The following is a 111,396-nucleotide window of genomic DNA, read 5'->3' as shown; positions in this document are numbered from 1 at the left end:
CGGGTTACGGACCACCCAGATCCGGGTGACGTGACCGTCGGCGACGTCGAACGCGGCCACGGTCGTGACCACACCGGCACGCCGCGCCACCAGACCCGGCATGCCGTTGACCGACCGCTCCAGGAGTTCGAGCCCCGGGGCCATGTCGGCGATGGCGACCATGTACCGGGCGATGCGCGCGCCGCCCTCGACCGGGTGCGGTACGGTGCCGACCGCTCCCCCGCCGTCGGCGACCATCACGGCGGCCGGGTCGAGGAGGCCGACGAGGGCTGTGATGTCCTTCGTCTCCCACGCCTCCTTGACCTGCCGTACCGCGTCGGCCCGCCCGGCTACCGCCGTCGCCGGCACCACCGCCGGGGCCCGCGTGACGTCCACCCGCCGCCGGGCGGAGGCCGCCAGCTGCTTGCAGGCCGCGGGGGTCCGGTCGAGGACGTCGGCGATCTCGGCGAAGGAGTAGCGGAAGACGTCGTGCAGGACGAACGCCACCCGTTCGGCCGGGGTCATCGACTCCAGGACGACGAGGAAGGCCATGGCCACCGACTCGTCCAGGACCAGCTGGTCGGCGGGGTCGGCGCCCTGGCCGTGGCCCCACTCGGCGCGGTCGGGCAGCGGCTCGGGCAACCACGCGCCGACGTAGCGTTCACGCCGGGCCCGCGCCGAGCCGAGCACGTCCAGGCAGACGCGACCGGTCACGGTCGTCAGCCAGGCGCCGGGGGACGCGATCTCCTCCCGTTTGCCGAGCGGCAGCGCGTACCAGCGCGTGTAGGCCTCCTGTACGGCGTCCTCGGCCTCGGCCAGTGAACCGAGCAACCGGTAGGCGACATTGATCAGTTGGCGCCGCTCAGCGGCCGTCCCAGCCGTGTCCATGCTCCCGGCCGCCTCCTCGCCTTACCTTTCGCGGGCCTGCGTCGTCGGACTGATGAGACCTTATCGATCCACTACCTAGGGGTACTTTTCAGCACTATCCAACACTCCTTGGCACGTCCAGATATTTCCGGATACTTCAAGATCTTTTCTGGCGCTTCAAGGCACTTCCGGGTGCCTCAAGGCACTCTCAGGCATTTTTTAGCCCTTCAGGGCACCGACAGGCACTCCAAGACACTTCCAGGGCGGAACAGGGGAACCGTGACATGGCCACTCAGGCGACAGCACAGCGCAACTTCTCGTTTCTGCGGATCGCGATCGCTCTGCAGACCCTGACCATCTTCGTCCAGGCGACCTCCGCCGGACTGCTGCTGTCCACCTCCTACGGGGAGACCCTGCACAGCGCCGGAGCCCGCGTCATGTACGGAGCGTCGGTCCTCTACGTCCTCGCGGCGATCCTGGCCTGGAAGCCAGGCGGCGGCTCCCCCCGCCCCATCCTCCACGCCGCCGGCTTCCTCATCCTGGCCTCCGTCCAGGTACTGCTCGGCATCGCCCACATCCCCTCGGTCCACCTTCCCCTCGGCGTCCTGATGTTCGGCCTGAGCCTGCTGGCCCTGGCCCGGACCTGGCGCAGGCCCTGAACCCGTGTTCCACCCCCTCGGCCGCCAACCGCCTTTCGTGGCAAACGAAGGCGCGATGGCCCGAGTCACGAACCCTTCAGGGTGATGAGCGACTCACCTCGGCGGAGAAGACCGCGCCGGCTGAGATGCTGTTGCGAACCCTTCAGGGTGATGAGCGGCCCGAGGGTAAAGTCCCAGACCAGGCAGGCCGCGACGAACCCCGGGCTCTTGTCCGTGCCAACCTGTGGAGTGTGTGGTTCAGGCTGGTTCGGCGCCGTGGGCGGTGGCGATGGCGTCGATGTGGTGGGCCAGGTCGAAGTCCTTGGCGGTGAGGCGGTGTCCGACCTCGCGGGCCTTGGCCGCGACGTACATCGCCAGGTGGACGCACTCGTGGTAGGTGTGCCGGAAGGTGCGCTCGATCGTGTGCCCGTTCTGTTCCCAGCCGGGCAGCCCGGCCAGACGCTCGGCGATCTCCTCATCGGACAACGGGTGGAGGGTCATGGGTTCGTCAGCAGGTGGGTGCCGTCGTGGTGGCGTACGGCGGGCGGTTGGCCGGGGCGCATGGCGTCCAGGACACGTACGGCGAATGCCTCGTTGGCGAGGGTTTTCACTTCCTGGGGGTCGGCCCAGTGGAAGGCGCGGCTTTCGCGGTTCTTGGTGAGGTGGCCGCCGGTGGCGGCGCAGCGGAAGACCAGGGCGACGACGGCGCGGGTCATGTTCTTGTAGACCCCGGTCAGGGCGAGAGGTTCGACGATCAGGCCGGTCTCCTCGCGCACTTCGCGCACCAGACCGGTGGTGATGTCCTCGTCGCGTTCCAGGATGCCGCCGGGTGCTTCCCAGTGGCCGTTGTCGCGCCGCTGGACGAGCAGCGCACGTCCCTGGTCGTCGAGAACCACCCCGGCCACACTGACCGAGTGCCCAACCTCCAGGTGATCCATCTGGTGCCCTCCGGACTTTTGCTGATCGCTATTCTCGGGCTGCGATACATGTATGTACGAGTTGAGGAGTGATCGTGGCCGAGCTGTCCCTTCCGGACCTGGACCCGACCAGTGATCGGGCTGTTTTCCGGCAGATCGCTGATCACATTCGGAACGCGATCGAGCGTGGGGTTCTCGCCGAGGGTGACAAGGTGCCTTCGGAGGCTCAGCTCATGCAACACTACGGCGTCGCGCGGATGACTGTTCGCAACGCTCTCCAGGTCCTGCAGGGTGAGGGTTTGACGGTGGCCGAGCATGGGCGCGGGGTATTCGTCCGGTCGCATCCGCCGGTTCGGCGGCTGGCGTCGGATCGGTTCGCGCGCCGTCATCGCCAATCGGGCAAGGCCGCGTTCATCGTGGAGACCGAGGGTGCGGGTGGGAAGCCGTCCGTTGACTTCATCAAGGTCACCGAGGAGAGGCCGTCGGTGGAGGTCGCGGAGAAACTGGGGATCACGCTGGAGGATCTTGTGGTCTGCCGGTCGCGCCGGTATCTGATCAATGGTCAGCCGGTGGAGATGGCCAGATCGTATGTCCCGGTGGAGATCGCTCGTGGGACGAGGATCGCGGAGCCGGACAGCGGGCCGGGTGGGATCTACGCCCGCTTGGAGGAGCTGGGGTTCCAGTTGGATCATTTCGTGGAGGACATCCAGTCTCGGATGCCGCTTCGTGATGAGGCGCGAGCGCTCAAGTTGGCGCCGGGCGTCCCGGTGTTTCGTCTGGTTCGTACGGCTTACACCGTTGATGGTCGGGCGATTGAGGTGTGCGACACGGTGATGTCCAGCGATGCCTACGTGTTGTCGTACGAACTTCCTGCGCGATAGCGCTTGACGAACTCCTCTAGAGGAGCCATAAATAGTCATGCGCGATCTCCTCTAGACGAGTGGACATCTAGAGCGATCGTGAGGCAGTGCGGCAAACCACCCTGTAGCCACCCGATGGCCCCAACGCTCTCGGCGTACGCCGAACAACGACTCGACCCTTCGCAAAGGAGCTGCGGTTCATGGAAAACGCCAGATCCATCTCCGCTTGCCAGACGATCCCGGGCTGGCGGCTGATCGTCAGCGATGCCGGTCGGTTCTGGGCGATCCGCAATCGGGCTTTCCCGCGTACGGCATTGCGCGCCGGGGCTGAACCGACGGTGGATGCCGACACCTTCGAGGAGATTCGGGAGGCCGTGGCGGCGCAGGAGGAGAAGGCCCGCACCGCTGTTGAGGGGGTGTCATCGTGACCGGGCGGCATCGGGACGGCCTGCCGTACGCGCCGGTGTATCGGCGGGTGTGGGATGGTCCGGCGCGGGCCGAGGCCGAGCGGATCAACCAGGTGTGGGCCGACTGGACGGTTCTCTACAGCCTGGGGCGCCGCTGCTTCTACGCGATGGCTGTCTGGGACGGGCCGCGGCCGGTGATCGTCGAGGACGTCACAGGCGACGGGTTGGAGGAGCGGATGCGGGAGGCGGAGATGATCCGGGCGATGCGGCTCGCGGCTTCCACGTCGAAGTCTTCCCCGGCGCCGGTTCGTGGCGGGGCTTCCCGTAGGAGGGGTGGAGCGCTGGGTGAGGAGTCGGCGTTCGCTGGAGGACGGCGTTCGCCGGGTGGGAAAGCGGCATGATGATCCCGGCCTGGGCTCCTCGTCAAGTTTCTGAGTTTTCAGATCGAGCCTGTAACTCCGTGCAGACGGCTCACCCGGACTGGCTCGTCTTCCACAGCTCGCGGTCCGGCCTGTGGAGCGCCTACCGGAGCGTCCTGCCCGGCAGGCCGTACCCCGGGAAGGTGCTGTTGGTGCGGGCCGAGTCCGCCGAGGAGCTGGATCGCAAGCTGGCCGCCCAGGTGTCTCCGGTGGTGCCGCCGAGCATCCAGGCCGTCGCCGTCGCCCGCGCCATCCAAACCGCTCAGGTCAGGCAGATGGCCCAGGTTTCCCGGGTTGTTCAAGCTGTATGCCCGGGTCAGGCCGCTCAACCGGGGCGATCCACGGCACTGCGCAGACTTCTGCGCTCGTGAAGCCGGTACGGCGGGCGGTGGACGTCATCCCACCCGTCGCTCGCCGTACCCATGAACGTGCGGCTCAGGCGGGAGGGGTCTGGGCCGCACACCTCCGCGAGACGGCTCCCACACTCGCCGGACATGACAGGGCGTGTTGGGGAAGGAGGGAGCCGTCTGGCGCACCGGCCTTGCCGTCGTGGAAGGCCGGTCCTCCTCCAGGGTGCCCGGCCATCTTGCTCCCCGGCTCGGGGCCGGGCACCCGCCTCCTGAAAAGGCATCCGTTTCACGAAAAGACCCAATCACTCCCGCACCCAGGGACGACCATGACCGACGACGAACAACGGTTGATCGACCTGCTCATCAGCACCCACCCCGGCTGGCGGTACGAACACCACACCCTGCCGGGCCTGCCCCCATGGTGGGCCGTCCGGTACGAACCCCTGCGTCCCGACCAACGCAAAGCCGGAGCCCGCGACGGGCTGGGCCGTACGACCCTGCACCGGCTCACCCAGGCGTTGGCTCGGCACGACCAGATCCTGCACATCCTCCGCTACTGAAGGAGAACCCTCATGCCCCCACTCAAGGCCGTAGCTCCGGACGGCACCTTCACCACCGGAACCGGCACCACCGAACGACTCCTCACCCCCGGCGAGGTCGCCCGCATCTTCGGCGTCGACCCCAAAACCGTCAACCGCTGGGCCCTCACCGGCCGCATCCCCTCGGTACGCACCCCCAGCAACCAACGCCGCTACCGCGAAACCGACATCAACACCCTCCTCAACACCTCGCCTTGATCATCACTTTCCGCCCTTTCGAGTGGCGGCAGATCATCCCAGCGCGGGGATGGTCCCCGCCTCTTCGAGCTCGCCGAGGCGTTCGCGGCCGAGCTGGAGTTCTTCGTTGGTTGAGGGCCGAACGCGTGAGCCTACGACTGTTGTTCGGCCCATTCAGCGACATCCACAAAGCGTTCATCGTCTTTCGGCGACGTCTCATCCACTGATCGTTCCTCCTGGCGGTCGGACCCGTGAAGCCTCACAGCCGGGATCTCAGCACGTCGACCTCACAGCCCGGTGCGAACGGGTCGAAGCCGTGCTCGGTCAGCCAGCGGACCCCCAGCAGGCTGCGCACCGACCACCACGCGCGGATCACGTCGAGGTCGACGTCGGTGCCGTAGCCGGCGACGACGTCGCCGAGGTGCTCCTCGTGTCCGAGCGTCAAGGTGGCGAGGTCGAACAGGGCGTCACCCTGACCCGCCTCGGACCAGTCGATGATGCCCGTGATCTCGTCACCGTCGGCGAACACGTGAGCGATCTGCAGGTCGCCGTGCGTGAACACCGGACTCCAGGGCCGGAACGCGGCCTCGGCGACCTGGCGGTTGCGGGTGACCAGGTCGGCGGGCAGGACGCCGTTCGTCACGAGCCACTCGCACTCGCCGTCGAGTTCCGCCGACAGATCGTCGACGCCCCGGCCTGCCCGGCCGAGCCTGGGCGGCGACGGCGCGTCGTGCAACCTCCGAACGGCGGCGCCCGCCGCGGCCCACGCCGCCGGGGACGCGGCCGACGGCTCGCCGAGGCGGCCGAGCGCCGTCCCCGGGACCGCGGCGATCGCGAGCACCGGCGGCCTGTGCCACAGGACCTTCGGGGTCGGGACCGGCGCCAGGGCCATCGCCTCGACCTCGACGTCGATGCGCGCCTGATCGGCGTCCACCTTCAGGAACACGTCGCCGACGCGCAGGGTCGCGCGCTCGGAATGGGCGACGACCACTTCGACCTCATCCATGGACGACCAGTCTCCCGAGGGCGATCGTCGACGTCACCGGGTTTGTCGCGTGCCCGGCCACCAGGCGCCTTCGCGCGGCACCGGCCGCCGCCCAGGTCAGGGCCACCACTTCGGCAGGCCACCTCGGGAAGTCACCGGCACCTGAAGTATCACTTTTGCGCGAAAAATCCCGATGAAGTAGCGTTAACCGCGTGACTGCCGGGTCGGCCTTGGGCCACGCACCAGAGAGCAGCCCGGCTGACGCTTGATCGCCGGGCGGGCCAGGGGCCCGCCGTCTTCTTCTCCATTCCGTACGGCAAGCAGGAACCAACCAATGGAGAAGAATGGATTTCAACAAGCAGGTCATCGACGAGTTCCGTGCCAACAACGGCCAGGTCGGTGGCTATTTCGAGGGAGCGAGACTGCTCCTGCTCACGACCGTCGGCGCCCGTTCGGGCAGACCGCACACGAACCCCCTCGGCTACCTGCCCGACGGCGGCGACCGCATGCTGGTCATCGCCTCCGCCGGAGGGTCCCCCAAACACCCGGCCTGGTACCACAACCTGAAGGCCAACCCACGGGCCACCGTCGAGACCGGGGTCTTCGACTTCGACGTCGTGGCGGAGGTACTGGAAGGCGAGGAGCGTGACGCGGCGTTCGCCCGTGCCGTGGAGGGCGACCCGGGCTGGGCCGAGTACCAGGCCAAGACGACCCGCGTCATCCCGGTCGTCGCGCTTCGCATCGCCGGGCCGCCCCGGAGCAACGCGCCGTCGGGCGGCGCCTACCTCAGGCTGGTGCACGACGGCTTCCGCCGCGAACTGGCGCTGATCCGCAAGGAGCTGTCCGACTCGGGACGGCCCGGCCTCGGTGTGCAGCTCAGGATCAACTGCCTGACCGTCTGCCAGGGCCTGCACCATCACCACATGGGCGAGGACACCATGATGTTCCCCGTCCTCGCCGAGCAGCACCCCTCGCTCGCCCCGGTCCTCGAACGGCTGGCAAAGGAGCACGAGCGCGTCGCCGCACTCGTGGAGGAGCTGAAGCAGGCCCTCTCGGGGGACGATCCGCTGAAGGTGCGGGCCGAGATCGAACGGCTCGTCGACGAGCTCGAAGCGCACCTGACCTACGAGGAGGAGCAACTGATCCCGGTCCTCGACCTCGGCTGAAGGCCCGCCGTACCGACAAGGCCCGCCGTACCGACAAGCCCGCCGTGCCAAGCCGCACCGGTACGGCGCGCCGTACCGGTAAAACGGTTGAGAACGGGAAAACCCGCCCTGTTCCGCCTTTTCGCGCCGCACCGCGAGAGAAGGAGGAACAGGACGGGCGGTTCACGGGCACATGGTTCCCCGCCCACCGGGGAACCGGGCCGGGCATAGCGCCCGGGGCCGGTGACTCACCTCACCGGCCTCCGGGTGGGGATCACGGGCCTTCCGGGTTCACCACGTCGGCGTCGACCCAGAAGGGGGCGACCAGTTCGCGCAGCCGCTCGGCGCCGACCCGCTCGACCAGTTCGATCGCGTTGACGTTGTCGACGAGCTGCTGCATCTTGGTCGCCCCGAACAGCACGGTGCTGACCGAGGGGTGCGTGAGGGTGAACGCCACGCACAGCTGGGCGGGAGTGACCTCCAGCTCGGCCGCGACCGCAGCGAGGCCGTCGGCGGCCTCGATGATGCGCTCGCGGACGCCGCCCGGGTCGCGGCCGATCTCACGTCCGGGCTTCTTGTTGCCCGCGAGGATGCCGCCTTCGAGGATGTCCGACGCCTGCATGGTGATGCCCTCGGCGAACACCTGGGCGAACGGCGCGCCGTCCGGGATCGACCTGCGGCAGGGGCTGTACTTCAGCTGCGCGATCTGCGGACCGGGCGAACCCGCCTGGATGGCGTGGTCGCGGATGGTCCTGACCGCCGTGGCCGACCAGTTGTTCACACCCCAGCAGCCGATGATCCCGTCGACCTCCAGCTCCGCGAGATCGACCGCGAGCTGGTTCAGGTCGAGGTCGTCGCGGCGGATGTCGCCGAGGATCACCAGGTCGGCCCGGTCGGTCCCGACCCTGAACAGGGCCTTCTCCAGCTGCTCACGCAGCGACATCTCCGGGTACGGCTCCAGCCACAGCTTGGCCGACAGCAGGTACTCGTCCCTGGAGATGCCCGCCGCCCTGACGATGGCGGAGAACAGCACGTCGGTGAAGACCGGCGGGTGGCCGGGGAAGCCGTACACGCCGACGTCGAACAGGTTGATGCCCAGGTCCACGGCGTGGCGGACCATGGCCACCGCGTCCTCGAAGGCCATGCGGTCGTAGGTGTGCCAGGACCCCAGCGACAGGACGGAGACGTCGGGACCGTGGGTTCCGACCCTGCGGAGGGGAACCACCTTCTTGGACGTGGACATCGGACTCCTCGAAAAATATGTGGATGGCCGTCAGGCTCTGTTCGGTGGAGCTTCTCGCCTGCCAAGCCCCGGGAAAGGTCTGTGGAAGACCCGCGGAAACGGCCCTCGGGTCCCCGCGGAGCGTCTCCGCGGGGACCTTCGGAGGATCAGGCGAGGGTCCGGAAGCAGGTTCTCAGGGAAGCCACGGGTGGACGACGGCCTTGACCTGCTCAAGGCGCGACATGGACTCAAGCGCTGCCGAGGCCCCGCTGAGTCCGACGGGCTCGCTGAACAGCTCGTCCCAGGGGAACCGCGTCTGGGTCGAGCGCAGGAACTCGATCGAGTTGTAGTAGTCGCCGACGTCGCCGTTGAGCGACCCCAGCACGTTGAGCTCCTTGCCCATGATCGTCCCGAGGGAGATCGGGTCGGGGCGCGGGCCCGTGGTGCCGACGATGACGAACGTGCCGCCCCAGGCGGCGGCGTCGATGGCCTCCGCGCCGACACCGGGCGCTCCGGCGACGTCGATCACCAGGTGCGCGCCCTGGCCGTCGGTCGCCTCCATAATGGCGGCGCGACGGCTGTCGGCGTCACCGTCCAGGCCGATGGTGACGTCGGCGCCGAAGCGCTTGGCCAGTTCGAGCCTGGAGTCGGGGCCGCCGACGGTGATGACCTTGCTCGCACCCGAGGCGCTGGCGACCGCGGTGGCGACGATGCCCAGCGCGCCCGCCCCCTGGACGAGGACGTTCGAGCCGAGCTTGGCGCCCCCGGCGCGGTCGAAGGCGTGCAGGACGGTCTTGACGGCGCAGCCCGCGCTGGCCGCCCAGGTGTCCTTGACGTCCTCGGGAAGGATGTACTTCTGGGCGGTCGGCGTGACGTAGTCGTACTCGGCGAGTCCGGCGGTCGAGTGCGGCCACACGTCGGAGCGCTGCAGGAACCCGTAGCCCCGCTTGGAGCAGGCCACGGGGTTGCGGATCACCGTACAGCCGTAGCAGTAGCCGCAGGTGGACTCCGACCAGCCGATCTTGGCGCCGACCTCGACGGGACGACCGAGGGCGTCGACGGTGCCCGACCCGACGGCCACGACCGTTCCGATCATCTCGTGGCCGAGCACCATCGGGAGCATGCCCGGGAACGACATGCCGCCGCTCCAGATGTGCACGTCCGTCGCGCACAGCGTGGCGCAGTCGACCTTGACGATCGCGCCACCCGGCTCGCACTCGGCGGGGAGCGGCAGCTCCTCGATGACCAGAGGTTCCCCGTGGGCGCGCAGTACGGCGGCCCGCGTGGACGTAGGGACTGTCATGCGATGATCTCCGAATTCGCTATCTGCTGTGGGCTGTGTCCCAGACCTCGTTACGGCTGCGCCACCACAGCAGCACCAGGATCACGAGGAAGGGGACGACGCCCCGGTACTTCTGGATCTCGTCGAGCGACGCGGCGAAACCTTCGAGCAGGCCCATGAGCACACCACCCAGAAGTGTCAGGGGCAGGCTCTTGAAGGAACCGACCATCGCCACGGCCAGGGCCGTGGTGACAAGCCCGCTCAGGGTGGAGAAGTCCCCACCGAGACGCGGCGCGACCAGCAGGATCACCAGCGTGCTGACACCGCCGATGGCGGCCCAGACGGCGATGGCGAGCTTGGGCGCCGGGATGCCCACCACCTGGGCGGTGCCCGGACGCTCCGACAGCGCCTGCAGCCGCAGGCCGACGGAGGTCCGGGACAGCATCAGGCCGACCCCGAAGGTGATGAGCGCCGCGAAGGCGAGCGAGACCAGCACCGACTGGGGTACCACGACGTCGCCCAGGGTGAAGGCGGGTGAGTCGAACACGGTCGGGAACCTCCTGGCCCCCGTCGACGTGCTGCCGAACAGGCGCAGACCGATCGCCCCGATGGCCACGAAGAGAGCCACGGTGACGGCGGCCTTGGTGCGCTCGTCGTGCTCACCGAACCAGCGGACGAGCCCGGAGCCGATCAGGGCCGACAGCAGCGACCCCGCCACGACTCCGACGACCAGCGCGACGGGCCAGGGCAGCCCCAGGTCCATCAGCGACACCATGATGAAGGCACCCATCGTGCCCACACCCGCCATGGCGAAGTTGACCACGGCGACGAGCCGGTAGGTCAGCACGACGCACAGGCCGAGCAGGGCGTAGACGCCACCGCTGGTCAGGCCCGCGACCAAGGAATTCAACATCGGACACCCACCTCCTGGGGCTCCTGAAAGACCTGAAAGATCAGTTCTTGCCGGGGACGATGAAGCCCTCGGGAAGGACCTTCCACTTGCCGGCCTCGACCTTCACGAAGCGGCTGCCCTCGATCGGGCTGTGGGCCTCACCGGGACCGAAGATCCACGGGGTACCGACCATCGGGTAGTCGATCGGCTTCATGTTCTTGAAGGCCTCGGTGACCGACTCGCGGGTGATGTCGCCCTTGACGGTCTTCAGGACCTGGACGAACAGGTCGGCGGCCATGACGGCGCCCTGGCTGAAGGCGGTCTTCTGGATCTTGTTCTCGTCGATGACCTTCGCCCAGCGCTCGTTGCCGGGGAGGGTCTCGTCGGTGTACGGCTGCCACTCGGTGCCGGCGTAGACGTTGAGGCCGTCCGGGATCGCCTGGGCGTTGGCGTCGGTGTAGCTGTTGGCGGCCACGATGAAGTCGACGTCCTGCATGCCCTGGGTCTTGGCCTGGGCGAACCACGGGCCGACGGTGGCGTTGTACAGGATCGCCTGGCAGCCGGCGGCCTTGGCCTTGACGAGGTACGGCGTCGGGTCGCCCTGGCCGACCGAGGTGTCCTTGACGGCCAGCTGCTTGCCGGTGAGGTCCGTCCACTCCTTGATGGCGGCGTCGATGCCACCGCCGCTGCCCGGCAGCACGGTGTAGTACATGCACACCTTGTCGCGCTTGAGCGTCTCGGAGGCGTAGTAGAGCATCGCCGTGATCAGCTTGAACGGACCCGGGTTGACCGGGGCGATGTTCGGGCTGGTGAAGCAGGCGGGGTCGACGCCGACGGCCGGCATGGAGATGATCCCGGCGTTGGTGTAGGTGGCGCGGTTCAGGCCACAGTCGACCGCGCTGGAGGAACCGACGAGGGCCACGACGTTCTCCGACTCCAGCAGCTCAAGGGCCGCCTCGGTGGAACGCTGCGGGTTCATCGCGTCGTCCTTGCTGACGAGCTCGATCTGACGGCCGTTGATGCCGCCCTGCTTGTTGACCTCGTCGAAGACGGCCTTGACGGCCTGGGGAACCTCGGGCGTCTGGAACAGACCGGTGACACCGTTGATCGAGCCGACCTTGATCGGGCCGCCGGTGCCGGAGTCGCTGCTCGAACAGGCCGCGCTGGCCATGGCCAGGGCGGCGACCACCGCGACGCTGGTGAGGGAACGCTTCATCACTGCACTACTTCCTTGGGGCTGGGGGAAGAGGGGGGGTGGGGGTAGGGGTCGGGTTCGGGAGGGTTATACGAGGGGCACGTCGGCAGTACCGAGGTAGGCGGCCATGACCGCCGGGTCGTCGAGCACTTCCTGCGTGGTTCCGGACGCGATGACGTGTCCGAAGTCGAGAACGGTCACCTGCGCGCACGCCGCGCGGACCAGCTCCATGTCGTGTTCGACGAGGAGGATGGAGACACCGAAGCGGGAGGGCACCTCGGCGAGCCTCTGGCCCAGCTTGAGCGACTCGGCGGCCGACTGACCGGCGGCGGGCTCGTCGAGCAGCGCGACCTTGGGCTTGGCCGCGATGGCGGCGGCCACGTCGAGCAGACGGCGGCTGCCGACGTCCACGATGGACACCGGGACCTCTCCGGGCGGGCAGCCGAAGAAGTCGAGCAGCTCGTCGGCCTCCTGCTTGGACAGCTTCCTGTTGGCGCCGATCGAGAGGTACTCGTACTGGGTCAGCTCGGGCGCGATCACCGTCGTCTGGAACGTACGGCGCAGGCCGTTGCTCGCGCGGGCGCTCGGGCTGAGCTTGTCCAGGGACCTGCCCTCAAGCTCGACCGTGCCCTCGTAGGCGTGGAGGAACCCGCTGACCGCGGCGATGAAGGTGGACTTGCCCGCGCCGTTGGGGCCGATCAGTCCGACGACGCCACCGCTGGGGACGGTGAGGTCGATGCTGTCGAGCGCGAGGACCTCGCCGTACCTGACGGTCAGGCCGCGCACGTCGAGGGCCGGCTGGTCGCCCGCGGGGGCGGGCGGCGGGACCAGGGAGGTCGACTCGGTGGCCGGGACGGCCGCCTTGGGCTCCTCCTTGGGCTTGTCCGGGAGGCTCTCCAGCAGCTTGCGCGCGGCGGCCTCCCGCTTGCGGGCCCGGGTGAAGTCGGTCTGGCTGACGCCGCTGCGCAGGGCGAAGATCGCCGAGAGGCCGAAGAGGATGCCGCCCAGGTCCTGGGGCAGCCTGAGCTTCTCCAGGATCGTCGCCATCACCGCGCCGAAGATGCCGCCCATGAGGGCGCCCTCGGGGTTGTGCGGGCCGATGAGGATCGCCACCGCGAAGAGCGCGAGCGACTGTCCCATGGCGAAGTTGCTGGAGACGACCAGACCGAGCTGACCGGCCATCAGGCCACCGCCGATGCCGGCGATGAAGGCGCTGAGCGCGAACGCGGCGAGCTTGCTGCGTGCGACCGAGATGCCGTGCGCGGCCGCGGCCCGCTCCGAGTAGCGGATCTCCAGCCAGGACATGCCGAGCCTGGTCCGGTTGAACAGCGCCAGCCCGATGCTGAGCACCATGAAGACGATCACGGCCAGGACGAAGTAGCCGCCGTTGGTGTGGAACAGGCCGGGGCGCTGCAGCGTCTTCAGTTCGGTGGTGCCGGGGAACTGGTTGGCGTTGAGCACGATGTCCGCGGCGACGGCGAAGCCGAAGGTGACGACCGCGAGGTTGACGCCACGGATGCGCAGGGCGGGCAGGCCGATGGCGACGCCGACGGGAACGGCCGCCAGACCGCCGATGACCAGCCAGACGATGAAGCCGCCGGGGGCGTCGGCCAGGTTCAGGCGGAGCACGACCCAGGCGCCGATGGCCGCGAAGGACATCTGACACAGGGACATGACGCCGGCCCTGCCGACGATCACACCGTAGCTCTGCATGATCACCGAGCTGACGACCGCGGTGATCGCGAGATACACCCAGTACGGCGGCAGCACGTTGGGCACGATCACGCAGGCCGCCACGGCGACGGCCAGGGCGATCCCCCACGAACGCTTGTCGATCATGTTCACGGGTTCTCGCCCCCAGCTTCGACGACGGCGTCCGTGGGCATGGCGCCGAAATAGAACTCATGCAGGCGCTCGGAGTCGCCCCTGATCTCGTCACACGGGCCGTCGAAGACGACGCGGCCCTTGCGGAGGACGTAGGCGTTGGCCCCGATCTCCAGGGCCAGGTTCGCGAACTGCTCGATGAGCAGGACCGCGATGCCCAGGCCGACCAGGTCCTTGACGGCGTGCATGAGGCGACGGACGACCACGGGCGCGAGGCCGAGGGACATCTCGTCAATGAGTATGATCTTGGGGTCGGAGATCAGCGCGCGTCCCAGGACGAGCATCTGCTGTTCACCGCCGGACAGGTGACCGGCCTGGAGCGTACGGCGCTTCTGCAACTCGGGGAAGAGCTCGTAGACCTTCTCGGCGTCGCCCTTGCCGGAACGGGAGACGAGCAGGTTCTGCTCGACGGTCAGCGTCCTGAAGACCGTACGGGCCTGCTCGACGTAACCCAGACCGGCCTGGGAGCGCTTGTAGATGGGAAGCTTCTCGATCGGCGCGCCGTCGAGCTGGATCGTTCCTGAGGTCACGGGGGCCAGCCCCGCGATTCCGTCCATCAGCGTCGTCTTTCCGGCGCCGTTGGCGCCCAGGACGACCGTGACGGTTCCGGGTGCGACGGTCAGGGAGACGTCGTGGACGATCGGGGTGTCACCCCGGTTGATGCTGACGTCCTTAAGGGAGAGGACTTCGCCGCTCATTGGGCGCCTTTCACATAGGCGGATCGCAGTGCCTCGACGACGTGGGCAGTGACACCGCTGACCTCGGCCAGCTCAAGCGTGAGCAGTCCGAAGAAGCCGTGGATCATGCCGTCGAACACGGCCAGCTCAACCTGGTTGCCCGCGGCCTTGAGCGCTTCGGCGTACTCGACGCCCTCGTCGCGGAGGACGTCGTACTCGGCCTCGACGACCAGCGCGGGCGCCAGGCCCGACAGGTCCTTCGAGCGGAGCGGCAGGAGATAGGGGTCGTCGAGATCACTGGCGTTACGGGGGTACTGGGTGAAGAACCAGTCCATGCCTTCCTTCGAGAGGAAGTAGCCCTCGGAGCAGTCCCGGTAGGAGGCGCGCCCGTCGTCGGGGTGGCCCAGAATCGGCGAGACGAGCACCTGCAGGGACAGCCGGGGACCGTTCAGGTCGCGGGCCTTGAGCGCGACGACGGCGGCGAGGTTCCCGCCCGCGCTCTCACCGGCGACGGCGAGGCGCGAGGCGTCGACCGAGAGCGCCTCGGCGTTCTCGTGGACCCACAGGAGCGCGGCGTAGGAGTCGTCCGCCGCGGCCGGGAAGGGGTTCTCCGGTGCGAGCCGGTAGTCGACGGAGACGACGACGGCGCCCGCCCCTGCGCAGACCGCCCGGCAGGCGACCTCGTTCTCGTCGAGAGAGCCAATGGTCCACCCGCCGCCGTGGAACCAGACCAGCGCCGGGAACGGCCCGTCGCCCTCGGGGGTGTATACACGAACCGGTACCTCACCCGCGGGACCGGGGAACACGGTATCGACCACACCACCGACCGGCTGAAGGTCGTCCGGCATGGACCAGGCAAGACGGAATCCCTCGCGCATCGCCGCCGCGTCAAGCTGGGGGGCCTCGCCCTGGTCCTGAACGCCGGTGCGGTCGATTATTCGCTGCGCCTCGGGATGCAGGGGCATGGGGTTACCTCCGGGGGCGGCCCGAGTGCCTTCCCAAAGGTTCAGGCACTCGCAAATCGTATCCGATTCCATGTACGTTATGCGGGTCCAAATGACGTGTCTAGTGTGATGGTGAAATGTTGCCTAACGATTCGAGGTACGACGCCGCCTCGGCGGATGTGGTCATGACCGGCGGTAAGGTGCACACCGTCGACGCCGCCGACACTGTCGCGGAGTCGATCGCGATCACCGGCGGCCGCGTCACCCGGGTGGGAACAGAAGATGAAATTTCATCTCTGATCGGTCCCGACACCCGCGTCATCCCATTGCGGGGAAGATCGGTCCTTCCGGGGATCAACGACTCCCACCTCCACGGCGTCTGGCTCGGCCAGATGTGGCCCGCCCTCCTCATGGACCAGATGGCGGCCGGGCACCACGGAGGCGAGCCGCCGACACGGCTGGAGACCTCACAGGACCGGCGTGGCGCGATCCTGCGCACCGCCGAACTGCTCGCGTCACTCGGGGTCACGAGCTACACCGAACCGGGCCTCGGCCCAGGGGAGGACAACGGGGCGAGCGGCTGCTTCGGCTCCGCGGCCCTGCGCGACTACGCCGACCTCGCGGCGGAGGGCAGGCTCACCTCCCGGGTGACCGCCCTCATGCTGTTCGGCGAGCTGGACGGCGCGAGCTCGCTGTCCGGGGTGCTCGACGGGCTGCGTGACTTCACGCCCCCCGCCGACGTGCCCGGCTGGTTCCGCGTCGCGGGTGTGAAGATCTTCGGTGACGGCATCCCGCCGATGCGCAACGCCTGGATGGACGAGCCCTACCTCGACGGCACGTACGGCGGGCTGCTGGTCGAGGGGGCCTCCGAGGCCGAGCGTGAGGCCGTGCTCATCGCGATGATCGACGCGGCGCACGCGGCGGGACACCAGGTCGCCGTGCACGCGACCGGAAGCAGGACCACCAGGACGGTGACGGACGCCTTCGCCGCGGCGGCCTCCAGGGACGGCCGCGACGCGAGGCACTACATCATCCATGGCGACGTGATCTCCTCCAGGACCCTGGCCACGATGGCGGCCGCAGGCATCGGACTGAACACCCAGGTGGGAATACCCGTGGCGACTGAGCATATGGTGCTCGGAGCCCTGGGCGAGGACATCCTCCCCCAGACGTGGCCGACCCGTGACGCACTGGACATCGGGGTGAAGCTCTGCCTCAGTTCCGACGCCCCGGTCCTCACCCCCGACTGGCGGGTCGGGATCGCCGCCGCGGTCACCCGGCGTGGTCTCGACGGCGCCGTGCGTGGCGCCGCCCAGCGGCTCGCGGTCGCCGAGGCCCTGCGGGCCTACACCATCACCCCCGCCTGGCAGGACGGGGCGGAGTCGTGGAAGGGTTCGCTGGAGGCCGGCAAGGTCGCCGACCTGTGCGTGCTGGACGGCGACCTGCTTGAGGTCGAGCCCGAGGCCCTGCCCCAGGTCCCGGTGAGCCTGACCATGGTGGACGGCCGCGTCGTCCACGAGAGCTGATCCGGAGGACACCACGTCCAGTCGCACCGAGAAGCCACGAGGGACCGGCCCGCGAACACGCGAGCCGGTCCCTCGTCACGTCACCCTGCCGTATGGTCCCGTCCGAAACCCGGTTACGGACCCGGCCTCGTTTTCCGGCCCGGCTACGGGCCTGGTTCCGGACGCTGCCCCGCCGTACGGCACGGGCACGAGCCGAACGCGTCCCGGAGCCGCCGGGAAAGGGCGGCCGGGACGCCGAACGGAGTCGTCAGGCCTTGTTCGGGGCGTCGGTGCCCCAGGAGGCGTCGGGGGCGACCACGCCCTTGTCGATCCACAGCGCCCCGACCGCGGAACGCAGCTCGTCGCCGTGCCGTTCGAGCAGTTCGAGAGCGCCCAGGTTCTCGTCGAGCTGCGCCCTGCTGCTGGCGCCGAAGAGCACGTTCGCCGCGGCCGGGTGGGTCAGGGTGAAGGCGATGGCCAGCTGGGCCGGGGTCGCGCCGAAGCCCTCGGCGATCCGCTTGACCTCGGGGTAGGAGTCACGGATCCGGTCGCGGATGCCGCCCGGGTCCGCGCCGATCTTGCGCTGCGGGTTCAGCTTGCCCGCCAGGATGCCGCCCTCGAAGACGTCCGAGGCCTGCAGCCCCATACCGCCCTCGGTGAACAGCCTGCCGTACGGCGTGCCGTCCGGCACCGAACGGCGGGCGAGGCTGTACTTGAGCTGCGCGAACGACGGCGGCTCCATGCCCTCGGCGATGGCGAAGTCACGCGCGAACCACAGGTCGTCGGCCGACCAGTTGTTCACGCCCCAGGTCTGGAAACGCCCGGCCCGCACCAGCTCGGCCACGTCGGTGACCACGGCGCGGATGTCCAGGTCGCCGAAGAAGTCGCCGACCACGACGGAGTCGGCCCTGTCGGTCCCGATCCTGGACAGCGAGGTGTCGATCTGCTCGGCGAAGGAGGACTTGGGGTACTCCCACAGCCAGAGCTTGCCGCACAGGAGGTAGTCGTCCCTGGCCACCCCGGCCTCGACGACGGCCTCACCGAAGATGATGTCGGTGACCGCGTTCTCGGCGTGCGGACCGAAGTTGTAGTGGGCGACGTCGAAGAGGTTCACGCCACGGTCGACGGCGTAACGGATCAGGGCGACGGCGTCGTCCCGCTCCATCCTGTCCCAGGTGTTCCAGGAGCCGAGACCGAAGACCGGAACCAGGGGGCCACGCTCACCGAGCCGACGCCGGGGGACCTGACCTGAGTACTCCACAGAGAACCTCCGATGCCGATGTGCGACCCCTGGTCGCTGCCTGGTGAATCGTATAGTATTCCCAATATTGTTTGGAATCAAAGGAGCGCATCGCATGTCGTCTCTCCCCGACAGCACCTCGTCCGCGAGCCCCTCGAAGATCGTGGACGTGGCCATCGGCTACATGGCCGCCAAGCAGCTCTTCGCCGCCAGTGAGGCCGGAGTGTTCGCGGCGCTGGCCGACGGTCCCGCGACCGCCGCCGAAATCGCCGAGCGCGCCGGGATCCCCGCGAACGTCGCCAGGATTCTCGCCGACGCGATGTCGAGCCTCGACCTCCTCACCCGCACCGACGGGGTGTACGCCAACACCCCCGCCACCGCGCGGTACCTCGCGGGCTCCGCCGGCGACCTCGACCTGCGTAAGTTCCTCGCCTTCCTCGACGCCGTCAGCTACGGCCACTGGCTCGGCTTCATCAACACCGTCCGCACCGGCAAGCCCGGCGACCTGGACATGTCCGGCGACCGCATGGACATCTTCATGGGCGGCGTCATGACCTACAACGCGCTGCACGCCAAGATGCTCGCCGACAACTTCGACTTCTCCCCCTACACCAAGGTCCTCGACTACGGCGGCCTGTCCGTCTCCTTCCTCGTCGAGGCCCTGACCGCCAACTCCGCGCTCAACGGCACCTTCTTCTCCGGCGGCCCGCTCGTCGAGGCCGCCAGGGGCGTGCTGGCCGAGGCCGGCCTGAACGAGCGCGTCGAGATCGTCGAGGGCGACCCGCTGCAGGGCGACATCCCCACCGGCTTCGACCTGGTCTTCCTTGAGCACGTCGCGCACCGCTACGACGACGAGCAGAACAGGACCATCGTCAAGCGCGCCCGCGAGGCGGCCGTCCCCGGCGCCAAGCTCCTGCTGCTCGACTTCTTCCTCGACAACGACGACAAGCAGCGCAGCATCGACGCCCTGCACGCCGGTGAGTACCTCACCATCGACGGCACCATCGTCTACCCCGAGGACCAGGTCCACGGCTGGCTGACCGAGGCCGGCTGGACCCCCGTCGAGACCCTCGCGCTGCCCGGCAGCCCCCGCGTGATCGTCGCGGAAGCCCGGTGAGCGGCGCCGAAGGACGCGTCGTCCTCGTCACGGGCGCCGCGAGCGGCATCGGCAGGGCCGTCGCGGAGGCGTTCGCCGCCGCCGGTGACCGTGTCGTCGTCGCCGACGTCAATCGCGCGGGCGCCGACGAGGTCGCCGCCGAGATCGGCGGCCACGCCGTCACCCTCGACGTCACCGACCCCGAGAGCGTCAACGCGGCCGTCGAGGAGGTCGCCGAGAAGCTCGGCACCGTCGACGTCCTCGTCAACAACGCCGGCCTCGTCGCCGGTGGCGGCCTCCTCGTCGACCTCCCCTTCGAGGTCTTCGACACGGTCGTCTCGGTCAACTTCCGCGGCACCTTCACCGTCACCAAGACGGTCGCCGCGCAGATGATCAAGGCGGGCAAGGGCGGCTGCATCGTCAACATCAGCTCCATCGGCGCCCGCCAGCCGACCCCCGGCATGGGTCACTACGAGGCCACCAAGGCCGCCGTGGACGCGCTGACCCGCACCGGCGCCGTCGAGCTGGCCGGTCACGGCATCCGCGTCAACGGCGTGGCCCCCGGTCCCGTGCACACCCCGATGACCGCCGGTCTGATGGAGAACGCCGAGGCTCGGGAGGCCTGGGAGTCGCGCATCCCGCTCCGCAAGATCGCGACCACCGAGGACATCACACCGCTGGTGCTGTTCCTGGCCTCCGCGAACGCCGGTCACATCACCGGCACCGTGGTCCAGGTGGACGGCGGCCAGCTCCTGGTGTGACCCCAGAACAACACAGCCCGGCGCACCGTGGGGGGGCGCCGGGCTGTGTTTATTGTGGCGCCGAAGGCGCCGCGGGCTTGGGCGCCCTGAGTCGGCGCTTTCCCTCGTCACTCCGTCGCTTCGCTCCTGCGTTCCTCAGTCCAAGCACCGACGCGCCCAAGCCGGACACTCCTCACGCACGGCGCCGGTACCCCGAACTCTTCACGCTTGGGGTTGGTGCGTATGGACCGAAACTTCTTGCGCGTGGGGGTTGGTAAGGCGCGGGCCGAAACTTTTCGTGTACGGCGTCGGCGCCTGAACTGAGGTCTCTCGTCCGTGGCACCGGGTGTGTCCGGATCGGAATCCCTGCTGATCGGCGTGTCGTCGGGTGTGCGCGGTCGCGTGGTGGGGTTCGGCGGGGGGCGGAGGGAGAGGGCTTCTCACCCGGCCGGATGTGGACAGGCCGGGTGGCGGGATCCAAGTCCGAGGGTTATCCCTTGGTGGCTGACCAGGCGGCTTCGATCATTTGGAAGATCTCGTCCACGGCGGCTTCCGGGTCGGGGGCCTCGCGGGCCAGCGCGTAGGCGTCGACCACGAACCTCGCGATCGTCCGGCAGGCCGTCGTGGTCCGCGCCAGGTCGGGATCGGCGGCGATGGCCGTCGCCAGGGACTCCGCGTGGCGCAGCCTCATCGACTCCTCGTACTCCCGCAGGGCGGGTGTCTTGTCGATCATGTTCCAGATCGGGGTGCCGCTGTTCGACGCGCAGTGGCGCACCATGGCCCGGATCTCGCGACGCAGCGCGGGGATGAGCGGCTCCTGCGGCGCCCGGTCGGTGACCGCCTGCCTGAGGCGTCGCTCGAAGTCCTCGTCCTGCCCGAACACCAGGGCCTCTTTCGAGGCGAAGTGCGAGAAGACCGTGGTGACGGCCACGTCGGCCTCGGCCGCCACGTCCCGGATGCCCACCGCGTCGTATCCACGCTCCAGGAAGAGACGCAGGGCGGTTTCGGCGATCTTCTGGCGGGTCGCGGCCTTCTTGCGCTCGCGGCGCCCGGACGGCACGGTCATGCCGCGATGCTATCAGATACGAAATAACAACGGTTTCAAAACACTAACCGTTAGTGCTACGGTCGGCGGCATGAGGAAAGTGAGCTTCGCCGTGTTCGGCGGCCCGGACGTCCTGCGACTCGTGGACGCCGAGGAGCCCCACGCGGGACTTGGGAAGATACGCGTCGCCGTACGGGCGGCGGGGGTGAACCCCGTCGACTGGCGGATTCGCGAAGGTCAGTTCCAGAAGGCCCGTCCGATCGAGTTGCCCGCCGGGGTCGGGCTGGACGCCTCCGGGGTGGTGGACGAGGTCGGCGCGGGCGTCGAAGGGGTCAAGGTCGGTGACCACGTGTTCGGTGAGGGTTCGAGCACTTACGCCGAGTTCGCCGTGCTGTCGGCCTGGGCCCCGATGCCCGAGGGACTGACGTTCGAGGAGGCGGCCGGATACCCCTCCGTGGTGGAGACCGCGCTGCGCGTCATCGACCAGGTCGGTGTACGGCCCGGGCAGACGCTGCTGGTCAGCGGCGCCTCCGGCGGAGTCGGATCGGCGGTGCTGCAGATCGCCCGTGACCGTGGCATCACGGTGATCGGCACAGCCGGGGCCGCGAACCAGGACTACCTACGCGGCCTGGGCGCCGTCCCCACGACGTACGGCGAGGGCTGGGTCGAGCGGGTGCGACGGCTCGGTCGTGTCGACGCGGCTCTCGACCTGGCCGGCTCCGGCGTGATCCGCGACCTCGTCGAACTGACCGGGGATCCGCAGAAGGTGATCTCCATCGCCGATCTCGGCGCGCCGGAGTTCGGCGTCCGGTTCTCCGGCGTGGCCGGAAGCGTGCCGGACGCGCTCGCCGAGGCCGCCGACCTCATCTCCCGGGGGAAACTCCACATCCCCGTCGAGAAGTCGTACACCCTCGCCGAAGCGGCGGCGGCACACACCGACAGCCAGGCCGGTCACACCCGCGGACGCCGGGTCATCGTCGTCTGAACCCTCTCCTTCGGGGGCCGGTTCAGTCCGGGTCCGAGGAGAGGACCAGGTCGTGGTCGGGGGCGGCCGAGCGCAGGCGCCAGTCCTCTCCTTGTTCCTGGTGGCGGCAGAACTCGGCGAAGCGGCCGTTGGCCGCGCGCAGTTCCGCCGGGGTTCCCTGTTCGACGATCGCGCCGTCCTCGACGAAGAGCACCCGGTCCGCGTGACGGATGCCGCCCAGGCGGTGGGCGACGATGACACGGGTGCGTCGCCGTACGTCCTGGCTCAGCGCCTGGGCCACGGCGGCCTCGTTCTCGGTGTCCAGGGCGCTGGTCGCCTCGTCGATCAGCAGGATCGGCGCCGGTTTGAGCAGGGCGCGGGCGATGCTGACACGCTGCCGTTCACCGCCGGAGAGGGCGGCCCCGGCCTCGCCGACGTCCGTACGCTCCCCGTCGGGCAGCCGCCCGACGATCTCGTCCACCTGGGCGAGCCGCATGACCTGCGCGACCTGTGCCGGTTCGGCGTCCGGGTCACCGGCGAGGACGTTGTCGCGGATGGTCCCGCCGAACAGGTACGGATGCTGGAAGACCATGCTGGACAGCCGCTGCCGGGTGGCCGGGTCGAGCCCGGAGACGTCCTGGCCGTCGATGAGGACGCGTCCCCGCGAGGCCTCGTGGAAGCCCGCGACGAGCGACAGGATCGTGCTCTTCCCCGAGCCGGAGGGGCCGACGACGGCCGTGGTCGTCCCCGGTTCGAGGCTGAAGGACAGGTCCTTGAGCACCTCGTCGTCGCCGTAGCCGAAGCCCACCCCCTGGAACTCGACGCGCGGCGCGTCCCGGCCGGGGGCCGAAGCGGCGACTGAAACAGGGGGTGCCGGGGCGTCGAGGATGGCGCGCAGGGTGTCGAGGGTGCCCCGGACGGACTCGATCGCGGGTGCCAGCTCGCTGATCACGGTGAAGGGTTCGAGGAACCGTACGGCCACCACGACGAGCGCCACGGCCTGCGGCGCTCCGAGACTTCCGTCGAGGTGGAGCAGGGTGACGGCTCCGGCGAGCGCGACCAGCGCCACCTGACCGGCCAGGCCGAACAGCAGTTGCCCGGGGATCTGCAGCAGCACCAGGCGCAGCGCCGTACCGCGCTGCGCGACCGCGGCGGCTCCCGCGCCGTTACGGGCCGGTTCGACCCTGCGGGCGGCGCGCAGTGCCTGCTGGGTGCGGGCGAACTCCAGGACGCGCTCGGTCAGCGCGCTGTGCGCGGCCGTGTCGGCGGCGTCGGCCGCGCGGGTGATCCGGGTGGTCGCCCACAGCGCGGCCAGCAGCCCCACGACGGCGACCCAGGCGGCGGCCCCGAGCTGCCAGGCGAAGCCCGTCAGGCCGATCGCGATCACGACGGGAAGCAGGACGGCGCTCAGCAACGGGGTGAGCAGGTTGGCGACGAGCCCGACCAACTCGGGGCCGCAGGCGGCGACGGCCTGCCTGGCGGTCGCCGTGCGTTCGGCGGTGAACCAGCCGAGCGGGATGCGGGTGAGCCGGTCGGTGAGGTCGCGCTGCACGGTGCCGAGCAGCGTGAACCCGATGTCGAAGCCGATGCGGGAGACGGCCGTGTCCACGGCCCACACGAGCACGACGCTCACGGTGAGCGCGCCCAGCCACGGCAGCGCGTCGGCCGGAGCCGTGGAGAACAACGCGCCGAGCAGGGGGACGAGCAGCAGGCAGCCGACTCCCCGCAGGATCGCGGAGACCACGGTGAGCAGGGCGTACCTGACCACCTTGCCCCGATCGGTCGCGGGAACGAGCCGGACGAGGGTACGGATCATCGGGACACCTCCGCCTTGGCGGGTACGCTTCCCCGGCTGTCCCACAGCCTGCGGTAACGGCCGCCGGACGCGATCAGCTCGGTGTGGGTGCCGGTCTCCGCGACGCGGCCGTGGTCGAGGACGACGATCTGGTCGGCGTCGACGACGGTGTGCAGGCGGTGCGCGACGACGAGCACCGTACGGCCTCGGGTGAGCCGGGTCAGGGCCTGCTGTACGAGGTGTTCGGACTCGGGGTCGGCGAACGCCGTCGCCTCGTCGAGGACCAGCACCGGGGTGTCGGCGAGCAGGGCACGCGCGATGGTGAGGCGCTGCCGTTCCCCGCCGGAGAGTCCGCCGTCGCCGTCCAGCACGGTCTCGTAGCCGTCGGGCAGCCGCAGGATCCGCTCGTGGATCCGCGCGTCCCGCGCCGCCGTCTCGATCTCGGCCGTGGTCGCCTCCGGCCTGGCCAGGGCGATGTTCTCCCGTACGGTTCCGTGCACGAGTTGCGCGTCCTGGAAGACGAACCCGACACGGGTGTAGAGGTCGTCACCGGACATCGCGCGGATGTCGCGTCCCCCGACGGTGACGGCGCCGGAGTCCACGTCGTGGAAGCGGGCCAGCAGTCCGGCGAGCGTCGACTTGCCCGACCCCGAGGGACCGACGAGCGCGGTGACCGTACCCGGCCGCAGGGTCAGCGAGACGTCGTGGATGACGGGTTTGCCGGGCCGGTAGCCGAAGCTCACCCCCGCGAAGCGGACAACCCCCCGCTCCCCCTCCGGTTCCACCGCCTCAGGCCGGACGGCCAGTTCCTTCTCGCCGAGGACGACGGCGATGCGGCGGGCCGCCAGGACGCCCGCGCGGACGCCGCCCATCCCGAGGCCGATGCCCAGCAGCCGCGCGCCGAAGGTGGTGCCGAGCAGCAGGAACGGCAGCAGCGTCGCCGCCTCCATGGCCCCGGAGACGACCATGGGCGTGCCGACGACCATGATCAACCACAGGAAGGTCATCGGGCGGGTGACCAGGTCGATGAACGTCTTCCTGCCGATGAACGGCCGCTGCCAGCCGTCCAGGAAGCCGACGTAGGACTCAAGCTCACGCCGGAAGGAGGAGGCCGCGACGCCGCCGAACATCCGGATCACCGGCTGTCCCGCGAAGAAGGCGGCCGACTCGTTGCCCATCCGCTCCGCCCACCGGGACGCCTCGGCGATCTTCGGGCCGCTCTGGAACATCATCGCGGCGAAGGCGAAGAGATACACGATGATCGGGACGAACAGGACGAGCGCCAGCCGCCAGTCGGTCGCGAACAGGTAGACCAACACCGCGACCGGGGCGACGACGGCCGCGACCCCGTCGGGGATGGCGTGTGTGACCAGACCGTGCAGCTCCAGCGTGTCGTCCTGCACGAGCTTCTTGACCGCGCCGGAGCCACGCCGGGTGAACCAGCCGAGCGGCAGCCGTACGAGCTTGCCGAGCAGCCGGTGACGGACCCGCGCGCCGAACCGCGCGTCCACGACGTGCAGCCACACCGTCAGCGCACCGCCCAGCAGCGCTCCGGCGCCGAAGACGACCAGGAAGGCCACGGCGGTGCCCCACAGCCGATCCCCGTCGGCCCCCGCGAGCAGCAGCCGCGCCAGCTCCGCCAGCAGCACGAACGGCGCGAGCTGCACCAGCGTGACGACCCCCTGCACCACCCCGGCGACGATCATCGCGGTCTTCACCGGCGCGAGCAGCTCCTTGGCCGCCTGCGACCGCCACCGCCCAGGAACCCGCCCGTCCTGCGCCACGGAAGCCGGCCCGCCAGACCGCGCATCCTCCTGCCCGGTGGCCTCCCGCTCAGCAGGCCGTACGGCGGGTGCCTGCCCGGTCGCCTTCTCCTCGTCGGTACGGCGCAGCGAACCCATGGCCCTGCCGTACGTCCAGTAGGCCTGGGCGTAGGTGTCGGCCTTGGGGAAGCCGAACCTGTCACGCAGGGTCCTGCGCAGGTGCTTGAGGGAGCCCGCCTCGGTCGCCGCCCAGGCGTACCAGTTGGACCAGTCACGCTCGTCGATCGCGGCGGCCAGCGAGGTCTCGCCGTCCCTGGGCACCCACCGCACCCGCAGCCCCGGGTGGGAGGCGAGCGGGATCAGCTCGTCCTCCTCGTGCTGTTTCTCCAGGTAGAGCGCGATCTCGGCGTCGTCGGGCAGCGCGGCGACGATGCCGTTGATCGCGGGCACCGAGGCGGGGTCGCCGACCAGCAGATATCCCGCAGGCGGCTCGTCCGGTACGGCGAAGCGCGAGGAGCCGAACGACATCACCTGGACCTCGTCGCCGGGCTCGGCCCTCCTCGCCCACACGGTCGCCGGTCCCGCGGGCTCGTGCAGCACCACGTCCACGGCGAACTCGCCGGTCTCCGGCTCGCACGAGACAAGGGTGTAGGCGCGCTGATGCTCCCTGTCGGACCCGGTGGGATCGGGGAACCAGAACCGCAGCCACGCGGTGGGGCCGACGGTGACGTTCTCGAACAGGGTCGGCGCCGACATGTGGATCCGTACCATGTGCGGCGTGACCATGGACGTCCGCACCACGGTCGCCACATGGTCACGAGCCCCGAAGCCGCGCATGACGGCTCCCTGGAAACCCCGCGCGGCCATCACCGCGCCCCCTCCGTAGCCTTCACGGCCTTCAGGCCCTCGGCAGCCCGAGGCATCGGGGTCGCCGTGGCCGTCGGTCTCGCCGTGCTCCCGGCGACCGTCCCACGGACCACCGCCGTCATGCCCGGCGCATATCCCCGGCGCGGCGGCGAGGTGATCCCCCCTCCGACCCCGGTCTTCTCGATGTCGCGCGCGGTGGTCCGTCCGGGACGCCCGACAACTCGCCGTTGCGACACCACCGCACCCCCTAAGGTAAGGCTAACCTTCGTTAGGGGCATAACCTAACAGCAGCACGACCTCCCAACCACCCCCAAACCGGAGAATCCACCACTTACATCCAGCTTTCCGACTAATCCCGCCATAAGTCGAAGGTGACGTCGTGACACACGCACCAGCGCGGAGAGCACCTCACCACCGGCGGCAAGGTTTGCTCTGAAATCTCGGCTTCAGCCGCGCGGTCAGGTGGTCTCGCCCAACTGTTCGGCCAACCGCTCCAGGCCACCTCTGATGAGCCGCCCGTACCCGTCGTCGTCGAGCGCGCCGACCCCCGCCCGCGCCTGCTGGAGATGCTCACGAGCGCGGTCGAAATCGCCCAGCTTGCGGTAGCACTCGCTCAGGTTCAGATGCAACGACGGATACAGACCGGCCACCGAAAGGGGTGACCCGGCCTGGGCCACCCGCTCGTCGGTGAGGAGACCGGCGGCGGCGAGCGCCCGCAGATCCCACATCAGCTCCTGCCGCACGTCGTCCTGGACGTCGGCCATCGAGTGGGCGAGGACGCAGACATGCAGCGGGTCGCCCTGCTCACCGCCGATGTCATCCCAGATCCGCGCGAACACGTCGCGAGCGGCTTCGCGTTGGCCCTGGTGGTGGTGCAGCTCCACTCCCTGGCCGATCCGGGTCATCGTCGGGTCTGTGGTCACAGTGGCTCCTTCACCGTAGCGGGACGACCGCGGTCAGCCTACTTCCGCCCTTTCCGCTCCCCTGAGGGCCGATCGGACACGTGCCGCTGTCAGGCGAGGTGTCCCAGCGCCAGGGCCGCGATCACCGGGCCCATGTACAGCAGGGGGAAGACCACGGTCGAGTACGAGCGCGCCCTGAGCACGGTGACGACGGCCCCGGCGAAGTACAGCACCAGGCCGATCCCGGCCGCCACGCCGACGACCGGCACGAACAGGCCGGCCAACAGACCCGCGGCCCCGGCGGCCTTGGCCGCGCCGAGCCAGGTCCACCACGAGCGGGGAACACCGTAGTCCATCAGCGGCTTCACGACCCATTCGGCGCGGCGCAGGAGGGAGAGGGCGGAGAAACCCACCCAGAGGGCGGCCAGGACGGTGACGACGGTGGCGGTGGTGGACATGGGGACACTCCCTGTTCGGTGCTTCTTGTGGCATCGATCCTGTGGGCCCCGGTTGATGGTTCCGCGATGCGCCGACGATGCGCGGCCTCCCGACCGGCCCGGCTCAAGCGACACCCCGTTCCGCCCAAGAGCCGAAACCCACTCAACGAGCGCCCCGCCCCCACGCTTTCGCACCGCCACGAACCCTTCAGGGCGATGAGGGACCCGCCGCCCCAGACCACCCGGGCCGGATCGTGCTCACCCGGTTGCGAACCCTTCAGGGTGATGAGCAGGCCGGTCACGGCCTTTACGGCCCGGCCAGCGGAGGCACGTCCGAAAGCCCCGCGCCCACAGCGGTGATCAGGCCCTGAACGTGGACAGGCGTGTGACGCAGAGGGCCTGTTCGGCGTCGAATTCCTCGAACGTGGTGGTGAGGTGGAAGCCGAGGCGTTCGGCGAGTTTCAGGGATCGTTTGTTCGCGGTCTGGGTCACGAGGACAACCGGCTGGTCGGGGAACTCCTCGGCCGCCGCGCGCAACGCGGCCGTCGCCGCCTCGAACGCGTACCCCGCGCCCCACGCGCCGCGCCGCAGGACATAGCCGAGGACCAGTTCCTCGCCGTCCTCGGTGACCCGCTGCGGGTGGTCGGTCCACCAGCGGGCGAGCGTCAACGTCCCGATGACCTGGTTCGTCGTGTTGTCCGCGATGACATAGTTACCCGGCCTGGTCGTCGCGCCGGAGGCCATGACCTCGTCGAAGTGCCGCTCGACCTCACCCAGAGGCCGGGGGCCACCGATGTACGCCTGGACCTCGGGATCGGTCGAGAGCTCGACGAGCCTTTCACGGTCGCCATCGTGCAACGCCCTGCGCAGCAGGAGCCGCTCCGAGAAGACCTCCGCGACGGAAAGCGCAGGCAGCTGCTTCATGACCATGACCCTAGAACACGGCCCTTTTCCACAGCTTCCGCACTTGCCCACCCCAGAAGGCCGCCACGCCCCTACTCGCCCCCTCGGACACCGCCTGTCGTCTCACCCTCTCCCGACGCCCAGCGTGAGGAGTTCGGGGTACCGGCGCCAAGTGTGAGGAGTGTCGGCTTGGGCGCGTCTGTGCTTGGACTGAGGAGCGAAGGAGCGCAGCGGATGAGCGACGAGGGAAAGCGCAGGCTCGAAGCGCCCAAGCCCGCGACGCCGCCAGGCGGAGCAAAGAGACACGGTTCGGGTGCGCCGGCGCTTGGACTGAGGAACGCAGGAGCGAAGCGACGGAGTGACGAGGGAAGACACCGACCCGAAAGCGCCCAAGCCCGCGCTGCCGAAGGCAGCGCCATTTACACAGCCGTCACATGGGCGTTGTGCAACGCCTCGGCCGTGGCGATCTTGTGGGCGCAGGCCACCCGCTCGATCTCCTCCGCCGGGGCGCCCATCGAGATCAGGTCGAGCATGTGCTCGTGCTCGACCACCGAGCGCCGGGCCCGTCCAGGAACGTAGGTGAAGCTCGAACGCCGCATGTGGTCCAGCCGTGCCCACTCCGACTCAAGCAGGTTGGCCAGGTGGTCGTCCGGACAGTACTGGTAGATCGAGAAATGGAACTGCCGGTTGAGGGCCGTGAAGGAGGTCGGGTCGAACTCCTCAAGGGCCTCGACCATGCGGGCGTTGATCTCCCGCGACTCCTCGATCTGCTCGGGCGACATGAGAGGGGCGGAGATCGCCGTGGCGTATCCCTCAAGCCGGGCCAGGACGTTGAGCGTGTGCTCGACCTGGGTCGAGTCGAAGACGGCCACGCGTGCGCCGATGTTGCGCACGACCTCGACGAGTCCTTCCGACTGCAGTCGCCGTACGGCTTCGCGCAGCGGGATCGTGCTGACTCCGGTCTCCCTGGCGAGCTGGTCCATGACCAGCCGGTAGCCGGGGCCGTACGTTCCGTCGAGGATTCGTGAACGGAGCAGCCCGTAGCTGATCTCCGCCTTCGACTCCTTGGCCTTGGCGGTCTTCTTGACCACTCTCACCGGTGTCCCCTCATCTTTAACCCTGGGCCGCTGCCCTGGTGGGCGCCCGCCCCGTTGGTGATCACCGGCTCAGCGCCCTCACGACGATGCCACGGAACTCGGCACCCGTGAGCGCGCCGAAGTGGTCGCCCGGGACGGTGAGCAGCTCCGCTCCGTCTACCAGACCGACGATACGCTCGATTCCGTTCGTCATCATGTCGTCTTGGCCGACGACGAAGACCGGCGGGGTCTGGCCGGGCCATCCCTTCGGGTCGAACGGGCTCCCGGCCAGGCCTTCGACGACGAGCGCGAGACCCGGCGCCCGCTCGGGGCCACGGGAGCCGACCATCCCGGCGATCATCCCGGTGAAGGGGTCCTCGGGCTGCACGCCCTCGGCGACGGCCTTGTGGAGGGCGGCGATGTCCACCATGGTGAAGGGCTCGACGGGGCTGAGCCCGCCGAGTACGGCCCGGCGCACGCGCTCCGGAGCCGCCTCGGCGACCGCCCAGCTGAGCCTGGCGCCCAGCGAGTAGCCCGCGATGTCGAACGTCTCGACGCCCGCCTCGTCCAGCACGGCCAGGATGTCGCGCGCCTGCGCCGGCGCGCCCGCCTCCTCGGCGGAGTCGGAGGCGGGGCTGGCGCCGTGGGCGCGCAGGTCCACCACGACGACGGTGCGCCCGGCGTCGTTCAGCGCGGCGACGGTGCCCGGCGCGACCCAGTCGGTCTCGCCGTCGGAGGCGATGCCGTGCAGGAGGAGCACGGGGGGCAGGTCGACGGGGTGGTCAGAGGGGAAAACACGGGAGGCCAAGCCCTGTCGGTCCTGCATTGGTCGCGTACTCCTCGAAGAGTCTTTCACATACGATTTCTTATCGTACTGCACGTCTCCGATCTCCGCCGGAAGACGTCCGTACCCCTGGGGATCAGGAGACCTCGGCGGGCAGGGGGAAGTCGACGACCACCTGGCCGGTGCCGCTGCTGCCGAAGTACGGACAGAGCTGCTCGCCGTTGCCGGTGTAATTCTCCCAGCCGAGCAGACCGAAGAGCATGGCCGTGTCGGCCATGGCGCCCTCTCCCGTGCAGCGCTTGTTGTAGTCGGGCAGCATCTCCAGGAACTCGGCCGTACGGCCCTGCGTCCACATGTCGAGGACGCTGATGTCCACCTGCCGGTTGATCTCGCTGCTCACGTCGTCGAGCATCGACTCGGCGATCTCGTTGGCCGGGAAGGCGTGCGACAGCGAGCCACTGGCCAGGAAGGCCACTTTCCTGTCACTGCGGCGGATGGCCCGCATCAGCGCCTCGCCGATCCTGCGGTTCTCCTCGATCGTGGAGTACATGTTGCAGCCGATCGGCAGCACCCGGATCGAGGAGTCCTTGTTCATGAAGTACATCGGCACGAGAGTGGCGTACTCAAGGCCGAGGTCGTTGTAGTCGTGGACGCGTGCCTTCTGCCCGCCCGCGACGATCTCCTCCCGGACCAGTTCGGCCAGCTCGGGGTCGCCCTGGTAGTCGTAGGCCAGGTCGTGGATGAAGTGCGGCAGCTCGTGGCTGACGTAGGTGGCCTGGTGGCGTTCCTTGCCGTTGAGGTGGAAGCCGATGCTGTTCAGCCAGTGGGTGTCGGCGACCAGGAAGGTGTCGGCCCCACGCTCGTGGGCCCGCCTGCCGATCTCCGTGAGTGCCAGCTCGGCGTTCCTCCGGATGCCGAAGTGCTTACCGGGCTGAATCGACAGCCAGATCGACGGCACATGCGTGATCTTGGCCGCCATGACGAGCTCTCCCATCACGACCCTCCCAGGTGTGTCCAGACGCCCTTGACTTCTGTATAGGCGACGATGGCGTACGGTCCCATCCCCCGGTCGTGGCCGCTGGTCGCGGCATCCGGGACATGGATCATGTCGGTGAGGACGGCTCCGGCCCTGTCCCCGGCCGTCGTGCGGTGGGGGGTGGACAGGTCCCTGGTTCGGACGAAGGCCGTGGCGAAGGTCGCGGGGCCGTACTCCGAGGTGCTGGCACGATCCACGATGTCGTGGGGGGCACCGGGGTCGTTCTCAGACAGTATCCGGACGATCGGCCGGTGTGTCCTCCGGGGCGTCACCGCCCGAACGCGGGCCGTACCCGCCGCGAAGAGGCCGTCGGCGGCCGTGCGGGACACGGGAACGCGCCCGTCTCCGCTGGCCAGGTCCGTCATCTGTCGATCTCCTCGGGTCCGTCCGGTGCTCGTGTTCCCCCGCGGTGGGTCTCACAAGCCCGAACACCTCCAAATCATGTACGAATTCAAATATCTTTGTCTATAGCCCGACGTGACCTCATCGCGTATCATGCATGATGTCGTATACGATTTAACTCAGGGAGGTGGCCGTGGATCACCCGCTCGGCCTGACGCCAGGAAAGATCATCGCGGTCCATCTCAACTACCGCAGCCGAGCGGCCGAGCGTGGGCGTACCCCGGCGGTCCCCTCCTACTTTCTCAAGCCCGCCTCCTCACTGTCCTGGTCGGGTCGGCCCGTCGTCCGGCCCGCGGGCTGTGAGCTGATGGCCTTCGAGGGTGAGATCGCCATCATCATCGGCACCCGGGCCCACCGGGTCTCCCCCGAGGAGGCGCTCGGCCACGTGGCCGGTTACGCCGCCGCCAACGACTTCGGGGTCTACGACTTCAAGCACGCCGACCTCGGCTCCAACCTCCGCGCCAAGGGCCAGGACGGCTACACGCCGATCGGCCCGGCCATCCTCAAGACGGACGACCCGTCGAAGCTGTGGCTGCGCACCTACGTCAACGGGGACCTGGTCCAGGAGGCGTGCGCCGACGAGCTGCTGTTCGGCTTCGACCTGCTGATCGCCGACCTGTCCCGGCTGATGACGCTCGAACCCGGTGACATCATCCTGGCCGGCACCCCCGCGGGATCGACCGTCGTGCAGCCCGGCGACGTGGTCGAGGTCGAGCTTGAGGACACCGGCAGGCTCCGCAACGAGGTCGTCGCCGACGAGGGCCCCCTGCCCCCCTACGGCGTGCAGCCCAAGGTCACCGACCAGCTCAAGGCCGCCGCGTACGGCTCGACCCCCGTCCCCGGCGCCGAGAAGGCGGGCGTCCTCGACGAGGACCTCATCGCGGCCCTGAAGTCCGTCTCCACCGCGACGATCTCCTCCCAGCTGCGCAAGCGGGGCATCGACCACCACTTCATCGAGGGCGTCAAGCCCGCCAGGCCCGACCTGCGCATGGTGGGTATCGCCAGGACGCTTCGCTACCTCCCGCTGCGCGAGGACGTCTTCGCCGAGATCGGCAACGGCATGAACGCGCAGAAGCGCACCGTCGAGGAGATCCAGCCGGGCGAGGTCCTGGTCATCAGCGCCAGGGGCAACCACGGCGCGGGCACGCTGGGCGACATCCTCGCGCTGCGCGCCCTGCGCCGCGGCGCCGTCGGCGTGATCACCGACGGCGGTCTGCGGGACAGCCCCTCCTTCTCCAGCCTGGACATGCCCTCCTACTACGGCGTCGCGCACGCGGCCGTGCTCGGGCGCAGGCACGTCCCGATGGACTCGCAGATCCCGGTGGACTGCGGCGGCGTGCTGGTCATGCCGGGTGACGTCCTGGTCGGTGACGCGGAGGGCGTTGTCGTGATCCCGCCCCGGCTGGTCGCCGAGGTCGCGCGCGACTCCGTCAAGCAGGAGAAGGAGGAGCGCTTCATCTACGAGCGAGTCGACGAGGGCGCCTCTGTCGACGGCCTCTACCCGATGAACAAGGCCTGGCGCCAGGTCTACGAGGAGCAGGCAAGCGCCGAGTGACCCTGACCCCCGCGAAGACCGACCTGTAGCAGCACAAGGAGTGATCACATGAAGTTCCGTTCGGATCCCGCGAGCATTCGCGGGTCCCTCGCCCCCGTGGTGACCCCGTTCACCGCGACGGGCGAGCTCGACCTCGACTCGCTGCGTGCCCTGGTCCGCTGGCAGCTCGACCAGGGCTCCCACGGCATCTCGATCGGCGGCTCGACCGGTGAGCCCGGCGCGCAGAGCGTCGACGAGCGGATCGCCGCGATGGCCGCCGTCGCCGAGGAGACCGCCGACCGCGTGCCGTTCCTGCCGGGCACCGGCTCCGCCAAGCTCGACGAGACCATGCGCCTGACCGCGGAGGCCGAGCGTCTCGGCGCCGACGCCGCCCTCGTCATCACCCCGTACTACGCGCGTCCCACCCAGGAGGCGCTCTACACCTGGTACTCCACGGTCGCCAAGGAGTTCCCCAGCCTGCCGATCGTCATCTACAACGTCCCGTCGCGGACCGCGGTCGACATCGCCCCCGAGACGGTGGCCAGGCTCCGCCGCGACCACGACAACGTCGTGGGCATCAAGGAGACCACCAAGGACTTCGAGCACTTCTCCCAGGTGCTCCACAAGTGCGGCCGTGACTTCCTGATGTGGTCGGGCATCGAGCTGCTCTGCCTGCCGCTGCTCGCCATCGGCGGCGTCGGCTTCGTCAGTGCGGTCGCCAACCTGGCCCCGGCCGCCGTCGCGAAGATGTACACCGCCTATGTCGAGGGCGACCACAAGACCGCCCTCGACCTGCACTACGCCCTGCACCCCCTGGTCGAGCTGCTGTTCGTCGAAACGAACCCCGCCCCTGCCAAGTGGGTCCTGGAACAACGCGGTCTGATCGCCTCCGGTCATGTCCGCCCGCCTCTGATCACGCCCACCGACGCGGGGATCAAGCGGATCAACGAACTGCTGGCCCAGAGTGAGGGAGTGGCTTGATGAACCTGCAGCACTACATCGGCGGGGAACACGTTCCCAGCGTCTCCGGCGCGACGTTCACCGCCCTTGAGCCCGCGACCAACGAGGAGTACCTGACGGTCTCCGCCGGTCAGGCCGAGGACATCGAGGCCGCGGTCGCCGCGGCCCGCAAGGCCTTCACCGAGGGCCCGTGGCCGAAGATGCCGGCCCAGCAGCGCGCCGGCGTCCTGCGCAAGATCGCCGACGCGATCGAGAAGCGGGACGACGAGATCGCCTCCCTGGAGTGCCGGGACACCGGTCTGCCGATCACCCAGGCCCGTGGCCAGGCCCACCGCGCCGCGCAGAACTTCCGGTTCTTCGCCGACGTCATCACCACCCTGGGTGAGGACGTCTACCGCGTCGCCTCCGCCCAGCTGAACTACGTGATCCGCAAGCCCATCGGCGTCGCGGGCCTGATCACCCCGTGGAACACCCCGTTCATGCTGGAGACCTGGAAGCTGGCGCCCGCACTCGCGGCCGGCTGCCCGGTCATCCTGAAGCCCGCCGAGTGGTCCCCGCTGTCGGCCAGCCTCCTTCCGGCCATCATGGAGGAGGCGGGCGTGCCCGCCGGTGTGTTCAACATCGTGCACGGCATCGGTGAGGAGGCGGGCGCCGCCCTGGTCGCGCACCCCGACGTGCCGATCATCTCCTTCACCGGTGAGACCACCACCGGCCAGATCATCATGCGCAACGCCGCGGACAACCTGAAGACGCTGTCGATGGAGCTCGGCGGCAAGTCCCCGCTGATCGTGTTCGACGACGCCGACCTCGACCGCGCGCTCGACGCCGCCGTCTTCGGTGTCTTCTCCCTGAACGGCGAGCGCTGCACGGCCAGCTCCCGCGTTCTGGTCCAGGACACCGTCTACGAGGAGTTCGTCCAGCGCTTCGCCGAGCGCGCCTCCCGCGTGAAGGTCGGCGCCCCGGACGACCCGGCGACCGAGCTGGGCGCGCTGGTCCACCCCGAGCACTACGCCCGGGTCATGGAGTACGTCCAGATCGGCATCGACGAGGGCGCCCGTCTGGTCGCCGGTGGCTCGCGCCCCGACAGTCTGCCGGTCGGCAACTTCCTGTCGGCCACGGTGTTCGCGGACGTCTCGCCGAAGATGCGGATCTTCCAGGAGGAGATCTTCGGCCCGGTCGTGTGCGTCACGCCGTTCTCCACCGAGGAGGAGGCGCTGGAGCTGGCCAACGACACCCGGTACGGCCTGGCCGCCTACCTGTGGACGAACAACCTGCGCCGCACGCACAGGCTCGCCCAGCAGATCGAGTCGGGCATGCTCTGGGTCAACTCCCAGAACGTCCGTGACCTGCGCACCCCGTTCGGCGGCGTCAAGGCCAGTGGCCTCGGCCGTGAGGGCGGCAAGCACAGCATCGACGTCTACACCGAGTCGCACATCGTGCACGTGGCGACCGAGGACCTGCCGATCTCCCGGTTCGGCGTCTCCTGACCCTGCTCCGCTCCGGTCCGGCGCCCCTGGCCCGGATCGTTCCCGCCGGGCCGTACCCGGTCCGGCGGGTCGTGGTCCTTCCGGCCTCCTGCCGGCCGGGAGGGCCACGGCCGGTTCCTCCGGCGTCAGAAACCGACGGAGCTCACCATGCTCCGCAGGAGTTTCAGTCCGGCCTCCGAGGAGCCGCCGGGCTTGGCGCTGTACATCAGCACGCGGTGGCCCGAGTCGTCCGGCAGGTGCAGGACCTCGAACTCCAGGGTGAGGTCGCCGACCTCCGGGTGCTGGAAGCGCTTGGTGCCGGAGGCGCAGGTCGCCACCGGATGCCGGGACCACGTGGCGGCGAACTCCGGGCTCTTCATGGACAGCTCGCCGATCAGCTCCGCCAGCTCGCGGTCGTCCTGGTAACGGCCGGCCACGACTCTGAGCGAGGCCACCGCGCGGATCGCCTCCTCCTCCCAGTGGACGTGGAGGTTGCGGTGGTGCGGGTCGAGGAAGAGCATCCGGGCCAGGTTCGGCCGGTCCGCGATCCGGTCGGGGGCGTCGAAGGCGTGGTGCCCGGCGAGAAGCAGGTGTCCGAGCCTGTTCCAGGCGAGCACCTCGTTGCGCCGCCCCAGCACCACGGCGGGAACCTCACCCATGGCGTCGATGAGCTGGCGGGTGCCGGGCCGTACCATGGCGGGCTTGGCGGGTCTGCGGCGTTTGGCGGGGACGGGCCTGGCGAGGTCGTGCAGGTGGGCGCGTTCGTCCTCGTTCAGGTCGAGCGCGCGGGCCAGGGAGTCGATGACGGCCTCCGAGGCGTTGGCGCTCTGCCCCTGCTCCAGCCGGGTGTAGTAGGTGGCGCTGACACCGGCGAGCTGGGCCAGCTCCTCCCGGCGAAGGCCCGGCACACGACGCCTGCCGTAGGAGGCGACGCCCACGTCCTCGGGCTTGAGCCTGCTTCGTCTCGTGCGGAGAAACTCCCCGAGTGCCGTGATGTCCTGCATGAAGTCCATGGTGCCCGGTTTATCCGGGCCGTGCCTGTCCCTGCCGGTGCCAGGCAACCGGTGGGTAGGAGCTTCTGAGGCCTGGTTGCCGATCCCGGTCCGATCGATGGTGGTGAACCGACAGCGGAAAGCCACCAGCGAGAACGGACCCCCGACGTGTCAAGCGTGGACCAACGGACCCGGCCCAGGATGACGACCAGGCAGCGGCTCACTCTGACCCTGCTGCTGAGCGCGAGCTTCACCCTCGCGGTCGACTTCTCGATTCTCAACGTCGCCCTGCCGGAGATCGGGGAGAGCGTCGGTTTCTCCCTGCGGAACCTGCAGTGGATCGCCACCGCCTTCGCGCTCTGCGCCGCGGGGTTCACCTTGCTGTTCGGGCGCTTCGCCGACCTCTTCGGACGGCGCAGGCTCTTCCTGTCCGGCATGGCGCTGCTCGGCGTCGCGTCCCTGGCCGGTGGCCTGGCGACCTCTCCCGAACCGCTGCTGATCGCCCGTGTCGCCCAGGGTCTGGCCACCGCAGCCGTCACTCCGGCGGCGCTCTCCCTGCTGACGACCGCCTTCCCCGAAGGGCCGCTGCGGGAGCGGGCGCTCGGCCTGAACGGGGCTCTCATGGCCGCGGGCTTCACCACCGGGGCGATCCTGGGCGGCGTCCTCACCGACCTGCTCAGCTGGCGGTGGGCGTTCTTCGTCAACGTGCCGGTCGCGGTCGTCGTGCTCGTCCTGGCTCCGTCCACGCTCACCGAGACCCGGCCCGCCGAGCGGCCCAAACTCGACCCGCTGGGGGCCGTCGCGGTCACCTCGGGCCTGCTGGCCCTGATCTACGGACTCACCACGGCGGGCGAGCGTTCCTGGACCGACCCGGCCGTGCTGGGCGCCCTGGGCGCCGGCGTGCTGCTCCTGGCCGCCTTCTGGGTGATCGAGAAGCGTGTCGCCGCGCCGCTGGTGCCGGTCGCGATCCTGAAGCGGCGCAGTGTCGGCCTGGGCAACGTCACCGGGCTGCTGGCCTTCGCGACGGAGACCTCCCTGGTCTTCCTGCTCACCCTCTACCTGCAGAAGGTCCTCGGCTACTCCCCGCTGGGCGCCGGTCTGGCCTTCGCCGTCCTCGGTGTGGGCACCGTACTGGGCGGAATCGTCGGCCCGAAGGTCACCGGCAGGATCGGCAGCGCCAGGGCCGTCGTCGCGGGCCTCGTCGTCCAGGCGGCCTCGACCCTTCCGCTCGCCCTGCTCGGGCCGGAGCCCGGCTGGATCGCCCTGCTTCTGGTGGCGACCTTCGCCGGTGGGGTGGCCAACCTGGTCGCGATCGTCGGGTTCATGGTCACCGCGGCCTCCGGGCTTCCCGACGGGGAGCAGGGGCTGGCGACAGGTCTGGCCACGATGAGCCAGCAGGTCGGCATCACCATGGGCATCCCGGTCATGAGCGCCGTCGTCGCGGCCTACGTCCACGCCCAGGGTGGGGAGAGTGCCGGGAACGTGCTCGGCGGAGTGAGCGTCGCGGTCGTCGTCAACGCCGCCCTCTGCCTGGTCACGGCGGTGGTGGTCGCCCTCTTCCTCCGCGCTCAGGAGCGACCGGCCTCCTGACCCGTACGGTGCCCGGCGTTGGCCGCCGGGCACCGTACGGGCGTCGAGGATCAGCCGAACGCCAGGGTCGGCAGGTCGACGGCCATGGCGCCGCCGTCGGCGACGATCACGGAACCGGTCATGATGGCCGACTCGGCGGAGCCGAGGAACAGGCAGATGTCGGCGATCTCCTCGGAGGTGGCCGGGCGGCGCAGCGGGACGTCCTTGGTGACCAGGTCGTAGGCCTCGTCACGGGTGATGGCGTCGCGGGCGGCGAGCTCGTCCATCTGGTGGTCGGCCATCGGGGTACGCACCCAGCCGGGGCACAGGCAGTTCACCCGCACGCCCTTGGGGCCGTAGTCACGGGCCAGCGACTTGGTCAGCCCCACCAGAGCGTGCTTGGTCGTGACATATCCGCATACGTTGGGTCCGGCGGCCAGACCCGCGATCGAGGAGACGATCACGATGCTTCCCTGGCTCTCGATCAGCGCGGGCAGCGTCTCCCGGCAGGTCACGAAGCAGCTGTTGAGGTTGGCGTCGAGGCTGAGCCCCCACGACTCGTCGTCGGTGTCCGCGACCCCGGAACCCCCGTGTCCACCGGCGTTCGCGACGACGATGTCAAGCGAGCCGAAGCGCTCACGCGCCAGGTCCGCCGCCGCCCGCATCTGGGCGGCGTCCGTCGCGTCGGCGGCGAAGGCCACGGCCGCGTCTCCGAGCGGAGTGGCGACCTCGGTAAGGAGCGCCTCTCTCCGACCGGTCAGAACGACTCTGGCGCCCTCTTCCACGTACCTTCGGGTGACAGCCGCGCCGATTCCCGTACCGGCCCCGGTGACCAGGGCGACCTTACCTTTTAGCCTCATCGGCCTACTCCTTTGCAGCTAGAAGCTATATGATTTCATAGATAACTTCGCGTAGGAAGGAGTCGTAGTGACCGCCGAAGTAGACCGGCCAGACGGCTGGAAGAACATGGACGACTTCGCCGCCGGGATCGACACCAACCGAATTCCGGTCTCCGACGTCCTCGCCGGCACCGAGGTGAGCCTGACGTTCGACGACGGGACCACGACCACCCTTTCCTTCAAGGACGCGCACAGCGTGAGCGTCGACGGCGGTGCCGCCGACTGGTACGAGGCGATCGCCGTACGCGACGATCTCTTCTTCGTTCACTGGACCCAGGCCTCGCAGCCCCGTGAGGCGTACGTCGTCGTCCTGCACACCGCGACCGGGCGCGCCCTGCGCATCGTCTCCATCGTCGCTGAGGAGCGGACCCCCGGCGAGCCTCAGGTCTCCCAGACCTTCACCCCCGGAACCATCGACGGTCGTGAGGTCACGGGCGAGGCGCCCGCACCCACTCGTGACCTGATCGGCAGGCGGGCGCTGTACCGTTACAGCCCGAACCACCTCTACGAACACGTCTACCTCAGTTCCGAACGCTACGCCTGGCAGTGCCTCGTCGGCGAGCAGCGCGGCCACGGTGACGTGGACATGGCGAGCACCTGGAAGATCGCCGAGGACGTCTACGTCTTCACCTTCAGGGAGTTCCTCATCCCGGTGGCCGCGACCTGGCTGTACGACTGGGCCGCGCTGCGCTCGGTCGGCTCCTTCCTCGGCATCTCCGGCGAGGGTGACATCAGGAACTCCGGCGGCGGCGCCTACATCCAGCCGCTCGGCCAGGTGACCTACCCGGACGGCGGAGAGCCCGTCTGAGGACAAGCGCTGTTCAGCGAAGCGAAGTGAAGTAAGGAGAGGCAATGAGCAAGAACCTCGACGCGGTCCGCGCGTCATACGAGGCTTCGGCGGCGGGTGACGTCAACGGCATCCTGGGCCTGCTCGGCCCCGACGCCGCGTGGACCGAGATGGCCGGTTTCCCGTACGCGGGCACCTACATCGGCCCTGACGAGGTGCGCGACAAGGTCTTCGCCAGGCTCGGCGGCGAGTGGGACAACTACCAGGCGGTTCCCGAGGAGTACGTCGACGGCGGCGACACGATCGTCGTGATCGGCAACTACCGGGGCACCTACCTCGCCACCGGCAAGTACATGGACGTCCGCTTCACGCACGTGTGGCACGTCAAGGACGGCGTCGCCACGAAGTTCGAGCAGTTCACCGACACCGCGCTGGTCCAGGAGGCCCTGCGCCCGTGACACGGTGCCTGTGACAGGGCGCCCATGACGCGGCCGGTGACACACCTCGTGTCACCGGCCGTGTCACATGGCCCGCCGGGTTCGGGCCGACCGGTTACCGGCGCCGGTCGGCCCGAACCCGGCGGGCCCTGCTCATCAAGGCCCATCAAGGCCCGTCAGGCCGTGAGCGCGGCGCACAGCCGGGGTACGGCCACGCCGATCGGGTCGTGGATGACCTCGTCGGCCATGTGGTCGTAGGCCGTCGGCTCCCCGTTGACGATGACCACCCTGGCCCCCGCCTCCGCCGCGATCGAGACCAGGGTCGCCGCGGGCCGTACCTGCAGGGAGGTGCCCACGGCGACGAACACCTCGCAGTTCCCTGCCGCCTCGACCGCCCTGGACAGGACGCCCTGGTCAAGGGACTGACCGAACATCACGGTCGCGGTCTTCAGGACGCCGCCGCACGCGCGGCAGGCCGGGTCGTCCTCCCCCGCCATGATCCGTTCGACCGCCTCACGCGTCGTCGAGTCCGCCCCGCACGAGGTGCACACCGCGCCGAACATGTTGCCGTGCAGTTCGAGCACCCGGTCCGGCGGCGACCCGGCGCGCCGGTGCAGGCCGTCGACGTTCTGCGTGATGATCCAGGCGTCCGGCAGCGTGGCCAGGGCGCGGTGGGCGGCGTTCGGCTCGGCGTCCCAGGCGGGACTGTCGCGGCGGAACAGCCATGACCGCCGTCTGATCTCGGCGCTGCCCATGTAGTGGTGGTAGGTGACGAGCTTCTCCTGCTCCGGGTCCGCGCGCCACAGGCCGTTCGGGCCTCGATAGTCGGGAATGCCGGATTCAGTGGAGATGCCCGCCCCCGTCAGTACGGTCACCGTCATCGCCCAATCGTAGTCAGCCCTACGCGATCCGGAGTGATTCGGAAAAAACCGGTGAGGTACCCCATGACGCGAAACGAGGGGGAGCGCCATGGGGACCGTCGCCGAGCAGTTCGTCCAGGTGTTGCGGCAGGCCGGAGTCGAACGGATCTACGGGGTCGTGGGCGACAGCCTCAACCCGGTGGTCGACGCGGTGCGCAGAACCGGGGGCATCGACTGGGTCCAGGTACGCAACGAGGAGGCCGGGGCCTTCGCCGCCGCCGCCGAGGCGCAGGTCACCGGGCGGCTCGCGGTGTGCGCGGGCAGCTGCGGGCCCGGCAACACCCACCTGGTGCAGGGCCTGTACGACGCCCACCGCAGCCGTGCCCCCGTGCTCGCGCTGGCCTCGCAGATCCCCAGCCCGCAGATCGGGACGGACTTCTTCCAGGAGACCCACCCGGAACGGCTGTTCGCCGAGTGCGCCGGCTTCTGCGAGGTGATCGGCACGGCGGAGCAGATGCCCAGGGTGCTGCGCGTGGCCGTACAGCGGGCGATCGGCGGCCCGGGCGTCTCCGTGGTCGTCCTGCCCGGCGACGTGGCGCAGCTGCGGGTGTCCCAGGAGGCCGGGCCGCACGACTTCCTCACCCAGCCGGGCACCCTCCACCCTCCGGCCGACCAGGTCTCCGAGCTGGCCGTCGCGCTGAACGCCGCCGAGAAGGTGATGCTGTTCTGCGGCGCCGGGGTGCGCGGCGCGCACGAGGAGGTCATGTCGCTGGCCGCCCGCACGCTCGCCCCGGTCGGGCACGCGCTGCGGGGCAAGGAGTGGATCCAGTACGACAACCCCTACGACGTGGGGATGAGCGGCCTGCTCGGGTACGGCGCGTGCTACGAGGCCACACGGGAGGCCGACCTGCTGGTGCTGCTGGGCACGGACTTCCCCTACGACGAGTTCCTGCCCGGCGCGCGGACCGTCCAGGTGGACCACGACGCGGGCAGCCTGGGCCGCAGGACGCCGCTCGAACTGGCCGTACACGGCGACGTCGGGGAGACGCTGCGGGCCGTACTGCCCGACGTGCACCAGAAGCAGGACCGGCGCTACCTGGACAGGATGCTCGAACGGCACCTGAAGGCCCTGGACAACGTGGTGGACGCCTACACCCGGGACATCGAGCACCATGTCCCGATCCATCCCGAGTACGTCGCCGACGTGCTGGACGAGCTGGCCGGCGACGACACGGTCTTCACCGTTGACACCGGGATGTGCAACGTCTGGGCCGCCCGCTACCTGACGCCGAACGGCCGCAGGCGTGTCATCGGCTCCTTCAGGCACGGGAGCATGGCCAACGCCCTGCCGCACGCCATCGGCGCCCAGTTCGCGGCCCCCGGCAGGCAGGTGGTCTCGCTGTCCGGCGACGGCGGGCTCGGCATGCTGCTCGGGGAGCTGCTCACCGTACGGGACCACGACCTTCCGGTGAAGATCGTGGTGTTCAACAACTCCTCGCTCGGCATGGTGAAGCTGGAGATGCTGGTCGACGGCCTCCCCGACTTCGGCACCGACTACCCCTTCACCGACTACGCGGCGATCGCCACGGCGATGGGCGTCGAGGCCGTGACCGTGCGCAGTCCCTCGGAGGTCCGCGAGGCGCTCGGCACGGCCCTGGAGGCCCCCGGCCCCTACCTGGTGGACGTCGTCACCGACCCGAACGTGCTGTCCATCCCGCCGCGCATCACCGGAGAGCAGGTCAAGGGGTTCGCCAAGGCCGCGAGCAAGGTGGTGCTGAGCGGCGGCGTCGGACGCATGATCGACATGGCGAGGGCGAACCTGCGCAACATTCCCCGTCCCTGATTCCCGTACGGCAGGCTGTCGGGGTGAGCAGACTGCAGCGGCGGATCACCGAGGCGGCCGAGGCCGCGCTCGCCCAGCGTGGGTTCGTCACCGTGATCGACGTGCTGACGGGCCTGCGCTGGCTGCGCGCCGGTCAGGTGGACACCTGGCGGCAGGGCGGGGCCGCCACGCTTGAGGAGCTGACCGCGGTCGACGGCGCCCGGATGACCGAGGCGGCCCTCCTGCTCAGGCGCTGGGCGCTCGAACGGGGGCTGACCGAGGGCGAGAGCGCCTACCTGTCGAGCGGCAGGGACCGGGGTGAGCTGCGTTTCCTGGCCGGGGGCGAGGAGTCGGTCTTCCGTGTCCACTGGGTCTCCCCCGACATGAGCGAGGCCAGGAGGAAGCGGCTGGCCGAACGGCAGACCAAGGCCCCCGACCTGGTCGCGGTCGAGCCCCAGCGGGAGTGGAGGTGCGCGGGCTGCGGCGGGACGGGGCCGTACCTCATCATGGAGGGCACCGAGCCGTACTGCCTGACCTGCGCCGATCTGGACCACCTGGTCCTGCTGCCCGCGGGGAACGCGGCGCTGAGCCGCAGGGCGAAGAAGGAGAGCGGGCTGGCCGCCCTGGTGGTCAGGTTCAACCAACGGCGCAAACGGTACGAACGCCTCGGCATCCTGGTCGAGGAGTCCGCGCTCGCGCTGGCCGAGGAGCAGTGCCTGGCCGACGAGGAGGTACGGCTGCGCCGTCGCGAGCGTGACCGGGAACGGCGCGCGGGCGAGGACGTGGAGTTCCAGGCGCGGATGGCCGCGGAGATCGTCAGGCTGTTCCCCGGCTGTCCGCCCGAGCGGGCCGAGGAGATCGCCCGGCACGCCGGTCAGCGGGGCAGCGGCCGGGTCGGCCGTACCGCGGCGGCCAGGGTCCTCGACGAGAACGCCGTCACGCTGGCCGTGATCGCCTCGGTGCGGCACCTGGACACCGACTACGACCGGCTGCTGATGTCCGGGATCCCCCGGGTCGAGGCCAGGGAGCGCATCAGGAGCGGCATCGACCGGGTGCTCGCCCGCTGGCGGAGCGAGATTGTCGGTGCCGCTGGTCACAATGGGCGCCATGGACAGCTGGCGTGAGGTGCGGGAGAGGATGCGCGGGTTCGCGCTGAGCCTTCCCGAGGCGTACGAGGACCACCCCTGGGGTGAGAGCGTCGTCAAGGTCAACAAGAAGATCTTCGTCTTCCTCGGCGTCGAGGAGCCGACCGACAGGTGGAGCCCGCACGTGGGCGTCAAGCTCCCCGAGTCGAACGGCCACGCCCTGTCCCTCGACGGCGCCAAGCCCTCGGGCTACGGCCTCGGCAGGGCGGGGTGGGTGACGATCCCGCTGACGGGCCCGCTGCCGGAGACCGAGGTGCTGCTCGACTGGGTCGAGGAGAGCTACCGGGCCGTGGCGCCCAAGCGGCTCGTCGCCACGCTGGACGCCTCGTCTCCCGGTGACGTGCCGGGCTGAGGGCTCCCTCAGTTGATGATGCCTCCGCTTCCTCCGCTCCCGCCGGGCCTCCTGTTGTCGTTGAGGTCGTCGTTCAGGATGCCGCCGGGGATGCGTTCGGGGTTCTGACGGTGGTGGCGGTGACACTTGCCGTGTTTGCAGGGCTTCACGTTCTCTGTGACGCTCGGCGCGTCCACCTGGGCCGCCTGGGCCGGTGTCATGACGGGCACGGCAAGGGCGCAGGCCCCCATCGCACCGGCCGCGAGAGCGTTCCTGATCCTGGTCATCATGGATGACTCCACGTGAATCTCAGACGGAACGCCGTGCCGCCACCGAGATGACGGCACGGCGTCGAACCGGAGACTTCCACGGTATGACCGCGAGGCCCCGGAGGCACCCCAGAGAGCCCCAAGGCCTCAGGCCCCTCGGATTACCATTCAGCCACTAAAAGCGATTACGCCAACACATTTAGCGACAGATCATCTTTCATCCCCTGACTCTACCGAGTCCCACGGGGCAGGAGAATGTCCGCGAACCGCAATGGGCCGACAACTTCGCGAGCAATGTGACCACTGACGGAAGAACGCCACCGCCACCTGCCTAGACGCCTTTCACCCGGCCTTTCCCTTTTAAAGAGACTTCACGACGGCGTGGCGTCACACGACAACCATTGGCAACTGTAAGCATCCTTATCGTTACGTTGAGTCAACCAACGTAACGGGCACAGGCCGTATTTCGGCCAGATGGTTGGTCGCGGCCACGGGCCGCGTTCCGGAGAGAACGGTATCTTCCTATGTTCACGCCCATTCCCCGCACGGATGCCGTCGTAGCCCGCGCCAGGACCAGGTCCAGGGGGCTGACGACGGCGATTCTGGCCGGGTCCGCCTCCCTCGCGCTCGCTGCCTCCGTGTGCACGACCGTCACCGCGCCCGCCGCCCTCGGCAGCCAGGGTGACTCGGTCGCCGTCCCGAACCCGACGCCGACCATCCCCACGCTCAAGGAAGAGGCCCGCCGCAAGTGCAGGCCCCACAACTTCTTCAGGTTCCACCACTTCAAGCCGATCAACTTCTTCCTCCCCAGGACCCGCTTCATCGACGGCCCCGGCGGCACGATCACGGCGAGCGTCAGGCGGCAGTACCGCGTGTACTTCGAGGTGGAGATCGAGCGCGAGAAGCAGAGCGAGATCAAGCACGACATCGACCGCAACGCCCTGCACGAGGGAATCCTGCGCAGGCTGCGCAACAACGTCAACCCGCTGCTCGCCGAGGAGCACGTCGTCGAGGCGGGCCACCTGTACGCCAGGGACGTCACCCCCGGCAAGTACGGCAACCTCTGGTACCGCGTGTTCGGCTACCGGGTCGGCTGGTCGACCTGGAAGCAGCTTGAGGACTGCAGCGTCAACCACATCGCCACCGGCATCGCCAACGTTCCCGCCCGGGTCGAGGGCTGGCGCTACTGGGAGACCGACCACCCGATGTACCGCGGCCGCAAGCTGTCCGAGAAGTAGGACGCGGGCCGTACGGCGACGCCCGGGTGACCACCGTGCCAGGTCACCCGGGCGTCGCCGTACGCCCGTGAGGACAGAGGGGTCAGCGGCCGAGGAAGCGTACGGCGTTGCCGCCGAGCAGCCGCGCCCGCGCCTCCTCGGTCAGGAACCCGGCACCCCTGATCAGCGAGCCGACCGGCGTCTCCCCCAACGGGTAGGGGAAGTCGGAGCCGAGCATGACCCGCTCCTGCCCCATGGTGTCCACCAGCAGCCGCAGCGCCCGCTCGTCGAAGACCACCGAGTCGACGCTGAAGCGCTCCAGATAGGCCGAGGGCGGCAGCAGCGAGGTCCCGACCACGTCGTTGCGGCGGTGCCAGGCGTTCTCGAAGCGGCCGAGCCAGAAGGCGAACGAGCCGCCGCCGTGCGCGAAGCAGATCCGCAGGCTGTCGGGGACCCTGTCGAAGACGCCGCCCAGGATGAGGGCGAGCACCGACAGGTGGGTCTCCGCCGGCATGCCGACCAGCCACTGGGCCATCCAGCGCCGCAGCCGGGGGCTGTCGGCCATGTCCCACGGGTGGACGAAGACCGGCGCGCCGACGGCCGCGCAGTGCTGGAGGAACTGGACGATCCCCGCGTCGTCGAGGTCGAGGTCACCGACGTGGTTGCCGATCTCGACGCCCGCGTGCCCCGCCGCCAGGCACCGGTCCAGCTCCGCGCAGGCCAGGTCGGGGTCCTGCAACGGCACCTGGCAGAACGGCACGAGCCGCTCGGAGTCGCAGATCTCCAGGGCCAGGTCGTTGAGGATCCGCGCCACCCCGGCCGCCTGCGCCGCCGGGCGCTCGTAGGAGAAGAAGACCGGCGTCGGGGAGACGACCTGGACGTCGATCCCGTCGGCGTCCATCCGGTCGAGACGGACCCGGGGGTTCCAGCAGTCGTCCTGGATCCTGCGGAACTCCCGGTCGCCGAGCAGGATCATGGCCTCCCGCTCCGACTCGACCCTGAGCCTGGGCGCCTGCGGCCAGCCCAGGTCGGGCCAGCCCCGGGGGACGTGGTGGGTGTGGACGTCGATGATCAACGGCTATCCCTTGCCCGGGTGGAGGGCGCCGCAGCCGCCGCAGGTACGGGCCTTCTCGTCGTCGTAGAACGCCTGGAAGATCGGCGGCAGGTCGGACACGATGTCACGGACCTGGAGCTCGACCTCGTGTACGACGGCGTTGCAGTCCTGGCAGTACCACCGGAACTTCTCCAGCACGCCCTCGGGCCTGATCCGCTCGACCAGGAAGCCGACCGACCCCTCCTCGGGGCGCTGCGGCGAGTGCGGCAGGTTCGGCGGGAGCAGCCACATCTGGCCCTCCTTGACGTGCACGGTCTCCGGCCCGTCCTCTGTCATGACGTTGATGTGCATGTTGCCGCGGACCTGGTAGAACAGCTCCTCGTACGGGTCGACATGGAAGTCGGTCCGCGCGTTCGGGCCGCCGACGACCATGACGATGAGGTCGTTCGCCCCCTCGAAGATCACCTTGTTGCCCACCGGGGGCTTGAGCAGGTGGGCGTGCTCGTCGATCCACTTGGTGAAGTCGATGGGCGGAATCACTGGCTCTCCTCCTTGTAGGCGACTGCCTGGATCTCGATCAGAAGATGGGGGTGGGGCAGCTGGTGGACCGCGACCGTCGTCCTGGTCGGTCCGGTCTCGTCGAAGTACTCCGCGTAGACCGCGTTGTAGCCGCCGAAGTCGTTCATGTTCACCAGGTAGGCGGTCACCTGGACCAGGTCGGAGAGGTCGGCTCCCACGGCCTGGAGGATGTCACGGATGTTCTCGATCACCGCCCTGGTCTGCTCGGCGATGTCGAGGCTGACCGTGCCGAACTCGTCGGCCCGTGCCCCGGCGATCGTGTTGTCCGGCCTGCGGGAGCTGGTCCCGGACACGTAGATGAGGTCACCGGCCCGCTTGACGTGCGGGAACCTGCCACGCGGCGTGGCCTTCCCGCCGACGACCACACCCTCGCTCACGGCGCCTCCCCGTTCACGGCGCCCGCGGCGGTGAAGGAGACCGACCCCAGGTGCTGGGCCTGCACCCTGACGTGCGCGCCCGCCGGGAGCGGCTCGGCCGGGGTCGCGGCGCCCGCCAGCAGGATCCAGCCGGGCTCGATGACCACCCCGGCCTGTACGGCCAGCCGCGCGGCCTCGACCACGGCCCTGCGCGGGTCGCCGAGGATGGCTCCGGTCGATCCGGCCTGGACGACCCGGCCGTCGATCTCCAGCAGCACGCCGAGGTTCCACAGCGCCGGGTCGTACGGCCGCCACGGGCCGACGACGTAGCCCGCGGCCGAGGTGTTGTCGGCGATCACGTCGGGCAGCGAGAAGCGGAAGTTCTCGTAGCGGGAGTCGATGATCTCGATGCCGGGCGCCATGGCCACCACGGCACCGGGGGCGAGGGCGTCGGCGACGGTGGCGATGCGCCTGCCGACGAGGTAGACGACCTCCGGCTCGATACGTGGGTGGATATAGCCGGAAATATCAGCGCTTGAGCCGTCCAGGACCGCCGACGACTCCGGCACCCTGCCGAAGATCACGTCGTGCACGCCCATCTGGCGGCGCTTGCCCTCGCTGGTGAAGCCCAGCTTCACCCCGGCCAGCCGGTCGCCCCGGTCCAGGCGCAGCCGCAGCAACTCCTCCTGCACCCGGTAGGCGGTCGCCACGTCGTAGTCCTGCTCCGGCTGCCGTACGGCGCGAGCCGTACGGGCGGCCTCGTCGAGCACCGCGGCGAGCTTGTGGATGTCGGTCACGCGTTCTCCTTCGCGCGCGCCAGGTCCAGCGCGATGTCCACGATCATGTCCTCCTGGCCGCCGACCATCCGCCGCCTGCCCGCCTCCGTCAGGATGGCCCGGGTGTCGATCCCGTAGCGCTCGGAGGCCGCCTCCGCGTGACGCAGGAAGCTGGAGTAGACCCCGGCGTAGCCGAGCGTCAGCGTCTCCCTGTCCACCCGGACCGGCCGGTCCTGCAACGGCCTGATCAGGTCGTCGGCCGCGTCCATCAGGGCGTTGAGGTCACAGCCGTGCTCCCAGCCCATCAGGTCGGCCACCGCGACGAACACCTCGATCGGGCAGTTGCCCGCGCCCGCGCCCATCCCGGCCAGGGAGGCGTCGACCCGGAAGGTGCCGTTCTCCACGGCGACGACCGAGTTGGCCACGCCGAGGCCCAGGTTGTGGTGGGCGTGGACGCCGATCTCCGTCGCCTCGTCGAGCACCTCGCGGTAGGCCCTGACCCGGTCACGCACCCCGTCCATGGTCAGCCCGCCGCCGGAGTCGGTCACGTAGACGCAGTGCGCGCCGTACGACTCCATGAGCTTGGCCTGCCTGGCCAGCTCCTCCGGCGGCGCCATGTGGGACATCATCAGGAACCCGGCCACGTCCATGCCAAGTTCACGGGCGGTGGCGATGTGCTGGGCGGAGATGTCGGCCTCGGTGCAGTGGGTGGCGACCCTGACCGAGGTCACCCCGAGCGCGTGGGCCCGCCTGAGGTCGTGGATGGTGCCGATCCCGGGCAGCAGCAGGGTCGTCAGCTTCGCCTGCCGTACGGCTCCCGCGACCGCCTCGATCCACTCGTCGTCGGTGTGCGCGCCCGCGCCGTAGTTGAAGCTGCCCCCGGCGAGGCCGTCGCCGTGGGCGACCTCGATGGCCGCGACGCCCGCGGCGTCCAGCGCGGCGGCGATCTGAGCCGCCTGCTCCGTGCTGTAACGGTGCCTGATGGCGTGCATGCCGTCCCGCAGCGTCACGTCCTGGACGTAGAGCCTCATGCGCCCACCTCCGCCAGCCGCTCGGCGGTGCGCAACGCGGCCGAGGTCATGATGTCCAGATTGCCCGCGTACGCGGGAAGGTAGTGGGCGGCCCCCTCGACTTCGAGGAAGACGCTCACCTTGACGCCGCCGGAGCGCTCCCCGGTCGGCAGCGGCTCACCCGCCGGGACGCGCTCGAACTGCACGTCCTGCTTGAGCCGGTAACCGGGCACATACCCGGCGACCCGCTCGACCATCTCCCGTACGGCCGGCTCGACCTCGGCCTCGTCACAGTCGTCGACGAGGCAGTAGACCGTGTCCCGCATGATCAACGGCGGTTCCGCCGGGTTGAGGATGATGATCGCCTTGCCCCGCGCGGCCCCGCCGACCTGCTCGATCGCCCGTGAGGTCGTCTCGGTGAACTCGTCGATGTTGGCGCGGGTTCCGGGGCCGGCCGACCTGGAGGAGATCGAGGCGACGATCTCGGCGTACCGCACCGGGACCCGTGAGGCCACCGCCGCCACGATCGGGATCGTCGCCTGGCCGCCGCAGGTCACCATGTTGAGGTTGCGCTCGCCGAGGTGGGCGTCCAGGTTCACCGGAGGCACCACGTACGGCCCGATCGCGGCCGGGGTCAGGTCGATGACCCGCTTGCCGTGCTCGCGCAGCACCCGGTCGTTGTGCACGTGCGCCCCGGCCGAGGTCGCGTCCAGGACGATGTCCACCTCGTCGAAGCCGGGCAGCTTGACCAGGCCCTCGACACCCTCGTGGGTGGTGGCCACCCCGCGCCGCCTGGCGCGGGCCAGACCGTCGGATTCGGGGTCGATGCCCGCCATCGCGACGACCTCCACCCGCCTGGACAGCAGCGCCTTGAACATCAGGTCGGTGCCGATGTTGCCCGACCCGATGATCGCGATCTTCACCGGCCCACCCGTGGTCACCGTCGTCATGAGAACACCGCCCTTACCGAACCGACGCCGTCGATGTGCGCCTCGAACACGTCCCCGGCCTTGACGGGCACCATCGGCCCGAGCGCGCCGGTCAGCACCACGTCCCCGGCCAGCAGCGGGAAGTCCTTGCCGCCGAGCGCGTCGGCCAGCCACACGGCCGCGTTGAGCGGGTGCCCCAGGCAGGCCGCGCCTGCGCCGGTCGAGGCCTCCTGGCCGTTCCTCGTCATGGTCATCCCGGCCAGCCTCAGGTCGAGACCGCGCAGGTCGACCGGGGTGTTGCCGAGCACGAACGCCCCGCTTGAGGCGTTGTCGGCGATGGTGTCCACCAGCGAGATGTCCCACCCGGCGATCCGGCTGTCCACGATCTCGATGGCCGGGAGCACGAAGTCGACCGCCCTGATGACGTCCGCGACCGTGAACGGCCCGCCGACCAGGTCGCTCTTGAGGACGACCGCGATCTCCGCCTCGGCCTTCGGCTGCAGGAACCGGGAGGCGGGCACGGGCAGCCCGTCCAGGCAGGCCATGTCGGCGAAGAGCATCCCGAAGTCGGGCTGGTCGACGCCCAGCTGCCGCTGGACCACGGTCGAGGTCAGGCCGATCTTCCGCCCGACCAGCCGCCGCCCCTCGTGCAGCGCCCTCCTGGTGTTGATCTCCTGTACGGCGTAGCCGACCTCGGCCGTACCGCTCGGCAGCGTCTGCCGTACCGGGGGACACGGCTTGCCGTGGCGCGCCGCGTCGAGCAGCTGGTCGGCCGCCTCGGCGAGCGCGTCGGTCGCCTCGCTCCACTCACTCATGTTCCGGCTCCAGCTTGATCGTGATCGTGGTGGGTTCCGAGTAGAAGTCCAGGGAGTCGGTGCCGCCCTCCCTGCCGATGCCCGACAGCTTCACCCCGCCGAACGGGGTGCGCAGGTCGCGCAGGTACCAGGTGTTGACCCACACCAGGCCCGCCTCAAGGGACTGGGCGACCCGGTGCGCCCGGCTGAGCCGCGAGGTCCACACCGTCGCGGCCAGGCCGTACTCGCTGTCGTTGGCCAGTGCGATCGCCTCGGCCTCGGTGTCGAACGGCGTGACGTGACAGACGGGGCCGAAGATCTCCTCCCGGTTCACCCTGGAGGTCGGCGGCAGACCGGTCAGCACGGTCGGTTCGACGTAGTACCCCCCGTCCCGTTCGTCGCCGAAGCGCGGCACGCCGCCGCCCGCCCTGAACTCGGCGCCCTCCTTCTCGGCGAGCCGGTAGTAGGTCAGCACCTTGTCCCGGTGCTCGGCGGAGATCATCGGCATCATCGTGGTGTCCTCGTCCTCGGGACGCCCGAACCGCAGCTCCCCGGCCCGCTTGGCCAGGCGCGTGACGAACTCCTCGAAGATCGGCCGCTCGACGTAGAGCCGCTCGGTGCACAGGCAGACCTGCCCGCCGTTGGTGAACACCGAACGCACACTGCCCTCGACGGCCGCGTCCAGATCGACGTCCGCGAAGACCAGCCCGGCGTTCTTGCCGCCCAGCTCGAACGAGACCGGCTTGACCCGGTCCGCCACGCCCTTCATGATCGTCGATCCGGTACGGCTCTCGCCGGTGAAGGTGACCGCGTCCACCCCCGGGTGCTCCACGAGGAACTGGCCGGTCGAGCCACCGCCGAAGCCGTGCACCACGTTCAGGACACCCGGCGGCAGACCGACCTCGGCGGCGATGTCGGCGAGCACGGCCATCGAGCCCGGCGTGTGCTCCGACGGCTTGACCACGATGGTGTTGCCTGCGACGAGCGAGGGGCCGATCTTCCAGGTCGCCAGCAGGAACGGCAGGTTCCACGGCACGACCACCGCGACCACACCGAGCGGCCTGCGCACCGTGTAGCTCAGCACGTCCTTCAGATGGAAGGCCTCGTCGGGGCGCTGGGCGGCGATCTCGGCGAAGGAACGGAAGTTGGCCGCGCCACGCGGGATGTCCAGCGTACGGGTCTGTGTGATCGACTTACCGGTGTCCGCGATCTCCGCGGCGACGAGCTCCTCGAACCTGGCCTCGATCGCGTCGGCGAGGCGGCGCATCCATCCGGCCCGCTCCGCGATCGGCAGCGCCGCCCAGCCGGGCTGTGCCGCGCGGGCGGCGGCGACCGCCTTGTCGACGACGGCCCGGTCCGCCTCGTGGACCAGGCGGACCACCCCGCCGGTCACGGGGTCGTGCGTCTCGAACGTCGCCCCCTCGGCGACCTGTACCCCACCGATGAAGTGGGTCACCTGGTCAGACAAGTCTTCTCCTCACGAAAGGACCACACCTGGTCACTACGTACGGGTATAGGCGCGGGGACTCCGTTGAGCAAGAATGAGTTCCGTGAAACGGAACACCGACCGGCTCTCGATGCTGGAGAAGTCCTGGCTCGTGCTCGACGCGTTCCGCCCCACGGGAGGCCCGCTGCGGCTCACCGAGGTCGCGGCGCGCTGCCATCTCCCCAAGACCACCGCCTTCCGGCTGCTCACCGAGCTGACCGAGATCGGGGCGGTCACCCGCCGGGACGACGGCTACTACCTCGGCCGCCGGCTGTTCGAACTCGGTAGCATCGTGCCCCTCGAACGCGACCTGAGACACGCCGCGCTGCCCTTCATGCACGACCTGTACGAGGCCACCCACGAGACCGTGCACCTGGGGGTGCGCGACGGCCTCGACGTGGTCTACGTCGAGAAGATCCGCGGCCAGGAGTCCTTCGCCCTGCCCTCACGTGTCGGCGGCCGTCTCCCGCTGACCTGCACCGGCATCGGCAAGGCGCTGCTGGCCTACTCGGGGCCCGGCCTCATCGAGGAGGTCCTCGGCCGTCCTCTGCGCCGCCTGACCCCGCACTCGATCGTGGACCCCAAGCGGCTTGAGGAGGCACTCGGCCAGATCCAGGCGGCGGGCCTGGCCTACGAGCGTGAGGAGTCCCAGCTCGGCGGCGCCTGCATCGCGGCCCCGGTCTTCGGCGACGGCGTGGCGGTCGCCGCCCTGTCGGTCTCCGTCCCCCTGGCCCGCTTCCAGCCCACCCGCCTGGCCCCCGCCGTGAAAGCCGCCGCCCTCGGAATCTCCCGAGCCCTGACCCGGGGCATCTGAACCGTCCCAGAAAATCCTGGACATCGGAACGGCTCCGAGTTGAGATCATGTGCGCGTGCGGATCGTTTTCTCTACCCTGACCTCGGAGGAGGTGGCACCCTGACGATGCCGAACGCCGGCGAGAAAGCCGGTCTGATCAACGACTTTCGTTATGTCACCCCCATCTATTCCAAAGTCCAGGCCGCCGACCTGATCGGTGTTCCCCGCCAGACGTTCCGCAACTGGGCGGTCGGATACGCCTACAAGCGCATCAACGCGCCGATCATGGTGGCTGAGGCGATGGTGACCACGGCGGGCACACACGGTTCGACCGTGCCGTTCGTCGGTCTGGCCGAGGCATACATGCTGGCCGCCTTCCGCAGTGCCAAGGTTCCGATGCAACGCATCAGGCCCGCGATTCGGTGGCTGGAGGACAACATCGGTCTGGAACAGGCCTTGGCGAGCGAGCGGCTGATGACCGACGGCGCCGAGGTCCTCTGGGACTTCAAGGAACGCACCAGCGACCCCGCGGAAAGAGAGGCCGTGGACGGACTGGTCGTGGTCCGCAGCGGCCAGCAGGTCTTCCGCCCCGTCGTACGCGACTACCTGCGGCGTGTCTCCTACCAGGACGGATGGATGAAGGTGATCCGCCTTCCCGGGTACGAGGAGGTCGATGTGACCGTCGATCCCTGGATCAACGGAGGGCAGCCGACCCTGGCTCGCCGGGGGGTCCGACTGGCCGACGTCCTCAGCCGCCTGCGGGCCGGAGAGGGCAGCCGCGACGTCGCCGAGGATTACGACCTGCGGTTGGAAGAGGTCGAGGCGCTCCTCCCTCAGGTCGCGTGAGGCCAGGAGATGGCCGATGAGATCCGGGCGTCGGGACTGACCTTCTTCCTTGACCGGGGACTGGGCTCGCGCATCGTGCCCAACGCGCTCCGCGACGCCGATGGGTCGTGGAGACCATGGACGAGCGCTATGGCAAGGACGAGTCCCAGCGGATCGCCGACACACAGTGGATCGAGGAGGCGACGATCCGCGGGGACATCCTGATCTGCAAGGACCTCGCAATCACCCACAACGCCGTCAAAGCTCGCGTGATCTACATGAGTGGTGCTCGCGTCTTTGCCCTCGCCAAGGCCAACGTGGTCGGTAAGGAGATGGCTGAGCTACTTCTCTCCAACGAGGAACGGATCGTCGAGGCCGCGAAACGGGTGACCGAGCCGTTCGTCTTCGCCGTCAGTCACAACGGCCTGCGCAGGACTCGTATCCGCTACCCGGCGGCCGACCAGACCCCGTGACGAACTCCCCCGGGGGAGATGCGGTTCACTGGGCTGAGGTGTCGGATGGCTCAGGAGGATCGTGTGGAGACCCGTGTTGAGAAGGTGGCCGTGGCGGACGGGTCCTTCGATCTGCATCTGTGGGTGCCCGAGGGCGGTCATGGCCCGGTCGTCCTGCTGATCCAGGAGATCTACGGGGTCGGGCCCTACATCAGGGGGGTCGCCGAGGAACTCGCGGGGCTGGGGTACGTGGTCGGCGCGCCGGACCTGTTCTGGCGGATCCAGCCCGGCTGGGTCTCCGCCCACGACGAGGCCGGGACCGCGGAGTCGATACGGGTCGGCGCCCGGTTCGACGTCCCCCGGGGGGTCGCGGACGCGGCGGCGGCACTGTCCCTGCTGCGCGAACTGCCCGAGGCGGACGGCCGTGCCGGGATCGTCGGGTTCTGCCTGGGCGGCTCGGTGGCCTACCTGTTGGCCGCCTCCCTGGAGACGGACGCGCGGACGGACGCGGTGCTGTCGTTCTACGGCTCCGCCGTACCGGACGTGACGGGGTTGATGGAGCGGATCACCTGCCCGTTGCTGCTCGTCTTCGGCGGCTCCGACCCCTACATCTCCCGTGACCGGGTCGCCCTGGTCGAACGGGCCGCGGCGGAGCGGCCGAACGTGGAGGTCCATGTGGCGGAACGGGCCGGGCACGCCTTCCTCAACCACGAGGCCCCGCAGTTCCACGATCCGCAGGAGGCACCCGCCGTCTGGGCGCTCGCCCTGGACTTCCTCGGCCGCCACTTGCGCTGAGCCGGGCCTTACCTGAAGGTCATCTTCCTGTACCCCGGCATCATTACCCCATGCGACAGGTCTGGGCTTTATGGGGAAATGTCATCGTCGTGAGCGCCCTGGCGGTCCCGCTCGCCCTGCTCGCCGTCCGCCTCCTGGCCCGCCGCCGCGCCCGTGACGGCCACCCCCACCCCACCCGTACGGCCGCCGCCGACGTCGCCATGGTGGCCGGGACCGTCCCCTGGATCTGGATGATCCTCACCCCGCGACCGGCCTTGAGCACCGTCAGCCTGGTCCCGCTCCGCGACCTCGCCGAGCTGTTCGACAGCCCGGCCGTCACCGTGTTCGTGCAGGTCGGAGGCAATCTCCTGGTCTTCGCCGCACTCGGCGCCCTGCTGCCGACGCGCGTGGCGCGCCTGGCCTCCCTCGCCCGGATCGCCGCCGTGGCCGCCTGCGCGTCGTGCACGGTCGAACTCCTCCAGTACGGCCTGCGCCTGGGCCGGGTGAGTTCCGTCGACGACGTACTGGTCAACACGGCGGGCGCCGTACTGGCCGCGATGGTCACGCGGAGGTGGTGGGCGTCACGGACGGCGGCCGAGACGGGTGTCCGGTAACGGACCGGGTAATTCCCGTCATTCGTCACACGGGTACGATCCGCTCAAAAGAAGCACGGGACCATCGTCTGCATCTGTGCGATCGTGGACAAGACGGGGCAAGTTCTCTGGAGACGCCAAACCCGGTTGGTGACAGAGGGTGATATAACGTGCAGCAATCCCCGGTTCCTCCCGAGCCCCCGATCTACCGGCGCATCGCCGACGGGCTTCGCGAAGCGATCCTGTCCGGCGCGCTCAGAGACGGGGACCGGCTTCCGGGCGAGAACGCCCTGATGGCCGAGCACGGCATAGCCCGCGCGACCGCCAGACAGGCCCTGTCCGTGTTGATCAACGAGGGCCTGGCCGTACCGAAACGCGGTTCGGGAGTCTACGTGCGGCTGTTCCGGCCGATCAGACGGCACGGCTCACGCAGGCTCGCGCAGCGGCAGTGGGGACAGGGCCAGGCGATCTGGGACTCGGACACCTCGGGGCGCCCCTACGCCGTCGACGAGGTGGAGATCGGCAGGGAGGCCGCCGAGGAGGAGGTCGCACGTGTCCTGGGCAGCGCCGAGGTGTGGGTACGGCGCAGACGCTACTCGGTCGACGGCAGGCCCGTGCAGCTGTCGGTCTCCTGCTTCCCCGCGGCTCTCGCCGAGGGCACACCGATCACCCTGCGGGACACCGGCCCCGGCGGCGTCTACGCGCGCCTGGGCGACCTCGGCCATGCCCCCGCCCACTTCACCGAGGAGGTACGGGCCCGCATGCCCCACCCCCACGAGACCGTCCAGCTCGACCTGCCCGCGGGGACCCCGGTCATCGCGATCGGCCGTGTCGCCTACACGGCGGACGGGACAGCCGTCGAGGTCAACGAGATGGTGCTGGACGCCGCGTCCTATGTACTCCAGTACGACTTCGACGCATAGATCAAGGCGACTCGTCAAGCGATAGGTTGACCTGTCCCCCACGATCATTGATTTCTCTAGAGAAGTGCATCACCGTCGAGAGGTGGACGTCGCGAGGGCCTGGGCGCGGGGAAGGTGCATAGATGTCATTCGATCGGCATCTGGCGGAAATCGCCCGGGAGTTTCCCGCGTGGACGATCTGGCGGAGCGACGCGGGTCGGTGGTGGGCAACCCGCCACCACCCGCTGACCTCCGCCCAGCGTGACCTCGGATGCGCGATGACCATCGACGCGGACGACCCCGAGAAGCTGCGCGAGCAGCTCCATCGTCAGCAGGACCTCTCCGAGCGGCCGGACGGCCCGGACGAGGACTCCTGAAGAGCCGCCCGGTGCCTGGTTCAGCGGATCGCGCGGCCCCGGCACCGGGCCCCCAATCGCGAAAGGCCCACGACCCATCGGGGGCGGGGGCCTTTCGCTTGATCACACCAGCTTGAATTCGCGGCCCGCACACCGGTGGGATGTGACACCACACGGACCGGGCCATCCGCCGGACGTCTCCTCGCCCGTCATGGGGCGCCCCGGACACAGGACGCCCCGCAGCGGAAGCGCTACGAGCGGGCGACGTACTCGTCGTTCCCCGTCCGGCCGCGCCGTTCCCGGCCGTCCCCGTCGTCCTCGACGATCACTCGGACGGCCTCGACGTCCGACTCGACGACGAGCAGGGTCTCCTCGTCCTGCCCGTCCCTTGCCTGGTCGGGGGTGAAGTCGGCCCTGGGGGTGAAGAAGTCCTGCCCGGAGAAGTCGCCCTCCGCGCCGTCCTGGCCGTCCTGAGCCTCGGCGGCCCCGGCGAGCTCGGGAGCCCGCGGGGCGTCCGGGGCGGGCAGGGCCTGCTGCGCGGGCGCCGGGGGCAGCACGGAGGCCTCGTCGATCAGCGGGCCCGCCGCGCCCTCGCGGTGGATCAGGTCGCCGAGGACGGCGCCCATCTCGTTGAGCCGGCGCATGACCTCGTGGTGGGTGTCGGTGAGATATGTCACCCGGCGCCCGGTCGTCTCGTCCAGGATCGTGGCGCGCTGCTGGGCCGCCGTCAGCGTGGCGTGGGCCTCGGCGTTGGCTGAGGTCACCGTGGACTCGGCCTCGGTGCGGGCGCTGTCGATCATCCGCTCGGCCTCGTGCCTGGCGGAGGTGAGGATGCGGTCGGCCTCCGCACGGGCCGAGCGCAGGGTCTCCTCGGACTCGGCGCGGGCCGCGTTGACGGTCTCCTCCGCCTCGTTGCCCGCCTGGGAGAGCATCTGCTCGGAGGCGTTCGTGGCCTCGGACACACGCCGCTCCGCCTCCTGCTGGGCGGCGTTCAGGATGCCCTCGGCCCGCTCCATGGCGGAGGTGACCATCCGCTCGGCCTCGGTGGCGGCGTCGTCGCGGAGCTTGGTCGCCTCGGCGTCGGCGACCTGCCGCTTGGCGGCGGCCTCCTCCTCGCCCAGCTTCAGGATCTGGCTGAGCCGCTCGCCGAGCTCGTCGTAGTCCTGGGGGGCGTCGGAAAGCCGCCGACGAGCGTCAGCCAGCTCCGCACGACTCTGTTCCACCTGGTCGATCGCCCGTGCGAGCCGTTCCTCCAGATCGCGGACCTGGTTGCGGGTGCGGCTCATGTAGTCGTGGACCTGGCGGCGGCTGTAGCCGCGCATGACGACCTCGAACGAGTCTTCATGCATCAGATCGGGAAAGCTCTCGTGCTGGTTTGTCATCGCGCTACCCGTGGAGGTTGTGTTACGGAAAAGGAGACGTCAGGAGACGACTTTCCTGCTTACTGCCCAAGACCGCAACCGGAACGCGCCACCGGCCGCCGAAATATCGGGCATCCGGCCCCCTCGTACCATCGATGCATGAACGCCTCCCCCTACGTCGCGGCCCTCGACGGCGACGCGACCCCCCTGATCCACCCCGAGGCCTACGTCGCCCCCGGAGCCGTGATCGTCGGCCGGGTACGGCTCGGCCGCGCCGCCAACGTCTGGTACGGCTCGGTCCTGCGCGGCGACGACGAACTCATCGAGGTCGGCGAGGAATGCAACATCCAGGACCTGTGCTGCCTGCACGCCGATCCGCGTGAGCCCGCCGTGCTTGAGGACCGGGTCAGCCTCGGGCACAAGGCGATGGTGCACGGGGCGCACGTGGAGACGGGGGCTCTCATCGGCATCGGGGCGATCGTGCTCGGCGGGGCCAGGATCGGCGCGGGCTCGCTGGTGGCCGCCGGAGCGCTGGTCGGGCCGGGCAAGCGGATCCCGGCCGGGGTGCTCGTCGCCGGGGTCCCGGGCAGGGTCGTCCGCGAGCTGACCGACGAGGACCGCGCCTCCTTCGCCCGCACGCCGGACAACTACGTGGCCAAGGCCGCCAGGCATCGGGCCGCGGCCGTCGTCCAGCCCGTCTGAGCGGCCCGTGGCCGTTGTAGGGCGCCCGCCGGGGGTGGATGGGTAACATGACCGCCGTGCGGCACTGGGACGGGTTTGACGCCATCGAGAGGGATCTGCGTGCCCTCGTGGGCGATCCCCGGTGGGGGACGCTGCCCCCCGTCGCCCGCGCCGAGGCCGTCTCCTCACGCGTCCTGGCCACCCCGGACGGGGGGCGCTGGCTGTTCGGCGCGCGCGCCCGGTGGTACCGCCAGGACCCGGCCGACGGCCGCTGGCACCTGACGGCCCCGCCCGCCGATCCGGCCCTGCGCACGGGCGCCCAGGTGGTGCGGACGCCCTCGCTGGTCCCGCCGCAGCTGGTCCCCGGCATCCACGACCTCACCGCCGACCGTGGCTCGGTGCAGGGGTTCGTCGGCCCCGACGTGCCGTACGAGATCACCGAGCGGCTGCGCGACCTGGTCGTCTCCCAGCGGGGCAGGCGCGTCCAGGACTTCCCGCTCACCGGTCCCTTCACCGAGTTCTTCGCCGGGGAGGTCCCCAGCCCCGTCGCCGCGATCTGGGGCACGCTCATGTGGTGCGCCTACGCGCCCGCCTTCGACGGCAACGAGGTGCTGCTGTCGATGTTCGGCGAGTTCCTCGCCCGCCCGCTGCCCGGCGACGAGTGGGTGCGCTGGCTGCCTCCGGCCTCGCTGGCCGACCTGGCGGCCCTGTACGGCGAGCGGGTCAGGGCCGGCCACCCGGAGGCGGGCCTGCGGCTGGTGGCGTTGATGGCGGACACGGCCGCGACCATCAGGTACGACGCGCGCTTCCGGCCCAGGGCCGACGTCCTGCTGGCCATGATCGACCCGGTGCTGCGCCGTACCGGGCCTGACCCGTCGGTGGCGCACTACGGCGACGACGCGGTACGGCAGGCGTGGCTGGCGCGGTGCCCGCCGCACGTGACGCTGCCCGACGACTCCCCGGGGGAGCACTTCCAGCACGCGATCTACGACCTGGTGGGGACGCTGGGGTTCCTGGTGCCGAAGGGCGCCGAGCCGCGGGCGGTCGCGGCCTCGCTGCTGGCCGCCGACCTGTCGGCCTTCGGGCCCAGGGCGGCCGACCCGCTCTATCCGTGGCTCGATCCCGAGTTACGGCACATCCTCCACGTGGTGCTCTCCGACCCCTCGCATCCGTTACGGGGGTGCTGGCCCCGCTCGGGCAGGCTGCCCTCCGCGCTCAACCCACCCGACAGGGCGGGGGCCGCGGCCTTCCTGGGGGCCGCCTACGCCATGGGGCTGGCGTGGTGCAACCTGACCGGAACACCGGTGCCCGAGCGGGGGTTCACCACGGCCGCCGCGGTCGTGCACCGTCTGACGCACGAACGTGACGATCCCGTCCCGGGCACCTCGGGAACCTTCCCGCGTCACTTCTGACACGGTTCAGCGCGATTAACTCACAGATTTAGTTATTTCACTCCCGTCACTGCCGTATCCCTTGGACCCCATATATATCTGGCAATTTGCTGAATTGTGATCTCAAAATCGGGAAACGATCCCGTTGGGGCTGTGGTGGTGTCGTGAGGAATGGTCCCGATGGGCCATGGGCACGAAAGTCCGCCCACCGTAACCTCGGAGAGGGTGTGGGCTGCGGAAGGAAGGACGACGCGGTGGGGCACGACGACCTGGACTCAAGGGTCCACGACCGTGTCGCGTTGGACGAGATCGCGCTCTACGCGGAGGTGCTGAGCGCCGTTGCCACCAGCGAACGGCCGCTCACCTTGGCGGAGCTCGACAACGCGCTCGGATTGAGCGCCTCGGCTGTTTGCTGAGGCCGATGAGAGAACCATCTGAACGACCTAGTCCCGGACTCCCCCTTCGGAGTCCGGGACGTAGTTCGTGAAGGGGTCCTGTGACTAGTTATGACCGGACGAGCCTGGCGATCGCCGCCGAGGCCTCTTTGATCTTCTCCTGGGCCTCGGGTCCGCCGGAGTTGACCGCGTCGGCGACGCAGTGCGAGATGTGGTCCTCCAGGAGGCCGAGCGCCACCGCCTGGAGCGCCCGCGTCGCGGCCGACACCTGGGTCAGCACGTCGATGCAGTAGGCATCCTCATCGACCATCCGCTGCAGGCCTCTGATCTGTCCCTCGACCCGCCGCAGCCTGGTCAGATAGGCCTGCTTGTCTCCGCTGTAGCCATGCATGTCCCAACGGTACCCGTGTCGCGCCCGACGGGAAGAGGCCGTGATCGAGCACTTGTCCCGCCGTGGACGGCCTTCAGGAAGAGGAGGAGGTCAGCAGCCTCTCCCACTGTTCGGCGACCACGGGCGCCGTGTGGACCGCGGCCGCCCCGAGCGCGCCGGCGGCGAGTTCCCTGCGCCGCCGTTCGTCGTCGATGAGCGCCAGCAGCGCGCCCGCGTAGGCCTCGATCTCGGCGCCCCCCTCGGCCACCAGGACCCCGCTGCGCCCCTCGACCACGAACTCGCCGGGCCCGCTCGGGCTGTCGAAACCGATCACCGGCACCCCGCTGGCCATCGCCTCGATCACCGTCATGCCGGGCGTCTGCGGCGTCTCGGCCCGCGAGGTCACCGCGACGATCGACGCCTTGGCGAACTCGCCGCTCAGGTCGGAGGTCGTGCCCATGAAGTAGACGTGGTTGTGCAGGTTCAGGTCCTGGACCAGGGAGCGCAGCCGCCGCTCCTCCGGGCCGCCGCCGTACAGGCGCAGGCGCCAGTCGGGGCGCTTGTCGGCGACGACGGCGAAGGCTCGGATCAGCCGGTCGTAGGCCTTGACCGGCACCCAGCGCCCGCCCGCGGCCACGATGCGGTTGTCCATGCGGGAGCGCGGCCACGGCCCCGCGGGCAGCGCGTCGGGGATCAGCCTGACGTCGGCGCCGCCGTGCAGGAGGTGGTCCCAGTCCTGCCTGCCCCGCTCGGTCGCGGCGACGACGGCGTCGAGCCGGGGGTAGAACTTCGTGATCGGCCCCGGCGGGGAGGGCCGTCCCCACTCGCGGGCGACGCGTACGGTCTCCCGGGGGACGTGCCGGGCGACCTGGACGCTCAGGCCGGGCCTGGTCGAGACGACCGCGTCGGTCCGCAGGGCGCGCAGCCGCCGCCACAGGGCGACCTCGGCGTGCACCTGTCCCCTGGGCAGCAGGTGCCGCACACCGGGCCGGTCGTCGACGACCCAGGACAGCCGCACCTTGGCGGAGATCGGGAAGAACGGCCTGTCGCGGTGGCGCCGTACGCTGAGGATCTCCACCTCGTGGCGCTCGGCCAGTTCACCGGCGAGGTTGACCACGGACCTGACGTCTCCGCGCATGCCACAGATCGAGGGCACCAGCAGGCAGATCCTCATCCACCGACCTCGATCGTGAGCTCGTCGTCGGCGGTGTAGCGGGGGCGGATCGGCACCCCGTCCACCCGGGTGGCCGGGTAGTGCAGGCGGCGGCGCTTGCCGTTCACGTCGTCGAGCCGGGAGGCCAGGCGCAGCGGGGCGGACAGGCCGTCGATCTCCAGTGAGGGCGCCCAGGCCGTCGGCTGGGTGGGGTCTCCGGCCACCACGTCGCACAGGTCGCACAGGGAGAGCGCGGCGTGGAAGCGCACCCCCTGGACGGTCGCGGCCGCGGTCAGCGCGGAGCCGGAGGCGTCGTGGCGCAGCGAAAGGCGCGCCTCGTGCCGGGACTCGTCGTCGTCGAGGCCGGTGAAGGCCAGCAGGCCGGTGACCTCGAAGCGGCCCTCACGGAACCAGACCGCGCGGACCTCGGCGACCGGCTCCGCCTCGTCGATCTTCAGGGCCAGGAAGCCGTTGCGGGTCCGGTAGGCCCGGTAGGACATCGTGCGCCTGCTCAGCGCGTAGGCGTCGATGTGGTCCAGGGAGAAGCCGGGGTCGACGCTGTGCAGCCTGGTCCGTGACCCGTCCTGGTTGAGGTAGGTGTCCCAGCGGCCGGGGCTGAGCGGCAGCGGGGCCAGGGAGAAGGCGAGCGTCGCGTCACGCGCCCCGGCTCCCGTCGCCCCCAGTGCCAGCGTGTGCTCGACGGCCGTGCCCCGCTGACGCAGGACCAGCTCACTGCCCTCACTGAGCGGTTCGTCGATGGCCAGGCGGAGGGACAGGACGTCGGCCAGGGTGACCTCGGCATCGGTTACGACGACATGCACCGTTAGCCCCCTCCCCGTCGAACGGCTGCCGCGACGTTGAGATTACCGTGATTTTTCTGTTATAGACAGGATAAGTTTCCGACCATCTGTCCTTTTCGCGCAATCTTGACCCCATGTCAGGTACGGCCCGCAAGTCGCAGGCCGTACCTGGACGGCGAAACCGGGGTTCCGGCCTACCCCTTGATGGACTTGATCAGCAGCTGGGAGACGTCGACGACCTCAAGCGTCTCCTTGGCCTCGCCGGCGTTCTTCTTCTCGTTGATCGAGTCGCCCAGCATGACCAGGCAGAACGGGCAGGCGGTCGAGATGGTGTCCGGGTCGGTGGTCAGCGCCTCGTCGACCCGCTCGGTGTTGATGCGCTTGCCGATCCGCTCCTCCATCCACATCCGCGCGCCGCCCGCGCCGCAGCAGAAGCCCCGCTCCTTGTGCCGGTGCATCTCCTGCGCCTTGACGCCGGGGACCTTGGCCATGATGTCGCGCGGCTGGGAGTACACCTTGTTGTGGCGTCCGAGGAAGCAGGGGTCGTGGTAGGTGATCTTCTCCTCGATCGGCGTGACCGGGACCAGCTTGCCCTCGTCGACGAGCTTGGCCAGCAGCTGGGTGTGGTGCACGACCTCGTAGGTGCCACCGAGCTGCGGATACTCGTTGGCGAGGGTGTTGAAGCAGTGCGGGCAGGTCGCGACGATCTTCTTGACCCCGGCCTCGTTGAGCGTCTCGATGTTCTGCTTGGCCAGCATGTCGAAGAGGTACTCCATGCCCAGGCGGCGGGCCGGGTCTCCGGTGCAGGCCTCCATCGGGCCGAGCACCGCGAACTTCACCCCCGCGATGTGCAGCAGCTCGGCGACCGCCTTGGTGGTCTTCCTCGCCCGGTCCTCAAGGGCTCCGGCGCAGCCGACCCAGAAGAGGTACTCGGTGTCCTCGGGCATCTTCTCGTCGACGAGCTGGATCTCGATGGGGTCGTCCTCGCGCCCGGCCAGCTCCTCGATCCAGTCGGCCCGCTTCATCTCGGACATCCCCCACGGGTTGCCCTTGTTCTCCAGGTTCCTGACCATGACGCCGGCCTCGGACGGGAAGTTCGACTCCACCATCGCCTGGTAGCGGCGCATGTCCAGGATGTGGTCGATGTGCTCGATGTCCACCGGGCACTGCTCGACGCAGGCGCCACAGTTGGTGCAGGACCACAGCACGTCGGGGTGGATGACGCCGTCCTCACCGACCAGCGGCTTGTCCAGCAGGGCCAGCACGTCCTCGTGCAGGTCGGCGCGCTGCTCCTGGGTCGCCGACAGGTACGGCGCGATCTTGAAGGCGTGGTCGCGCTGGTCGATGATGAGCATCTTCGGCGACAGCGGCTTGTCGGTGTTCCACGCCGGGCACTGCGACTGGCAGCGTCCGCACTCGGTGCAGGTGTAGAAGTCGAGGAAGCCCTTCCAGGTGGTGTCCTCGACCTTGCCCCGGCCGAGCCGGTCACCGTCGAGGTCCTCGTCCTCGAAGTCGACGACCTTGCCGTCGATCCGCAGCGGCTGGGCGGGGCCGTTGCCGTCGGGGCGGCGGGAGAACAGCACGTTCAACGGCGCGGTGAAGATGTGCAGGTGCTTGGAGTTCACCACGATGATCAGGAAGACCAGCATGACGCCGATGTGCAGCAGCAGTCCGACGCCTTCGAGGACCTCGTTGGCCGTCTCACCCAGCGGGTGCAGCAGCGCCGCGGTGGCCTCGGAGGCGAACGCGCCCGAGGCGTAGGGCAGGTTGCCGGTGTTGTGGGCGGCCCCCCTGAACAGGAACATCGTCCAGATCACGTTGAAGATCATGAAGAGGACGAGCCAGGCTCCGCCGAGGTGCGAACCGGAGAAGCGGGACTTGCGGCCCAGCTTCTTCGGCGAGTTCCTCACCCTGATGACCGCGAAGACGACCAGGCCGACCAGGGCCGCGACCGCGATGAAGTCCTGCAGGAAGCCGAGCACCGGCCAGGTCCCGATGATCGGGATGTGGAAGTCGGGCGTCCCGGTGATCGCGCCCTGGATCAGCGTGCCGTACGCCTCCAGGTAGACGGTCGCCAGGATGAAGAAGGCCCACATGACGAAGAAGTGGGCGGTGCCCGAGGTGGTCCACTTCAGCAGTTTCCGCTGACCGAAGACCTCGACGAGCTGCGCCTTGATCTCGGTGCCGACGTTGTCCCTGGCGTACTCGATCCGCTCGGGGGCCGGTGCCCCCACGGTGGCGAGTTTGTAGAGGAACAACACACGACGCGCGGCGAGCGCGAGCGCGACGGCGGTCATGATCAGCCCGATGATCGCTACCCAGAGCACGGGTCCTCCCACAGACGGCGGTGGCTGTCAGGCGTACGACCGCGGCCCGTCCACGGTTGCGACGGATCGTCCCGCGCCGCCGCGATGCCGTGCGACGGACGGCGACGCACGACGACCATGGCCACCATACGGTCAACCTGTCCTGTAGAACAATAATCTGTCCACCGGACCGCATCAGGACACGGGGTCGAGATACCCCTGGATCGTGGGCGCGAGCAGCCCGACCAGCTCCTTGACGTCGACCGAGGCGATCGGCTCCAGCCTGAGCACGTAACGGGCCAGCACCACGCCGAACATCTGGGCGAAGGCCAGCTCCATCCTGATCGGGGGGATGTCCAGCGCCTGCGCCACCCTGTCGACCAGGGCGTGCGTCATGAACTCACGGATCAGGGTGGCCATCTGCTCGTTGGTCATCGCCGTGCGGACCAGCGCGAGCAACGGCTGGCGCGCCTGGGCGTGCGAGGTCATCGTCAGCACGAACTCGGCCAGCCGCTCCCCCATCTCCTCGCGCGGTCCGGCCAGCAGCATGGGGACCACGTCCTCGGGGTCGATCGGCAGCTCCATCGCCGCGACGAACATGCCCTCCTTGCTGGTGAAGTAGTGGTGGACCAGCGCCGGATCGACCTCGGCCCGCCGGGCGATGCCCCGCACCGTCGCCTTGTCGAAGCCCTTCTCCGCGAAGGTCTCACGGGCCGCCGCGAGGATCTGCCCACGCGTGTCGGCCGACCCCGGCCTGCGCCCGAGGCGCCGCCCGCCCCCCGTACGGCCCGCGTCCCGCCCGGTGTCCTGTTCCGTGCCCCGCTCGGCGCCCTGCCTGACGCTCCGCCCGGCGTTCCGCCCTGCGGGAGCCGTACGGCCCGCGCCCCGCCCGGTGTCCTGTTCCGCGGGGGACTGCTGCTCGGTCACCCCTTCGAGCCCGCCGTTCCCGAGCCCTTCGCCCCCGACGCGTGCGAGGGGGCCAGGTGCCGCCGCGCGAAGGCCAGCGCCTCGGCGAGGTCGTCGATCCGCTCGGTACGGCCGCTCGCCTTGCGCGTGTTAATCTCCAGCACGACGAGGCCGTCGTAGCCGTTGCCCGCCATGCGCTCCAGGATCTCCGCGCACGGCTGGTTGCCCCGCCCGGGGACCAGGTGCTCGTCCTTGTTGGCCACCCCGAGCCCGTCGGCCAGGTGCAGGTGGGCCAGCCTGTCGCCAAGCTTGTTGAACATCTCCCTGGCGTCGACACCGGAGACCGCGGTGTGCGACAGGTCCAGGGTGACCTGGGGGAAGTCGTAGTCGATCGGGTTCCACCCGGGAGAGTAGGGGACCACCTCGTTGCCCCTGGCCTTCAGCGGGAACATGTTCTCCACCGCGAAGACCACGTCGGTCTCCTCGCGCATCCTGGCCAGGCCGACCTCGAACTCGCGGGCGTAGTCACGCTGCCAGCGGAAGGGCGGGTGCACCACGACCGTCCTGGCGCCGACGCGCTCCGCGGCCCGCTGCGCCCGCTGGAGCTTGACCCACGGGTCCTTGCCCCACACCCGCTGGGTGACCAGCAGACACGGCGCGTGGATCGCCAGGATCGGCAGCTGGTAGTGGTCACTGAGCCGTTCGAGCACGTCGACGTCCTGGCTGACCGGGTCGGCGCCGACCATGATCTCGACGCCGTCGTATCCCAGCCGGGCCGCCAGCTCGAAGGCGTCAGGGGTGCGTTCCGGGTACACCGACGCCGTGGACAGGGCGATCTTCGCGGTGGATGCTCGGGTAACGCTCATACGGATTCCTCGCCTCCCGGCCAGAGCTCGCGTGAGCGGGTCCCCCTACCGCCGTCGGTTCTCTCACTCACGTTGCCAGCCTAAGCGCGCTCGGGGAACGATGGCGTATCGCCCGCTTGACGTGGCGCGGATCACCCGGGCACCGTCGCTACGGTTGGGGGCATGCCGCGGTTTGCCAAGGGCGCCATTCCCAGCCCGAACATCTGGAACACCCCGCAGATCTACGAGCTGGAGAACCGCGCCGTCGATCCCGAGGGGGTCGCCGACGCCGCGATGGCCGCCGTCAGGCCGCTGACCGGCGCGACGGTCGTGGACATCGGCTGCGGGACGGGCTACCACCTGCCGTCCCTGTCCGCGCGGGCCGCCCGGGTGGTCGGCGTCGAGCCGCACGACGACCTGGTCGAGCTGGCCAGACGCCGCTGCCGCTCCCTGCCGAACGTGGACGTGCGCCGGGGAACCGCCCAGGACCTGCCGCTCCCCGACGCCTCGGCCGACGTGGCCGTCGCCCGCTGGGCCTACTTCTTCGGCCCCGGCTGCGAACCCGGCCTGAAGGAGCTGTCCCGGGTCGTACGGCGCGGCGGCACGGCCTTCGTCATCGACCTGGACGCCACCCGCGGCGCCTTCGGCCGCTGGTTCAGCGCCTCGCTCCCGTCCTATTCCTCCGCCTCCGTCGAGGAGTTCTGGCGGCGCAACGGCTGGCACACCCGGCCTCTCGACCTGCGCATGGCCTTCGAGCGCCGAGCCGACCTCGAAGCCGTGCTCCGCATCGAGTTCACGCCGGAGGTCGCGGCGCGGGCCATCGCGGAGACGTCCGGGGTGGAGCTCGAATACCCCAACCTCCTGCGCTGGAAGCGGTTCTGACCTCGCCGGGAATGCGTTCCCCCGGTCCGGGGCTTGACCCTGACACTGACGTCAACGTTTACCGTGGCGCCGTAAGGAGGACCGGATGCGGATCGGGGAGCTCGCCAGACGGGCCGGGGTCAGCCCCAGGGCGCTGCGTTACTACGAGCAGCAGGGGCTGATCAGGGCTCGGCGGACGGCGAACGGCTACCGGGAGTACAGCGAGGCGGATCTCAAGCTCGTCACCGAGATCAGGTCGCTGCTCACGGTCGGGTTCACCCTGGAGGACGCCAAGCCGTTCGTGGCCTGCCTTCGGGCGGGGCACGAGTCGGGGGCCGACTGTCCCGAGTCCGTCGAGGTCTACCGGCGCAAGCTGGCCGAGATCGACGACGAGATCCGCGCGCTACTGGTCCGAAGGGCCGAGGTCGCCGGACAGTTGTCCACGGCCTGCCCCGGATGCGTGCTGACGAAACGGGAGTAGAAATGATCACCCTGACCGCGGAGAACTTCGCAGAACAGGTGCTGGAGAGCGACAAGCCCGTCCTGGTCGACTTCTGGGCCGAGTGGTGCCCGCCGTGCCGCATGATCGCGCCGGTCCTCGACGAGATCGACGCCGAGTACGGCGACCGCGTCACGATCGCCAAGATCAACTCCGACGACCACCCCGAGATCAGCGCCAGGTACGGCGTGCTCGGACTGCCCACGCTCAACCTCTACAAGAACGGCGAGGTCGTCAAGCAGGTCGTGGGCGCCAAGCCCAAGCGCCTGCTCCTGGCCGAGCTCGAAGGCCACATCTGAGCCCGTGGGGCCCTTCCCGGTGATCCACAGGGAAGGACCCCACGACTCAGGCGGGGACCGAGCCGCCCCAGAACCCGCAGCACCGCCTGCGCATGGCCGGCCTCCTCGCCCGCGCCCGGGACACGACGGGTGAAGTTGTCGGTCGGGACCGGTAGCCTCGCGGCCATGGCAAAGAGGGTCGGCTATCGCTGTGGTGAGTGCGGTTGGCAGACCGCCAAGTGGGTCGGTCGCTGCGGCGAGTGCCAGGCCTGGGGCACGGTCGAGGAGGAGACCGCGCGCGGCGGCGTCAACGTGGCCTCCGCGGGCGCCGTCTCCGCCCCCGCCGTCCCGATCGGCGAGGTCAAGGCCGAGGTCGCGCAGGCCCGCAGCACCGGGGTCGGCGAGCTCGACCGGGTGCTCGGCGGCGGCCTGGTCCCCGGCGCGGTCGTGCTGCTGGCCGGAGAGCCCGGCATCGGCAAGTCCACACTCCTGCTTGAGGCGGCGGCCAAGATCGCGCGCCAGCAGACCGTCCTCTACATCACCGGTGAGGAGTCGGCCTCCCAGGTGCGGCTCAGGGCCGACCGGATCGGCGCGATCCAGGACCGCCTCTACCTCGCGGCCGAGACCGACCTGGCCGCGCTGGTCGCCCATGTGGAGAAGGTCCAGCCCGACATGCTCGTCGTCGACTCGGTGCAGACGATCGGCTCGACCCTGGCCACCGGCGTCCCCGGCGGTGTCACCCAGGTCAGAGAGGTCGCGGGAAACGTGATCAGGCTGGCCAAGGAGCGCGGCATGTCCACGGTGCTGGTCGGCCACGTCACCAAGGAGGGCTCCATCGCGGGCCCCAGGACGCTTGAGCACCTGGTCGACGTCGTGCTCCACTTCGAGGGCGACCGCCACTCCCGGCTCCGCATGGTCCGCGCGATCAAGAACCGGTACGGTCCCGTCGACGAGGTCGGCTGCTTCGACCTGCACGAGAACGGCATCGAGGGCATCGCCGACGCCAGTGGCCTGTTCGTCTCCCACCGCAACGACCCGGTCCCCGGCACGTGCGTGACCGTCACCCTTGAGGGCACCCGCCCGCTGCCCGCCGAGGTCCAGGCCCTGGTCGCGCGGACCGAGGCCCAGCAGCCGCGCCGCTCCTCCTCCGGGCTCGACACCTACCGCGTGACGATGGTGCTCGCCGTGCTCGAACGGCGGCTCAACGCCAAGCTCGGCGGCTGCGACGTGTTCACCGCGACCGTCGGCGGCATCAAGCTCAGCGACCCCGCGGTCGACCTGTCGGTGATGCTCGCCGTCGCCAGCGCCGCCGGGGACAAACCGCTGCCCCCCGGCCTGGTCGTGCTCGGCGAGGTCGGCCTGGCCGGTGAGCTCCGCCCGGTCCGCGACGTACGGCGCCGCCTGTCGGAGGCCGCCAGGCTCGGCTTCACCCGCGCCCTGGTCCCCTCCGGGTCCCTCGACTCGGGCAAAAGGCGCAACGGCGACCGCACCCTGGTCCCGGTCGGCGGCCGGGGCACATCCTTCATGCCAGGTTTCGATGTCGTTGAGGCGGAAAACGTCTGGGACGCCCTCACTCATGTCACTTAGAAGAGGCGATCCGGTGATTCCGGACTCGGGGGAACCTTCGCCGGTAAGCTAGACCTTATACGCGGACCACGGGGGTCATGTGGCAGCCACCTACAAAGGACTCGACGAACAAGGACTCGACGAACGCCGCAGAAGTGTCCTGGCCGCGGTCGCGCCGGGCACCGAGCTGCGCGACGGCCTGGAACGCATCCTTCGCGGCCACACCGGCGGTCTCATCGTGCTGGGCTACGACAGCACGGTCGAGGCGATCTGCAGCGGCGGATTCGAGCTGGATGTCGAGTTCTCCGCCACCCGACTGCGCGAACTGGCCAAGATGGACGGCGCCATCGTGCTGAGCTCCGACGACCACAAGATCGTCCGAGCCGCGGTGCACCTGATGCCCGACCCGTCCATCCCCACCGACGAGTCGGGCACCCGGCACCGTACGGCCCAGCGCGTCGCCGTGCAGACATCCCTTCCCGTGATCTCCCTCAGCAAGTCCATGCGGATCATCGCCCTCTACCTGGGCGGCATCCGCCATGTGCTGGAGGAGTCGGCGGTGATCCTGTCGAAGGCCAACCAGGCGCTGGCCACTCTGGAGCGATACAAACTCCGGCTCGACGAGGTCTCGGGCACGCTGTCCGCCCTGGAGATCGAAGACCTGGTGACCGTCCGCGACGTGGCCGTGGTCGCCCAGCGCCTGGAGATGGTCCGGCGCATCTCCAACGAGATCGCCGGCTACGTGGTCGAGCTCGGCACCGACGGCCGACTCCTCTCCCTGCAGCTCAACGAGCTGGTCGCCGGGACCGAGAGCGACCGTGAGCTGATCGTGCGCGACTACCTCCCCATCTCGGCACGACGTCCGCGCCGCTTCGCCGACGCCCTGCACGACCTCGACCAGCTCTCCTCCGACGGCCTGCTCGACCTGACGGCCGTCGCGCACGTGCTCGGCCAGTCGGGTACCGACGTCCTGGAGAGCCCGGTCAGCCCCCGTGGCTACCGGCTGCTGGCCAAGGTGCCCCGCCTGCCCGTGACGGTCGTCGACCGCCTGGTCGACCAGTTCGGCAGCCTGCAGAAGCTCCTGGCCGCCAGCATCGGCGACCTGCAGGAGGTCGGCGGCGTCGGCGAGGCCAGGGCCCGGCACATCCGCGAGGGCCTGTCCCGCCTGGCCGAGTCGTCCATCCTGGAACGTTACGTCTGACCCGCCCTCCCAGGGTTCCACCGCGAACCGGCCCTCAAGCCGGTGCGTGCCTCGGCGATCTCAGGTGGGAAGACGGTAGGTCCCGTCGTCGAGGACCTCCGCCAGCCCGTCGGCGACCAGGCCGTCCAGCGCGCGCTCCCGCTGCGGGGCGTCGTCCCAGACCACGTCGAGAGCGTCCTTGGGGACGGGCTCGTGGGCCTGACGGAGTACGGCCAGCAGCCGCCCCCGGCACTGACGGTCCGTACCCGCGTAGGTCTGCCCCTTACGCGCCGGTCCCTCGTAGGGCGGTTTGCCCGCCAGCCGCCAGGCGCACAGGCCGACGACCGGGCAGTCGGCGCAGCGAGGGGCGCGAGCCGTACAGACCAGGGCGCCGAGTTCCATCACGGCCACCGCCCAGACCGGGGCGTCCTCCTCCCCGGGCAGCAGCGAGGCGGCGAGCTTGCGCTCGACGGGCGTGGTGGCCTTCGGGGGATACTCCTCCCCCCGCACGGCCCGCGCGAGGACCCTGCGCACGTTGGTGTCCAGCACGGCGTATCGCCCCCGGAAGGCGAAACTGGCCACCGCGGCGGCGGTGTACTCGCCGATACCGGGCAACGTCAGCAGGGTCGCGTGGTCGGAGGGCACCTCCCCGCCGTGCTCGTCGGTGATCACCCTGGCGCAGGCGTGCAGGTTGAGGGCACGCCGTGGATACCCAAGACGCCCCCAGTGCCGTACGGCCTCGCCCGGCGGTTCCTTGGCCAGGGCCGCGGGCGTCGGCCAGCGCTCCATCCACTCCGTCCAGATGGGAAGCACCCTGACCACCGGAGTCTGCTGCAGCATGATCTCGCTGACCAGGATCGACCAGGGGGAGGCGTCCTCGGCCCGCCATGGAAGGTCACGCGCGTTGTCGGCGTACCAGGAGAGGACAGGCTCCAACAGGAGGTTCGACTCGGGCACTCTCCGACGATAGTGCCGTTCCGGACGTGCTTCGCCGCCTTCGCCGGACCCCGCCCTCCGAAACGACGACCAGAGCGGCGGGTCGCCCTTCACGGCCCACGGAGAGTCACCATACTGTGCGTATGGATCCGGACACTTTCCGTAGTGATATAGGAGTGGACGTCTACTGGCGGCGGCGGATGGTCGCGCTCCTCGGTGTGCTCATGGTGGTCGCCCTGGTGGCATGGGCCTGCTCGGCAGGCGGACAGGACGACGGCCCCCGGGCGAACGGCACGGCCACCGGGTCCCCGTCACCGGATCCGGTCCTGGCGCTTCTGCCCGCGGTGACGATCACCCCGACGCCTCCCTCCCCACGGTCCCCCGAGGCCACCCCCTCCCCGAAGGCCGCCGTCGTCAAGGCGAAGCCCAAGGTCCAGATCAGGCGTCCCGGCCAGACCTGCGACCCGTCCGACCTGGTCCTGGACATACGCGGACGGAGCGAGGTCTACCCCGGGGGCAGCCGGCCCCAGTTCATCGTCACGCTGGTGAACACCAACAAGGTGATGTGCACCGCCGACGTGGGGGCACGGGCGCTTGAGGTCCGCATCACCTCGGGCGACGACCGGATCTGGTCGTCCGCCGACTGCGTCAGCGGAGAGGCCGAGGAGATTCGCCGGCTCGACCGGGGCATCCCGTACGTCCGGCAGATCGACTGGAACCGGCACCGTTCCGGCAGCGACTGCTCAGCCCATCGCCCCGCCGCCAAGGCCGGAACCTATGTGGCCATGGTCCGCACTCCCGACCTCAAGAGCCACAAGGCCGTCTTCCACCTCCGCTGACCTGCCCTTCCCCCCATTACAGTTTCCGAGGCTTTTGCAACGCGGTTTCTCGGGGCTCACATCTTGGGATTCCGGGGCCGTACCGCGGTTTTTCCTGACCCGTCTACTTCTTCAGGACTTTTCCTGACCTGATAGGCCCACACCACCGCCCGCTTCTCAACCCGCCTCGGATTCCTCTAATTCACACCACCCAGATCGGTTTTCTCGGTTCTTCCGCATAGCCTTTTCCGGCCTTCACCTGGCGTGCCCTCTCCACACTCACACGCGGTTTCACCCTCCCGCGCCCAGGCCACGAACTCCCCCTGAAGCCCACCATCCGCCTCACGGACCACGCTCCGCCCAGCCCACACCCCGCAGACCCGCAGCTCCCCAAACCGAGCCGTGGCCCTTCCCCGACTCCGTCCCGGGCCCCCTATCCATGCCGCAGACCCACCGGGCTGTGGGTTTCCCCTGGCCTCGTCCTGGCTCCCGCTGTACGCACCGAGGGTGGCGGCCTGGTCCGACATGATCACTACCGAAGAACCGTTGACTTCGTCTGCCCAGCGCCCTCCAGCCCGCTGAAGCAACCCGCGCGACCCCCACCCGGGACCAACCACCGCAGCTGAAGCCCCTACGCGGAAAGGAGCGCATGGCTGAGCTGAACCAGCACGAGCCCAACGAAACCCGGCCCATGCGCGCCAAAGGCAGTTCCGGCACCTTTCAACGCCCGAACCAAGGAAATTGGGCCTGTTGCCCTCGGTGCTCCCACCACCTGAGCCGAGGAAGCCGACGAACCCTCCCCACACCAGGAGTGAGGGGTTTTGCCTGTGCTTTACCGGTGCCAAGTGTGAGGAGTGTCGGCTTGGGCGCGTCGGTGCTTGGACTGAGGAGTGAGGGAGCGCAGCGGACGAACGACGAGGGAAAGCACCGACCCGAAGCGCCCAAGCCCGCGACGCCGCCAGGCGGCGCAAAGAGACATGGTTCGGGTGCGCCGGCGCTTGGACTGAGGAACGCAGGAGCGAAGCGACGGAGTGACGAGGGAAAGCGCCGGCTCGAAGCGCCCGAACCCGCGCCGCCGAAGGCGGCGCAAAGAGACACGCCGCCGGGCGGCGCAAAGAAACACGCCGAAGGCGGCGCAAAAGGTCACGCAGCGAGTGTCAGGCCCAGTGCCGTCAGGTTCGTCCTTGCCCAGTCGAGCTCCTCGGCGATCATGTTGACCAGGGCGCCGGGGCCCTTGGCGCGCAGCGGTACGGCCAGGCCGTGGGTTTCGACCTCGATGTGGGCCGTGCCGTTCACCGCGCCGGAGAGCATCGCGGTGAGGGTGTCCTCAAGCACGGAACGGGTGCTGGGGAGCTCCTGGCAGGCGTCGCCGAAGTGGTTGTGGACGTGGCCGAGCTTGACGACGGGGGCACCCGCGGCGGCCAGGCCGCGCAGGGCGTCCTCCGGCTGCTCCGCGCCGCCCGCGAGGTGGCAGGCGTCGAGGCAGACGCCGAGATGCTCGGAGTCGATGCCGCAGACGCGTTCGAGGGCCTGCTTGGTGGTCTCCAGCACACAGCCGGGCCAAGGCTCGAAGCCGACCCTGACCGTCTTGCCGGTGACGCTGTAGAGGCCGCGCAGTTCGCGGGAGAGTCGTTCGAGGCGGCGGGCCGCGATGGCGTGCAGGTCGGCGGGCCAGTCACGGCGCCAGCCGATGGGGATGGTGGAGATGCTGCCGAACTGGACGTCGTCCGGGAGCAGGAAGGCCAGGATCTTGGCCAGGGACATCGTGTAGCGGTACCGCTCGGGCTTGGCCCAGTCAGGGCCGGGGCTCTCCTGGTTACGGCCACCGGTGCCGTTGAGGCTGACGACCTCCAGGCCGCGCTCCTCCAGGGAACGGCGCAGGCGGACCAGTTCGATCCGGTCGGCGATGAGGTGGTCGGCCACGCTCGGGGAGAGCCAGAGTCCGACGCCCATCCGCCCGACGCCGAGGCGCTTGCGCACCGGAACGGCGTACCTGGTCAGGTGGGCGATCAGGTTCTCCAGGTCCTCAGCGGGATGGACGCCCGCGTTGTAGGACAGGTGAACGAGAGTCCCGTCCTGGTGTCGCAAACGCATCCGATGCCTCCAAGCGTGTGGTGCTTTCGGTCAGGTGGTCCTGGGACCCGCCTGGTGGGCCGAGCATCCCGCGCGGAGGCCGGTCACCGCGTCACCTCTGCAGGTGATTCGCCGGTACGCCGCGCGGCTGACCCCGGAAGGCGATCTCGCCGCGGAAAGCACGATGTGTGGCTCACTTGGTGAGCCTTGGCCAGGCTCACTCTACAGAGTGTAGTACTACCTTTGGTGGTAGGACACCTCCTTGTATAACAAATGAGCAGACCCCGCCGTGATGTCTCACGACGGGGTCTGCTTCAGTTCTCTGACCTGCCGGTCCTTCGGAAATGGAGCCCCGGGGACCGTTCGGCCTAGTGCTGGATCGGCTCCGCGATGGCGGCGGCCGAGTCCGGGACACGGTCCGTGGGCGCGGCCTCGCCGACGAAGGTGAAGGTGGCGTTGTCACCCTCGCCCTCGACGCCGATCTTGACGATCTGGCCGGGCCGGAGCTCGCCGTACAGGATCTTCTCCGACAGCGTGTCCTCCAGCTCGCGCTGGATCGTACGGCGCAGCGGGCGGGCACCCATCACCGGGTCGTAACCGCGGTCGGCCAGCAGCTGCTTGGCGTCGTCGGAGACTTCGAGACCCATGTCGCGGTCCTTCAGGCGCAGCGCCACCTGGGCGAGCATCAGATCGACGATCTTGATGATCTCCTTCGGCGTGAGCTGGTGGAAGACCACGATGTCGTCGACACGGTTGAGGAACTCGGGCCGGAAGTGCTGCTTGAGCTCCTCCTGCACCTTGGCCTTCATCCGGTCGTAGTTGGACTCGTTGTCGTTGGCCTTCGCGAACCCGACCCCGATGCCCTTGGAGATGTCACGGGTACCGAGGTTGGTCGTCATGATGATGACGGTGTTCTTGAAGTCGACCACCCGGCCCTGGGCGTCGGTCAGGCGACCGTCCTCCAGGATCTGCAGCAGCGAGTTGAAGATGTCCGGGTGCGCCTTCTCGATCTCGTCGAAGAGGACCACGGAGAACGGCTTGCGCCGCACCTTCTCGGTGAGCTGACCGCCCTCCTCGTATCCGACGTAGCCGGGAGGCGAACCGAACAGCCTGGAGACGGTGTGCTTCTCCATGAACTCGGACATGTCCAGCATGATCAGCGCGTCCTCGTCCCCGAAGAGGAACTCGGCGAGCGACTTGGACAGCTCCGTCTTACCGACACCGGAGGGACCGGCGAAGATGAACGAGCCACCCGGACGGCGCGGGTCCTTCAGACCGGCGCGGGTGCGGCGGATCGAGCGGGACAGACCCTTGATGGCGTCGTCCTGGCCGATGATCCGCTTGTGCAGCTCGTCCTCCATGCGGAGCAGTCGCTGGGACTCCTCCTCGGTGAGCTTGAAGACCGGGATGCCGGTGGCGGTGGCCAGGACCTCGGCGATGAGCTCCTCGGTGACCTCGGCCACGACGTCCATGTCGCCGGCCTTCCACTCCTTCTCGCGGCGTTCCCGCTTGAGCTGGAGCTGCTTCTCCTGGTCGCGCAGCGCCGCGGCCTTCTCGAAGTCCTGCGCGTCGATCGCGGACTCCTTGTCGCGCCGCACGTTGGCGATCTTCTCGTCGTACTCACGCAGGTCCGGCGGCGCGGTCATGCGGCGGATGCGCATGCGCGAGCCGGCCTCGTCGATGAGGTCGATCGCCTTGTCCGGCAGGAACCGGTCGCTGATGTAGCGGTCGGCGAGCTGGGCGGCGGCGACCAGGGCGCCGTCGGTGATGGAGACCCGGTGGTGGGCCTCGTAACGGTCGCGCAGGCCCTTGAGGATCTCGATCGTGTGGCTGAGGCTGGGCTCGGCCACCTGGATCGGCTGGAAGCGGCGCTCAAGCGCGGCGTCCTTCTCCAGGTGCTTGCGGTACTCGTCAAGCGTGGTCGCGCCGATGGTCTGCAGCTCACCACGGGCCAGCATCGGCTTGAGGATGCTGGCGGCGTCGATCGCGCCCTCGGCGGCGCCCGCGCCGACGAGCGTGTGCAGCTCGTCGATGAACAGGATGATGTCGCCGCGGGTGCGGATCTCCTTGAGCACCTTCTTCAGGCGCTCCTCGAAGTCACCGCGGTAGCGCGAGCCCGCGACCAGGGCGCCCAGGTCGAGGGTGTAGAGCTGCTTGTCCTTGAGCGTCTCCGGAACCTCGCCCTTGACGATCTTCTGCGACAGGCCCTCGACGACGGCGGTCTTGCCGACGCCGGGCTCGCCGACCAGGACGGGGTTGTTCTTGGTCCTGCGGGACAGGACCTGCATGACCCGCTCGATCTCCTTGTCCCGGCCGATGACCGGGTCGAGCTTGCCCTCGCGGGCGGCCTGGGTCAGGTTGCGGCCGAACTGGTCCAGCACAAGGGAGGTCGACGGCGCCGTCTCCTGCGGACCGCCCGAGGCGGCCGGCTCCTTGCCCTGGTAACCGTGGAGCAACTGGATGACCTGCTGCCTGACGCGGTTGAGATCCGCGCCCAGCTTCACCAGCACCTGTGCGGCGACACCCTCGCCCTCACGGATGAGGCCGAGCAGGATGTGCTCGGTGCCGATGTAGTTGTGTCCCAGTTGCAAGGCCTCGCGGAGCGACAGCTCAAGGACCTTCTTCGCACGCGGGGTGAAGGGAATGTGCCCCGACGGCGCAGACTGCCCCTGGCCGATGATCTCCTCGACCTGCTGACGCACACCTTCAAGACTGATGCCGAGGCTCTCCAGAGCCTTGGCGGCAACGCCTTCACCTTCATGGATCAAGCCAAGAAGAATGTGCTCCGTACCGATGTAGTTGTGGTTGAGCATCCGGGCCTCTTCTTGGGCCAGGACGACAACCCGCCGTGCGCGGTCGGTGAACCTCTCGAACATCTCGTCGCTCCTCACAGAGCGGTCAGGCAGGTCCGGGATATCCGGGCCCTGTCATCCCGCATGGTAGCCCCGACCCGGCGACCGCTCTACGCAGAAGACGTTCCCCGAGAGCAGGGCGTTCACCCTCCATCCAACTACTTGCGGGGGGTGCGATGTTCCCGATACGCCGCAAGCGAACGACGTTTATCGGCCGCTCAAACGCGTCATGCGGTCATGGCCGCCACCGGACCCCACCGTGGCCGCCATAACCGCATGATTCAACGATCTAGTGAGCCGCTTCGTACTGCTCGACGATCTTGGAGGCGATTCGACCGCGCTCGCTGACGTTGAGGCCGTGGGACTTGGCCCACGCCCGGATGTCGGCGCTCTTCTCCCTCGTGAGTGCCCGGGTACCACCCGCACGACGACGGCGAGGAGCCAGAGCACCGGAACGACGGGCGCTCTGCACGAAAGGCGACAGGGAGTCGCGGAGCTTCTTCGCGTTTACGTCGCTGAGGTCAATCTCATAGCTGGTGCCGTCAATCGCGAAGGCGACGGTCTCATTGGCCTCGCCCCCATCGAGGTCGTCGATGAGTATCTCCTGGATCTGCTTGGCCATCTACGCAATCCTTTCGCGGAGTATTGTTTCATTCGCTAGCTAAACATATACCCGCAATCGGAGAGCGGCAATTCCAGGAGCCCGGCGATTCTCGTCGCCCCGCGAGCCCGGGGAGTGATCAACCGTTCTGCGACTCGACCTGATCCCGTCGTTTTGCCGGGCGACGGCCGACGGCTTCACTCCGAAGAAGCTTGACAACTCCGTAGATGAAGGCCCCGCCGACGACCACCGGGGGTATCAACGCGGACAATACCTCGTTCATTCGTCCTCGCTCCGCACCGTGGGTAACTTTCGGAGACCATGGAAATTTTGCCTGCGACAACCCGGGCCACGCTGGGAGGACGCGCTCGATCGGTCCGGTTCCGTCCACGGATGACCATAGCGTCACCTGCGGTCGGTGGGTGTCACTGGGGCAGACAGACCTGCCGCTCACTACCTTAATGCTTCTCTCCAGCCGTCTTACCGGTTGCGCTCCGTAAAGCCGGAGGGAAAAACCGGCAGGGCGATCTTGTGATGATCACTCCACCGGAAAACCATTGCGGTCCCGGCTCGGCGACTGCGGAGCCGTACGGCCTCCTGCTCACGTAGCCCCTGGTGAGGGGTCCGGAAGGGAAGATCAAACGGGCCGTCCACGAAGCCGGAGATCACCTCGGGCGGGTTCACCGCCGACAATGCCCCTGGTGCGAAGAACACCCGTATGGATAGTTGCCCTCTTCATGTTGCGGGGGGCCGTGGTGCGACTCCGCCGACAGAAGAAGACGGATCTTCCTTGTTTTCTTACCAAGAGTACGTCCTTGTCTGGCATCTAGGACATAGTCGTAGACCTTATAACCACCAAACAGGAGCGGACTCCGTAACAACCATGTGACACCAGGACGCCTCCTGAGCCATCGCTAAGAAGCCTCGGGAAGGGGAAGTCGGGTGGCGGGACAATCCCTTGGGGGACGCGAAGTCGGCGCCGCCCGGGAGGATGCCCTCCCCCGGCCGCGATCCATTCGGCCGTCTGTCCGCGAACTCCCCGCGGCGCGCGTTCTCCCTTTGGGGCCCCATAAGACCGTGTGGACGGCTGTCCAAAGGCCGCACCGCGTAGTTGTTCATCCCGCGGCCCTTGGGGGTGGGGGCGCCGTGACGTCCGTGGCGCACGGCGTTTGTCGGCGAGGGAGGGGGGTGGACGGCCATAACGCTCCTCGTGCCGCCTCGAATGGGTTTGCGCTTCCATCGCGTCCTGAGGGGCCCTCGTTACCGGGCACGCCCTCCGGCGTGTTTCCCGTCACACGCGAACGCGCACACGAAACCCGGCGCACCGGGACGCGGACACGAAAAGGGACCGGCGGTTCAACCCGCCGGTCCCTTTTCCCGCGACTACTTGGTCTTGACGACCACCGTCGCGGCGACCTTGTCGTGCAGGCACTGCTTCAGGGGCTTGTCCCACAGCTGCCAGAGCACGTTCACCAGAGTGAAGATGTTGAGCACGAATCCGACCAGCGGAATGCCGCTCAGCGCGTAGGGGCCGTAGGAGACACCCGCCCGCTTGATGGCGACATCGGGGGAGAGACCGCCCTGCAGAGCGCCTCCCACCCGGACGACCTTGATACCCATGACCATCTTGCCGACGGTCTGACCGTTCTGCCGCAACATCAGGAACTCATAGGCGACATAGATCAGACCGGCGATGATGGTGGTCAGGAAAGTCGACAGGGCGTACCCCGAGGGCTGGGTGATCACACCGCTCTCAAGGTCGAAACCGCCGTTGGTGATAAGGATCGCCGCGAGCACAAGGCTGAGGATCACCGTGGGGATCGCCAGAATGATGCCGTCGATCATCCTCGCCACCAGACGCTGCCACCATTCGGCCAGCGGAGCCGGCGCACCGGGGGGCGTGACCCCCTGGGGACCGTACCCCTGGCCGTACATGGACGCCTGGGCGCCGTAACCGGGTTGCTGGCCGTAGCCCTGCTGACCGTAGTCGGGCTGCCCGTAGGAGGGCTGCTGACCGTAGGACGGCTGGGCCGCCTGCTGGCCGTAGTCCTGGCCGTAGGAGGGCTGGGCGGCCTGCTGGCCGTAGCCCTGCTGCTGGCCGTAGTCCTGGCCGTAGGAGGGCTGGGCGGCCTGCTGGCCGTAGCCCTGCTGCTGGCCGTAGTCGGGCTGCCCGTAGGCGCCCGTCCCACCCTGCTGGCCGTAACCCGGCTGGGCGGCCTGCTGGCCGTACCCCTGCTGCTGACCGTAGTCCTGGCCGTAGGAGGGCTGGGCGGCCTGCTGACCATAACCGGGCTGGGCGGCCTGCTGGCCGTAGCCCTGCTGCTGGCCGTACCCGGGCTGGGTCTGCCCAGGTCCGGTGTTCGGCTGTGAGGCCTCCGATCGATATCCCACGACTGTCACATCGGGATCGAGTTCTCCGGGGGCTCGACCCGCGTTCTGTCCGTATTGCGGATGCCCCGACGGTGTGCGGTCGCGCTCGGGATCATCCTGCGGATACGGTGGCTGTCCGGTGCTCACCGCGTCACCTCACTTCGACTGCGCATGTGGCACATGTCAGACTCACATGCTTGCTGGTGCACAACGTATCGACATAGGTAACAACAGTCACCTTTCCGATCAGTCAGCACCACGGTCAAGCTAGTGGCCCCGCGGTGTCAGATGGAGCAGCATCCGGGTGTTTCCCAAGGTGTTCGGCTTGACGTGCTCCAGATCAAGGAACTCTGCCACACCTTCGTCATAGGAGGCGAGAAGTTCCGCGTAGACCTCCGGCGCGACGGGTGTGCCCTGGATCTGCCTGAATCCGTGTCTCGCGAAGAAATCGATCTCGAAGGTGAGACAGAAGACCCTGCGCAGTCCGAGGTCTCCGGCGACGCCGATGAGACGGGAGACGATCCGGTGGCCGATTCCCATACCCCGGCAGTCGGGATCGACGGCGACCGTGCGAATCTCGGCCAGGTCCTCCCACAGGACGTGCAGCGCTCCACAGCCGACGACCTTTCCCGCCACGTCGGCCACCCAGAACTCCTGGATGTCCTCATAAAGGGTGACGGTCGCCTTCTCCAGCAGGCGCGGCCCCGCTCCGGCGTAGGTGTCGACCAGGCGGCGGATGGCGCGGACGTCCGGCGTCCTGGCCCTGCGCACCGTGATCTCCGTCGACGATCCTTCCGGGACGTCGCCGGAGACCGCCACCGACTCCCCTTCCGCGGCCTCCGGGGAAACCTCGTCCCGGCCGGGTACGGCCCGCACCGGGGACTGTTGCGCAACCTGCTCCATGACTGATCAGAGTACGTCCTCGTCACCGCTTGTTTACGGCCTGCCCTTATCTCGGCTGCGGGGTCCGCCGGATGAATCTCGCCGTCTTCTTCGCGCCCCGGGAGGCCGCCCGGCGAGCGCGCCTCGACCGGCCCCGCCCGAAGGCCCGGACCTGCGAGAATCTCCACCCCCGCGCCAGGGGAGGCGGATGCCCGGCGTGGCACATATGTCGATCATGAAATTACGTGACCCGACCGTGACATTTCAGTTGCGAAAGCTCCACCGGCTTCACAGTTCTGGTTGAGCATGAACCGCCAATTGCACTAATGTCCGTCCTCGATGTCAGCACCCGTAAAGTGCTGCGCCGCCGAATCCCCGACTCGGGGAACCGGGGACCCACCCTCCAGCCGTCCCCCGGGGTGAATCCGATGTGCCACCGGCGCCTCGGTAGGGCTGCCTCCGGCCCGAACCCGTCAGCTAACCCGGTAGGCGGCCGAGAGAGGAGCCTGTTGGTGAAGCGCACGCGCAACCGTGGGAGAGAGAGCGCGGGCGGGAACGCCCGCCATCGAGAACACCGGGTGCGCAGGCCGCGGCACAAGGTGGTGATCGCCGGGCTCGCCTTCGCCTCCCTGCTCCTCGGCGCCCCCTTCGCCGCGACCGCGGAGCCGAAACCGAGTCTGCAGGAGCTCGCCAAGCAGGCCGAGAAGCTGCACACCGAGATCGAGACGCTCACCGAGCAGTACAACGGCGGGCGGGTCAAGCTCAAGCAGGCGCAGCGCGCCGCGGAGAGCGCGAAGAAGACCCTCGCCGCCAGCGAGTCGCAGCTGGCCGAGCGGCGCACGAAGGCCACCCTGCTCGCCCAGAGCACCTACATGGCGGGTGGGCTCGCCTCGGCGCTGGCCTTCACCCAGTCGTCCAACCCGGACACCTTCCTCGACCAGGCCACCACGAACTACGCGCTCCAGCAGCAGCAGAGCGAGGAGGTCGCGCAGGTCAGCAAGGCGATCGAGACCGCCCAGCGCGCGCAGGCCAGCGCCAAGGCCCGCACCGACGAGGTCAAGGACCTCCTGTCCGACCTCGGCGACCGGCGGACCAAGATCGAACGGCTGGTGAAACGGGTCGAGAGCGACCTGTTCAGCGAGGTGCGTTCGCAGGCCGGGCGCAACCGGGGCAGCCGGGTCAAGGTCAACGTGCCGATCATCGGCTCGGGCAAGGCCGCCGAGGCCGCCCGCTGGGCCCTCACCCAGCAGCTCAAGCCGTACGTGTGGGGGGCCGAGGGCCCCAACTCCTTCGACTGCTCCGGCCTGGTGATGTGGGCCTACCAGAAGGTCGGCATCAGCCTGCCGCACTACACGGGCGACCAGTGGACTGCGGGCACCCACATCTCCTCAAGGAGCGACCTGCGCCCGGGAGACCTCGTCTTCTTCTACAGCGACCTGCACCACGTCGGGATCTACATCGGCGCGGGCCTCATGGTCCACGCGCCGCAGACCGGCGACGTCATTCACATCGCCCCGATCGACAACCGTCCCTTCGCGGGCGGGGTGCGCATCGCCGACTGAGCCGCCTGAACCGGCCGGACCGCCCCGAACCGCCGACGGCGGTTCGGGGAAGGACGCACCCGGGTCGCGTACGGCCACAGCGGCCCCTCAGGGGGCCCCTGCCGTACGCGGGGGTCCGGGACGGCATCGGGTAAGGGCTCGCCTCAGATGAGGCGTCTGCGGGCCGCCCAGGCGACGGCCTCGATGGCCGTCGCCACGCCGATGCGGTCGCAGATTCCGCGGAGTCTACGGCGGACCGTTCTTCCGCTGATGTCGAGGCGGCGTCCGACCCGGTCGACCGTGACGCCCTTGGCCAGCTCCGCCAGCAGCACGAGATCCTCATCTGTGAGGCCGACCTCGCCCATGCCCAGGAGGCTGTCGCCGCGACGGGAATCCACTTCGGGATATGCCATCTGGAGTCGCTCCCCCCGCACCTGCTAATCGAGGCGTGAGTTGTCTGGAATCAGTGTCGCCCGTCAGGAACGGTAAACGGCTTGTTCAAAGGTCGTCAAGTTCCACACTTCATAGAGGTAGCACGCGCTGTTGACATAGTGGTCGCTACGTGAAGTACTCATGATATGTCGGCGCCTTTATGGTTAAGTCACGGACAAGTCAGGGTCCGTGGCCGGGGGCGCCCGCCGCGCGCCACGTCCTCGCAGACCAAGGTTTCGCCGGAGCCCCGCCGACCACGGCCCCGGCGCCGGCCGGCCGTATGGTTATGACCTATATGTGAATTTCGCCGGAAAAAGTGGAGCCCTTCCGCGCGCTTCGCCGAGCGCCTCACTACCCCTTGACGTGGCGGTTGGAAACCCTCCGCAATGGGAGGATGCCATGCCCCAGATTTACGGCATTCGGCGCAAATCTGGCGTAACGTGCCGTTTACCGTACGGTATCGAACACACTGGAAATAGAGTTTCCGTCCTCCGTTTGGCCCCAATCAAATCACCGGGCTCCGGGCCCCCACATGAGACCGGGCCCGCCGCCCGGCCCGCCGTGAGGGGAGCCGGGCAACGGGCCCGGTGCAGGGAAGGAAGGGTCAGCCCGTGGGCTTGACCAGCGGGAACAGGATGGTCTCGCGGATGTTCTTACCGGTGAAGGCCATGATCAGACGGTCCACGCCGACCCCCACGCCACCCGTCGGCGGCATGGCGTACTCAAGGGCCGTGAGGAAGTCCTCGTCGAGCTGCATGGCCTCAGGGTCGCCGCCCGCGGCGAGCAGGGACTGCTCGGTGAGGCGGCGGCGCTGCTCGATCGGGTCGCTCAGCTCCGAGTAACCGGTGCCGAGCTCGGTGCCGAACCCGATCAGGTCCCACTTCTCGGTCAGCAGCGGGTTGTCCCGGTGCGTCCTGGCCAGCGGGGAGGTCTCCAGCGGGTAGTCCATGACGAACGTCGGCTGGACGAGGGTGTGCTCGACGAGCTCCTCGAACAGCTCCTGCACGAGCTTGCCCTGACCCCACTTGGCGTCCCAGTGGATGTCGCGCGCGTCGGCGAGCTTGCGGACCTGGTCGAGCGGGGTCTCGGTCGTGACCTCCTCGCCGAGCGCCTCGGAGACCGAGCCGTAAACGGTGACCCTCGGCCACACCGGCAGCCCCAGGTCGATCTCCTGGCCGTCGTGGACCACCACGGAGTGCCCGAGGGCGGCCACGACCGCCCGCTGGATCATCCGCTGGGTCAGGTCGGCGATCCCGTTGTAGTCGAGATAGGTGCCGTAGGCCTCCATCATCGTGAACTCGGGGTTGTGGGTGGCGTCCGCGCCCTCGTTGCGGAAGTTGCGGTTGATCTCGAAGACCTTCTCGATGCCGCCCACCACGAGCCGCTTGAGGTAGAGCTCGATCGCGATGCGAAGGTAGAGCTCCATGTCGTAGGCGTTGATGTGGGTCCTGAACGGCCTGGCCGCCGCCCCGCCGTGGATCGGCTGGAGCATCGGCGTCTCGACCTCCAGGAACCCCTCCTCGTGCCAGAAGTCACGGATGGACCGCACGACCGCGCTGCGGGTGTAGGCCATCTTGCGCGCCTCGTCGTTGACGATGAGGTCCACGTAGCGCTGGCGGACCCGCGCCTCGGGGTCGGTGAGCCCGGCGTGCTTGTCCGGCAGCGGACGCAGGCACTTGGAGGTGATCGTCCAGCTGTCGGCCAGGATCGACAGCTCGCCCCTGCGGGAGGTGATGACCTCGCCCACGACGCCGATCTGGTCGCCGAGGTCGACGTCGCGCTTCCACGCCGCCAGGGACTCCTCGCCGACCCGGTCCAGGGAGATCATGACCTGGAGGTCGGCCGAGCCGTCACGGATCGTGGCGAAGCAGAGCTTGCCGCCCGTGCGCGACAGCATGACCCGACCGGTGACGCCCACCCTGTCGCCGGTCGCGGTGTCGGCGTCGAGGCCGGCGTATTTCTCGCGGACATCGCCGTTGGTCGCGGTGCGCGGGAAGTTCACCGGGTACGGCTCGACGCCCTCCGAACGGAGGCGGTCGAGCTTCTCCCGGCGCACGCGCATCTGCTCCGGCAGATCGTCGGCTGGGGTGGTCACTTCATCGGTCACAGGACAAGGTTACCGATGTCCGCCAGAGGGTGTTTCCCGCTTTTTCTCCGCGAAGGAGACCGGGCCTCAGGTGGTGTTGCGGTGGTAGATGAGCCGCAGGCCGATCAGCGTGAGCCACGGTTCGTGCACGTCGACCGAGCGCGCCTCGCTGACCACCAGGGGCGCCGCGCTGCCGGTGGCGACGACGGTGACCTCGTCGGGGTCGTCGGCCAGTTCGGCCGCCATCCGCTCGACGATGCCGTCCACCTGCCCGGCGAAGCCGTAGATGATGCCCGCCTGCAGCGCCTCGACCGTGTTCTTGGCGATCACCGAGCGCGGCCGGATCAGCTCGACCTTGTGCAACTGCGCCCCGGCCGCGGCCAGCGCGTCCACCGAGATCTCGATGCCGGGGGCCGTGACCGCCCCGACGTACTCGCCCTTGGCCGAGACCGCGTCGAAGGAGGTGGCGGTGCCGAAGTCGACGATGACGCACGGCCCGCCGTACAGCTGGATGGCGGCCAGGGCGTTGACGATCCGGTCGCTGCCGACCTCCTTCGGGTTGTCCATCCTGACCGGGACCCCGGTGCGGATGCCCGGCTCGACGATCACGGCGGTGACGTCGCCGTAGTAGCGGCGGCACATCTCCCGCATCTCGTTGAGCACGGACGGCACGGTCGAGCAGAGCACGATGCCGTCGACGTCGGTGCCCTTGAGCAGCGGCGACTGCCCGAGCAGCCCCTGCAGCACGACCGCGATCTCGTCGGCGGTGCGCCGGGCGTCGGTGGCGATCCGCCAGTGCTCGATGACCTCCTCGCCCTCGAACAGGCCGAGGACGGTATGGGTGTTACCGACATCGATGGCGAGCAGCATCAGTTCCCCCGAAGGTCCAAGGCGATGTCAAGGGCCGGCGCCGAGTGGGTGAGCGCGCCAACGGCAAGATAGTCAACCCCTGTTTCGGCTACGTCACGAGCCGATTCCAAGGTCAACCCGCCGCTGGCCTCAAGCCGGGCCCTGCCCGCGACCAGCCGTACGGCCCGCGACATCTCCTCGACGGTGAAGTTGTCCAGCAGGACCTCCTCCGCCCCCTCGGTGAGGACCGGCTCGATCTGGTCGATCCTGTCCACCTCGACCTCGATCGGCAACCCCGGGTAGGCGTCCCTGACCGCGCGGAAGGCCTCGGCCACCCCGCCCGCGGCCACCACGTGGTTGTCCTTGATCAACGCGGCGTCCGAAAGGGACATGCGGTGGTTGACGCCGCCGCCGCAGCGCACCGCGTACTTCTCCAGCGCCCGCAGCCCGGGAAGCGTCTTGCGGCTGTCCCTGATCCGTGCGCCCGTGCCCTCGACGGCCCGCACCCACCGATCGGTCAGGGTGGCCACGCCGGACAGGTGGGTGAGCAGGTTGAGCGCCGTGCGCTCGGCCGTGAGCAGGCCGCGGGCCGGGCCGGAGACGGTCATCAGCACGTCACCCCGCGCCACCCGTTCGCCGTCCTTGGCCACGCGTTCGACCGTCAGGCGGCTCCCGCCCACACGGGCGAACACCCCTTCGGCCACGGCCAGTCCGGCCACGACGCCGTCGGCCCTGGCGACCACGTCGGCGGTGGCGGTCAGCCCCTCGGGGATCGTGGCGAGGCTGGTGACGTCACCGGCCTCCTGAAGGTCCTCGGCCACGGCGACCTCGATCAGCGCCGCGACCTCGGCCGGTTCGACGCCCGCCTCGGCCAGGGCCGCCTCGACCCGCGGCGGCAGGGCGTCGGAGCCTCGTCCGTGCGGCACATATGTCATGGTCGTTCCCTCCGCTGTCAGGGTCACGTCGAGGTGCCCGAGCCACCATTCATCGTTCCGTCCGGCGAAGTCATCACGCCAGTGCGACCCGCGGGTCTCCTCCCGGTCGCGGGCCGCGGCGACCAGCGCGGAGGCGACCGTCAGCAGGTTCGTGGTCTCCCACGACTCCGTGCACGGCTCGACCGCGACCGGGGTCCACCGGACGTTCAGCAGCGCCTTGGCGGTCTCGCCCAGGGAGGCGCCGCTGCGCAGCACCCCCGCGCCCATGCTCATGTGCCCCTGGATCCTGGGCCTGGCCCTGGGGTCGATCAACCCGGCCCGGCGTCCGTCGTCGACGGGCTCACCGGGCGCGGGCCGTACGGCGCGCTCGGCGTGGATGTCGTCGGCGATGCGGCGGGCGAACACCAGGCCTTCGAGCAGGGAGTTCGAGGCCAGCCGGTTGGCGCCGTGCACCCCGGTGCAGGCGACCTCGCCGCAGGCGTACAGGCCGGGCACGCTGGTACGGCCCCGCAGGTCGGTCCTGACGCCTCCGCTGGCGTAGTGGGCGGCCGGGGCGACGGGGATGGGCTGGGTGACCGGGTCGATCCCGTGTTCGAGGCAGACCGCGAGGATCGTCGGGAAGCGGGTGCGCCACTTCTCCGCACCGAAGTGCCTGGCGTCGAGATACATGTGGGCGGCGCCGGTCTCACGCATCCGCCGCGTGATCGCCTTGGCCACGACGTCGCGGGGAGCCAGGTCGGCCAGTTCGTGGACGCCCTTCATGAAGCGGTCGCCCTCGGCGTCGATCAGGACGGCGCCCTCGCCCCTGACCGCCTCGGAGATCAGCGGCTGCTGGCCGGTTGAGTCCTCGCCGAGCCAGAGCACGGTCGGGTGGAACTGGACGAACTCCACGTCCCTGACCACGGCCCCGGCCCGCAGCGCGAGCGCGACGCCGTCCCCGGTCGAGACGACGGGGTTGGTGGTCGCGGCGTAGACCTGGCCCATGCCTCCGGTGGCCAGCACGACGGCGCGGGCCCTGACGGCGCCGACGCCGTCGCGTTCGCCCTCTCCCATGACGTGCAGGGTCACCCCGGTGGCCCGGCCGTCGGCGTCCTTGAGCAGGTCGAGCACCAGGGCGTGCTCGATGACCTGGATGGACGACTCGCCGACGGCCTTGACCAGCGCCCGCTGCACCTCGGCCCCGGTCGCGTCGCCGCCCGCGTGCACGATGCGGTCTCGGCGGTGGCCGCCCTCCCTGGTGAGCTGCAGCTCACCCGTTTCGTCGGTGTCGAACCTGGCGCCGGTCGCGATCAGCTCGCGCAGCGCGTCCGGCCCCTCGGTGACCAGGACGCGTACGGCCTCCTCGTCGCACAGGCCGACACCGGCGACGAGGGTGTCCGACAGGTGCTCCTCGGGGGTGTCGGCCGGGTCGAGCACGGCGGCGATGCCGCCCTGGGCCCAGCGCGTCGAGCCCGCCGAGAGCACGTCCTTGGTGACGACCAGGACCTTCGCGCCGGGGTCGAGGGCGGCGGCGCGCAACGCGAGGGTCAGCCCCGCTACGCCTGAACCGACCACGACGACGTCGGCCTCGACTGTCCAGCCCGGTGGGGGCGCGGTCAACTTCAGGGGAATGGCCGGGATCGTCACTGCCGCCTCCTTGTGGGGATCGCTAGAGGCACCTCTATTTCGTCAATGTGACGATAACGCCCTCCCGAAAACCCTTGTTCCCCGGGTCCCCCCTTTTCGGTCGTCCCGTTCTCAGGGGGCCGGGGGAAGCATGGAGCGGCGGCCGGGGGCGGCCGGGGACTGGGTGGTCATGCCTCCGTCGACGACGAGGACCTGCCCCGTCAGGTAGCGCGACTCGTCGGAGGCCAGGAAGACCATGACGTGGCCGATGTCCTCGGGGGTGCCGAGGTAGGGCAGGGCGTTGAGGCGCAGGAGGTCGTCCACGACGTTCCGCGGGAGGTTGTCCAGCAGCGCCGGGGTGACCACCGCGCCCGGCGCCACGGCGTTGCAGCGCACGCGGTGCGGGCCGTACTGCACGGCGATCGACTTGGTGAGGTTGATGACGGCGGCCTTCACCGCGCCGTAGGAGATCTGCAGGACGTCCCCGACCAGTCCGGCCACCGAGGCGGTGTTGACGATCGAGCCGCCACCGGCCTCGATCATGTGGGGAAGGGCGTACCGGCAGCCCAGCAGGGTGCTGCGCACGTTGAGGGCGACGGCCCGGTCGAACTCGGCCATGTCCAGCCGCAGCAGGTCCAGGTCAGTGCGCGGGTCCGTGCCGCCGACGTGGTTGCAGAGCACGTCCAGGCGGCCGAACTCGGCGACCGTGGCGCCGACCATGGCGGCCACGGAGCCCTCGTCCATGACGTCGACCGACACCGCGAGGCCGCCGTCGATCATGTCGGCCGTCTCCCTGGCGGCCTGTCCGTCACGGTCCGCCACGGCGACCCGGGCGCCCTGCGCGCCCATCAGCAGCGCGGCGGCGCGGCCGATGCCGCTGCCCGCCCCGGTGACCAGCGCGACCTTCTCCTTGAGGCGGTCCATTCGCTCCCCCGATCAACTAGTCCTATTTATGAGACTAAAGGGGCATTTGTCGGCTTTATCGACCGCGTGTGGGCGACCCGCCCCCGACGGGTCGCCTGTCGTCGGGGAATCAGGCGCTCAGGGCCGTCTCCGCCGTACGGAGGGCGTGGTCGGGCAGCAGGGCCAGGAGTTGCCGGGTGTGGCCGGGGATCTCCACCTCCGCGAGGCCCTTGAGGAGGACCCTCAGCGGCATGGGCTGGTCGACGAGGACCGTGCCGTTGGACAGCAGCAGGGTGGGCACCTCCGTGTCGAGTTCGGCGTCGCTCAGCGTGGACCCGGCGAGCGCGCACAGGGCCTCCCCCTGGAGCCGGATCCGCTCCCGGAGCCCGGCGTCGCCGCCGGAGAGCGCGATGACGCGGTCGAGGTTCCAGGCGTAGAGCGCCGCGCGGTTGTCGTAGGTCGCGTCCACCCCCGCCGCGACGTCGGAGACGGTGGCGAGGGTGACGGCGTTGACGATGACGACGTGCGCCAGGATCTGTTCGGCGCCCCATTCGTCAGGTGGCGGAACGGGTCTCATGCCGGAGTCCGCGACCGTGGCCGCGGCTTCGAGCAGGTCACGGCAGGCGTCTCTGAGCGGGGTCGTGTCGAGCATCTCTTCCTCCTGATGGGTCCGGAACGTACAGGGGTCAGACCTCCAGCCGGGACATGTCCCACGGAGCCTGCGGGAGGGCCTCGCCGGTTTCGAGCAGGGTCTTGAGTCCGGCCAGCACGGCGGGCCAGCCGTGCGCGATGCCGCGGTACATCTCCCGGTCGGGGAGCTTCTCGTGGGTCACGGCCAGACGGACGATGTCCTGGTGCGGTTCGATGACGAAGGTGACGACCGACGCCTCCCGGTCGGCACCGGGTTTGTCCTCGAAGGTGATGACCAGGCGTCTCGGGGGTTCGGCCTCAAGCACCTCGCCGACGACCGCGACGGTGTCCGATCCGTCGAGGCGCCGGTGCTCCCAGGTCGAGCCGGGCAGCCAGTCCGAGACGTTGGCGTGGTACCAGTAACGCGCCGTCAGATCCGCGTCCGTCAGCGCCCGCCACACCTGCTCCGCCGTCGCGCGGATGTAGGTGACGTAGACATAGCTCGGCATGGATGTGGATTCGTCGGTCATGGCGTACTCCTCTGCCCTGTCCTTGATGGCGGTCAACGCCCGTAGGCGCGGTTGGTCGAATCCCGAGATCCACCGCTGCTCGATCTCGTGGATCGGCACCGGGTTGAGGTAGTGAAGCCGCTCCCTGCCGCGCCGTACGACCGTGACGAGGTTGGCCCGCTGGAGGATGTCGAGGTGCTGGGTCGCCGACTGGCGTGCCATGTCCAGACACTCACACAGCTCACGCAGCGTCTGGCCGTTGTGCTCACGCAGCCTGTCGAGCAGGAGCCGCCGGGTGGAGTCGGCCAGCGCCTTGAACGCCAGGTCCATCTCTGTCGCTTCGGGCTTCACGGCCCAATTATGCAGGCATTTGCCTGCATAACGTCAAGCACGGTCTCGAACACCCGTTCAGCCGGGTCTCATGGGCTTGAACCGCCGGTGAAGCCGGGCGCCCGGCCGCCCTGTGAGGGGGACGGCCGGGCACCTCGTCGCTACATATGTCGGAGCCCGGAGGAGGATCAGGCGCGGATCTGGGTGGCGGGGTGGCCCTGCAGGGCGGTCCGGGTCGGGGCGAGGGTGGCGGCGTAGGCGAGCCCCAGGGTGACGGCCGCTATGGCCCCGTACGTCAGGTACGGCACGTGCGGCAGCGGCGACCCCGTGATCCCGTAGCTGAGCGCCATCAGGGTCGGCGCCGTGATCAGGGTTCCCGCGACCACCGCGAGGCCGCCGACCAGCAGCGCCTCCCAGCGGACCATCCCGCGCACCTGCCGCCGGGTCCCCCCGACCAGGCGCAGCAGCGCGAACTCCCGCACCCGGGCGCCGGTGGCCGTCACCAGCGTGTTGACCACCGAGATCGCGATGAACACGATGATCATCCCGACCACCAGGAGGTTGGCCCAGTCGCTGAACTCCTGGACGGCGTTGGCCGCGGCGCCCGCGCCGTCCCGGTCGAGGACGGTCAGGCCGGGGGCCAGCGCGGCGAGCCGCTCCTTCGAGCCACCGGTGACGTAGAGGCGCTCGGCCATCCCGGTCTCCGAGTGGTCGCGGACCACCTGGTACGGCAGGGCGACCTCGCCGTACCCCAGGCCGCGTTCGTAGACGGCCACGACGGTGCGGGTCAGGCGGGTGCCGTCGCCGAGCAGCAGCCGGACCTCCTGCCCGACCGTGGCGCCGAAGCCGTCGGCGGCCAGCCTGCTCAGCGCGACGCCGTCGCCGCGCAGCCGGTCGAGGGAGCCGGAGGTGACGCCGAGGTCGATGCCGTGCGCGGGGACGGTCAGGCCGACGGCCCCCATCGGCTTGAATGTGCGCTCGCCCAGCTCGACCGTGTCGGCGAGCACCTGGGTCCTGATCGTCTCGGTGACGCCCGTGACGCCGGGCAGGGCGCGGGCGGCCCTGGCGACCTCGGGGGACAGCCCGGGGCTCGCCTCAAGGACGTAGTCGGCGCGGTTGCCCTCGATCGCCTGCGTGGTGGTCGCGTGTCCCACGGTCGACTGGGCGAACAGGGTGGTCGAGGTGAAGGCGAACATCAGGATGAGCGGGCCGGCGACCGAGGCCAGCCGCTTGGCCGCGGTCCTGGTGTTGGCGACGGCCAGGTAGCCGCCGACCGGTGAGGTCCGCCTGACCAGGCCACCCGCCAGGGTCGCGGCGAGTCGTACCAGCCAGGGGCCGAGGAGGGAGGCCGCGGTGATCAGCAGGAGCACGATCGCGCTCGCGCTCATCGCGGCCGTCTCCCCCGCGGCGACCATGGACAGGCCGGAGGCGGCCACGCCCATGCCGAGGAAGACCAGCCCGGTGATCATGCGGCCCCTGCCGAGCTCCCTGCGCTCGGCCATGGCCTCGCCCAGGGCCTCGGTCGGCTTGATGCTCGCGGCCCGCCGTACGGCTCCGCGGGCGGCCAGCCAGGCGGTGAGCAGCCCGAGGGCCGTGGCCGCGAGCAGCGGGATGGGGCCGACGACCGGGGCGAACCCCTCGGGCACCATGCCCCGGGCCAGGAACTGGCCGAACATCCACCTCCCCAGCACGACCCCGAGCGGCAGCGCGGGCAGAATGGCCGCCGCGGCGACGACCAGCGCCTGCCTGCCGATCATGGCGCGGACCTGCTTGGGGGTGGCGCCGACCGCCCGCAGCAGGGCGATCTCCCGGTCGCGCTGCCGCACGGCCAGGCCGAAGGCGCCGGAGACCACCAGCACCGCCACCATGACGACGATGCCGATGAGGCTGCCGCCGAGCCCGATGAGCATCTCCCGGCCCTCGTGCGCCGAGGGGGTCTCGGCCAGGCCCCGCTGGTCGCCGGAGTAGACGGCCACGGAGTCGCCGAGCGCCTGTTCGACCCGGTCGGCCAGCCCGTCACCGGTGCCGAACACCCCGAAGGCCGACACCTTCCCCGGCCTGGCGAACAGTTCCCCGGCGCGTTCCCCGGTGAAGAAGACCGACGGCTGCCGGGTGAGGCCGGGTCCGGCGACACCGGTCACGACGTACTCGCGGAGGCCGTCCCTGCCGGCGACGCCGACCTTCTCGCCCACCTTCCTGCCGAGCGTGACGTCGGTGACGACCTCTCCGGCCGTGGCGGGCGCGCGTCCCTTGACCAGCCGGTACGGCGTGAGCCCCGCCGACCCCCAGGAACGGCCGACCACCCGGCCCTCGGTGCCCGTGAGGCCGACGGGGAAGGCGGTCTCGGGCACGACCCCGGTGACACCGGGCACCTTGCCGATCTTCTCGGCGAGGTTCGCGGGGATCGCGACCGGCTCGGAGAGCGACAGGCCCATGTCGGCCTCGCCCTTCACGAAGGTGATCTTCTGCTGGCCGGCGACCACGACCGGGGCGGCGCCGTAGCGTTCGGTGGGGATCCTGGCGCGTACACCGCTCTCCAGGAGCAGCCCGCACGAGACGACCAGGACGACCGCGAAGAACAGCGCGAGGAACGACCCGACGAGGGAGATCGCGCGGCCACGCGAGGTGGCGAAGGCGAGTTTCAGCACGGCACGGCCCTCAGGCGACCGAGCGAGGCCATGCGGCCCGCGATGGCGTCGGGTCCCGCGGCGTACATCTCGTCGACGAGCGTGCCGTCGGCGAGGAACAGCACCCGGTCGGCGTAGGAGGCGGCGACCGGGTCGTGGGTGACCATCACCATGGTCTGGCCGGTGGTGTTCACCACCTGGCGGAGCAGGGTGAGCACCTCGGCGGCGGTCTGGGTGTCCAGCGCGCCCGTCGGCTCGTCGGCGAAGACCACCTCGGGCCTGGTGACCAGGGCGCGGGCGATGGCCACCCGCTGCTGCTGGCCGCCGGAGAGCTGGGAGGGGCGGTGCCCGGCGCGGTCGCCGAGCCCGACCCTGCCGAGCACCTCGGCCACCCAGGCGTGGTCCGGCCTGGTGCCCGCGAGCCGGAACGGCAGCAGGACGTTGTCGGTCACGGTGAGCGAGGGGATCAGGTTGAACGCCTGGAAGACGAAGCCCGCCCTGTCCCGGCGCAGTTCGGTGAGCTGGGTCTCGTTCATCCGCGACAGTTCGACGTCGCCGATGTGGACCGTGCCCGAGGTGGGCGTGTCCAGTCCGGCCGCGCAGTGCAGGAAGGTGCTCTTGCCCGAGCCCGACGGCCCCATGACGGCGGTGAAGCCGCCCCGGGGCAGGTCGACCGTGACGCCGCGTAGCGCGTGCACCTTCCTGCCGTATGTCTTGGTCACCGCGTTGAGGCGCACCGCGTGCGTCGACACCTGTCGTCCCCCGTCTTCGAATTCACTGCCTTGCAGGAGCAACGCTACGAATTCGGACAATACGGAAACGAGCCAGCGAGCTACCCAACCGATGGTAGGGATTACCCCCCTACGGCCGCCCCGTGGATCTCGTCCCCGCGCAGCAGGCCGTCGGGGGCCCCGGCGGGGTCGTGACCGAGGTCGACGACCCTGTTCTCCCGGTCGACGTGCACGATCCTGGGCTGGAAGACCCTGGCCTCGGCGTCGTCGAGCTGGCCGTACCCGATGATGATCACCAGGTCGCCCGGATGGACGAGATGGGCGGCGGCGCCGTTGATGCCGATGACCCCCGAACCCCTGGGGCCCGCGATCGTGTAGGTCACCAGCCTGGCGCCGTTGTCGATGTCCACGATGTGGACCTGCTCCCCGGAGAGCAGCCCGGCCGCGTCGAGGAGGTCCTCGTCGATGGTCACCGACCCCACATAGTGCAGATCGGCCTGGGTGACGGTGGCCCGGTGGATCTTGGATGTGAGCATGGTGCGGAGCATGCGTCGGATCACCTCTCGCTCGGTCGCGCCACCGGTCGGCGTGCGCGCCTGCGCGGAATATATCCGACGCCGGACACACCCCCAAGAGAGTCAGCGGGTGTCAGAGGGTGACGGTGACGTTGTCGATGAGCCTGGTCGCGCCGACCCTGGCGGCCACGGCGAGGACGGCCTCACCCCGGTGGTCGTCGCCGACCTCGGTGAAGGTCACCGGGTCGGCCAGCACCAGATAGTCGAGCTCGACCCCGGGCTCGGCGTCGAGCACCGCCCGCGACTCGGCCAGGACCTCGGCGGGCGTACGGCCGCGGGCCCCGGTGAACAGGGCGCGGGACAGGGAGAGCGCGGTGTGCCGCTCGTGCGTGGACAGGTAGCGGTTCCTGCTGGACAGCGCCAGACCGTCCGCCTCACGGACGGTCGGCGCGCCCATGACGGAGACGGGAACGTCGAGGTCGGCGACCATCCGGCGGATCATGGCCAGCTGCTGGGCGTCCTTGCGCCCGAAGACCGCGATGTCCGGCTGGACCAGGTTGAACAGCTTGAGCACCACGGTCAGCACACCGTCGAAGTGACCGGGTCTGAACGCCCCCTCGACGATCGTGCCCATTCGCCCTGAGGACACCGAGACCTGCCGGTCCGCGGCGTACATGTCGTCGGCCGAGGGGGCGAAGACGATGCTCACGCCCTCGTCCGCGCAGGTCTCCAGGTCGGCGTCAAATGTCCGGGGATAGCGGGAGAAGTCTTCGTTCGGCCCGAACTGGAGGGGGTTGACGAAGACGCTCACCGCGACGTGGTCGGCCTGCTCACGGGCCAGCCGGATCAGTGAACGATGGCCCTCGTGCAGCGCGCCCATGGTCGGCACCAGCGCCAGCGTCGCCCCGGACGCGCCGATCCCCAGGCTGTGCTTCGCCTTGACCAGCCCGGCGCGGTCACCGGCCACGATCACGTCCATATGTTCCCTCCCAGGGCGTCGAGGAGGCGCTCGGCGGCCTCGGGCTTGAGCAGCCCGGCCGCCAGCGCGCGGTCCGCGGTGAGCCTAGCGAGGGCGACGTAGGCGTCCGCCGCCTCGGGTGCCGCGAGGATCAGGGCGTCGACGTGCTTGCGGACCGTCCCGGCGTCGCCGCGCACCACGGGACCGGTCAGCCCGGAGATGCCCAGCCGCAGCACGTTCTCCAGCGCCGCCCCGAGCAGTGGCCCGAGCATCCGGCCCGGCTGTTCGACACCGACGCGTTCGAGCAGCTCGGAGGACTCGGCGACGAGCGTGACCATGTGGTTGGCGGCGCCCGCCAGGGCCGCGTGGTAGAGCGGCCTGTCGTCGTCGGCGATCCAGACCGGCTCGCCCTCCATCTCGATGACCAGCGCCTCCGCCACGGGCCTGAGCATGTCGGGGGCGGTCACACCGTACGAGATGCCGGTCAGGCGGCGTAGGTCGTCCTCCCTGCCGGTGAAGGTCATCACCGGGTGCAGGGCCAGCGGGAGGGCCCCCGCCCTGATCGCGGGGTTCAGCACGGCCAGGCCGTACGCGCCGCTGGTGTGGGCCACGAGCTTGCCCTGGAAGGCGGCGCCGGTGCCCGCCAGCCCGGAGACCAGGTCGGGCAGGACGTCGTCGGGGACCGTCATGAGAATGAGGTCCGACGTGGCCACCACGTCCTCAGGCCGGGACGGTGTGACGCCCAGCCGCTCCGCGGCCCGTTCCCTGGAGGAGTCGGAGACGCCACTGGCGGCGACGACCCGGTGTCCGGCGCGTGCCAGCGCGGCGCCGAGCGCCGAGCCGACCCGGCCTGCTCCAATCACTCCGACGGCCAGCCGCGCCGGGCGATCGACTGCGTCCATGACGTCCCGTCCTTCGACAAGATTGGGGCTCCATGCCCAGTTGACCAGCGTAACGGGCCTGCCCCACCCGGCTGCGCGAAGGCACGTGTCCGAAAGCGGCGGCGGTCCTGTCCCAGGTCTGCCCCGGGCCGGGCCGCTTTTCCCCTCTCGTCGCATGCTTTCTCACCGAGGGGGGCGTCCCTGTAGCGTCGGGGATCGTGTGGCTCACCTGGCGCGCCGCGACACAGCGGGCGCTCTACGGCGAAAACGGCTTCTATCTGCGCGAACGACCTTCCGCCCACTTCCGGACCTCGGTCAGCGCCGCAGCCAGTGCCACAGTCGGCACCTCGGCCGTTCTGGCGGGGGCCGTGCTGCGCGAACTGGCCGAACTGGCCGGGCCCGCCGGGACGATCGACCTGGTGGACGTCGGCGCGGGTGAGGGCGCCCTGGCGGCCGGGGTGCTGGCCCTGGCGCCGCAGGAACTCCGTTCCCGGCTACGGGTGACCTGCGTGGACGTCGCTCCCCGGCCTCCGGACCTGCCCGAGGAGATCGGCTGGGAACCGGTGGTGCCCGAGGGGGTCGAGGGGCTGGTGATCGCCAACGAGTGGCTCGACAACGTTCCCCTCGACGTGGTCGAACAGACGCCCGACGGCCCCCGGCTGGTCATGGTCGATCCCTCGGACGGCGCGGAGCGGCTCGGCGACGCCCCGGAGGAGGCCGACCTGGCCTGGCTCGACCGCTGGTGGCCGCTCGGCCCCGTCGGCGAGCGCGCCGAGATCGGCAGGCCCCGCGACGAGGCCTGGGCCTCGGTGATCGTACGGCTGGCGCGCGGCCGGGCCGTCGCCGTCGACTACGCGCACCGGCTGGGCGCCCGCCCGCCGTACGGCTCGCTCGCCGGTTACCGTGGCGGCGCGGCCGTGGCCCCGGTCCCCGACGGGTCGTGCGACATCACCGCGCACGTCGCGCTGGACGCCTGCGCGGCGGCGGGCGAGCGGGTCGGGGCGGTCACGACGACGTTGACCACCCAGCGGGAGGCCCTGCGCGCCCTGGGCGTCACCGGCGCCCGCCCTCCCCTCGACCTGGCGGGCTGGGACCCGGTGGGGTATCTGCGCGCCCTGTCACGGGCCTCCATTGAGGCGGAGCTGATCGACCCCCACGGCCTCGGCGCCTTCGGCTGGCTGCGCCAGTCACGACCCTGACCGTACGGATACGCCCGTGGTGAATTCGCTGGGGTGGCGGGGCCGGCGCGATGAGGATGGTCGGCATGAGGCTTCTTGTATTGGGTGGCACGCACTTCGTCGGCCGGGCCGTCGTTGAGGAGGCGGTGCGACGGGGCGACGAGGTCACCCTCGTCAACCGGGGCAGAAGTCCCCTCCCACCGGGGACGGCGGGGACGGGCGTCGAGACGCTCGTCGCGGACAGGACCGACCGCGAGGCGCTGCGCGCGGCCCTTGACGGTCGTGAGTGGGACGCGGTCGTCGACACCTGGAGCGGGGCGCCGAAGGTCGTCGCCGAGGCGTGCGGGCTGCTGGACGGACGGGTCGGCCACTACGGATACGTGTCCAGCAGGTCGGTCCACAGCTGGCCGATCCCACCGGGGGCCGACGAGAGCGCCCAGGTGGTCGAGAGCGACCCCGACTCCGAGGCTGCCGACGACTACGCGGAGGCCAAGCGCGGCGGCGAGCTGGCCGTTCTGCGGGTCTTCGGCGAGCGCGCCCTGCTCGCCCGCGCCGGGCTGGTGATCGGCCCCTACGAGAACATCGGGCGGCTGCCCTGGTGGCTGCGCCGCGTCGAGCGGGGCGGCCGGGTGCTGGCGCCGGGCAGGCCGGGCCGTCCGCTGCAGTACATCGACGCCAGGGACATCGCGATCTGGATGCTCGGGGCGGCGCAACGGGGTGTCGGCGGCGCCTTCAACACGGTCAGCCACCCCGGGCACGCCACCATGGGCGAGCTGCTCGACGAGATCATCAGGGTGACCGGCTCCGACGCCGAGCTGGTCTGGACCCCCGCCGAGGTGATCGAGGAGGCGGGCATCGCCGCGTGGACCGAACTGCCGGTCTGGCTGCCCGAGGGCGGCGAGGAGGACGGCCTGCACGACGGGGACGTCTCGGCCGCCCACGAGGCGGGGCTCGTCTGCCGTCCGCTGCGGGAGACGGTCGCCGACACCTGGGAGTGGCTCAAGGTGGAGGGCGACCCGGCGCTCAGGGCCGACCGCCCCTCGGTCGGCCTCGACCCGGCCAAGGAGGCCAAGGTCCTCGACGGCCTGACCTGACACGCGGTTTCCCGGCGGCCGGGGTCGTACGGCGGGCGGCTTCCGGCCCTGGCGATGTTTCCTCGGCGGCCGGAGGTCGGTCGTCGCAGGCCCGAAACAAATGATCGGGCCTGAAACACAACTCCATGAGCTTCGGAAACAAGCGGTCACCCCTGTTCCCGGAAAACGGGGATCGTGGAGGTCGCGGCTGTTCGCTATTGTCTGGATCGTTCTACTTGGTGTGATCCCGCCATGCCGGTCCACGGCGTCGGCCGACAGCGACCGTGACGAGGTTCGCGTGAAAGAGACCATGGCTCCTCCCGCGGCCAGGGAAAAAGCCCCCCGCCTCCCCTCCCTGACGGGTTTGAGGTGGTTCGCGGCATTTGCTGTTTTCGGTTTTCATCTGTTCACCGGCGGCATAACGGATGACCCCGGAACACAGCGCTTTCTCGGGGCGGTCTTCTCCGCGGGCTCCTCCGGGGTGCCGTTCTTCTTCGTGCTGTCCGGCATGGTGCTGACCTGGTCGTCCAGGCCGGGAGACCGGGCGTGGGCGTTCTGGCGGCGACGGGCCGCCAGGATCGTCCCGAGCCACATGGTCACCTGGATCGCCGTCCTGGCCCTGTTGACCGTGGCGGGACGCGTCGTGGCGCCAGGACCGGCCGTGAGCGGCTTTTTCCTCCTTCAGGCCTGGGTACCGGACGAAACCTATTACTTCGGCGGCAACACCCCTTCCTGGTCACTCTCCTGTGAAATGGCGTTTTATGCGGCTTTCCCGCTTCTACTGCCGCTTCTTCGACGTATTCCAGGAAACCGGCTCCTACTAACCTCGGCGGGGTTGTGGGCCGGGACATGGGTGGTCCCGTTTGTCAGCTTCTCAATGCCGGAAAGCATCGGTTACTGGTTCGTCTGGATCTTCCCGGTGACCAGGGCACTGGAGTTCGCACTCGGCATGACCGTGGCGCTGATGGTCAAGGAGGGCCGCTGGCGGGGACCCGGCCTGCCCGTGGCCGTCGTCCTGGTCCTGGCCGCCTACGCGACCGTCCCGCTGGTCTGGCAGCGCGCGGGCTGGGTGGCGTGGATGGCGGGACCGTTCGCCGTGCTGATCGCCGCCGCCGCGACGGCCGACGTGCGCGAGAAGCGTTCGCCGCTGCGCCTGCCCGCCCTGGTCTGGCTCGGGGAGATCTCCTTTGCCTTCTACCTGGTGCACCAGCCGACGATCAGCCTGGTCAACCGGGTACTCGGGCGCACCCCGGCGCACGCGCTCCTGGTGACGCTGACGGCGCTGCCGCTGGCCGTGCTGCTGGCCTGGGCGCTGCACCGCCTCGTCGAGCGGCCCGCCGAGCGCCTGTTGTCAGGCGGGCGCCCGGGGGCCGCGTGAGACCTCAGACCCGTGCCTCCAGAGCCGTCAGGCCCCGGATGACGTAGCCGGGGTTCCAGGTGGGCTCGGCGGCGAGTTCCATCCGGGGAGCCAGGCGCAGCAGGGCGCCGAACGACTCGGCCAGCTCGATCCTGGCCAGCGGGGCGCCCAGACAGAAGTGGATGCCCGCGCCGAAGGAGATGTGCGGGTTCTCCGCACGGCCGAGGTCGAGGCGGTCGGGGTCGGCGAACACCTCGGGGTCCCGGTTGGCCGAGCCGAACAGCAGCGCCACCTCCGCGCCACGCGGGATGTCCACCCCGCCGACCGAGATGTCCTCAAGGACCCAGCGCTCGAACATCTGCAGCGGGGTGTCCCAGCGCATCAGCTCCTCGATCGCCGTGGGCAGCAGGCCGTGGTCGGCGCGCAGCCGTTCCAGCTCGGCCGGGTTGCGGAACAGCGACCACCAGCCGATTCCGGTGACGTTGACGGTCGCCTCATGACCCGCGTTGAGCAGCAGCACACAGGTGCCGACCAGCTCCTCCTCGGTCAGGGTGTCACCGCCGTCGGCGACCAGGGCCAGGGCGCTGATCAGGTCGTCGCCGGGGTTCGCCCGACGGGCGCGGGCCAGCTCCGACAGGTAGCCGGAGAACTCCTCCGCCGCCCGTACGGCGGTGCGCTGCGTCTCGGGCGACGGGTTGAGCTCATACATCCCGCAGATGTCGGCCGACCAGGGCCGCAGCAGGTGCCGGTCCGCCTCGGGGACGCCGAGCATCTCGGCGATCACGGTCACCGGGAGCGGTTCGGCGACCTCCGCGATGAGGTCGCCGCCGCCACGTGCCACGAAGTCCTCGACCAGCCCCGTGGCGATCGAGGCGACCTTGGGCCGCAGCGCCTCGACCATCCGCGGGGTGAACGCCCGGGAGACCAGGCGGCGCAGGCGGGTGTGGACTGGCGGCTCGACGTCGAGCATCCCGGCCCTGACCACCCGCCAGAACGGGTCGAGGAAGGGCGGCTCCTCCGGCCTGCCGAACTCGGCGTGCGTGGCCACGTGCAGGTAGGACCGGCCGAGTCTCCGGTCGCGCAGCAACGCGTTGACGTCGGCGTGCCGGGCGACCAGCCACTGGCCCGTCGGCTCGAAGAAGGTGACCGGCCGCTGTCTCAGCTCGGCGTAGGCGTCATAGGGGTAGGCGACGAATTCCGGACTCCATGGGTCAAAACGCACAAACCCATGCTAGGGCTCCGGAGTCTTCTCGACGGCCCGGGAACGACGGCGGGCCCGGATGTTGAGCAGCTCGACCACCAGCGAGAACGCCATCGCGAAGTAGATGTAGCCCTTGGAGATGTGCTGTCCGAAACCCTCCGCGAGCAGCACGACGCCGATCAGCACCAGGAACGACAGCGCCAGCATCTTGATCGTCGGGTGCTTGTCCACGAAACGGCTGATCGGCCCCGAGGCGAAGAGCATCACCACGACCGCGACGATGACCGCGATGACCATGATGGCCAGCTCGTCGACCATGCCGACCGCGGTGATCACCGAGTCGAGGGAGAAGACGATGTCCAGCACCATGATCTGCAGGATCACCATGCCGAAGGAGGCCGCCGCCTTCCGGCCGCCGGAGTGGTCCTCGCCGTTCTCGGTGTGGCCGTGGATCTCGTGAACGCTCTTGACCAGCAGGAACAGCCCGCCGAGGATCAGGATCAGGTCGCGTCCCGATATCTCGTGCCCGAAGATCTCAAAGAGCGGGGCGGTGAGCCGTACCACCCAGGACAGGGCGAGCAGCAGCGCCAGGCGGCTGACCAGGGCGGCGAGCAGGCCCAGCCTGCGGGCGTTGTCACGCTGTTCCGGCGGAAGTTTCCCCGCCAGGATCGAGATGAAGATGATGTTGTCGATGCCCAGCACGATCTCCAAAGCGATCAGCGTGAGCAGACCTATCCAGCTCGCCGGGTCGGCCACCCAGTCCATCGGGTCCTCCAGTTTCGGTGGGGAGAGCGCCGCCCGCGCGCGGCGCGTGACCTGACGGGCGTTCACGGTCACAGCTCCAGACGATCGGGCAGAACCGGAAGTTCCTCAGGATCACCGCCGAAACTCCAGCCCTCCGGACCCCTTCCCGCAGACTTGCCAAGCACCGCCTCTGTGTGGGTATAGTCCGGTTCGTAGGTCATGAGTGCCAGCGACAAGCCCCGGCTAGCTGGCCGGCAACCCTCGCGTCCGCGGCGGGGTGCCCCGGGTGAGGACCTGGTCCGGCACGAGGTGTGCCGGGCAAGCGCGGGCTCCAGCACCAAGGCCATGGCTTGGGGTCCGATGACCTCCAAGGAGCTTTGGCGTGTCCACACTGACGATCTTCACCTCCGCCGCCGCCGCCGCCGAAACCGTGACCGTCCCGGCGACCCGTGTCCCCGACGACCGGCCGATCCCCGCGGTCCTCGGCGCCGACCTTGAGGTGCCCGTCAAGGGCGGCAGGCTGGTGCCGTACGCCAACCTCGACTACGCCGCCAGCGCCCCCTGTCTTGAGCCGGTGAGCGCCGCCGTCGCCGCCGCGCTCCCGGCCTACTCCAGCGTCCACCGCGGCGCCGGATACGCCTCCCAGCTGACCACCGCCCGCTACGAGCAGGCCAGGCACACCGTGCGGGCCTTCGTCGGGGCCCGTCCCGACGACGCGGTGATCTTCACGAGGAACACCACCGACGCCACCAACCTGCTGGCCCGCAGCCTGCCCGCCGGGACCACCGTGGTGGTCTTCGAGACCGAGCACCACGCCTCGCTCCTGCCCTGGGCCGACGTCGTACGGCTGCCCGCCCCGGCCTTCCCCGGTGAGGCCGTCCGCGCCTCCGACGACGCGCTGGCCGCGATCGACGGCCCTAAGCTGCTGGTCGTCACCGCCGCCTCCAACGTGACCGGCGAGCTGTGGCCGATCGCCGCGCTGGCCCACATCGCCCACCGCCACGGCGCCCGCGTCCTGGTCGACGCCGCCCAGCTCGTCCCGCACCGCCGCCTCAACCTGACCGCGCTCGACCTGGACTACGTGGTCTTCTCCGGTCACAAGCTCTACGCCCCGTTCGGCACCGGCGCGCTGATCGGCCGCTCCGACTGGCTCTCGGTCGCCGAGCCGTACCTCCGGGGCGGCGGGGCCGTCAGGGCCGTCGAGGACGAGACGACCGACTGGCACGACGACCCCGAGGCCCGTCACGAGGCGGGCACGCCGAACGTGCTGGGCGCCATCGCGCTGGCCGCCGCCTGCGACGCGCTGAGCGCGACCGGCTGGGACGTGCTGGTGCGCGAGGAGGAGCGTCTGCTGGCCCGCCTGCGCGCCGGTCTGGCCGGGATCGAGGGTGTGCACGAGCTGTCCCTGTGGGGCCCCGACCACGCCCGCGTCGGCATCGTCTCCTTCGTCGTGGACGGCTTCACCGCCCGTGAGGTGGCCGAGACGCTGTCCGGCGAGTACGGCATCGGCGTGCGGGACGGCAAGTTCTGCGCCCACCCCTTCGTCAGGCACCTGCTCGGCGCCAAGGACGGCGGCTGCGACGACGTCACCGCCTCCGCGGTGCGCGCCTCCATCGGCGTCGGCAGCACCACCGAGCACGTCGACCGTCTCGTCGAGGCCCTGCGGGATCTCGTCACGCGCCGCTGACGTGACAGCATGGGGCCTATGACTGAGCCCCGGGAAGTGAACGTGGGGATCGGGGCCGGAGCCGACGCCGTCGCGGGAGCGGCGGCGGCCGGCAAGGAGCTGGCCACCGAGGACATGGTCCTGAACATCGGCCCGCAGCACCCCTCGACCCACGGCGTGCTACGCCTGCGCCTGACGCTGGACGGCGAACGGATCAGCGCCGCCGAGCCCGTCGTCGGCTACATGCACCGGGGTGCGGAGAAACTGTTCGAGGTCAGGGACTACCGGCAGATCATCGTGCTGGCCAACCGGCACGACTGGCTGTCGGCGTTCGCCAACGAGCTGGGCGTCGTGCTCGCGGTCGAGCGGATGCTCGGCATGGAGGTCCCCGTCAGGGCCGTGTGGGCGCGCACCCTGATGGCCGAGCTGAACCGGGTGCTCAGCCACCTGATGTTCCTCGGCTCCTACCCCCTCGAACTGGGCGCGATCACCCCCGTCTTCTACGCCTTCCGCGAGCGCGAGACCCTCCAGGCCGTGATGGAGGAGATCTCCGGCGGCCGGATGCACTACATGTTCAACCGGGTCGGCGGTCTCAAGGAGGACCTGCCGTACGGCTGGCTCGACCGGGTGACCCTGGCCGTCGCCGACGTACGGCGCCGCCTGCCCGACATCGAGGCCCTGATCAGCGGGAACGAGATCTTCCTGGCCCGCACGGTCGGCGTCGGGGTGCTCGACCGCGAGACGATCATGCAGTACGGCGTGAGCGGCCCCATCGCCCGCGCCTCCGGCGTCGGCCTCGACCTGCGCAGGGACGACCCCTACCTCGCCTACGGCGAACTGCCGGTCAAGGTCGTGACCCGTTCCGCGGGAGACTGCAACGCCCGCTTCGAGGTGCTGCTCGAACAGGTCCGCGTCTCCCTCGACCTGGCCGACGTCTGTGTGGAGCGGCTGCGGTCCCTGCCGAGGGGGCCGATCAACCAGCGTCTGCCCAAGGTGCTGAAGGTCCCCGAGGGCCATGTCTACGCCTGGACGGAGAATCCACTCGGCATCAACGGCTACTATCTGGTCTCTCGTGGCGAGAAGACCCCCTGGCGGCTGAAGCTCCGGTCCGCCTCCTACAACAACGTCCAGGTGCTGAGAGAGATGTTGCCTGGGCATCTGGTTTCCGACATGGTGGCCATCCTGGGGTCGATGTTCTTCGTGGTCGGTGACATCGACAAGTGACCCGGAGCGCGGAAGGGGGGACATGAGCGAGCGCGTGGACGCCGCTTCCCGCATCGGAGGCCCGAAGCGGGACAAGTACATCGACTGGCTCCGCGCGGTCAGCCTGATCGTCGTCGTGGTCTGGCACTGGGCGTTCACGATCCTGCAGTGGGGGCCGGCCGGCCCCTCCCCGACCAGCCCGCTCGGTTTCACCTCGGGGTTGTGGATCCTCACCTGGCTCTTCCAGGTGCTGCCGCTCTTCTTCTACGTGGGCGGATACGTCCACTTGATGTCGTGGAACCGCGCCTGTGAACGCGGGGTCGGCATCGGCGCCTTCGTGTGGCGGCGCATCCGGGCCCTGGCGATCCCGGCGCTGGCGCTGTCCCTCGCGTGGCTCGCCTTCGGCGGGGTCATCTGGTTGATCTTCGACGTGCCGTGGATCGGCCGGGCCGTGCTCCTGGTGCTGAGCCCGCTGTGGTTCATCGGCGTCTACCTGATGCTGGTCGCCCTGCTGCCCGTGATGCTGTGGCTGCACCAGCGCTTCGACGTACTGGTGCTCATCTGGCTCGGCGGCGCGGCGCTGGTGGTCGACGTGCTGCGGCTGCGGTACGGCCTTGAGGCCATCGGCTGGCTCAACATGGTGATCGTGTGGGGTCTGGCCCACCAGGCGGGCTTCTTCTACGACCGGATGGTCGCGATGCCCCGCAGACTGGACGTCGCGACCCTGTGGACCGGGCTGTTCGCCCTGGTCGGCCTGGTCTACTCGGGCATCTACCCGGGGTCGATGGTCGGGGTGCCCGGCGACAAGCTGTCGAACATGGCTCCGCCGACCTTCGTCATCGTGGCCCTGCTGATCTTCCAGATCGGCCTGGTCGAGGTGCTGCGGCCCGCGATGGAACGGCTGCTCGAACGGCCTCGCTGGGGGTGGGTCAACACCACGATCAACCGGTTCGCGCTGCAGCTGTTCCTGTTCCACACCACCGGCATGGCGATCCTGAACGGGGTGTTCTGGGGGCTGACCGGCTCACCGCCCGGCAGTCAGGTCCCGCCGACGCTGATCTGGTGGCTGGAGCGGCCCCTGGCGATCGCCGGGCCGCTGCTGTGCACGATCCCGTTCCTGTTGATCTTCGGCCGCAGGAACTCGGCGGCCGCCACCCGGTGACGGGTCAGCTTTTCGCGAGCCCGGGCCGACGTCGCTTTTTCCACAGCCGGCGAAGACCTGTGAAAACCGCGTAGAGGGTCATGACGAAAAACGCGCCGAGCAGCAGCAGGTCGAAAACGAGCCTGAACTCCCTGTTGACCACACTCGGATCGTCTGCGTCATAGACGATCGAGACCTTCTCACCCTCGGCGTAACTCCCCCGGATCTCGGCGAAACGCCGGACGTCCTTCACAAAGAAGTTGACCTTGGTGAGTTGGTAGCTCTCCCCTGCCTTCACGGTTCTGGTGGACATCGCCGTCGCGGTGGTCCGGCCGCCGTGAAGATACATGTCGAGGTGCGACGCGCCCACCCGCACCCCCAGGATGGTCGCGAAAGCCCATCCGACGCACAGCAGGACGCAGGCGATCACGTAGATCCCGTTGACGGACCCGTCGTCCACCGGCTCCTCGTCCTCACCCGGCCCGAGGTCCCAGCGTAATCGTCCGGCCATCGACCTTGCCTCCCACATCGAACGACGGCGGGTGGAGACGGTTCACGTACGACGCGCTCACGAGGGGCGATTTTCCGCCAGAACGAACATCAGTATGTGACCACGATAAAACGACACGCAATGATTCCGAGTGCCGAGGAGAAATGTTCATCGCCCGTCGGCGTCGCGTATTCCACGCGTTAATTCGGACCGTGTCCGAAACCGTGTTCACGCGAAAGCCCGGCGAACTCGTTCGTCCGCCGGGCTCCCACGCGTTCAGCCGACCGTGGCGGCCTTCTCCCCCGTCTTCACGTCCGTGGGCAGGTCCACACTGTCCCGCAGCCTGATGGGCTTGAGGAACAGCGCGGCGACCACGCCGACCATGGCCACGGCCGCCGAGATGAGGAAGATGTGCCCGGTGGCGTCGCCGTACGCGGCCCGCACGACCTCCTTGATCGGCTCGGGCAGGGCCTGGATGTTGAGGGTGCTGCGCCCGCCCCCGGCACCCGAGGCCCCGATCCCGGCCTTGGCCAGGCCCTCGGCGATGCCGGTCGCGACCTGGTTGGCCAGGACGGCGCCGAGGACCGAGACACCGATGGTGCCGCCGAGGGAACGGAAGAAGGTGACCGCACCGCTGGCCGCGCCGAGTTCGCTCAGCGGGACGGTGTTCTGGATGGCCAGCACGAGGTTCTGCATCGACATGCCGACCCCGGCGCCGACCAGCACCATGGCCCCGGCGATGAGCGGCAGCGAGGTCTGGTGGTCCATCGTGGACAGCACGAGGAACCCGGCCGTGAGCACGATCGCGCCGGTCACGATGTACGGCTTCACCCGGCCGCTCCTGGAGATCATGCGCCCGGAGACGGTCGAGGAGACCAGCACGCCGAGCATCATGGGGATCGTGAGCAGACCCGCCTCGGTCGGGCTGTAGCCACGGCCGATCTGGAAGTACTGGCCGAGGAAGACCGAGCCGCCGAACATGGCCATGCCGACCGCGAGGCTGGCCAGGATGGCCAGGGCCGGGGTGCGGCGGCGGATGATCCGCAGCGGGACGACCGGTTCGGCGACCCGCGACTCGACCCAGGTGGCCAGCACCAGGAGCAGCGCACCGCCCCCGGCCATGGCCGCGGTCTGCCAGGACAGCCACTCGAAGGAGTTTCCGACGAAGGTGACCCAGATGAGCAGGACACTGACCCCGGCGGCGATCAGTGTGGCCCCCACGTAGTCGATCCTGACGTCCGTACGGCGCACGGTGACCACCCGCAGCGTCTTGTGCAGCAGCGCGAAGGCGACCACGGTGAACGGCACCGCCACGAAGAAGCACCAGCGCCAGCCGAGCCAGGAGGTGTCGGCGATCAGGCCGCCGAGCAGCGGTCCGGCGACGGTCGCGACGGCCATGACACCGCCGAGGTAGCCGTTGTAGCGTCCACGCTCCTTGGGGCTGATCATCGCGGCGATGATGACCTGCACCAGGACCTGCAGGGCACCCATGCCCAGGCCCTGAACGGCGCGGAAGGCGATGAGCTGGGCGGTGTTCTGCGCGAAACCGCAGGCCAGCGAGCTGACCATGAAGATGACGATGGAGACCTGCAACAGCAGTTTCTTGCTGAACAGGTCGGCGAGTTTGCCCCAGATCGGCGTCGAGGCCGTCGAGGCGAGCAGCGAGGCGGTGACCACCCACGTGTACTGCGACTGGGTGCCGTTGAGCGCGCCGATGATCTGCGGAAGCGCCACGGACACGATCGTGCTGCTGATCATCGCCACGAACAGGACGAGCAGCAGACCGCTCAACGCCTCCAGGATCTGACGATGGCTCATGCGAGCGGTCTCTGTGTGGGCGCCCACGCACACACCTCCAAAGCGGTGGAAACAGGATGACCGTGACACCTTACATGCCCATTGGGAAAGTTTGCGCACTGGGCATCTTTTCCCGGAGGGTGAGATACTGGCGCCATGGAGAGCACAGCGGGACTGCGCGAACGCAAGAAGGCCGAGACCAGGCAGGCCGTTCACGAGGCCGCGCTACGGCTGTGCGCAGAACACGGCCTGGACAACGTCACCGTCGAGGCCATCGCCGACGCCGCCAACATCTCCCGGCGGACCTTCTCCAACTACTTCGCCGGCAAGGAGGACGCCCTCCTGTACGGCGACGAGCGGCGCATCAGGCTGCTCGTCGAACGGATCCGCTCCCGGCCCCCCGAGGAGCCCGCCTGGCAGGCGCTGCGCGGAGCCGTACGGGACCTCTACGGCGAACTCGGCGACCCCGACGTCGCCTGGGCGGTGCGCGCCCGGCTCGCCAAACAGCACCCGTCCCTGCTGGCCAGGCAGCTGGCCAACCACGCCGCCCTGGAACGCGACCTGGTCCAGGCCATCACCGACCGCGACGGCTCGACCGACACCGTACGGCCCCGCGTCCTGGCGGCCGGGTTCCTCGTCGCCCTGCGCATCGCCACCCACCTGTGGACCGACGAACAGGAACCTCGCCCCCTCCAGGAGGTCATGGAACAGGTTCTGGACCAGATGTCGGCGCCTTTCTAAGGCGACGCCTGGCGGCGTCGCGGGTTGTGTCTCTTTGCGACGCCTGGCGGCGTCGCGGGCTTGGGCGCCCCGAGTCGGCGCTTTCCCTCGTCACTGTGTCTCCTTGCTCCGCCTGACGGCGTCGCGGGGCTTGGGCGCCCCGAGTCGGCGCTTTCCCTCGTCACTCCGTCGCTTCGCTCCTGCGTTCC

At 69.5% G+C, this 111,396-nt stretch carries 109 protein-coding genes and 2 riboswitches (1 of these 111 only partly in view); of the genes, 46 read left to right on the top strand and 63 right to left on the bottom strand.

The genetic code is table 11. The features are described from left to right. Positions 1-867: the 5' portion of an RNA polymerase sigma factor SigJ gene (gene sigJ, locus ACIBVQ_RS29365; RefSeq protein WP_399181389.1), read on the bottom strand. Its footprint begins 33 nt before the window's first position; 867 of the gene's 900 nt are visible here — the first part of the coding sequence; it begins with the start codon at positions 865-867; its stop codon lies beyond the left edge, outside the window. A 263-nt stretch (positions 868-1,130) separates the two neighbouring features. Between sigJ and ACIBVQ_RS29360 the strand changes: the two genes are divergently transcribed. After that, entirely contained in the window at positions 1,131-1,505 is a 375-nt protein-coding gene (locus ACIBVQ_RS29360; RefSeq protein WP_399181387.1) for a hypothetical protein, read from the top strand. A gap of 237 nt (positions 1,506-1,742) precedes the next feature. Here the strand turns inward: ACIBVQ_RS29360 and ACIBVQ_RS29355 are convergent, their stop codons facing one another. Both ACIBVQ_RS29355 and ACIBVQ_RS29350 read right to left on the bottom strand, forming a co-directional pair. After that, positions 1,743-1,970 (bottom strand): 4a-hydroxytetrahydrobiopterin dehydratase, encoded by a 228-nt coding sequence (locus tag ACIBVQ_RS29355; protein ID WP_399181385.1) that lies wholly within the window; start codon positions 1,968-1,970, stop codon positions 1,743-1,745. 11 nt (positions 1,971-1,981) lie between these two features. Continuing rightward, the gene (locus ACIBVQ_RS29350) at positions 1,982-2,422 is read right to left on the bottom strand and encodes an NUDIX hydrolase (protein WP_399181383.1); all 441 of its coding nucleotides are present in this window, start codon (positions 2,420-2,422) and stop codon (positions 1,982-1,984) included. A 74-nt stretch (positions 2,423-2,496) separates the two neighbouring features. Between ACIBVQ_RS29350 and ACIBVQ_RS29345 the strand changes: the two genes are divergently transcribed. The 6 genes from ACIBVQ_RS29345 to ACIBVQ_RS29320 all read left to right on the top strand — a co-directional run bounded on the left by ACIBVQ_RS29345 (position 2,497) and on the right by ACIBVQ_RS29320 (position 5,234). Beyond that, positions 2,497-3,282 carry a GntR family transcriptional regulator gene (locus tag ACIBVQ_RS29345; protein ID WP_399181381.1) on the top strand — a complete coding sequence of 262 codons (786 nt, stop codon included), beginning with the start codon at positions 2,497-2,499 and terminating at the stop codon, positions 3,280-3,282. Positions 3,283-3,461: 179 nt separating this feature from the next. After that, positions 3,462-3,689: a hypothetical protein gene (locus ACIBVQ_RS29340; protein WP_399181379.1), complete on the top strand. Its 228-nt coding sequence runs from the start codon at positions 3,462-3,464 to the stop codon at positions 3,687-3,689. Further along, positions 3,686-4,069, top strand: coding sequence for a hypothetical protein (locus ACIBVQ_RS29335; protein WP_399181376.1), 384 nt, complete (start codon positions 3,686-3,688; stop codon positions 4,067-4,069). Before ACIBVQ_RS29340 ends, ACIBVQ_RS29335 begins: the two co-directional genes overlap by 4 nt. Positions 4,070-4,128: 59 nt before the next feature. After that, positions 4,129-4,458, top strand: a complete 330-nt coding sequence (locus tag ACIBVQ_RS29330; RefSeq protein ID WP_399181374.1) for a hypothetical protein — start codon at positions 4,129-4,131, stop codon at positions 4,456-4,458. 305 nt (positions 4,459-4,763) lie between these two features. After that, complete coding sequence (locus tag ACIBVQ_RS29325; protein ID WP_399181372.1) at positions 4,764-4,997, top strand: hypothetical protein; 234 nt, start codon at positions 4,764-4,766, stop codon at positions 4,995-4,997. A gap of 12 nt (positions 4,998-5,009) precedes the next feature. Further along, a complete protein-coding gene (locus ACIBVQ_RS29320; RefSeq protein WP_352014031.1) occupies positions 5,010-5,234 on the top strand; it encodes a BldC family transcriptional regulator in 225 nt (74 codons plus the stop codon). 238 nt (positions 5,235-5,472) lie between these two features. Here ACIBVQ_RS29320 and ACIBVQ_RS29315 read toward each other — a convergent pair whose 3' ends face one another. Next, on the bottom strand, positions 5,473-6,219 hold the full coding sequence (locus ACIBVQ_RS29315) for an aminoglycoside phosphotransferase family protein (protein WP_399181370.1): 747 nt from the start codon (positions 6,217-6,219) through the stop codon (positions 5,473-5,475). 323 nt (positions 6,220-6,542) lie between these two features. Here ACIBVQ_RS29315 and ACIBVQ_RS29310 point away from each other — a divergent pair, with 323 nt between their 5' ends. Beyond that, positions 6,543-7,364, top strand: coding sequence for a nitroreductase/quinone reductase family protein (locus ACIBVQ_RS29310; protein ID WP_399181368.1), 822 nt, complete (start codon positions 6,543-6,545; stop codon positions 7,362-7,364). Positions 7,365-7,617: 253 nt separating this feature from the next. Here the strand turns inward: ACIBVQ_RS29310 and ACIBVQ_RS29305 are convergent, their stop codons facing one another. The 7 genes from ACIBVQ_RS29305 to ACIBVQ_RS29275 all read right to left on the bottom strand — a co-directional run bounded on the left by ACIBVQ_RS29305 (position 7,618) and on the right by ACIBVQ_RS29275 (position 15,460). Next, positions 7,618-8,586, bottom strand: coding sequence for an aldo/keto reductase (locus ACIBVQ_RS29305; RefSeq protein ID WP_399181366.1), 969 nt, complete (start codon positions 8,584-8,586; stop codon positions 7,618-7,620). Between the two features lie 172 nt (positions 8,587-8,758). Beyond that, on the bottom strand, positions 8,759-9,868 hold the full coding sequence (locus ACIBVQ_RS29300) for a zinc-binding dehydrogenase (RefSeq protein ID WP_352014035.1): 1,110 nt from the start codon (positions 9,866-9,868) through the stop codon (positions 8,759-8,761). A gap of 19 nt (positions 9,869-9,887) precedes the next feature. Continuing rightward, positions 9,888-10,760 carry a branched-chain amino acid ABC transporter permease gene (locus ACIBVQ_RS29295; protein WP_352014036.1) on the bottom strand — a complete coding sequence of 291 codons (873 nt, stop codon included), beginning with the start codon at positions 10,758-10,760 and terminating at the stop codon, positions 9,888-9,890. A 40-nt stretch (positions 10,761-10,800) separates the two neighbouring features. Further along, positions 10,801-11,955, bottom strand: a complete 1,155-nt coding sequence (locus ACIBVQ_RS29290) for an ABC transporter substrate-binding protein (RefSeq protein ID WP_362911225.1) — start codon at positions 11,953-11,955, stop codon at positions 10,801-10,803. A 66-nt stretch (positions 11,956-12,021) separates the two neighbouring features. Further along, positions 12,022-13,773: an ATP-binding cassette domain-containing protein gene (locus ACIBVQ_RS29285; protein WP_362911224.1), complete on the bottom strand. Its 1,752-nt coding sequence runs from the start codon at positions 13,771-13,773 to the stop codon at positions 12,022-12,024. 2 nt (positions 13,774-13,775) lie between these two features. Next, positions 13,776-14,516 carry an ABC transporter ATP-binding protein gene (locus ACIBVQ_RS29280; RefSeq protein ID WP_352014039.1) on the bottom strand — a complete coding sequence of 247 codons (741 nt, stop codon included), beginning with the start codon at positions 14,514-14,516 and terminating at the stop codon, positions 13,776-13,778. Further along, positions 14,513-15,460, bottom strand: coding sequence for an alpha/beta hydrolase (locus ACIBVQ_RS29275; RefSeq protein ID WP_362784418.1), 948 nt, complete (start codon positions 15,458-15,460; stop codon positions 14,513-14,515). Before ACIBVQ_RS29275 ends, ACIBVQ_RS29280 begins: the two co-directional genes overlap by 4 nt. Positions 15,461-15,624: 164 nt before the next feature. Here ACIBVQ_RS29275 and ACIBVQ_RS29270 point away from each other — a divergent pair, with 164 nt between their 5' ends. After that, positions 15,625-16,965 (top strand): amidohydrolase family protein, encoded by a 1,341-nt coding sequence (locus tag ACIBVQ_RS29270; protein ID WP_352014041.1) that lies wholly within the window; start codon positions 15,625-15,627, stop codon positions 16,963-16,965. A gap of 247 nt (positions 16,966-17,212) precedes the next feature. Here the strand turns inward: ACIBVQ_RS29270 and ACIBVQ_RS29265 are convergent, their stop codons facing one another. Beyond that, entirely contained in the window at positions 17,213-18,205 is a 993-nt protein-coding gene (locus tag ACIBVQ_RS29265) for an aldo/keto reductase (RefSeq protein ID WP_352014042.1), read from the bottom strand. Positions 18,206-18,299: 94 nt separating this feature from the next. Here ACIBVQ_RS29265 and ACIBVQ_RS29260 point away from each other — a divergent pair, with 94 nt between their 5' ends. Beyond that, entirely contained in the window at positions 18,300-19,301 is a 1,002-nt protein-coding gene (locus ACIBVQ_RS29260; RefSeq protein WP_352014043.1) for a methyltransferase dimerization domain-containing protein, read from the top strand. After that, positions 19,298-20,041 carry an SDR family NAD(P)-dependent oxidoreductase gene (locus tag ACIBVQ_RS29255; protein WP_352014044.1) on the top strand — a complete coding sequence of 248 codons (744 nt, stop codon included), beginning with the start codon at positions 19,298-19,300 and terminating at the stop codon, positions 20,039-20,041. The genes ACIBVQ_RS29260 and ACIBVQ_RS29255 overlap by 4 nt, the downstream gene beginning before the upstream one ends. 469 nt (positions 20,042-20,510) lie before the next feature. On the opposite strand, the gene ACIBVQ_RS29250 is transcribed toward ACIBVQ_RS29255, so the two are convergent. Then, positions 20,511-21,086: a TetR/AcrR family transcriptional regulator gene (locus ACIBVQ_RS29250; protein ID WP_399181361.1), complete on the bottom strand. Its 576-nt coding sequence runs from the start codon at positions 21,084-21,086 to the stop codon at positions 20,511-20,513. 70 nt (positions 21,087-21,156) lie between these two features. Here ACIBVQ_RS29250 and ACIBVQ_RS29245 point away from each other — a divergent pair, with 70 nt between their 5' ends. Further along, positions 21,157-22,050, top strand: a complete 894-nt coding sequence (locus tag ACIBVQ_RS29245; protein WP_399181359.1) for an NADP-dependent oxidoreductase — start codon at positions 21,157-21,159, stop codon at positions 22,048-22,050. A 22-nt stretch (positions 22,051-22,072) separates the two neighbouring features. Here ACIBVQ_RS29245 and ACIBVQ_RS29240 read toward each other — a convergent pair whose 3' ends face one another. The 9 genes from ACIBVQ_RS29240 to ACIBVQ_RS29200 form a co-directional block, all read right to left on the bottom strand. After that, complete coding sequence (locus tag ACIBVQ_RS29240; RefSeq protein WP_399181357.1) at positions 22,073-23,845, bottom strand: ABC transporter ATP-binding protein; 1,773 nt, start codon at positions 23,843-23,845, stop codon at positions 22,073-22,075. Beyond that, complete coding sequence (locus tag ACIBVQ_RS29235; RefSeq protein ID WP_399181355.1) at positions 23,842-26,424, bottom strand: ABC transporter ATP-binding protein/permease; 2,583 nt, start codon at positions 26,422-26,424, stop codon at positions 23,842-23,844. The genes ACIBVQ_RS29240 and ACIBVQ_RS29235 overlap by 4 nt, the downstream gene beginning before the upstream one ends. A gap of 488 nt (positions 26,425-26,912) precedes the next feature. Then, on the bottom strand, positions 26,913-27,377 hold the full coding sequence (locus ACIBVQ_RS29230) for a tetratricopeptide repeat protein (RefSeq protein WP_399181353.1): 465 nt from the start codon (positions 27,375-27,377) through the stop codon (positions 26,913-26,915). A gap of 89 nt (positions 27,378-27,466) precedes the next feature. Next, positions 27,467-27,814: a DoxX family protein gene (locus ACIBVQ_RS29225; protein ID WP_399181351.1), complete on the bottom strand. Its 348-nt coding sequence runs from the start codon at positions 27,812-27,814 to the stop codon at positions 27,467-27,469. A gap of 339 nt (positions 27,815-28,153) precedes the next feature. After that, complete coding sequence (locus ACIBVQ_RS29220) at positions 28,154-28,717, bottom strand: GNAT family N-acetyltransferase (protein WP_399181349.1); 564 nt, start codon at positions 28,715-28,717, stop codon at positions 28,154-28,156. 398 nt (positions 28,718-29,115) lie between these two features. Further along, entirely contained in the window at positions 29,116-29,793 is a 678-nt protein-coding gene (locus ACIBVQ_RS29215; protein ID WP_352014052.1) for a GntR family transcriptional regulator, read from the bottom strand. A 61-nt stretch (positions 29,794-29,854) separates the two neighbouring features. Further along, the gene (locus ACIBVQ_RS29210) at positions 29,855-30,598 is read right to left on the bottom strand and encodes an alpha/beta fold hydrolase (protein ID WP_399181347.1); all 744 of its coding nucleotides are present in this window, start codon (positions 30,596-30,598) and stop codon (positions 29,855-29,857) included. A 94-nt stretch (positions 30,599-30,692) separates the two neighbouring features. After that, entirely contained in the window at positions 30,693-31,550 is an 858-nt protein-coding gene (hpaD, locus tag ACIBVQ_RS29205) for a 3,4-dihydroxyphenylacetate 2,3-dioxygenase (RefSeq protein ID WP_352014054.1), read from the bottom strand. Further along, on the bottom strand, positions 31,550-31,957 hold the full coding sequence (locus tag ACIBVQ_RS29200) for a hypothetical protein (RefSeq protein WP_352014055.1): 408 nt from the start codon (positions 31,955-31,957) through the stop codon (positions 31,550-31,552). The genes hpaD and ACIBVQ_RS29200 overlap by 1 nt, the downstream gene beginning before the upstream one ends. A 170-nt stretch (positions 31,958-32,127) precedes the next feature. Here ACIBVQ_RS29200 and ACIBVQ_RS29195 point away from each other — a divergent pair, with 170 nt between their 5' ends. From ACIBVQ_RS29195 to hpaE, 3 genes are read left to right on the top strand one after another with little or no spacing between them, the layout of a single operon-like run. Continuing rightward, a complete protein-coding gene (locus tag ACIBVQ_RS29195; protein WP_399181345.1) occupies positions 32,128-33,549 on the top strand; it encodes a fumarylacetoacetate hydrolase family protein in 1,422 nt (473 codons plus the stop codon). 48 nt (positions 33,550-33,597) lie between these two features. Continuing rightward, entirely contained in the window at positions 33,598-34,509 is a 912-nt protein-coding gene (dapA, locus tag ACIBVQ_RS29190; protein WP_399181343.1) for a 4-hydroxy-tetrahydrodipicolinate synthase, read from the top strand. Next, positions 34,509-35,975: a 5-carboxymethyl-2-hydroxymuconate semialdehyde dehydrogenase gene (gene hpaE, locus ACIBVQ_RS29185; RefSeq protein WP_352014058.1), complete on the top strand. Its 1,467-nt coding sequence runs from the start codon at positions 34,509-34,511 to the stop codon at positions 35,973-35,975. Before dapA ends, hpaE begins: the two co-directional genes overlap by 1 nt. A gap of 125 nt (positions 35,976-36,100) precedes the next feature. Here the strand turns inward: hpaE and ACIBVQ_RS29180 are convergent, their stop codons facing one another. After that, positions 36,101-36,958 carry a helix-turn-helix transcriptional regulator gene (locus ACIBVQ_RS29180; protein ID WP_399181340.1) on the bottom strand — a complete coding sequence of 286 codons (858 nt, stop codon included), beginning with the start codon at positions 36,956-36,958 and terminating at the stop codon, positions 36,101-36,103. Between the two features lie 165 nt (positions 36,959-37,123). Between ACIBVQ_RS29180 and ACIBVQ_RS29175 the strand changes: the two genes are divergently transcribed. Then, a complete protein-coding gene (locus ACIBVQ_RS29175; RefSeq protein WP_399181338.1) occupies positions 37,124-38,536 on the top strand; it encodes an MFS transporter in 1,413 nt (470 codons plus the stop codon). A gap of 50 nt (positions 38,537-38,586) precedes the next feature. Here the strand turns inward: ACIBVQ_RS29175 and ACIBVQ_RS29170 are convergent, their stop codons facing one another. Further along, on the bottom strand, positions 38,587-39,375 hold the full coding sequence (locus tag ACIBVQ_RS29170) for an SDR family NAD(P)-dependent oxidoreductase (RefSeq protein ID WP_352014061.1): 789 nt from the start codon (positions 39,373-39,375) through the stop codon (positions 38,587-38,589). Between the two features lie 67 nt (positions 39,376-39,442). On the opposite strand from ACIBVQ_RS29170, the gene ACIBVQ_RS29165 reads away from it, so the two are divergent. Then, on the top strand, positions 39,443-40,222 hold the full coding sequence (locus ACIBVQ_RS29165) for a MoaF C-terminal domain-containing protein (RefSeq protein ID WP_362911209.1): 780 nt from the start codon (positions 39,443-39,445) through the stop codon (positions 40,220-40,222). A 44-nt stretch (positions 40,223-40,266) separates the two neighbouring features. Continuing rightward, complete coding sequence (locus tag ACIBVQ_RS29160) at positions 40,267-40,659, top strand: nuclear transport factor 2 family protein (protein ID WP_352014063.1); 393 nt, start codon at positions 40,267-40,269, stop codon at positions 40,657-40,659. A gap of 155 nt (positions 40,660-40,814) precedes the next feature. Here the strand turns inward: ACIBVQ_RS29160 and ACIBVQ_RS29155 are convergent, their stop codons facing one another. Further along, positions 40,815-41,519 (bottom strand): Sir2 family NAD-dependent protein deacetylase, encoded by a 705-nt coding sequence (locus ACIBVQ_RS29155; RefSeq protein WP_362911208.1) that lies wholly within the window; start codon positions 41,517-41,519, stop codon positions 40,815-40,817. A gap of 88 nt (positions 41,520-41,607) precedes the next feature. Between ACIBVQ_RS29155 and ACIBVQ_RS29150 the strand changes: the two genes are divergently transcribed. From ACIBVQ_RS29150 to ACIBVQ_RS29140, 3 genes are read left to right on the top strand one after another with little or no spacing between them, the layout of a single operon-like run. Then, positions 41,608-43,341, top strand: a complete 1,734-nt coding sequence (locus ACIBVQ_RS29150; protein ID WP_399181335.1) for a pyruvate dehydrogenase — start codon at positions 41,608-41,610, stop codon at positions 43,339-43,341. A gap of 23 nt (positions 43,342-43,364) precedes the next feature. After that, positions 43,365-44,444, top strand: coding sequence for a DUF2293 domain-containing protein (locus ACIBVQ_RS29145; RefSeq protein WP_399181333.1), 1,080 nt, complete (start codon positions 43,365-43,367; stop codon positions 44,442-44,444). Continuing rightward, positions 44,428-44,817 carry an MmcQ/YjbR family DNA-binding protein gene (locus ACIBVQ_RS29140; protein WP_399181331.1) on the top strand — a complete coding sequence of 130 codons (390 nt, stop codon included), beginning with the start codon at positions 44,428-44,430 and terminating at the stop codon, positions 44,815-44,817. The genes ACIBVQ_RS29145 and ACIBVQ_RS29140 overlap by 17 nt, the downstream gene beginning before the upstream one ends. 8 nt (positions 44,818-44,825) lie before the next feature. Here ACIBVQ_RS29140 and ACIBVQ_RS29135 read toward each other — a convergent pair whose 3' ends face one another. Further along, positions 44,826-45,086, bottom strand: a complete 261-nt coding sequence (locus tag ACIBVQ_RS29135; RefSeq protein WP_399181328.1) for a hypothetical protein — start codon at positions 45,084-45,086, stop codon at positions 44,826-44,828. A 503-nt stretch (positions 45,087-45,589) separates the two neighbouring features. Between ACIBVQ_RS29135 and ACIBVQ_RS29130 the strand changes: the two genes are divergently transcribed. After that, the gene (locus ACIBVQ_RS29130; protein ID WP_352014069.1) at positions 45,590-46,303 is read left to right on the top strand and encodes a hypothetical protein; all 714 of its coding nucleotides are present in this window, start codon (positions 45,590-45,592) and stop codon (positions 46,301-46,303) included. 82 nt (positions 46,304-46,385) lie between these two features. Here ACIBVQ_RS29130 and ACIBVQ_RS29125 read toward each other — a convergent pair whose 3' ends face one another. From ACIBVQ_RS29125 to ACIBVQ_RS29090, 8 genes are read right to left on the bottom strand one after another with little or no spacing between them, the layout of a single operon-like run. Further along, entirely contained in the window at positions 46,386-47,357 is a 972-nt protein-coding gene (locus ACIBVQ_RS29125; RefSeq protein WP_352014070.1) for an amidohydrolase family protein, read from the bottom strand. A gap of 3 nt (positions 47,358-47,360) precedes the next feature. Further along, positions 47,361-47,876: a 3-hydroxyanthranilate 3,4-dioxygenase gene (locus ACIBVQ_RS29120; RefSeq protein WP_352014071.1), complete on the bottom strand. Its 516-nt coding sequence runs from the start codon at positions 47,874-47,876 to the stop codon at positions 47,361-47,363. Continuing rightward, complete coding sequence (locus ACIBVQ_RS29115) at positions 47,873-48,292, bottom strand: RidA family protein (protein WP_352014072.1); 420 nt, start codon at positions 48,290-48,292, stop codon at positions 47,873-47,875. The genes ACIBVQ_RS29120 and ACIBVQ_RS29115 overlap by 4 nt, the downstream gene beginning before the upstream one ends. Continuing rightward, positions 48,289-49,068, bottom strand: coding sequence for a 2-keto-4-pentenoate hydratase (locus ACIBVQ_RS29110; RefSeq protein ID WP_399181325.1), 780 nt, complete (start codon positions 49,066-49,068; stop codon positions 48,289-48,291). Before ACIBVQ_RS29110 ends, ACIBVQ_RS29115 begins: the two co-directional genes overlap by 4 nt. Continuing rightward, entirely contained in the window at positions 49,065-50,078 is a 1,014-nt protein-coding gene (dmpG, locus tag ACIBVQ_RS29105) for a 4-hydroxy-2-oxovalerate aldolase (RefSeq protein ID WP_399181323.1), read from the bottom strand. The genes ACIBVQ_RS29110 and dmpG overlap by 4 nt, the downstream gene beginning before the upstream one ends. Then, positions 50,075-51,007: an acetaldehyde dehydrogenase (acetylating) gene (locus ACIBVQ_RS29100; RefSeq protein ID WP_399181321.1), complete on the bottom strand. Its 933-nt coding sequence runs from the start codon at positions 51,005-51,007 to the stop codon at positions 50,075-50,077. The genes dmpG and ACIBVQ_RS29100 overlap by 4 nt, the downstream gene beginning before the upstream one ends. Then, on the bottom strand, positions 51,004-51,801 hold the full coding sequence (locus ACIBVQ_RS29095) for a 2-keto-4-pentenoate hydratase (protein ID WP_399181319.1): 798 nt from the start codon (positions 51,799-51,801) through the stop codon (positions 51,004-51,006). Before ACIBVQ_RS29095 ends, ACIBVQ_RS29100 begins: the two co-directional genes overlap by 4 nt. Next, positions 51,794-53,248, bottom strand: coding sequence for a 2-hydroxymuconic semialdehyde dehydrogenase (locus ACIBVQ_RS29090; protein WP_352014077.1), 1,455 nt, complete (start codon positions 53,246-53,248; stop codon positions 51,794-51,796). The genes ACIBVQ_RS29095 and ACIBVQ_RS29090 overlap by 8 nt, the downstream gene beginning before the upstream one ends. 73 nt (positions 53,249-53,321) lie before the next feature. Between ACIBVQ_RS29090 and ACIBVQ_RS29085 the strand changes: the two genes are divergently transcribed. From ACIBVQ_RS29085 to ACIBVQ_RS29055, 7 genes are all read left to right on the top strand, one after another. Then, the gene (locus tag ACIBVQ_RS29085) at positions 53,322-54,080 is read left to right on the top strand and encodes an IclR family transcriptional regulator (RefSeq protein ID WP_352014078.1); all 759 of its coding nucleotides are present in this window, start codon (positions 53,322-53,324) and stop codon (positions 54,078-54,080) included. 105 nt (positions 54,081-54,185) lie between these two features. Then, entirely contained in the window at positions 54,186-54,905 is a 720-nt protein-coding gene (locus tag ACIBVQ_RS29080; protein ID WP_362911402.1) for a DUF433 domain-containing protein, read from the top strand. Positions 54,906-55,021: 116 nt separating this feature from the next. Continuing rightward, positions 55,022-55,357 (top strand): hypothetical protein, encoded by a 336-nt coding sequence (locus ACIBVQ_RS29075; protein WP_399181316.1) that lies wholly within the window; start codon positions 55,022-55,024, stop codon positions 55,355-55,357. Positions 55,358-55,420: 63 nt separating this feature from the next. Beyond that, positions 55,421-56,131: a dienelactone hydrolase family protein gene (locus ACIBVQ_RS29070; RefSeq protein ID WP_399181314.1), complete on the top strand. Its 711-nt coding sequence runs from the start codon at positions 55,421-55,423 to the stop codon at positions 56,129-56,131. Positions 56,132-56,181: 50 nt separating this feature from the next. Then, complete coding sequence (locus tag ACIBVQ_RS29065; RefSeq protein ID WP_399181312.1) at positions 56,182-56,724, top strand: VanZ family protein; 543 nt, start codon at positions 56,182-56,184, stop codon at positions 56,722-56,724. A 149-nt stretch (positions 56,725-56,873) separates the two neighbouring features. Beyond that, positions 56,874-57,626, top strand: a complete 753-nt coding sequence (locus tag ACIBVQ_RS29060) for a GntR family transcriptional regulator (RefSeq protein ID WP_399181311.1) — start codon at positions 56,874-56,876, stop codon at positions 57,624-57,626. Positions 57,627-57,748: 122 nt separating this feature from the next. Further along, positions 57,749-57,982 (top strand): hypothetical protein, encoded by a 234-nt coding sequence (locus ACIBVQ_RS29055; RefSeq protein ID WP_352014084.1) that lies wholly within the window; start codon positions 57,749-57,751, stop codon positions 57,980-57,982. A gap of 230 nt (positions 57,983-58,212) precedes the next feature. Here ACIBVQ_RS29055 and ACIBVQ_RS29050 read toward each other — a convergent pair whose 3' ends face one another. After that, positions 58,213-59,310: a hypothetical protein gene (locus tag ACIBVQ_RS29050; RefSeq protein WP_399181308.1), complete on the bottom strand. Its 1,098-nt coding sequence runs from the start codon at positions 59,308-59,310 to the stop codon at positions 58,213-58,215. A 171-nt stretch (positions 59,311-59,481) separates the two neighbouring features. On the opposite strand from ACIBVQ_RS29050, the gene ACIBVQ_RS29045 reads away from it, so the two are divergent. The 3 genes from ACIBVQ_RS29045 (at position 59,482) to ACIBVQ_RS29035 (ending at position 61,810) form a co-directional block, all read left to right on the top strand. Then, the gene (locus tag ACIBVQ_RS29045; protein WP_352014086.1) at positions 59,482-60,024 is read left to right on the top strand and encodes a gamma carbonic anhydrase family protein; all 543 of its coding nucleotides are present in this window, start codon (positions 59,482-59,484) and stop codon (positions 60,022-60,024) included. Between the two features lie 47 nt (positions 60,025-60,071). Next, entirely contained in the window at positions 60,072-61,415 is a 1,344-nt protein-coding gene (locus ACIBVQ_RS29040; protein ID WP_352014087.1) for a hypothetical protein, read from the top strand. A gap of 206 nt (positions 61,416-61,621) precedes the next feature. After that, positions 61,622-61,810 carry a hypothetical protein gene (locus tag ACIBVQ_RS29035; RefSeq protein WP_352014157.1) on the top strand — a complete coding sequence of 63 codons (189 nt, stop codon included), beginning with the start codon at positions 61,622-61,624 and terminating at the stop codon, positions 61,808-61,810. 88 nt (positions 61,811-61,898) lie between these two features. Here ACIBVQ_RS29035 and ACIBVQ_RS29030 read toward each other — a convergent pair whose 3' ends face one another. The 6 genes from ACIBVQ_RS29030 to ACIBVQ_RS29005 form a co-directional block, all read right to left on the bottom strand. Beyond that, a complete protein-coding gene (locus tag ACIBVQ_RS29030) occupies positions 61,899-62,180 on the bottom strand; it encodes a metal-sensitive transcriptional regulator (protein ID WP_352014088.1) in 282 nt (93 codons plus the stop codon). Positions 62,181-62,253: 73 nt separating this feature from the next. Then, a complete protein-coding gene (locus ACIBVQ_RS29025; protein ID WP_352014089.1) occupies positions 62,254-63,333 on the bottom strand; it encodes a glycosyltransferase in 1,080 nt (359 codons plus the stop codon). Continuing rightward, entirely contained in the window at positions 63,330-64,133 is an 804-nt protein-coding gene (locus tag ACIBVQ_RS29020) for a hypothetical protein (protein WP_399181305.1), read from the bottom strand. Before ACIBVQ_RS29020 ends, ACIBVQ_RS29025 begins: the two co-directional genes overlap by 4 nt. 173 nt (positions 64,134-64,306) lie before the next feature. Then, entirely contained in the window at positions 64,307-66,439 is a 2,133-nt protein-coding gene (locus ACIBVQ_RS29015) for a heterodisulfide reductase-related iron-sulfur binding cluster (protein ID WP_352014091.1), read from the bottom strand. Between the two features lie 174 nt (positions 66,440-66,613). After that, the gene (locus ACIBVQ_RS29010) at positions 66,614-67,345 is read right to left on the bottom strand and encodes a TetR family transcriptional regulator (RefSeq protein WP_399181303.1); all 732 of its coding nucleotides are present in this window, start codon (positions 67,343-67,345) and stop codon (positions 66,614-66,616) included. Beyond that, positions 67,342-68,190, bottom strand: a complete 849-nt coding sequence (locus tag ACIBVQ_RS29005; protein ID WP_352014093.1) for a sugar phosphate isomerase/epimerase — start codon at positions 68,188-68,190, stop codon at positions 67,342-67,344. Before ACIBVQ_RS29005 ends, ACIBVQ_RS29010 begins: the two co-directional genes overlap by 4 nt. A 162-nt stretch (positions 68,191-68,352) precedes the next feature. Here ACIBVQ_RS29005 and ACIBVQ_RS29000 point away from each other — a divergent pair, with 162 nt between their 5' ends. The 5 genes from ACIBVQ_RS29000 (at position 68,353) to disA (ending at position 72,574) form a co-directional block, all read left to right on the top strand. Next, entirely contained in the window at positions 68,353-69,051 is a 699-nt protein-coding gene (locus ACIBVQ_RS29000) for a class I SAM-dependent methyltransferase (protein WP_399181300.1), read from the top strand. Positions 69,052-69,136: 85 nt separating this feature from the next. Continuing rightward, on the top strand, positions 69,137-69,511 hold the full coding sequence (locus ACIBVQ_RS28995) for a MerR family transcriptional regulator (RefSeq protein ID WP_352014095.1): 375 nt from the start codon (positions 69,137-69,139) through the stop codon (positions 69,509-69,511). Between the two features lie 2 nt (positions 69,512-69,513). Then, complete coding sequence (gene trxA / locus ACIBVQ_RS28990) at positions 69,514-69,828, top strand: thioredoxin (protein ID WP_352014096.1); 315 nt, start codon at positions 69,514-69,516, stop codon at positions 69,826-69,828. 165 nt (positions 69,829-69,993) lie between these two features. After that, entirely contained in the window at positions 69,994-71,394 is a 1,401-nt protein-coding gene (radA, locus tag ACIBVQ_RS28985) for a DNA repair protein RadA (protein WP_352014097.1), read from the top strand. Between the two features lie 79 nt (positions 71,395-71,473). Then, positions 71,474-72,574, top strand: a complete 1,101-nt coding sequence (gene disA, locus ACIBVQ_RS28980; RefSeq protein WP_352014098.1) for a DNA integrity scanning diadenylate cyclase DisA — start codon at positions 71,474-71,476, stop codon at positions 72,572-72,574. Positions 72,575-72,634: 60 nt separating this feature from the next. Here the strand turns inward: disA and ACIBVQ_RS28975 are convergent, their stop codons facing one another. Beyond that, positions 72,635-73,510 carry an A/G-specific adenine glycosylase gene (locus ACIBVQ_RS28975; RefSeq protein ID WP_352014099.1) on the bottom strand — a complete coding sequence of 292 codons (876 nt, stop codon included), beginning with the start codon at positions 73,508-73,510 and terminating at the stop codon, positions 72,635-72,637. 122 nt (positions 73,511-73,632) lie between these two features. Between ACIBVQ_RS28975 and ACIBVQ_RS28970 the strand changes: the two genes are divergently transcribed. After that, positions 73,633-74,328: a hypothetical protein gene (locus tag ACIBVQ_RS28970; RefSeq protein WP_399181298.1), complete on the top strand. Its 696-nt coding sequence runs from the start codon at positions 73,633-73,635 to the stop codon at positions 74,326-74,328. Positions 74,329-75,450: 1,122 nt separating this feature from the next. On the opposite strand, the gene ACIBVQ_RS28965 is transcribed toward ACIBVQ_RS28970, so the two are convergent. The 5 genes from ACIBVQ_RS28965 to ACIBVQ_RS28945 all read right to left on the bottom strand — a co-directional run bounded on the left by ACIBVQ_RS28965 (position 75,451) and on the right by ACIBVQ_RS28945 (position 83,106). Further along, positions 75,451-76,401, bottom strand: a complete 951-nt coding sequence (locus tag ACIBVQ_RS28965; RefSeq protein WP_352014101.1) for a TIM barrel protein — start codon at positions 76,399-76,401, stop codon at positions 75,451-75,453. A gap of 347 nt (positions 76,402-76,748) precedes the next feature. Further along, positions 76,749-79,256: an ATP-dependent Clp protease ATP-binding subunit gene (locus ACIBVQ_RS28960; RefSeq protein WP_352014102.1), complete on the bottom strand. Its 2,508-nt coding sequence runs from the start codon at positions 79,254-79,256 to the stop codon at positions 76,749-76,751. A 265-nt stretch (positions 79,257-79,521) separates the two neighbouring features. Next, complete coding sequence (locus tag ACIBVQ_RS28955) at positions 79,522-79,854, bottom strand: Lsr2 family protein (protein WP_184724583.1); 333 nt, start codon at positions 79,852-79,854, stop codon at positions 79,522-79,524. Between the two features lie 1,362 nt (positions 79,855-81,216). Next, entirely contained in the window at positions 81,217-82,224 is a 1,008-nt protein-coding gene (locus ACIBVQ_RS28950; RefSeq protein ID WP_399181295.1) for an RDD family protein, read from the bottom strand. 246 nt (positions 82,225-82,470) lie between these two features. Beyond that, positions 82,471-83,106 carry an amino-acid N-acetyltransferase gene (locus tag ACIBVQ_RS28945; protein ID WP_399181293.1) on the bottom strand — a complete coding sequence of 212 codons (636 nt, stop codon included), beginning with the start codon at positions 83,104-83,106 and terminating at the stop codon, positions 82,471-82,473. Positions 83,107-83,440: 334 nt separating this feature from the next. Further along, positions 83,441-83,592: riboswitch (cyclic di-AMP (ydaO/yuaA leader) on the top strand. 5 nt (positions 83,593-83,597) lie between these two features. Between ACIBVQ_RS28945 and ACIBVQ_RS28940 the strand changes: the two genes are divergently transcribed. Beyond that, entirely contained in the window at positions 83,598-84,647 is a 1,050-nt protein-coding gene (locus tag ACIBVQ_RS28940; RefSeq protein ID WP_362781041.1) for an NlpC/P60 family protein, read from the top strand. Between the two features lie 143 nt (positions 84,648-84,790). On the opposite strand, the gene ACIBVQ_RS28935 is transcribed toward ACIBVQ_RS28940, so the two are convergent. The 12 genes from ACIBVQ_RS28935 to ACIBVQ_RS28880 all read right to left on the bottom strand — a co-directional run bounded on the left by ACIBVQ_RS28935 (position 84,791) and on the right by ACIBVQ_RS28880 (position 98,638). Continuing rightward, positions 84,791-85,039, bottom strand: coding sequence for a LuxR family transcriptional regulator (locus tag ACIBVQ_RS28935; RefSeq protein ID WP_386188844.1), 249 nt, complete (start codon positions 85,037-85,039; stop codon positions 84,791-84,793). A gap of 623 nt (positions 85,040-85,662) precedes the next feature. Next, positions 85,663-87,120, bottom strand: a complete 1,458-nt coding sequence (gene lysX, locus ACIBVQ_RS28930) for a bifunctional lysylphosphatidylglycerol synthetase/lysine--tRNA ligase LysX (protein ID WP_386188979.1) — start codon at positions 87,118-87,120, stop codon at positions 85,663-85,665. A 111-nt stretch (positions 87,121-87,231) separates the two neighbouring features. Then, positions 87,232-88,014, bottom strand: coding sequence for a type III pantothenate kinase (locus ACIBVQ_RS28925; protein ID WP_352014107.1), 783 nt, complete (start codon positions 88,012-88,014; stop codon positions 87,232-87,234). Further along, on the bottom strand, positions 88,014-90,554 hold the full coding sequence (locus tag ACIBVQ_RS28920) for an L-aspartate oxidase (protein WP_399181290.1): 2,541 nt from the start codon (positions 90,552-90,554) through the stop codon (positions 88,014-88,016). The genes ACIBVQ_RS28925 and ACIBVQ_RS28920 overlap by 1 nt, the downstream gene beginning before the upstream one ends. 111 nt (positions 90,555-90,665) lie before the next feature. Further along, positions 90,666-91,457 carry an SDR family NAD(P)-dependent oxidoreductase gene (locus ACIBVQ_RS28915; RefSeq protein ID WP_352014109.1) on the bottom strand — a complete coding sequence of 264 codons (792 nt, stop codon included), beginning with the start codon at positions 91,455-91,457 and terminating at the stop codon, positions 90,666-90,668. Between the two features lie 109 nt (positions 91,458-91,566). Continuing rightward, a complete protein-coding gene (locus ACIBVQ_RS28910) occupies positions 91,567-92,088 on the bottom strand; it encodes a hypothetical protein (protein ID WP_362781035.1) in 522 nt (173 codons plus the stop codon). A 34-nt stretch (positions 92,089-92,122) separates the two neighbouring features. Beyond that, complete coding sequence (locus ACIBVQ_RS28905; RefSeq protein WP_399181288.1) at positions 92,123-92,926, bottom strand: ArsR/SmtB family transcription factor; 804 nt, start codon at positions 92,924-92,926, stop codon at positions 92,123-92,125. A 167-nt stretch (positions 92,927-93,093) separates the two neighbouring features. After that, positions 93,094-95,553, bottom strand: coding sequence for an FtsX-like permease family protein (locus tag ACIBVQ_RS28900; protein ID WP_399181286.1), 2,460 nt, complete (start codon positions 95,551-95,553; stop codon positions 93,094-93,096). Beyond that, entirely contained in the window at positions 95,547-96,284 is a 738-nt protein-coding gene (locus tag ACIBVQ_RS28895; RefSeq protein ID WP_352014113.1) for an ABC transporter ATP-binding protein, read from the bottom strand. The genes ACIBVQ_RS28900 and ACIBVQ_RS28895 overlap by 7 nt, the downstream gene beginning before the upstream one ends. Positions 96,285-96,385: 101 nt before the next feature. Next, on the bottom strand, positions 96,386-96,811 hold the full coding sequence (panD, locus tag ACIBVQ_RS28890; protein WP_352014114.1) for an aspartate 1-decarboxylase: 426 nt from the start codon (positions 96,809-96,811) through the stop codon (positions 96,386-96,388). Positions 96,812-96,911: 100 nt separating this feature from the next. Further along, positions 96,912-97,757, bottom strand: coding sequence for a pantoate--beta-alanine ligase (gene panC, locus ACIBVQ_RS28885; protein ID WP_399181283.1), 846 nt, complete (start codon positions 97,755-97,757; stop codon positions 96,912-96,914). Further along, on the bottom strand, positions 97,748-98,638 hold the full coding sequence (locus ACIBVQ_RS28880; protein WP_352014116.1) for a DUF2520 domain-containing protein: 891 nt from the start codon (positions 98,636-98,638) through the stop codon (positions 97,748-97,750). The genes panC and ACIBVQ_RS28880 overlap by 10 nt, the downstream gene beginning before the upstream one ends. A 197-nt stretch (positions 98,639-98,835) precedes the next feature. Here ACIBVQ_RS28880 and ACIBVQ_RS28875 point away from each other — a divergent pair, with 197 nt between their 5' ends. The 3 genes from ACIBVQ_RS28875 (at position 98,836) to ACIBVQ_RS28865 (ending at position 102,246) form a co-directional block, all read left to right on the top strand. Continuing rightward, positions 98,836-99,816, top strand: a complete 981-nt coding sequence (locus ACIBVQ_RS28875; protein ID WP_399181281.1) for an SAM-dependent methyltransferase — start codon at positions 98,836-98,838, stop codon at positions 99,814-99,816. 65 nt (positions 99,817-99,881) lie between these two features. Then, positions 99,882-100,889: an NAD-dependent epimerase/dehydratase family protein gene (locus tag ACIBVQ_RS28870; protein ID WP_399181279.1), complete on the top strand. Its 1,008-nt coding sequence runs from the start codon at positions 99,882-99,884 to the stop codon at positions 100,887-100,889. 100 nt (positions 100,890-100,989) lie between these two features. After that, positions 100,990-102,246 (top strand): acyltransferase family protein, encoded by a 1,257-nt coding sequence (locus ACIBVQ_RS28865; RefSeq protein ID WP_399181277.1) that lies wholly within the window; start codon positions 100,990-100,992, stop codon positions 102,244-102,246. 4 nt (positions 102,247-102,250) lie between these two features. Here the strand turns inward: ACIBVQ_RS28865 and ACIBVQ_RS28860 are convergent, their stop codons facing one another. Beyond that, complete coding sequence (locus ACIBVQ_RS28860) at positions 102,251-103,447, bottom strand: cytochrome P450 (RefSeq protein WP_362911180.1); 1,197 nt, start codon at positions 103,445-103,447, stop codon at positions 102,251-102,253. 9 nt (positions 103,448-103,456) lie between these two features. After that, positions 103,457-104,191 (bottom strand): TerC family protein, encoded by a 735-nt coding sequence (locus ACIBVQ_RS28855; RefSeq protein ID WP_352014155.1) that lies wholly within the window; start codon positions 104,189-104,191, stop codon positions 103,457-103,459. Positions 104,192-104,385: 194 nt separating this feature from the next. After that, positions 104,386-104,501: riboswitch (SAM riboswitch) on the top strand. Positions 104,502-104,552: 51 nt separating this feature from the next. On the opposite strand from ACIBVQ_RS28855, the gene ACIBVQ_RS28850 reads away from it, so the two are divergent. The 3 genes from ACIBVQ_RS28850 to ACIBVQ_RS28840 are packed head-to-tail and all read left to right on the top strand — an operon-like array spanning position 104,553 to position 108,201. Then, a complete protein-coding gene (locus ACIBVQ_RS28850; RefSeq protein WP_399181275.1) occupies positions 104,553-105,857 on the top strand; it encodes an aminotransferase class V-fold PLP-dependent enzyme in 1,305 nt (434 codons plus the stop codon). Between the two features lie 18 nt (positions 105,858-105,875). Beyond that, entirely contained in the window at positions 105,876-107,060 is a 1,185-nt protein-coding gene (locus ACIBVQ_RS28845; protein WP_399181273.1) for an NADH-quinone oxidoreductase subunit D, read from the top strand. A 22-nt stretch (positions 107,061-107,082) separates the two neighbouring features. Further along, positions 107,083-108,201, top strand: a complete 1,119-nt coding sequence (locus ACIBVQ_RS28840; RefSeq protein WP_399181271.1) for an acyltransferase — start codon at positions 107,083-107,085, stop codon at positions 108,199-108,201. A gap of 4 nt (positions 108,202-108,205) precedes the next feature. Here the strand turns inward: ACIBVQ_RS28840 and ACIBVQ_RS28835 are convergent, their stop codons facing one another. Together ACIBVQ_RS28835 and ACIBVQ_RS28830 are read right to left on the bottom strand one after the other, a co-directional pair. Beyond that, positions 108,206-108,640 (bottom strand): hypothetical protein, encoded by a 435-nt coding sequence (locus ACIBVQ_RS28835; protein WP_399181269.1) that lies wholly within the window; start codon positions 108,638-108,640, stop codon positions 108,206-108,208. Between the two features lie 306 nt (positions 108,641-108,946). After that, on the bottom strand, positions 108,947-110,488 hold the full coding sequence (locus tag ACIBVQ_RS28830; RefSeq protein ID WP_386188863.1) for an MDR family MFS transporter: 1,542 nt from the start codon (positions 110,486-110,488) through the stop codon (positions 108,947-108,949). A gap of 135 nt (positions 110,489-110,623) precedes the next feature. Here ACIBVQ_RS28830 and ACIBVQ_RS28825 point away from each other — a divergent pair, with 135 nt between their 5' ends. Then, positions 110,624-111,208 (top strand): TetR family transcriptional regulator, encoded by a 585-nt coding sequence (locus tag ACIBVQ_RS28825; RefSeq protein WP_352014124.1) that lies wholly within the window; start codon positions 110,624-110,626, stop codon positions 111,206-111,208. Positions 111,209-111,396 lie beyond the last annotated feature (188 nt).

Origin of the sequence: Streptosporangium sp. NPDC049376, from assembly GCF_044466505.1 — a bacterium.
Taxonomy (GTDB): domain Bacteria; phylum Actinomycetota; class Actinomycetes; order Streptosporangiales; family Streptosporangiaceae; genus Streptosporangium.
Note: the sequence above shows the minus strand (reverse complement) of the source record. Positions and strands in the feature narration are given on the sequence as shown.

Coding starts and splice junctions, on each gene's coding strand:
- ACIBVQ_RS29280 (WP_352014039.1), bottom strand. CDS start 14,516: ATGAGCGGCGAAGTCCTCTCCCTTAAGGACGTCAGCATCAACCGGGGT.
- ACIBVQ_RS28880 (WP_352014116.1), bottom strand. CDS start 98,638: ATGGACGCAGTCGATCGCCCGGCGCGGCTGGCCGTCGGAGTGATTGGA.
- ACIBVQ_RS29220 (WP_399181349.1), bottom strand. CDS start 28,717: ATGAAGCAGCTGCCTGCGCTTTCCGTCGCGGAGGTCTTCTCGGAGCGG.
- ACIBVQ_RS29155 (WP_362911208.1), bottom strand. CDS start 41,519: ATGACGGTGACCGTACTGACGGGGGCGGGCATCTCCACTGAATCCGGC.
- ACIBVQ_RS28910 (WP_362781035.1), bottom strand. CDS start 92,088: ATGCTCGACACGACCCCGCTCAGAGACGCCTGCCGTGACCTGCTCGAA.
- ACIBVQ_RS29210 (WP_399181347.1), bottom strand. CDS start 30,598: ATGCAGGACCGACAGGGCTTGGCCTCCCGTGTTTTCCCCTCTGACCAC.
- ACIBVQ_RS29360 (WP_399181387.1), top strand. CDS start 1,131: ATGGCCACTCAGGCGACAGCACAGCGCAACTTCTCGTTTCTGCGGATC.
- ACIBVQ_RS29085 (WP_352014078.1), top strand. CDS start 53,322: ATGAGTTCCGTGAAACGGAACACCGACCGGCTCTCGATGCTGGAGAAG.
- ACIBVQ_RS29180 (WP_399181340.1), bottom strand. CDS start 36,958: ATGCAGGACATCACGGCACTCGGGGAGTTTCTCCGCACGAGACGAAGC.
- ACIBVQ_RS29235 (WP_399181355.1), bottom strand. CDS start 26,424: ATGCGCGGCTTCGGGGCTCGTGACCATGTGGCGACCGTGGTGCGGACG.
- ACIBVQ_RS29045 (WP_352014086.1), top strand. CDS start 59,482: ATGAACGCCTCCCCCTACGTCGCGGCCCTCGACGGCGACGCGACCCCC.
- ACIBVQ_RS29240 (WP_399181357.1), bottom strand. CDS start 23,845: ATGATCCGTACCCTCGTCCGGCTCGTTCCCGCGACCGATCGGGGCAAG.
- ACIBVQ_RS29315 (WP_399181370.1), bottom strand. CDS start 6,219: ATGGATGAGGTCGAAGTGGTCGTCGCCCATTCCGAGCGCGCGACCCTG.
- ACIBVQ_RS28870 (WP_399181279.1), top strand. CDS start 99,882: ATGAGGCTTCTTGTATTGGGTGGCACGCACTTCGTCGGCCGGGCCGTC.
- ACIBVQ_RS28970 (WP_399181298.1), top strand. CDS start 73,633: ATGGATCCGGACACTTTCCGTAGTGATATAGGAGTGGACGTCTACTGG.
- ACIBVQ_RS29025 (WP_352014089.1), bottom strand. CDS start 63,333: ATGAGGATCTGCCTGCTGGTGCCCTCGATCTGTGGCATGCGCGGAGAC.
- ACIBVQ_RS29225 (WP_399181351.1), bottom strand. CDS start 27,814: ATGTCCACCACCGCCACCGTCGTCACCGTCCTGGCCGCCCTCTGGGTG.
- ACIBVQ_RS29320 (WP_352014031.1), top strand. CDS start 5,010: ATGCCCCCACTCAAGGCCGTAGCTCCGGACGGCACCTTCACCACCGGA.
- ACIBVQ_RS29305 (WP_399181366.1), bottom strand. CDS start 8,586: ATGTCCACGTCCAAGAAGGTGGTTCCCCTCCGCAGGGTCGGAACCCAC.
- ACIBVQ_RS28935 (WP_386188844.1), bottom strand. CDS start 85,039: ATGGCATATCCCGAAGTGGATTCCCGTCGCGGCGACAGCCTCCTGGGC.
- ACIBVQ_RS29055 (WP_352014084.1), top strand. CDS start 57,749: ATGTCATTCGATCGGCATCTGGCGGAAATCGCCCGGGAGTTTCCCGCG.
- ACIBVQ_RS29340 (WP_399181379.1), top strand. CDS start 3,462: ATGGAAAACGCCAGATCCATCTCCGCTTGCCAGACGATCCCGGGCTGG.
- ACIBVQ_RS29065 (WP_399181312.1), top strand. CDS start 56,182: ATGCGACAGGTCTGGGCTTTATGGGGAAATGTCATCGTCGTGAGCGCC.
- ACIBVQ_RS28995 (WP_352014095.1), top strand. CDS start 69,137: ATGCGGATCGGGGAGCTCGCCAGACGGGCCGGGGTCAGCCCCAGGGCG.
- ACIBVQ_RS28830 (WP_386188863.1), bottom strand. CDS start 110,488: ATGAGCCATCGTCAGATCCTGGAGGCGTTGAGCGGTCTGCTGCTCGTC.
- ACIBVQ_RS29000 (WP_399181300.1), top strand. CDS start 68,353: ATGCCGCGGTTTGCCAAGGGCGCCATTCCCAGCCCGAACATCTGGAAC.
- hpaD (WP_352014054.1), bottom strand. CDS start 31,550: ATGGGAGAGCTCGTCATGGCGGCCAAGATCACGCATGTGCCGTCGATC.
- dapA (WP_399181343.1), top strand. CDS start 33,598: ATGAAGTTCCGTTCGGATCCCGCGAGCATTCGCGGGTCCCTCGCCCCC.
- ACIBVQ_RS28925 (WP_352014107.1), bottom strand. CDS start 88,014: ATGCTGCTCGCCATCGATGTCGGTAACACCCATACCGTCCTCGGCCTG.
- ACIBVQ_RS29095 (WP_399181319.1), bottom strand. CDS start 51,801: ATGAGTGAGTGGAGCGAGGCGACCGACGCGCTCGCCGAGGCGGCCGAC.
- ACIBVQ_RS29140 (WP_399181331.1), top strand. CDS start 44,428: ATGGACAGCTGGCGTGAGGTGCGGGAGAGGATGCGCGGGTTCGCGCTG.
- ACIBVQ_RS28845 (WP_399181273.1), top strand. CDS start 105,876: ATGACTGAGCCCCGGGAAGTGAACGTGGGGATCGGGGCCGGAGCCGAC.
- hpaE (WP_352014058.1), top strand. CDS start 34,509: ATGAACCTGCAGCACTACATCGGCGGGGAACACGTTCCCAGCGTCTCC.
- ACIBVQ_RS29050 (WP_399181308.1), bottom strand. CDS start 59,310: ATGCATGAAGACTCGTTCGAGGTCGTCATGCGCGGCTACAGCCGCCGC.
- ACIBVQ_RS29245 (WP_399181359.1), top strand. CDS start 21,157: ATGAGGAAAGTGAGCTTCGCCGTGTTCGGCGGCCCGGACGTCCTGCGA.
- ACIBVQ_RS29250 (WP_399181361.1), bottom strand. CDS start 21,086: ATGACCGTGCCGTCCGGGCGCCGCGAGCGCAAGAAGGCCGCGACCCGC.
- ACIBVQ_RS28825 (WP_352014124.1), top strand. CDS start 110,624: ATGGAGAGCACAGCGGGACTGCGCGAACGCAAGAAGGCCGAGACCAGG.
- ACIBVQ_RS29030 (WP_352014088.1), bottom strand. CDS start 62,180: ATGCATGGCTACAGCGGAGACAAGCAGGCCTATCTGACCAGGCTGCGG.
- ACIBVQ_RS29200 (WP_352014055.1), bottom strand. CDS start 31,957: ATGACGGACCTGGCCAGCGGAGACGGGCGCGTTCCCGTGTCCCGCACG.
- ACIBVQ_RS29100 (WP_399181321.1), bottom strand. CDS start 51,007: ATGACGACGGTGACCACGGGTGGGCCGGTGAAGATCGCGATCATCGGG.
- ACIBVQ_RS29130 (WP_352014069.1), top strand. CDS start 45,590: ATGTTCACGCCCATTCCCCGCACGGATGCCGTCGTAGCCCGCGCCAGG.
- ACIBVQ_RS28840 (WP_399181271.1), top strand. CDS start 107,083: ATGAGCGAGCGCGTGGACGCCGCTTCCCGCATCGGAGGCCCGAAGCGG.
- ACIBVQ_RS29170 (WP_352014061.1), bottom strand. CDS start 39,375: ATGAGGCTAAAAGGTAAGGTCGCCCTGGTCACCGGGGCCGGTACGGGA.
- ACIBVQ_RS28945 (WP_399181293.1), bottom strand. CDS start 83,106: ATGGAGCAGGTTGCGCAACAGTCCCCGGTGCGGGCCGTACCCGGCCGG.
- ACIBVQ_RS29275 (WP_362784418.1), bottom strand. CDS start 15,460: ATGCCCCTGCATCCCGAGGCGCAGCGAATAATCGACCGCACCGGCGTT.
- ACIBVQ_RS29075 (WP_399181316.1), top strand. CDS start 55,022: ATGGACGAGCGCTATGGCAAGGACGAGTCCCAGCGGATCGCCGACACA.
- ACIBVQ_RS29290 (WP_362911225.1), bottom strand. CDS start 11,955: ATGAAGCGTTCCCTCACCAGCGTCGCGGTGGTCGCCGCCCTGGCCATG.
- ACIBVQ_RS29150 (WP_399181335.1), top strand. CDS start 41,608: ATGGGGACCGTCGCCGAGCAGTTCGTCCAGGTGTTGCGGCAGGCCGGA.
- ACIBVQ_RS29300 (WP_352014035.1), bottom strand. CDS start 9,868: ATGACAGTCCCTACGTCCACGCGGGCCGCCGTACTGCGCGCCCACGGG.
- trxA (WP_352014096.1), top strand. CDS start 69,514: ATGATCACCCTGACCGCGGAGAACTTCGCAGAACAGGTGCTGGAGAGC.
- dmpG (WP_399181323.1), bottom strand. CDS start 50,078: ATGAGGCTCTACGTCCAGGACGTGACGCTGCGGGACGGCATGCACGCC.
- ACIBVQ_RS29080 (WP_362911402.1), top strand. CDS start 54,186: ATGCCGAACGCCGGCGAGAAAGCCGGTCTGATCAACGACTTTCGTTAT.
- ACIBVQ_RS28855 (WP_352014155.1), bottom strand. CDS start 104,191: ATGGACTGGGTGGCCGACCCGGCGAGCTGGATAGGTCTGCTCACGCTG.
- ACIBVQ_RS29350 (WP_399181383.1), bottom strand. CDS start 2,422: ATGGATCACCTGGAGGTTGGGCACTCGGTCAGTGTGGCCGGGGTGGTT.
- ACIBVQ_RS28965 (WP_352014101.1), bottom strand. CDS start 76,401: ATGCGTTTGCGACACCAGGACGGGACTCTCGTTCACCTGTCCTACAAC.
- ACIBVQ_RS28865 (WP_399181277.1), top strand. CDS start 100,990: ATGATCGGGCCTGAAACACAACTCCATGAGCTTCGGAAACAAGCGGTC.
- ACIBVQ_RS28955 (WP_184724583.1), bottom strand. CDS start 79,854: ATGGCCAAGCAGATCCAGGAGATACTCATCGACGACCTCGATGGGGGC.
- ACIBVQ_RS28960 (WP_352014102.1), bottom strand. CDS start 79,256: ATGTTCGAGAGGTTCACCGACCGCGCACGGCGGGTTGTCGTCCTGGCC.
- ACIBVQ_RS29005 (WP_352014093.1), bottom strand. CDS start 68,190: ATGAGCGTTACCCGAGCATCCACCGCGAAGATCGCCCTGTCCACGGCG.
- ACIBVQ_RS29310 (WP_399181368.1), top strand. CDS start 6,543: ATGGATTTCAACAAGCAGGTCATCGACGAGTTCCGTGCCAACAACGGC.
- panD (WP_352014114.1), bottom strand. CDS start 96,811: ATGCTCCGCACCATGCTCACATCCAAGATCCACCGGGCCACCGTCACC.
- ACIBVQ_RS29295 (WP_352014036.1), bottom strand. CDS start 10,760: ATGTTGAATTCCTTGGTCGCGGGCCTGACCAGCGGTGGCGTCTACGCC.
- lysX (WP_386188979.1), bottom strand. CDS start 87,120: ATGCGCGTGCGCCGGGAGAAGCTCGACCGCCTCCGTTCGGAGGGCGTC.
- ACIBVQ_RS29040 (WP_352014087.1), top strand. CDS start 60,072: ATGACCGCCGTGCGGCACTGGGACGGGTTTGACGCCATCGAGAGGGAT.
- ACIBVQ_RS29260 (WP_352014043.1), top strand. CDS start 18,300: ATGTCGTCTCTCCCCGACAGCACCTCGTCCGCGAGCCCCTCGAAGATC.
- ACIBVQ_RS28915 (WP_352014109.1), bottom strand. CDS start 91,457: ATGGACCGCCTCAAGGAGAAGGTCGCGCTGGTCACCGGGGCGGGCAGC.
- ACIBVQ_RS29325 (WP_399181372.1), top strand. CDS start 4,764: ATGACCGACGACGAACAACGGTTGATCGACCTGCTCATCAGCACCCAC.
- ACIBVQ_RS29285 (WP_362911224.1), bottom strand. CDS start 13,773: ATGATCGACAAGCGTTCGTGGGGGATCGCCCTGGCCGTCGCCGTGGCG.
- ACIBVQ_RS29270 (WP_352014041.1), top strand. CDS start 15,625: ATGACCGGCGGTAAGGTGCACACCGTCGACGCCGCCGACACTGTCGCG.
- panC (WP_399181283.1), bottom strand. CDS start 97,757: ATGGACGTGATCGTGGCCGGTGACCGCGCCGGGCTGGTCAAGGCGAAG.
- ACIBVQ_RS29135 (WP_399181328.1), bottom strand. CDS start 45,086: ATGATGACCAGGATCAGGAACGCTCTCGCGGCCGGTGCGATGGGGGCC.
- ACIBVQ_RS29160 (WP_352014063.1), top strand. CDS start 40,267: ATGAGCAAGAACCTCGACGCGGTCCGCGCGTCATACGAGGCTTCGGCG.
- radA (WP_352014097.1), top strand. CDS start 69,994: ATGGCAAAGAGGGTCGGCTATCGCTGTGGTGAGTGCGGTTGGCAGACC.